Here is a 113,557-nt window from a genome sequence, read left to right on the forward strand (position 1 = left end):
CGGATTCGCCTCTCCCTGTTTGCGATTGCAAAAGACATGGAGCGAATCGGCTCCGGCCACTTCGATATCCATGTCAATGTAAAGGGCAGGGATGAGCTGGCGATGGTTGGCCGAAAAATGAATGAGATGGCCGCCGAGCTGCGCAAGCTGATCGCACTCGTGCAGGGACAAGCCACTCAGCTGAACGTGGCGACGGACGAGTTGACGCAGTTTGCCCAGGACAACAAAGGGGCGATCAGCGTCATTACCGACAACATCTCGACGATCGCGCAACGCGTATCCACCCAGGCGAACGAAGTGCAGGCGACGGCGGCGACCGTCTCGGAAATCTCGCAAGGCGTCGAGCAGGTAGCCATCGCGGCGGAATCCACTTCGCTTGCGACCACACGCACGTTTGAGCGTGCCCAGGACGGCATGCAGCTGGTGGAGGACGTGATTGACACGGTTCGCCGTGCAACAGGCGAGGTGGAGCGCACAGCCACGCAAATGCACAGCTTGCGGGAGCGGGCTCGCGAGATTACCAGTATCGTGGAAATGATTACGAGCATCGCCTCGCAGACGAATTTGCTCGCGCTGAACGCGGCGATTGAGGCGGCACGTGCAGGCGAGGCGGGACGAGGGTTCTCCGTCGTGGCAAGCGAGGTGCGCAAGCTGGCGGAGGAGAGCAGCTCCTTCTCTGAGCGGATTGCCGCTATCGCGCACTCCATCAACGATGAAGCAATGGACATGAGCAAGCATATGGATGAAATCGTCAAGATGGTGGGCGGCGGGCTGAAGTCCGTCGAATCTGTCGGCACAACGTTCCAAAACATCGTGGCGGAGATTCAGTCGGCCGCGGAGCAAAGCGAGTCGATGACCGCCACTTCGGAAGAAATGGCGGCGGGCAATCAGGTGGTGACCAATTCCATGCAGCGTCTGGCCAGCATGTCGGATGAGATCAGCGCTTCGATTTCCGGGGTGGTCGAGACGGTCGACGAGCAGCTGCATACGATTGCACGCATCAATGAAAACGTGGAACAACTGAAAAAAATGGCAGACGAATTGACCGGAAACGTCAGCCGATTTGTGATCTAGCGAGAGTCCCTTCTGCGAACAGCGGAAGGGATTTTCTTTGTGAATATTTTCCTACCCCCTTGGTGAGAATAAAACCATGAATGGAGGGAAGGGACTGCTATGAAACGGATTGGATATCTGGCTTCTTGCTTCATCCTGTGTGTAACCATCTTTTCTCCGATGGGTGCGTTGGCAAAAGAAAAATCAGCTCCGCCAAACAGCGAGATGAATTTTGCCCCGCACGCCTCGTCTGCGATTATGATCGAAGCGGACACGGGGACGGTTTTGTACGAAAAAAATGCAAATGAAAAAATGCCACCCGCCAGCATTACGAAGGTGATGACGATGCTGTTGATTATGGAGGCGGTGGAGCGGGGAGAGCTTAAATTTACCGATAAGGTGAGAACGAGCGAAAAAGCTGCTTCGATGGGCGGTTCGCAAATCTTTTTGCAGCCGGGCGAGGAAATGACGGTCGAAGACATGATAAAAGGCATCGCGATCGCCTCGGGCAACGACGCTTCTGTGGCCATGGCCGAGCATCTCGCCGGAACGGAAGAGAGCTTTGTCAACCGGATGAACGAGCGGGCGAAGCAGTTGGGGATGAAAAACACGCATTTCGTCAACTCCAACGGCTTGCCTGCCGCCAATCACTATTCCTCTGCGGCCGATATCGCCATCATGTCGCGTGAACTGCTGAAGCACGAAGGGATTACGAAGTTTACCGGGACCTACCAGGATTATTTGCGCAAAGACTCGGCAAGCCCGTTCTGGCTGGTGAACACGAATCGGCTCGTCCGTTTTTACGAAGGAGTGGACGGACTGAAAACCGGATTTACCGGCGAAGCCAAGTATTGTCTGACCGCTACGGCCAAACGCAATAACATGCGGATCATTGCGGTCGTCATGGGCGAGCCGGACGTCAAAACGCGCAACAACGAGGTTTCCACCATGTTCAACTACGCCTTTACCCATTTTCAGGTGATGCCGATGTACAAAAAAGGCCAGGCGGTGGAGTCGCTCACGGTGGATAAAGGGCAGACGCCGCAAGTCAACGTCGTGACGCCGCAAGCGGTCAGCCTGCTGATGAGAAAAGGGGAAACGGCTGACACGTACACGAAAGAAATCGTCATGAATCGCTCCGTCAACGCTCCACTGGCGAAGGATCAGGTCGTTGGCCATATTTTCATCCGCACGAAGGATGGCCGCGAGATCAACCGGATTGACCTGTTCCCGGAGCAACAAGTGAATAAAGCGAACATGTGGGAGATTCTCAAGCGAACCACCAAGGCCGTATTGATCGGCTACTGACAGACCGCACAGAAGCGCGAAAAGAATCGAGTTGCCTCGAAAGCGATGGCGCGGCTGCTCGATTTTTTTGTTCTTTTGTCGCCTGGCAGGAATTGGTTTGTCCGAAGCAGAAAGAGAGGGGTATTCAAGGGAGAAGGAGTGAGTCAGCCATGAGTTTGCGGATTGACATGGAGACCCGGCAGGACGTGCTGGTGATCCGTTTGCAGGGAGAACTGGACCATCATACAGCGGAAGAGCTGCGAAGCAAAGTGGATGAACTTTTGCGTACCCCCGATATTCGTCATATCGTACTGAGCCTGGCTGATTTGGCCTTTATGGACAGCTCGGGCATCGGTGTGATTTTGGGACGTTACAAACAAATCTCCGCCCGTTCGGGTGAAATGTACGTATGCTCGATCAACCCCACCATTTACCGGATCTTTGAGATGTCTGGCCTGTTTAAGGTCATCAAGTTCCGCGAAAATGAAGCAGATGCACTGCTTGTTCTGGGGGTGGCGTAAGTGAAGGTACAGCGCAATTTTATGTCCGTATCGTTTGCAGCACTGAGCCAAAATGAGGCGTTTGCACGGATTGCGGTCGCTTCCTTTATCTCGCAGCTCGACATTACGATGGACGAACTGGAAGAGATCAAGACGGTTGTATCGGAGGCTGTCACCAACGCCATCATCCACGGCTATGACGAGAATCCGGAGGGGCTGGTCCATATCTCCGTGCGCATCGACGAGGGAGCGGTGGAGCTGGTCGTGGAAGACAACGGAAAAGGAATCGAGGATGTCGAGCAGGCCATGCAGCCGCTGTATACGACCAAGCCTGAGCTGGAGCGCTCGGGAATGGGCTTTACCATTATGGAGAATTTCATGGATTCTTTGGAAGTCGCGACGGCTGTTGGTAAGGGGACAACCGTTCGTCTGACCAAACGCCTGTCGTTTGCCAAAGCCTTGCAAAATTAGGGGTAGTGCCAATGGGTGCCGATATCAAAAATGCGAGTCAACCATTTCTGACCAATGACCAAGTGAAAGAGCTAATCGCCAAAAGCCAGGCTGGAGACACCGAAGCGCGCGAGCTTCTCGTGAACAGCAATATCCGGTTGGTCTGGTCCGTCGTCCAGCGTTTTATCAACCGAGGGTACGAAGCGGATGATTTGTTTCAAATTGGTTGTATTGGCCTCTTGAAAGCGGTGGACAAATTCGACCTTTCCTATGACGTCAGGTTCTCGACGTATGCCGTGCCGATGATTATCGGCGAAATCCAGCGGTTTTTGCGCGATGACGGGACGGTCAAGGTCAGTCGATCGCTCAAGGAGACCGCGAACAAGGTGCGACGAACAAAGGATGAACTGTACAAGCAATTTGGCCGCGCACCCACGATTGCCGAGGTGGCGGATGCCGTCGGGATCACGCCGGAGGAAGTCGTATTTGCCCAGGAAGCGAATCGGGCGCCCTCTTCGATTCACGAGACGGTCTTCGAGAACGACGGAGACCCGATTACGCTGATCGATCAGATCGCGGACGAAGGCGTGAACAAGTGGTTTGAAAAAATCGCACTGAAGGATGCGATCAGCCGATTGAGCGAACGCGAGCAGCTCATTGTCTATTTGCGCTACTACAAGGATCAGACCCAGTCTGAGGTGGCGGAGCGGCTCGGAATTTCCCAGGTCCAGGTGTCCCGTCTGGAGAAGCGCATTTTGCAAACGATCAAGGATCAGATCGAACACTGACAGCTGAATAAAAAGATGGAAAACACCGAAGCCTGCCGCTTGGGTGTTTTTTATTTGGCCTTCTGTCTGTCCACAAAGCCTGCAAATGGTAGAGGCTGCTTTTTGTGGTATGGGTTTTGGCGCAGGGCACATACTACGGAAGACATGAGCATGTTTTAGGCAGGAGGAGTTTTCATGAAAGACGCGCTGTTTCTCCGTCTGAGAAAGCGACTGGCCGTCAAGCCGGAGGCGATGATTACACTGGGCGATGTTTGTCAGCTTTTTTGGGATGGCGAACGCGAGGATGCGCTCAAGCGAATGCCCATCTATCAGGTAAAGCCGACAGACGGAAACTTGATCGTCGTCGACATCATGCAAGTGATCCAAAAAATCCGTTCCGTTTACCCGGAGGTCGAGCTGGAGATCCAGGGAGCGCCGCAAATTATTGTGGAAGTATTGAATCCGCGGAAAAAAGCCAACCCCGTCCTGGTAGCGCTCGTCTGGCTGCTTTTGTTTATCGGCTCGGGCCTTGCGATCATGAATTTTCACACGGACGTCAGCATGCGCGAGGTGCACGAACGCATCTTTTATCTCATTACCGGCGAGCGGAGCGAACAGCCGCTCTGGCTGCAAATTCCGTATTCGATTGGGATTGGCATGGGGATGATTCTGTTTTTTAACCATATTTTCAAGAAAAAAATCAATGAAGAGCCAAGCCCCCTGGAAGTAGAGCTGTTCATGTACCAGCAAAGCCTTGACCAGTATTACATCCAGAACGAGAACAAAGAAAATCAGAAAACGAAACTATGAGCATATGGATATGCGGTTTGCTGGTCCTGATTGGTGTGGGGGGCGGACTTGCGGTGGGGAGCGGGCTTGTTGCTTTCATTACGGTGCTGGACATTATCCCGAGGCTGACGCAGCTGACCAACGCGCACCGTCAGATTCGCGCGCTGGAGTGGGCCTTGGTGATGGGCGCGCTTTTTTTTACGCTGATTGATTTTTTTCACGTCAATGCCCATTTCCCTGTCGTGTTTACGGCGCTCTATGGGCTGTTTGCGGGCGTATTTGTCGGCACGTTGGCCGCCGGGTTGACGGAGGTGCTGAACGTCTTTCCGATTTTGGCCAAACGGATCAGCATGGATGGCAGTCTGTTGTTTCTGTTGATGGCGGTTGTGTTTGGAAAAGTCACAGGCTCGCTATTGCAATGGCTTCTGCATCTGTAGTCTGGAAAATACCGCCATTCATAGGCGAAGTTTGAAGAAGGAAAGCTAGAGATAGGAGAAGGTGTAGCTGGCAGGAGCCAGGGACTTACGAAGGAGTGAAAGGGCATGGCAACCAAAACGAAATCCCAATCGCGCGGATCGATGCAGATGACGAAACAGCTCTATCAGCAGCAGGCGTCGAAGTATCAGCCGAAGCGAAATGTCCTCTTGAACTCGCTGCGGGCGTTTTGGGTCGGGGGGACGATTTGTCTGTTGGGGCAAGCGATCCAAAACATGTATATCCATTTTTTCGGCTTTACCGAGAAGACGGCGAGCAATCCGACGGTTGCGACGCTGATCTTTTTATCGGTGCTGTTGACGGGGCTCGGCGTCTACGACAACATTGGCCAATACGCCGGGGCAGGCTCTGCCGTTCCGGTAACGGGCTTCGCCAACTCCATCGCTTCCGCCGCCATTGAGCATCGCAGCGAGGGACTGGTGCTCGGCGTGGGCGGCAACATGTTCAAACTCGCAGGCTCCGTCATTGTGTTTGGGGTGGTGGCGGCCTTTGTCGCCGGCATTTTAAAAAGCTTGTACCACATGTTCGTCTGACGGGAGGGCTGTCTGTGTCAAGCAATCCAGATCAAAAACGCGTGAGCCGCCAGACCTGGCGCTTCGACCAGAACGTCCGCCTGCAAAGCGCGGCGGTCGCGGTAGGGCCGAAGGAAGGAGAAGGGCCACTGGCCGCTTTGTTCGACGTGATTCACGACGACATGTATGCGGGGCAGGATACGTGGGAGAATGCGGAGCGGAAGCTGATGGAGGACGCCGTCTCCACGGCTCTGAAAAAAGCAGGCGTGACCGGACAGGACGTCGATCTCATTTTGGCGGGCGATCTGCTGAATCAGAACATCACGACCAACTTTACGGCGGAGAAGCTGGAAATTCCGCTTTTGGGCATGTACGGAGCTTGCTCGACTTCCATGCTGACGCTGGCGACGGCAACGGCCTTGGTAAACGCCGGCTATGCAGACAGAGCGGTGGCCGCCTGCAGTAGCCATAACGCCACGGCAGAGCGGCAGTATCGCTATCCGACCGAATACGGCGGGCAAAAGCCGCCGACAGCGCAATGGACCGTGACGGGAGCGGGAGCCGGGCTGATTGGCATCGGGGGGACGGGACCGCGGATTACGTATGCGACGATGGGAAAAGTGGTGGACATGGGCATAAAGGACCCGCTGGACATGGGGTCAGCAATGGCTCCTGCGGCCGTCTCGACTTTTTTGGCGCATTTTCACGACACGGGACGAGAGCCAAAAGACTACGATCTGATCGTGACGGGCGACTTGGCAGCAGTCGGTTACCCGATCGTCAAAGAGCTGATGCTTACAGAAGGCTACGATATGGACGGGGTGTACAACGACTGCGGCCTGATGATTTACACGCCGGATCAGGACGTATTCGCAGGCGGAAGCGGTTGTGCCAGCAGCGCGGTTGTGACCTACAGCTACATCTTGGACCAGTTGAACCGCGGTTTGCTGAAAAAAGTGTTGGTATGCGCCACGGGTGCTCTGCTCAGTCCGGTCAGCACCCAGCAAGGCAATTCCATTCCGTGTATCGCGCATGCGGTTGCGCTCGAAGGAGGACAATGATGGAATACGTGATTGCGTTTGTCGTAGGAGGACTGGTCTGCGTCATCGGGCAATTGCTCCTCGATGTCGGCAAGCTCACTCCGGCCCATGTGATGAGCACATTGGTCGTGTCGGGGGTTGTACTCGATTTTATCGGCGTGTACGACAAGTTCATTGATTTTGCCGGGGCCGGGGCTACGGTCCCGATTACGAGCTTCGGACATGCGCTGTACCACGGAGCGATCAGCGAAGCCGAGCAACACGGCCTGATCGGCGTTGCTACCGGCATTTTCGAGGTTACCAGCGCAGGGATATCGGCTGCGATCGCGTTCGGTTTTTTCGCTTCGCTCGTCTTCAAACCGAAGGGCTGACGCTTTCTGGGAGCAGGGACGGTGAGCAAACGATGGAGGAACAGCGGCGCAAAGTCATCCTGGTGACAGATGGCGACCATATCGCGCAAAAGGCAATCGAGAGTGTCGCAAGAGAGCTGGGGGGCAGGTGCATATCGCTGTCTGCCGGCAATCCGACCCCTGTTTCCGGCAAGCAGGCGGTGGAGCTGATCAAGATGGCGCCCCACGATCCGGTCATCGTCATGTTCGATGACAACGGCGATTTTGGCAAAGGGCGTGGGGAGCGGGCAATTGAATACGTCGCCAAACACCCGGACATCGAAGTAATCGGCGCGATCGCGGTCGCCTCCCATACGAGAGGGGTACACGGAGCTACGGTTGCCTATTCCGTCGACAACCGGGGGCAAATCGTCACGGAGGCAGTCGACAAAGACGGATATGCAGATGAACAGCTGCACCACCAGATTTACGGCGACACCGTGGATATTTTGAACACCTTGAAGCTGCCTCATGTCATCGGCATCGGAGACATCGGGAAAATGGAGGGGCGCGACAGCTTGCAGAACGGCTGCCCGATTACGAAAAGGGCGGTGCAATGGATCATGGAAAGGAGCGGATCGCATGGCGCAAGTAACGGAAAAGAGACGACCGATCTCGGACCGCATTGAGGAAAACAAGGATTATTTGAACGACAGGCTCGGCGTCGGGAAAAGCTTTGATATCGGGGTCCATGAATTTTTTGTGGGCAATACGAAGCTGCTTTTGTATTACATAAACGGATTTGCGGAAAGCCTGCTCGTCTCGCAAATCATGCGGGAGATCAATGACTTGCGCGGCGGCAGAGATTTCGCGGATCATCTGTTTGATACCTTGTTTTACAAATTCATTCCGTACTACCAGTTGACCAAAGTCGATACGACCGACGAGTTCATGGACAAGCTGCTGGTGGGGCAGGTTGGGCTTATCATCGACCATTGTTCCCATGCGATCCTCATGGATACGAAAGTGCTGCCCACGCGTTCCCCGCAGGAGCCGGATACGGAGCGGATTGTACGCGGAGCGCACGATGGCTTCACAGAGACGCTCGTGACCAATACGGTGCTGACGCGAAGAAGGATACGCGACGAGCGGTTGCGCTTCGAGATCATGCAGATCGGCGAACGCACCAAAACGGATGTCGCAGTCGCGTACCTGCAAGATGTAGCCAACCCGGATCTGGTGGAGGATTTGAAAGAACGGCTGCAAAATATCCAGATTGACGGCATCCCGATGGCGGAGAAGACGATTGAGGAATTTATCATCGGGAAAACGCTGAATCCGTTTCCCCTGGTTCGCTATACCGAACGCCCCGATGTGGCGGCGGTTCACCTCCTGGAAGGGCATGTGCTGATTTACGTCGACACATCGCCGAGTGTCATGATTACCCCTGCGACTTATTTTCACCACGTTCAGCACGCGGAGGAATACCGCCAGACCCCTGTAGTCGGGGCGTACTTGCGCTGGGTTCGTTTCTTCGGAATTTTGGTTTCCGTGTTCGTGTTGCCGATCTGGCTGCTCCTGGTCATGCATCCGTCGATGATTCCAGATTCGCTACATTTTATCGGGATCAAGGAAAAAGGCAGCATTCCGCTGCTGGCGCAATTTATCATGGCGGAGCTTGGGCTGGATCTGATGCGAATGGCGGCGATCCATACCCCCACACCGCTCTCGGTCGCGATGGGTCTTTTGGCCGCGATCCTCGTGGGAGATGTGGCAATCAAAGTCGGGCTGTTTGCGCCGGAGGTCATCTTGTATCTCGCTGTGGCCGCCATCGGCATGTTTGCGACACCAAGCTACGAGCTGAGTCTTGCGAATCGGCTGGTGCGCATTTTCCTGATCCTGATGGTCGGCTTCTTCGCTACCCCGGGTCTGACGATCGGCTTCCTCGTGGTCCTGGTCTGCCTGGCTGCGACACGTTCGCTCAACACGCCGTATTTGTGGCCGTTCATTCCTTTTAACTACAAAGCGATGAAGGATGTCGTCGTTCGTCTGGCGGTACCGAGCAAAAACCGTCGTCCGAGCATCGTTCGCTCACAGAATTCCTCCCGTCAATAATATTCTGAAAACGGATTTCATCACCCATTGTCAAAAGCACAGCCTTGTAGTAAATTGAATGGGAAGCCTTACGATGCTTGTTATGTATGGCAACTGACGCGTTTGGGTCGGTTGCCTTTCTCTATAGGATCAGGGCTGGTAGAATCGGCGGGAGTAGACTGGGAGGAGCCAATCATGTTTTTACACGGGACAAGTCGAGTGAACGAACAGGGACATCTGGAGATCGGGGGCTGTGATACGACCAGCCTGGTAGCTGCGTACGGCACGCCGCTGTACGTATACGACGAGGCGCACATTCGCGCCAAGTGCCGCAGCTTTGTAGAGGCGTTCAGCCAGACGGGATTCTCGTTTCAGGTAGCATATGCAAGCAAAGCGTTCTGCACGATGGCCATGTGCAAGCTGATCGAGGAAGAAGGTCTTTCTCTCGATGTCGTATCGGGCGGAGAGCTGTACACGGCGTTGCAGGCAGGATTTCCGGCAGAGCGCATTCATTTCCACGGCAACAACAAATCGATCGACGAAATCAACATGGCACTGGATGCCAAGATCGGCTGTTTTGTGGTAGACAATTTTTATGAGCTGCACCTGCTTGCCGATCTGGCCCAGGAACGCGGCGAAAAGGTGGCGGTTCTCCTGCGCGTGACGCCAGGGGTGGAAGCTCATACGCACGAATATATTTCCACGGGGCAAATCGATTCCAAGTTTGGCTTCGACGTGCAAAACGGGCAAGCGCTGGAAGCGATCCGCTATGCCTACGAAAGCAATCATCTGCACCTCCTGGGCGTTCATAGCCACATTGGCTCGCAAATTTTCGAGACAGATGGCTTCCTCGTTGCGGTGAAGCGTTTGGCAGAGCTGTTGGGGGAAGCAAAAGAGCAGCTCGACTTCCTGCCAGAAGTGCTGAACGTTGGCGGGGGCTTCGGAATCCGCTACGTGGAGGGCGACACGCCGCTGCCTGCCGAGACGTACATCAAGGCGATTGCCGATGTCGTTCGCGAAGAGCTGACGGCGCGCGAGATTCCGCTCCCTGAGCTGTGGATTGAGCCAGGCCGCAGCATCGTAGGGGAAGCAGGGACTACGTTGTACCGAATCGGTTCCCAAAAAGAAATACCGAACGTCCGCAAATACATCGCAGTGGACGGAGGCATGACGGATAATTTGCGTCCTGCCCTGTATCATGCGCAGTATGAGGCGGCGATTGCCAACAAGATGAATCAGCCGGCCAGCGAAGTCGTCTCGATCGCGGGCAAATGCTGCGAGTCCGGCGACATGCTGATCTGGGACGTGAAGCTGCCGCCGGCTAGTCCGGGAGATATTTTGGCTGTGAGCAGCACAGGAGCTTACGGCTATTCCATGTCCAACAACTACAACCGCATCGCTCGTCCGGCTGTTGTCTTCGTCAAGGACGGAGAGGCCGAGCTGGTTGTGAGACGCGAGACATACGCAGATGTGGTCGCCCACGATCTTTTGCCAAAACGGGCGCAACTGCAACGTTAGGCGAAACAGCATCCCCAACCCTTTTCGCTCGTGTGGCGGAAGGGTTTTTTTATATTCCCTTCATCCCGCATTCACCCAAAATTCAATCTTCCCTGCCATAATGAAGCTGGCGAGGAGGACAGATCCAACATGTTGTCGACTCTCATCAGACTGTTTCGGGGAGTTCCCCCTTATTTTCCGGATCAGCGCGAATGGATGAAGGCCATCATGCGACAGGAGATGGACAAAGGCCGCCACGTCGTCTTGTTTTACGTGGACATCGTGAATAGGACCGAAACACAGCAGCGCTACGGGGCTACGAGCGCCAAGCGGATGCTGCCCGTTTTGGCAGAAATACTGCCAGCGGTGGCCCGCCAGGCGCTAGAAATCAAAGGCCGGATTTTGACGATTCAGCAACTGGGGGGTGACGATTTTGCCATCTACGGTTCCTTTGGCGGGCAGGTGAGCGACGAAGACTGCCGACTGCTCTCCCTTCATGTGCAGGAAGTGGCGGAGCGCCGGCTACATGAACAGGTCGGCCTCGGCCAGCGCGAGGACTTGCGCGTCCGGATTGGCTACGCCCGGATGGCAGGGCGCGATATCGCGCAGGAGATGTACACCTCTCTGAAGCAAGCTGTCCACATGGCCAAATACGGGCTCACTTCGGAAGCCTATACGCACATCACTCGCTTCCACACGCTGCTTGCTGAAGAACATGTGCAGATGCATTTCATGCCGATCATTCATCTGCCGGACTGCCGCGCCTTGGGCTGGGAGGCACTGGCCCGCGGCCCGCAAAACAGCCCGTTTGCCACGCCTGCCGCTTTGTTCCACTACGCGGAAGAGACGGATACCGTTTTTCGCCTGGAGCAGATTTGTCGCAAGCGGGCGCTGGAGCAGCTACGCTATCTGAATCCCGGCGAAAAGCTGTTTATCAACCTGGACCCGCGTGCGATCGACGATCCTTATTTGCTGCGGGGAAACGTCCAGAACATGCTTGCCGACTACGGCCTCCACCCGCACAACATCGTCTTCGAAATTACCGAGCGTCACGCGATCACCAACTATCCGCTTTTCCGCAAAGTGATCGAGGCCTATCGCAAAAAGGGCTATATGATTGCGGTAGACGACGCCGGAGCCGGCTACTCTAGCCTGGAATCCATTACGGAAATTGATCCCGACTTTATCAAGCTGGACATGTCGCTCATCCGCAACATTGATGTCGACCCGATCAAGCAGGCGTTGTTGGAGACGTTCGTGTCGTTTGCCGAGAAGGTTCGCTGCAAGATCATCGCGGAGGGGATCGAGACGGAGCGCGAACTGGAAACCTTGATCGAGCTTGGCGTGGTCTACGGTCAAGGCTATTACTTGGGCAAGCCGGACAGAGGGATGGCGCAGGTGTCCGGCCAGGCGATGAATGTTTTGCGATCTATGCAGGAAAAACGAAGAGAAGGCGAACGGCAGGCGCTCTGCACGATGCCGGATATGACGGAAATCATGGCGAAGACGATTTGCGTGGAAAAGCACGTCCGCGTTCGCCAGATTCACGACATTTTTAAGCAAAACCAGCGAATCGAAAGTGTGGTCGTGCTGGAGGAGGGGCGACCGCTCGGGTTGGTCATGCGCTTTTCCCTCTCTCACATTCTCGGCGGGCCATACGGCATTGCCCTCTACTACGAGCGGCCGGTTTCGCACATCATGAACACGAATCCGCTTTTGGCCAGCAGAACAGACAGACTCGATGAGGTAGCCAAGCGAGCCATGGCGCGGGACCCGTACCACCTCTATGACGTGGTCATCATCGTCGGGGCGCAAAAGGAATACCTTGGTATTGTGAGCGTACAAACCCTGCTCGACAAAATGGCGTCCGTCAAGCTGGCCGGAGCAAAACAGGGTTCCGGCCTGTACACGAGCGCGGAAACCTGAATTGGACGGCAACGGTAGCGCGTGGTAAAATGGGAACGTTAACTTTACAAGGTCTGGAGGCTCATCCATGAAAAAAGCGCACATTACCATGGAAAATGGAAATCAAATCGAGCTGGAGCTGTTCGATCAGGAAGCTCCGGGAACCGTTGCGAACTTTGAAAAGCTGGCAAACGAAGGGTTCTACAACGGTCTTTCTTTTCACCGTGTCATCCCTGGATTCGTCGCACAAGGCGGGTGCCCGTATGGAACAGGCACAGGCGGGCCAGGCTACACCATCAAATGTGAAACAAAAGGAAACCCGCACAAGCATCTGCGCGGTGCGCTCTCCATGGCGCATGCAGGCAAGGACACAGGCGGCAGCCAGTTCTTCATCTGCTACGATGCTTTCCCGCACCTCGATGGCGTACATACCGTGTTTGGCCGCGTGACTTCCGGCATGGAGCATGTTGACGCGATCAAGCAAGGCGACAAAATGGCAACCGTAAAAGTCGTAGCCGAATAATCAGCGTTTTGCAGCACCGGCGGGCCCCATGCTTGCCGGTGCTTTTGCGCTGCGAAGAGACTTGTAAGCCTATCCATCTGCTGGTATCCTAGTGGATAGACAATTTTTTGCCGAGAGGCTGTGAAGGGGGAACCAATGGATCTTTTTCATTTTGATTGGAAAACGGTACCGTTTCGCATGATTGCATTCGTTATCGCTTTCAGCTTGCACGAATGGGCGCACGCGTTTGTCGCCTGGAAGCTGGGTGACAATACCGCTAAAGATGAGGGCCGTTTAACGATAAATCCCATTCCGCATATCGATCCGTTCGGTTTGATCCTCATTTTGTTTGGACCGTTCGGCTGGGCCAAGCCTGTGCCGATCAATCCGCTGCATTTTCGCGGGAACAAGCGGCTGGGCATCGTGTACGTGTCAGCGGCGGGGCCACTGATTAATCTGGTGCTGGCGATTCTGTTCTGCGTCATTTACATACTGGTAAGCCTTTCTGGCGTGATGGACGGCATGGGCGAGAAAACAGCATTTGCGCTGGAGACGACGATGAGGTTCTGTATCATCATCAATATCGGTCTGTTTGTGTTCAACCTGCTGCCGGTTCCGCCGCTCGACGGGTACAAAATCGTGCGCTTCCTGTCTCCGCGAAGATGGGATGGCGCCTTTTACAACTTTGAAATTTACGGTCCGTGGCTGTTGCTGCTCCTGATCTTTATCCCCGGAGTCAGCTCCACGATTTTCGGGGTTCCCATGAGCATGATGCTGATCCTGGTGCAACAGATTGCGGCCGACATCGTAAGTGCGTTCATCTAAAGGAAACGAGGGGACGTCTTTTGGCATACAGCATCAAACTTGATTCCTTCGAAGGACCCCTTGACCTTTTGCTACATCTGATCGACAAGGCCGAAGTGGACATTTACGACATTCCGATAGCGGAAATCACCGAACAATACCTCGCGACAATCGATCACATGCAACAGCTCCAGCTGGACGTCGCCAGCGAGTTTGTCGTCATGGCGGCGACGCTTCTCTCGATCAAGAGCAAGATGCTGCTGCCGAAAAAGGAAGAGCATGTGTTTCAGCCGTTTCTCGATATGGATGTCGAGGAAGCGGATCCGCGCGAGGAACTGGTGGCGCGACTGCTGGAGTACAAGCGCTACAAGCTGCTGGCCGAACAACTGCGCGAAATGGAAATCGGCCGCAATCAGGTGTTTACCCGGCCTGCCGAAAGTCTGGCGCCGTACGTGCGCGAAGAAGAGCATACGGTCAAAAATGTGACCTTGTACGATCTGATTCACGCGCTGGAAAAGCTGGTGCAACGAGCAAAAGAGAAGGAACCGCTGACAAAGGTTTCTCGCGATGAAATCTCCATCAAAGACCGGATGACCCAAATTCGTCAGCGGGTGCGTGCCGCTGGCGGAATGGTGCGTTTTTCCCAGCTTTTTTCCAAAATGGCTACGCGTTCGGAAATCGTGACGACATTTCTCGCTTTGCTGGAGCTGATGAAGGCCAAGCACATCACTTGCATACAAAATCAATTGTTTCAGGACATCATGATTTGTGATGCGGAAGGAGCCCAAAACGATGGACTATGACAAGCTGAAAGGCGTGATCGAAGGCTTGCTGTTCATCTCGGGAGATGAAGGCATTGATGCCAAGGAGATCAGTGAAATCGTCGAGGTGTCGGAAGAAGAGGTCGTTGATTTGATCGAGGACATGAAAGCGGATTTTCGCCGGGCAGGGCGCGGCGTTCAAATCGTGGAAGTGGCCAAGGCGTATCAATTGACCACCTTGCCCGAGCATGCGCCGTATTTTGAGCGACTGGCAACCTCGCCGGGACAATCGACACTGTCCCAGGCAGCCTTGGAGACGCTCGCCATCATTGCCTACAAGCAGCCTTTGACGCGCTCTGAAATCGAAGAAATACGCGGGGTAAAATGCGAAAAGGCGCTCAATACGCTTTTGTCGAAACAGCTGATTCGCGAAGCGGGCAGAGCCGAGGGGATCGGACGCCCGATTTTGTATGCGACGACCAAGGAATTTCTGGAGCATTTTGGCTTGCGGGAAATTTCTGATCTGCCGGAGCCGCCTGTCAATCTGGATATCGAGGAAGTTCGCATGGAGGCATCTGCGCTTTTCGGCAAACCGGAAGAAAAGACAAACGACTAGTCGCTCCGAACAGTTTTTCGTACTACCTCCCGACTCGTCCCCATATATATGTACAAACCTGTGTATCGTTGTACTTTTGGGATGGGGAGGACGTTTATGAACGTGCGAAAACTTCTGTCCGGCGGACTCGTCGTTTTTCTTTTTATACAGCTCCTGCTGGCTCCGGCACCAAAAGCAGAAGCCCAAGCGCCGCCAAGCCTGTCTGCCGAGGGGGCGGCCCTGATTGATGTAGCCAGCGGGCGGATTCTCTACTCGAAAAACGGCTCGAAAAAAATGCGGATTGCCAGCCTGACGAAGACGATGACGGCGATCGTGGCGATTGAAACGGGGAAGCTGGACGAGGTGGTGACCGTACCGCCGGAAGCGGTGGGCGTCGAAGGCTCGTCGATCTACCTGAAGCGCTCCGAGAAGCTGACGCTGGAGGAGTTGCTCTACGGTCTGATGCTTCGCTCGGGAAACGACGCTGCCGTCACCATCGCTACCCATATCGGCGGCTCAGTCCCGGGCTTTACGTATTTGATGAATGAAAAAGCCGCCATGATCGGGATGGAGCACACGAATTTTACCAATCCGCACGGGCTTGATGACAGCAACCAGCACTACTCCACGCCGGAAGATATGGCGAAGCTGTCCGCCTACGCCTTGCGCAATCCCGTCTTTCGCCAGATCGTGTCCACCAAAGTCAAGGATATCTCCTGGGAAGGCGAGGAGTGGGACAGACGGCTGTTGAACAAAAACAAGATGCTGCACCTGTACAACGGAGCGGACGGCGTCAAAACCGGCTATACGAAGCTCGCCAAGCGTTGCCTCGCCGCATCGGCCACGCGCGACGGAAGGCAGCTGGCGACGATTACGCTGAACGCTTCCGATGACTGGAACGATTCGGCGAAGCTGTTGGACTACGGATTTGCCCAGTTTCCGGTGAAGCAGCTGGTCGGGGCGGGGCAGGACGTCCAGCCGGAGATGCCGCTCACGATGGAAGCAGGGACCCATCTGGTGACGCAAAGCGCGTTTCGCTATCCGCTCCAGACGGCGGAGGAGGCGGGGATCAAGCAGCGCGTGGTAGTGGGCCAATCGACGATTACCCCGAAGATGGATGGGCAGCTTGTCGGCTTTTTGCAGCTGTATTTGAAGGATACGATGATCGGGCAGGTTCCGCTGCTCGTGCGCGCGGACGGCCCGACGAGCAGCCAGCCGCTGACGGGCGCGCATGCATTTTGGAAGCAACTCTGGGACATTGTGGCAGGGGGGCTGTGGAGTGCTTAATGTCATATGGCTCGGATTGATTGTGACAAGCATCGTGGTGGCAGCCGTCACGGGGCGGATGGAAGCGGTCAACGCCGCCGCCTTCGAAGGAGCAAAAACGGGCGTCACCGTATGCTTTGGCCTGCTGAGCGTGCTGGCGTTCTGGATGGGCATCATGAAGGTGGCAGAAAAGTCGGGGCTGCTAGCGCTGTTGTCCAAGGTCCTGTCTCCGGTGATCCAGCGGCTGTTTCCCGATGTGCCAAAAGGTCACCCTGCCATGGGCTACATTTTGTCGAACATGAGCGCCAACCTGCTCGGGCTGGGCAACGCGGCGACGCCGATGGGACTGAAAGCCATGGAAGAGCTGCAAAAGCTCAATCCGGATAAGCAGCACGCCTCCCCGGCGATGTGTACCCTGCTTGCCATCAATACAGCGAGCATCACGATTATTCCTACCACGATGATTGCCATTCGGATGCAGTACGGCTCGGCTAATCCGGTGGAGATTGTCGGCACGACGCTGGTCTCTTCCTTTGCGGCAACGATCGTGGCGCTTCTCATCGACCGCTGGTATCGCTATCGTCATTTACGACGTCACAATTAGGGGGAAACCGTATGTACCAATGGGTATCCCTGCTCTCGCTATGGGCGATTCCCGTTACGATCGCGTTTGTCCTGGTGTATGGGTGGCACAGGCAGGTTCCGGTTTACGAAACGTTTGTCGAAGGGGCAAAAGGGGGGCTGACCACGACCATCCGCATCCTGCCCCACCTGATTGCGATGATGGTCGCCGTCAGCATGTTTCGCGAATCGGGGGCGCTGGATTTGCTTTTGCGAGGGATCAAGCCTGTGCTCGACCTCTTGCATTTTCCCGAAGAACTGGTTCCGCTCGCTCTATTGCGCCCGTTGACCGGGACGGGCTCGCTTGCGATTGCGACCGATTTGATCGCCCAATACGGGCCGGACTCGTTTTTCGGCCGATTGGCGGCCACGATGCAAGGCAGTACAGACACGACGCTGTACGTCTTGACCGTGTACTTCGGCGCCGTCGGGATTCGCAATTCGAGCTACGCGCTGAAAGTAGGTCTGTGGTCAGACCTGGCCGGCGTCATTTTTTCCTTGCTGATCGTCTCCTATGTCTTCTCCTGAAGGGAATACAACCATGTGGATCGAGAAAACTTCCTCGCGCGTCGGGGAAGTTTTTCCCTTTTTCTTGTCCACACTGGTAAGAATGGGTATGATGAGGGAGAGGTGATCCAACAATGGAACGTTTGCAAAAGGTATTGGCACATGCTGGAGTCGCCTCTCGCCGGCATTGTGAGGAATTGATCGCACAGGGACACGTGCAGGTAAACGGCCAGGTCGTGCACGAGCAAGGGAGGAAGGTCGATCCGGCGACCGACCGGATTACGGTCCATGGCCGGGAAATCGCGCTGGAGGAGCACGTCTACTATTTGCTGTACAAGCCGACGGGCGTCATTACCAGCGTCTCCGATCCCCGCGGACGGCGGGTTGTGACCGACTTGCTGACAGGAGTAAAGGAGCGCGTCTATCCGGTAGGAAGGCTCGACTATGATACGTCAGGCTTGCTCTTGCTGACGAATGACGGCGATCTCGCCAACAAGCTTGCCCATCCGAGCTATGAGATCGACAAGGTGTACCGCGCCTGGGTACGGGGCGTGCCAAGCCCGGACAAGCTGAAAAGGCTCGCGACCGGAATTCGTCTGGAGGACGGCATGACTTCGCCGGGAGCGTCCAGACTGGTGAAGGCAGAACCGGGCAATGCGAAGGCACTCATCGAGTTGACGATCCACGAAGGACGGAATCGGCAAGTCCGCCGGATGTGCGAAGCGATTGGCCATCCCGTTTTGAAGCTGGAGCGCATTCGCATCGGGTTTTTGACGCTGGAAGGATTGCGGCCGGGCCAGTATCGTCCGCTGTCGCGCCAGGAGGTAGACAAGCTCCGGCAGGGACTGGTTCCAACCAGGCGGAGCCGAGGGGCTAAACCGTGATTCGTTCAAAATCTGTTCATAAGTTATGCGCTGGCGGAAAATCCAGGAACGCTATAATGGAATGGGCTGCAATTTATTCGTAGTAGATGGGAGTATGGGCATCATGAACAAAAGCAATCGTACATACGTCAGAATCGCGGTGCTGGGCCTCTTGCTTGTCGCCCTGGTCTTTGCTCTCTACTCCAGCTTCGTGAAGGACCCGAATGCGGTAAAAGTAGGGAGAGACGCCCCGAATTTCAGTCTGGAACAGCTGAACGGACCCGAACTGGCTCTCGACGATTTGAAGGGGAAAGGCGTCGTGCTAAACTTTTGGGGGACGTGGTGTGAACCCTGTAAAAAGGAAATGCCGGCCTTGCAGGAGCAGTACAACAAGTTCAAAGACAAAGGGCTGGTTGTACTCGGTGTGAACATCGGAGAGTCTCCCGTGGCTGTCGAGCCATTTGTCAAACAGTTCGGCGTCGATTTTCCGATTTTGCTGGACCGCCAGTCGCAAATTACGAAGCTGTACCGGATCGGTCCGATTCCCACGACCTTTTTCATCGCGCCAGATGGAGAAGTCAAGGAAATTGTGATCGGGCAATTAAATGAGGCGATGATTACGGACAAACTGTCCAAAATTTTGCCTAAGTGAGGAGCCATATGGATCAGCGAAAATGTGAATGCGGACATACGAATCCCGTCGGAACGCTGCTCTGTGAATTCTGTGGGAAGCCGTTGAATGTGGAAGTTTTCGAGCAGACACAGTTTCCCGACATGCGCTACGAAGGGATGGCACGGCGTTCCCAGACGTACACGAAAAAGGGGATTGACCAGATCTGGAATACCTTTTCTTCGGTCCGATTTGCAATCGGTATCATTGTGGTGATTCTGGTTGCTTCTGCGGTCGGAACGGTGTTTCCGCAGCAGCAATACATACCTGTTCCGGTGCCGACCGAAGCCGATGTGGCGCGGTTCTACACGGAGACGTACGGAACGCTTGGCACCGTGTACTACGAGCTTGGATTTCACAATCTATACTCTTCCTGGTGGTTCGTGACGCTTCTTGTCCTGTTGGGAACCTCGCTGGTCGTTTGCAGTCTTGACCGGGTCGTTCCGCTCTACAAGGCGCTCAGCAAGCCGCGCCTCAACCAGCACAAGTCGTTCTTGAAGGGACAGAAGCTGTTTGCCGAAGGAGAGCTGGCCCCGGAAGCAGATCCGGCTGCACTTTTGGATGACGCGGCCATGGTCCTGAAGAAAAAAGGCTACCGGATTTTCCGGGCAGAACGGGCGATACTGGCCGAAAAAGGCCGCTTCAGCCGCTGGGGGCCGTATATTAACCACATCGGCTTGATTCTGTTTCTGATCGGTGTGCTCATGCGCAACATTCCCGGCTTTTACCTGGACGAGTTCGTCTGGGTGCGCGAGGGACAAACGGTTGCGATACCAGAGACGCCCTACTATATAAAAAACGAGAACTACGAGACGGAGTACTGGTCGGAAGAAGAAATGCCCGAGAAACTGGAGCTGAACGGGGGAGTGATCCCGAAAAAATTCCAGACCGATGCCGTCCTGTATGTGAACAAAAACGCGGACGTACCGGGGAAAAAGCCCGATTTGGTAGAAGTGCAAAAAGGGCCGATTATCGTCAACCATCCGATGATAGAGGGAGATATTGCGATCTATCAGTCAGGGGTGCAGGAGATGCAGCTCGGCGCTCTCAATTTTGTTCTGGTTGACGTGAAAAACGGAGACAAGGAGCTGGGCGCGTTCAAGGTCGATCTGTACAATCCGGCACCAGAGCAAGAGGTCGCAGCCGGGATCAAAGTGCGGGTCCTGGATTACTTCCCGGATTTTATCATGGGCAAAGACGGCAAGCCTGCTACGCAGACCAATCTGCCGAAAAATCCGATGGTCGCGCTGGAGGTCTTTGATGAAGCCACGCAGCAAAGCGAAAAGCTGGTGTATTTACAAGGATCGGTTCTGACGCAAAAAGCGGATGGCCGCTTCGGCCTGACTTTCCACAAGCCCGATCTGATCGACATTTCCGGCTTGAACGTACGGATCGACAAGGCTGTGCCGCTGATTTACTTCGGCGCGTTCATCTTTATGATCGGGGTGGCAATGGGCTTCTTCTGGCAGCATCGCCGCATCTGGGTGCAGACGCAGGACGGAACGATTTTGCTGGCGGCGCATACGAACAAAAACTGGTTCGGACTTCGCCGGGAAGTAGACGGATTGGTGGAACAGGTGCGGCTCCCTGTCACGATTGAAGAAAAAACGAGGGCGTAAAAGCTCCAAGGGGGTACACTCGACGTGCAGCTCATACAATTGAGTGACTGGTTACTGGATATTGCGTTTTTGCTGTACGTAATCTCGTCGATTGTGTTTGTGGTGGCGATGACGGGGAAAAACTGGGCGGGACGCGATCCGAAACAACATGAGGAACGGTATGGCCGGATTGCCTATTGGCTTGCTGTCGTTGGCTTTCTGGCGCAGACAGGCTATGTGATTGCCCGCTGGATTGGCGGCGGACACAGCCCGACGAGCAACATGTTTGAGTTTATGGCCTTTTTGGATTACTGTATCATCCTGGCCTATCTGATTCTGTACCGCATCTACAAGCTGACGGTCATCGGGGCGTTCGTCCTTCCGCTCGGGGTTATCATGCTCGCGTATTCCTACGTGTTCCCGAAGGAAGTGACGCCGCTCATTCCCTCGCTGCAAAGCTACTGGCTGCACATTCACGTGACCACGGCGGCGCTGGGAGAAGGGATTCTCGCAGTCGGTTTCGCGGCGGGCCTGATGTATTTGATCCGCACGGTCCCGCAAGAAATATCCGTGCGCAGCACCAAGTGGCTGGAATTCGTGCTGGCTGTCGTTTTGATGCTCGTAGGGTTCATTTTGATGGAATCCACGTTTTCCAGAATGGAACAGCGGACGATTTTTGAAATGAACATGGAGCAGATGAACGCGGTCGGCGAGATGGAAAAGGTACGGGTAGAGTACACGATGCCAGCGATCGTCGCTCCGGCCGATTCGAAAATTGTACAAGCCGGGCCGATGACTCCGTGGTTTGAAGCTCCGACCTGGATGGAAGGCAGGGACGCCGCGCGCAAATTGAATACGATGCTGTGGTCGATCATCACGGGTGTGGTCCTGTACGGCGCATTGCGCCTGGTGTTCCGCAAGCGTCTCGGCGCTGTGATCCGGCCTTCTCTGGAAGGCATCGAACCCGAGCTGCTCGATGAAATCAGCTACCGGGCCATCAGTATCGGCTATCCTGTGTTCACCTTGGGCGCCTTGATTTTTGCCATGATTTGGGCACAGGAAGCATGGGGACGATTCTGGGGCTGGGATCCGAAAGAAGTGTGGGCGCTCATCGTCTGGCTGTTTTACAGCGCGTATTTGCACCTGCGCTTATCCCGCGGCTGGATCGGCGCGAAATCAGCCTGGATGTCCGTCATCGGATTCGTTATCATTTTAATTACACTGGTCGTGGTCAATCTGGTCATAGCCGGCTTGCACTCTTACGCAGGCGTGTAACATAACTCTTATAAAAAGCTGGTGATGGCGCCAGCTTTTTGGACTATCTTCAACCCGTTGTACGATACCATTGGCGAAGAGGTGTTAGACATGGAAAAAATGGCACGTATTCTCGTAGTAGATGATGAGGAGCGCATTCGCCGTCTGCTGAAAATGTATCTGGAAAGAGAGAACTTCCTCATCGACGAGGCCGACAACGGCGAGCAGGCTGTAGAGATGGCGGTCGGCAGCGATTACGACATTATTTTGCTCGACCTGATGCTTCCAGGAATGGACGGTATTGAAGTATGCCAGCGCATTCGCGAGTTCAAGGCAACCCCGATCATCATGCTCACGGCAAAAGGCGAGGAAACCAACCGCGTGCATGGCTTTGAGGCGGGGGTGGATGACTACGTGGTCAAGCCGTTCAGCCCGCGCGAGGTGATGTACCGGGTAAAAGCGATTCTTCGCCGTTCCTCCGCTACCGCCTACTTGAAGACGGAGACGTTCAACAGCCACTCGGTGCTGGTTTTCCCTGAGCTGACGATCGACCATGACGCGCACAAAGTCATTGCGAGCGGCCAGGAAGTGAGCCTCACGCCAAAAGAGTACGAGCTGTTGCACTATCTCGCGCTGTCGCCGGACAAAGTGTTTACGCGCGAGGAACTGCTCAAGGATGTCTGGCATTACGAGTTTTTCGGAGACTTGCGGACGGTAGATACGCACATCAAGCGGCTCCGCGAAAAATTGAACCGGGTCTCTCCGCAGGCGGCCAATATGATCGCGACCGTCTGGGGAGTCGGCTACAAGCTAGAGGTGCCGAAATAAGTGGACGTTATTTTTCGCAGCGTTGTCGGGAAGCTATGGATGACGATCATTGCTTTGTTTGCGCTTGTGTTGACGATCTTCAGCCTGCTGCTCGTGCAGTCGTTTGACAGCTTCTACAGCAACCGTCAGACCAAAAACTTGCAGGAGCTGGCAGAGGGGCTGTCCAAGGGCCTGGCAGCGAGCCCGGACAAGCGCAAAGCGCTGGAAATGGCTGCGACCTTTGGGCTTGTCCACCATACGGGAATGGTCGTGCTGGATGAAAACCGCCAGGTCATTGGAAAAAGCGAAGGCAACGGCTTGCCGGACATTCCGGTCGAGCAGCTGCTGAAAGACGAGGCCCTGCATCTGTCCGAAGCCTTGGCCGGAAAACGTCCCGCGCCGCAACGGATCTATTTGCAGGTGGCCTCGAACAACCCCAATGACCATATGAGCAGCGTCCAAATGCTCGCGGTGGCGGTGCCGTTGGAGGTCACGCCGGGCAAACAGGGCGCGGTGGTGATGTACCAGGCTGTCGAAGATTTTGACGATACCGTAAACGAAGTGAGATTTTTGATTTTTATCGTCGGCGTGATTGCATTCGTTTCGACGACGGTCTTCGCTTTCTTCCTGTCCTCGCGGATTACGATTCCGCTGCGGCAGATGAAGGAGACGGCGCACCGGATCGCGGAAGGCGATTTTCATGCGGAGGTTCCGATCAGAACGACAGACGAAACAGGCGAGCTGGCGGCCTCGTTCAATACGATGGCAAGCAAGCTGAATCAGCTTGTCGACGCCTTGTCCAAGGAAAAGGAGCAGCTCGCAAGCGTCCTGCGCTCGATGGTGGACGGGGTGGTCATGATCGACGCCAACGGGAAAATTGCCGTGACGAATCCGCCGGCCGAGCGGTTTTTGCGCGATTGGAAGTTCGAGCATCAGGACGAGCAGGTGCCGCTGTTTACCTATTACCAGCAAGTCGTGCAAACCGGGCAGGAGGTTACCGAGGACATTCCCGTGCAGGGCCGCATTTGGGCACTGGTCATGGTGCCGCTCAATGATCGGGAGCAAATCCGCGGGGCGGTCGCCGTCCTGCGCGACATCACCCAGGAGCGAAAGCTGGACAAAATGCGCAACGATTTCGTGGCGAATGTCTCGCACGAGCTGCGCACGCCGCTGTCCATGCTGCAAGGCTATAGCGAGGCGATCGTCGACGATATTGCCACAACGCCCGAAGAGCACAAGGAGCTTGCGCAAATCATTTACGACGAGTCGGTGCGGATGACCAAGCTGGTCAATGAACTGCTCAGCCTGGCACGCATGGAAGCCGGTCACGTCGAGCTGTTCCAGGAGATTGTGGAGCTGCGTCCTTATTTGGAGCGAATTCAGCGCAAGTTCACCAATCTGGCCCGGGAGAGCGGCATTACGCTGTTCTTGGAAGTGACGACGTCGCACAGCGAGGTCTATATCGATCCGGATCGGATGGAGCAGGTGCTGACCAACCTGATCGACAATGCGCTCCGGCACACGCCGAGCGGAGGCAGCGTCACGATTCGCGCGCGTGGCGACAAGACGTTGCTGATCGAGATCAGCGATACGGGCAGCGGGATTCCGCAGGAGGATTTGCCGTTTGTGTTCGAGCGCTTCTACAAGGCCGACAAGGCGCGGACACGCGGGCGTGTCGGCGGGACCGGACTTGGCCTGGCCATCGCGCGAAACATCGTCGAAGCGCACGGCGGGACAATCGGCGTGCAAAGCAAGCTGGGAGAGGGTACGACCTTTACGATTGCCTTGACGGTACAGGCGAAAACAACTAGGAGTGTAGAGAGAGATGATCAAAACGATCTTGTTTGACGTGGATGGGGTTATGCTCAGCGAAGAACGCTATTTCGATGCTTCCGCGCTGACGGTATGGGAGCTGTTGTTCAGTCCGGTGTACCTCGGATTGCAGGGGGACTCCTTTACTCCGGCGCCCGAAGAAGCGGAAATCCGGCGTATTCGCGAGCAAGTCTTCGCGCAGGAGGAAGTGTTGCAGTTCATCAAGTCTCGCGGCATCAATTCGAACTGGGATATGGTCTTTCTCGCCTTTTCCTATCAGCTGATCCGTTTGATCGAGCGGCTCAAGCCGCAAGTACCGGAAGCGGCAAGCCTGCTCACCGTTCCGCTGGAGCGGCAAGAGCTCGCCCGGCTGCGCGAATGGGCACGCGTCTACGCTCCTGATTTTCAAGTCGAGTACGCGGCCTTTCTCGCTGACTTTGCCAAAAGCTCGGCGCAAAAGGCAGACCTGCTTCTGTATGTGAACGAGTTGGCCCGCGAGCGGTGCGGAGTGGAAACGAGGATGTTCGCCCCGAACTGCGCGCTGTGGCAGCTGGTGCAGGAAACGTTTCAGGAATGGTATCTGGGCGATGAGCGCGTAGCCGCATCAATCGGGCGCGAAACGATGCAGCCAGGCAAAAAGGGCTTCCTGACAGACGAGATTCCGATTGTGCCGCCTGAAGACATGATCGAGCTGTTCCGTACGTTACAAGCACGCGGATACACGCTCGGCATCGGCACAGGCCGTCCCAGCATCGAGACGCACGTTCCGTTGCGCGAGATGGGCCTGCTGGAGTGGTTTGACCCCGAACGCATCGTGACCGCCTCTCATGTGCTCGCAGCAGAAGAGAACTGCCCGGATTACGTGCCTTTGTCCAAGCCGCATCCGTTTTCGTATCTGAAAGGCATGCTCGGGCTGTCCACCCCGGACCTTGACGTGATCCAATATCCGCTGCCGATCGCCAATGGCGAAGAAGTGCTGGTTGTGGGAGACTCCCTGGCCGATTTTCTCGCGGCTCGCTCCATCGGCTGCCAGTTCGCGGCGACACTCACCGGATTGTCCGGTCAGGCAGCCCACAGCCAATTTGAAGAAAGGCAAGCCGACTACATATTGGATGACATCCGTGACCTTGTGGACGTTTTGTAGGAAGCGCACTCACCGTACGTAAAAAAGACTCCGTCGCAGTGAACAGCGGCGGAGTCTTTTGCTGTGCGCCCAGCATGGACGTGATCTCGGTTGCTTGCGGCAAGCTGTCGGTCTTCTTCTTACCAGACAAAATAGCGCAAGTAAATGTACAGATGGGAAACGACAATCGACATAATCATCAGCGGGAAAGCCACTTTCATGAAGCTGATAAAGCCGATATGATGTCCTTCCTTGACGGCGATACCCGCGACAATGACGTTGGCGCTGGCACCGATGAGCGTCCCGTTCCCGCCCAGGCATGCGCCGAGAGCGAGGCTCCACCACAGCGGCTCCAGATGGGAAATCCCTAGTGTTCCCATCTCTTTAATCATCGGGATCATCGTGGCGACAAACGGGATGTTATCGACAAATGCCGAAGCAATCGCACTCATCCAGAGAATCAAGAGCGACGTTTTCAGCGCATCTGCTCCTGTGAGGTGGATCGCCTGGCTCGCCAGCTTCGCGATGACGCCTGTTTCTACCAGGCCCGACACGAGAACAAACAAGCCGACGAAAAAGAAGATCGTATTCCATTCGACTTTGCTGATGGCGTCCTCCAGGTAATGCTCTCCGGTGATGAGGAGAAGCAGAAAAGCGCCGGTGAGGGCGATCGTCGCGGATTCCAGGTGCAGGACGCCGTGCAGCATGAACCCGATAATCGTCAAGGCCATGACGGTCAACGATTTTTTCAGAAGGCTCGTATCGGTAATTTCATCGCGTTCGTTGAGCTGCATGATTTTGGCGCTCAACTCCGGAGAGGTACGCAGCTGTTTTCGATAAATGAAAACCAGGCACAAGATGGTAAGCGCCATAATGACGACAATGATCGGGCTTAAATTCAGCAAAAACGCCATGAAGTCAAGCTCCGGCACGGCACTGCCAATCATGATGTTGGGCGGGTCGCCGATCAAGGTGGCGGTGCCGCCTGCATTCGAGGCAATGATTTCGCTGACGAAAAAAGGAATCGGATTCAGCTCAAGCTGTCTGGCGATGCTCAAGGTAACGGGGACGATCAAGAGCACCGTGGTGACGTTGTCCAGAAAAGCAGAGGCGAAAGCGGTGATGATGCTCAAGTAGACGAGGATGCGGACTGGCTTGCCTTTTGCCAGCTTGGCTGCGCGAATCGCCACGTATTTGAATACGCCGGTTTGCGCCGTTACGGCCACGAGAATCATCATCCCGATCAAGAGGCCAAGCGTGTTGAAGTCGATGTGGTGAAGCGCCTGCTCCTGCGTAACGATGCCAAACAACACCATGAGAATTCCGCCGCTCATGGCGACGATGGTTCTGTGCAACTTTTCACTGATAATGAATGCGTAGGTAACGAAAAAGATGCCGATGGCGAACAGCGCCTGGTTAGTCATACGGAGCTCCTTTCTTGGTGGAAAATCATCTTGTCCTATTATAGCGCTAACAAATGGGAGGGTAAAGGAAAAGACCCGGCGAGCAGCCAGGTCTTTTTGGCGAACGAAAAAGCGGATAAACGGCTTATAGTTCGATTTGCGTCACGCTTTTGACTTCGGCCAGCTCGCCCATGGTATCGAGCAGCTCGGGCGTCAGCGGTTTGTCTACAGAAAGCATCATGATCGCCTCTCCGCCGACATCGCGGCGTCCTACCTGCATCGTGGCAATGTTCACATTGTTATCGCCAAGAATGGAACCGACGCGTCCGATGACGCCAGGGCGGTCGTTATGGTGGATGTAGAGCAGGTAGCCTTCCGGTGCCACGTCGATGGAAAAGTCGTCAATTTTCACAATGCGCGCGCCGTATCCGTTGAGGCGCGTACCTGCAACTGTACGGGTTTCCTGCGAGGTTTTCAGGCTGACGGTCAAGAGGTTGGTAAACCCTTTGCTTTGGCCAGTCTTTTGCTCGGTCACCGTAATGTCGCGTGCTTTTGCCAGAAGCGGGGCATTCACGAAATTCACGCCGTCGCCGAGACGGAAGGACAAGACGCCCTTCAAGACAGTGCGGGTCAAAGGCGACGTATCCACGTCGGCCAGCTCGCCGCTGTATTTGATCGCGACTTCGGAGATCGAGCCGACCGTCACCTGGGCGAGGAAATGGCCCAGGTTTTCTCCCAGCTGGAAGTACGGCTGAACCTTTTCCATGACGTGGGCCGGGATGGACGGCAGGTTGACGGCGTTTTTGAACGGCTCGCCGCGCAGTACCTTCAAAATTTCCTCCGACACGTCGACCGCGACGTTCTCCTGGGCTTCCACTGTCGAGGCGCCGAGGTGAGGGGTCGTGACCACTTGCGGCAGACCGACCAGCGGGTTGTCGACAGGCGGTTCTTCCTCGAACACGTCCAGAGCGGCTCCGGCTACCTTGCCGCTGATGATCGCTTCGTACAACGCTTTCTCGTCAATGATGCCGCCGCGCGCGCAGTTGACGAGGCGCACGCCTTCCTTCATCTTGGCGAACTCACGCGTGCTGATGATGTGGCGGGTTTCTTTTGTCAGCGGGGTGTGAACGGTGATGAAATCGGCCTGGCGGCAAATCTCATCGACGGTAGCGTTAATCACGCCGATTTTTTGCGCCCGTTCTTCCGTCAAGAACGGGTCATACCCCATGACGCTCATCCCGAATGCTTTGGCTCGTTTGGCAACCTCGGAGCCGATCCGTCCCATGCCGATGACGCCGAGCACTTTTTTGTTCAGCTCCACACCTTGAAAGCTTTTGCGGTCCCATGTGCCGTCTACCAACTTTTTATGTGCCTGCGGGATGTTGCGGGCGACTGACATGAGCATGGCGAAGGAATGCTCGGCGGTGGAGATCGTATTGCCGTCCGGGGCATTGATGACCGGGATGCCCGCTTGGGTCGCTGCGGCGATGTCGATGTTATCCACGCCTACACCCGCGCGGCCGACTGCTTTCAGGTTCTTGCCGGCCGCGAGCACCTCCGCTGTCACCTGTGTCTGGCTGCGGACGAGCAGGGCATCGTAGTCGCCAATGATGTCGATCAGCTCGGTAGGGGAGAGGTTGGTTTTGCGGACGACTTCTACATCTTCTGCGTCCAGCAGTTGCTGGATACCAAATTCGCTAAGCGGGTCGGTAATGAGAACTTTATACATGGGCAAGAAGCACCTCCTGAGCAGCTTTGACACCGGCACCCAGTTCAACCGGGGCGCCGATTTGATGGAGCGACATTTCGAGCGCGGAAATCACTTGCAGGACATCGAGCGGTTCGCAGTAGCCCATGTGTCCGATTCGGAAAATTTTCCCTTTGAGGTGCTGCTGGCCGCCCGCGATGGTGACGTTGTACTGCTTCGTCAGCACCTTGCGCAGCGCTTCGGCGTCAAACGCACCTTGGGGGTCGCAGGAAGTCACCGTCGCGGCAGCGTAAGCATCTTCCGCCATCAGGTTGACATCGAGAGCCCGCATGGCAGCGCGGGTCATGTCGCGCATCAGCTCATGGCGCTTGATGATGGCGGGCAAGCCTTCTTCGTCGAGCATATCCAGCACCTCGGCCAGACCGAAAAGGAGCGACACAGCCGGAGTGTAGGGCGTTGTCTGATCGGCGAGGCTTTTTTTGTACGCCTTCAGATCGAGATAAAAAGCGAGCGGTTTGTTCGCCTCGATGACCTTCCAGGCGCGTTCGCTTGCGGCCAGAAAGGCAAGACCGGTCGGCAGCATGAACGCTTTTTGCGAGCCGGTCACAACGATATCGACACCCCATGCGTCCATTTCGCAAGCGACAGCGCCCAGGCAGCTGACCGCGTCCACGATAAACAGCGCGTCCGAATGGGAACGAATCGTTTTCGCCAGCGCGGCAATCGGGTTTTGCACCCCGGTGGATGTTTCGCAGTACGTAGCGAATACCGCTTTTACGTGCGGCTTCTCTTGCAGGAACGCTTCCAATCGCTCCGGCGTAACCGCCTGGCCCCAAGGCACCTCCAGACGATGAGCAACCACGCCGTAGCGCTCGCATATTTTGGCGAAACGCTCGCCGAAAGCGCCACTGACGAGAATTGCGGCTTCCTCCCCAGGCTGCAGGGTGTTTACGACGCTGGTTTCCAGCGCGGCGGTTCCGCTGCCTGCCAGGATGTACACGTCTTGGGTCGTACCGAAGTAAGGCTTCAGTCTTTCCGCGGTGCGGGCGAACAGGGCGGAAAATTTGCCGCTGCGATGCCCGATCATCGGCTGGCTCATCGCCAGCTGCACGCGCGGGGGAATAGGGGTAGGGCCTGGAATGCGCAAAATCAGTTTGTCAGTAAACATGTCTCTCTCCTCCTATCAGCAATCAATAAAAAAACCTCCCGTTCCCACACTGCTCCTGTTACAGAACAGTGAGGGACGAGAGGCTTGCTTCGCGGTGCCACCCTCATTCGCTCCTTTTTTCTCAAAAAGGAGCCTTCGCAGGTACATGACCTGTAGAGATAACGGATCTACCGTTCGCGCCTAGTGGGACGAGATCAATCGTCTGTTCAGCGCAGCAGCTCGGAAGTGCTTATCTGTGGGAGAAACCGCCGATTCGCAGCAACCATCGGCTCTCTGAGGATTTCCGGGACCACAGCATTTTCTTCGTCATCGCAGTTGATGATGTGGTGTTTCGTAAGATTTGTACTAAAGATATCACGGCAAAATGACACCGTCAAGCAAAAAAACAAGAAAAAATGAACAATATCAAAAAAAATAGATTTATCGTTCGTAAATCGTAGTGATTTTTCATAAGATAAGAGGCGGATAACGAGCAAAAACCGAACATTAAAAAGTCAACCGCCTAAAAAATGGGAAAACCGCGCAAAAATGTTCGGATTTTCTGCATGCCCTTGTCGATCTTGGCATGCGCAGGTCATCTTTATTTTGCCAATTTTTCGATAACACTGTCAATCCCAAAATCGTTTGCGAAAACTGAAAAACCTCTTGCCTACCTAGCAGGCAAGAGGTTTTGTAGCTGGAATCCTATTCCACTTTGATAGAGTCGGTCGGGCATCCTTCCGCAGCGTCGCGAACGTCGTCTTGGAGGATATCCGGGATTTCAACACTGTTCGAGTTGTCATCCAACTTGTTGAACGCAAGGCCCTCGTCGTCGTAGTCAAAAACGTCAGGGGCCGTGGCGCCACAGGCACCGCAAGCAATACAAGTATCTTTATCTACCCATGTAGTCATTGTGGTTTCACCTCCCGTTACAAGTGGTACGTCCACTATCATAGACAATTGTATGCTCTTGTTCACAAGATTTCAAGATTGAATCAGTCTAAAAATGTACGACTACTTATAAAGCGGAATTTCAGGGGTATTCAGTACCGAATAAAGTTTGTCACTCAACTTTTTGAAGTCGCCAAAGTGAACGGCATCTGTTGCATGAAGCACCTTCACCGCAGCAGCCACATCCTTGATCCCCAATGTTTGCGACTCCTGGGAAGCCAACAGCAGGTCGAGGCGGGCCGTCAAATCTTCCGGATTGTAGCCGTTCCATTGCTTGTTTGCAGACATGAATAGAGCGGCCAAGTACGTCCGGTAGTGAAACGGATACTGTTTCCATTGCGCTGCCGTAACGGTTGCTGGCGCTGTGGGTGGCATCGTTTTTTTTTCGATATAAGCCGATTCCCAGGCCGCCAGGGAATGATAGACCATTTCCTGGGCCGTCAACCAGCTGTTCTGCGAAAGTGTCAAGCCGGAAGCGATGGCGGCAGGCGTTTGTGCATTACTATTCTGATCGGAACGGATTCTCTCCATACTATCCAAATAAGCCCGTACACTGTTCGTAAAAAGCGCATGTGCTTGTGCCAGCAACGGAGAGGTTGGCAGCGGCACCGTTTTTTCCAGCTCGCTCTGCGTCTGGCCGGCTAGCTTCTCCAGCTTTCTCAGCGCATCGGCGCGTTCTTTTTGATCGAGGCCTCCCCAATTGGCCATCGCCTCGAAGTGGGCTTGCTTCCATTTCAGTACCGGCGCGTATACGGCGTAGTAAAAACGAATGAAGTCCTGCTCGTTGTACAGCTTTTGCTCGCGCAGGAGCTTTTCCTTTTCCGCTGCTTTTTGCTCGGCTTCCCGTGCTGCCGCTTGCTCGGCTTCCATGGATGACTTCATATAATGGGCGCCGAAAAAAAATCCACCAACCGTGCAGGCAAGTGTTATGATGATCATGTACGTCATCATAAATTCTGACTTTTTCAATCGTGTCATAAAACATCCTCCAAATCGAATCCAGCGAAAAATGGCGCAGGCGATTGTGCCCGCAAAAAAATAAAGAAGGAAAAAGTGCAAGGAGTACCCATGAACAGTCAAAACAGTGTGGCAGAGGAACGAGAGCTTCTCTCTAAAGTCGCCCTGAATGCGATGATTCCTCTGGCGAACGAGAGAACGCTTCAGGCCGCCTACCACATACTGCGCGGCAGAAAAGCGAATCAGACTCTGCAAGATGTGCATTTGTACAACCTTTACCCGTATTATCGGATGTTTCCCGCTTTTTCAAAAGAGGATTGGGACAAAATTGTGGCAACTTTGTTGCAGCAGGAATATTTGCAACAGCAGGAAGGGGACGGGACCAGCCCCAAGCCGACGTTTCGGGTCACCGCGAAAGGAAAGCAGGCTGCTAGGGAGGCGTATGAGAAATACCGCTTCGCCGTCTGGTTTTCGCCCTTCACGCAGTTTGATCTGGCAGTGCGAATCGAACCGTTTTGGCAGAGGCTTCATCTGCTCGTGCAAACCGTATCGCACATGCTCGGAAACGATCTTGGGTTTACGCCTGTCGTGACCGACAAATCCGTCCAGCTGTGGGTGAAGGAACAGTTGCAGCGACAAGAAGCGCGGGCGCTGTGGATGGACGGGCTGTCAGCGGAGCTGTATCAGCTTTGGGGGCCGCTTGCGCCCGAGGTGCAAAAGCTGCTGGTCGCGCAGCTGTCCGGGAAAGCGCAGGTAGGAAAAACGCTTGGGCAGCTCGCGAAGCAGGAGCAGGTGCCCCGCGTCTACCTGACGCTTTTGTTCCGCTATGGGCTGGCTGCCTCCATTCAACGGCTGATGAAGGAAGCCCAGGCGTTTCCGCTGCTTTCGCGACTCGTCACCCGGGAGAACAAGCTCGATCCGCGACTGAGCGACAGCGCGGCCCGGACGTATGCCATGGTACAGCGCGGCTTGAGCAAGACGGAAATCGCCAGCAGGAGGAAAATGAAGGAAAGCACGGTCGAAGATCATCTCGTGGAAATTGCCTTGCGCTGTCCGGAATGGGATGAATCGGCCTATTTGTCCCCCGAAACGCGCAGGCTGATTATTGCCGCAAGCGAAGAGCTGCAAACGAGCAGACTCCGGCTGATCAAGGAACAGGTCGGGGCTGCCGTCAGCTATTTGCAAATCCGTCTGGCTTTGGCCCGAAGGCAGGGGGAGACGAATGAATAAAGACATGGAGTGGTATCTGAAGGAGTATTTTGGCTACGAGGCATTTCGGCCTGGCCAAGCGTCGATCATCAAACGGGTGCTGGAAGGACAGAGCGTTCTCGGCCTGATGGCAACAGGCGGGGGAAAATCGGTCACCTATCAGCTTCCGGCCCTGATGCTGCCGGGTATCACGGTGGTCGTTTCCCCGTTGATCTCGCTCATGGTCGATCAGGTGCAGCAGCTGCGCACGAAAAAACGCATACCTGCCGCCTATGTAAACAGTACGCAAGACCCGGCAGAAGCGCGGGAAGTGTTGCAGAAAATCGCGACTGGCGCCTGCAAGCTGCTGTACATATCCCCGGAAAAGCTGCAACAGCCCTACGTCCAGCACGTGCTGAACCAGGCGGGGGTGTCGCTTGTGGCGATTGACGAAGCCCACTGCATTTCTGCGTGGGGCCACGATTTCCGCACGGATTACCTGCGTCTGCCCGACACGCTGAAACAGCTGGGGAATCCGCCTGTATTGGCTGTGACCGCGACAGCGACGACTGCGGTGCGCAACGAAATTTGCTCCCTGTTCGGGATCGCCCAGGAGCATGTCGTCGTGCAGACGCTCAATCGAGCCAACATCGCCTACGATCTGGCGGAGGTGAACGGGGAAAGCGAGCGGCGTCAGTTGACGTTTGAACTGATAGACAGGCTGGAAGGGCCGGGAATCGTGTATTGCAGCACGCGGCAGGCGGTCGACGTGCTCGTGGCTGCGTACCAGCTCGACGGGAAAAGGCGCGTAGACGGCTACCACGGAGGCATGAACAGCATGGAGCGGATGCTGATTCAGACGCAGTTTCTTGCGGGCGAGCTGGATGTCATCATCGCGACGAACGCTTTTGGCATGGGCATTGACAAGCCCGACATCCGCTTTGTCATTCACTATCAGCTGCCGGCCAGCCTGGAGGCGTACTCGCAGGAGATCGGCAGAATCGGACGGGATGGACGGCCCGGCTATGCCATGCTGCTGTACGCCCAGGAGGATATTCAGATCCATCAGTACATGCTGGACAAAGAGTATCCGACTCCGCTGCAAGTCCAGCAGTTTTTCCAGCATTACCGGGCAGGGGCCGCTTTCGATGCGCAGACATTGGCCATGATCGACATGTCCGAGGAAATGGCGGCCATGCTCACCTTTTATACAGAGCGTGCGCTGTCCGGGGCGCAGGTGAGCAGCTCAACAGAAGTGACCAATCCCGTCCAGGATATTTGGCAAAAGACAGAAAAGCGCAAAGCGGTCAAACGAAAAAAGCTGTCTGAAATGGTATCCTATGTGCTTGCGGAAAGCTGTCTGCGCAAGCACCTGAATCAATACTTCGGCGAAAAAGACCATAGCTACCAGCACTTCTGCTGCTCGCGCTGCGGCCTATCGCGGGCAGCCTACGAAGGGGAGCGGATGGTGATGGTGCAGCCGGAAGCGCAAAACCGTTGGAATTTGCGGCAGGCATTGGACAAGCTTTTGCCGAAAAAATAAAAGGAGAGAGCGATCGCGTGAAACAAAGCGGGCTAGAGGTGGAGGAAGCGACGCTGCGGCTGAATCTGTGGCTGACGCAAGGAATGGTGTTGGCAATAGCAGCGATAAGCAGCTTCTCGATCCACGGATGGCAGGGCACGCTCGGTTTATTCAACTTCCCGGGATGGAAGGGAATCGGGCTTGCATGCTGCATGGCAGCAGGGGTTGTACTCTTTAGCATTGCCATGGATAAATACATCCCCAGACGCTGGCAGGACGATGGCGGCATCAACGAAAAGGTGTTTGGCGCCATGCCTGCCAGCTGGACCGTGCTCGTTTGCGTCATCGTCGGCATCGGCGAGGAATGGCTGTTTCGCGGCGTCATTCAGCCGTTTGTCGGGAATGGCTGGACAAGCCTTGTGTTTACGCTCGTACATGTGCGCTATTGGAAAAAGCCGCTGTTGGTCGCGAGCGTGTTTGGCACGAGCTGGCTGTTGGGGCTTTTGATGGATGGGTACGGTTCCTTATGGCCGTCCATCGTCGCGCATATGGTCATTGATGTTTCATTGGCCTTTTACTTGCAAATGACTTTGAAGAAGGAAAAGGGGGAGGAAGAGTGAATCTGGAGACGAATCAATTGCCGCCTCGTCGCTCCCGTCACACCCGTCCAAAAGCGTCAGCGGGATTGAAAACATGGATTCGGTCGGGTCTTCTCGTATTTGGAGTTGTCTTTTTCGGGCTGATCGGCCTGGAGCTGTATCAGGCGAATGTGGCCCGGGAAAAGGGAGAAGCCGTCGAGATGGTTTTGCCTACGCCAGAAGCTGACCAGGCGAAGACGGCAGCAGCCGAAAGGGAAACGGCTGCAAAGGAACCGACATCCGCAGGTCACCGCGCTCCTTCTGCACAGAACGCGCAGACAACCGGACAAGCGGAGGGCGCTGCTGCTGCCGCTTCGTCGCCTGCCGCAAGCAGCGCTCAGGCCAGCGCGAGCACGGTGGAAGCACCAAAAGCCGTGAGCAAGTCTGTGGAGAGCAAGCCCGCCCACGCAAAGCCAGCGGGCGCACCTGCCGCTGCTCCGGCAAGCCCGGCTCCGGAACAAAAGCCGGCACCGCCTGCACAGAAGCCGAAAGTCGTCAAGCATGTGGTACAAAAGGGCGAGACGCTGTTCATGCTGTCCCGCAAATATTTCGGCAACAATGCCAATGTCGCCCGGATTGCTCGCTATAACGGCTTGAACGCAGAATCACAGCTGGTGGCAGGAAAGGTCGTCTTCGTCCCGCTCGCGCCGTAATCGTCCCTTCCGCTTGCGGTTATGCTATAGGCAGTGACCGATCAGGGGAGGGCTTGTGATGTACGATACGATCATTGTAGGCGGAGGAATTGCGGGATTGCAGACAGCGATCCAGCTCGCCAGAAGCCTTCGCCGCGTGGCCGTCATCGACGTGCCGGGAGGACGGTCGGCGGTCGCCAGAAACTACCGGAACATCCTCGGATTTCCGCAGGGTGTCAGCGGCGATGATTTTCGCCGGGAAGGGCAGAAGCAGGCAACGCAATACGGTGCCGAGTTCATTGCGGATGAAGTAACAGGGCTTGCAGCGCGTGCGGAGGGCGGCTTTTGCGTCACGACGAAAACGAGAGCGGGCACACATGCGCTGCTGGCGAAAACGCTCGTTATGGCGACGGGGATGGCGGACCCTTTTCCGCCGATTCCCCGCCTGCGCGACTGCCTCGGGCTTTCGATTTTTATTTGCCCCGATTGCGACGGCTACGAGAGCGTCGGGCAAAAAACGGCGGTGATCGGCGATGGCCCGCACGCCGTCCAAATGGCGGCTGAGCTGTTTTTCTACACAAAGAAGCTGGTCGTCGTCAATCATGGAGGCAGCGAGATCAACGAGAAGGAGCAGGCGCTCCTCGAACGGCTCGGGATCGACTATCGCGCTGCCCGTGTGGAGCAGCTCGTGCAAGCAGGCGGCCAGCTCCGGCAATTGCAGCTTTCCTCCGGGGAAAAGCTGGCGGTGCCCCGGGCTTTTTTGGCCTTTCCCGGCGCGTTGGCCCAGACCGGACTGTTGCGGGCTTTTTCGGTACATATCAATGAGAAAGGACACGTGCGCACCGATCCGCGGACCAAAGAAACCGATCACCCGAATCTTTGGGCCGTCGGGGACATCGCCATGCATTCCCAGCAGGTCGCGATCGCGATGGGGGACGGCGCGCAGGCGGCCATTTGGATTCAGAAGCGGCTTCGCGAGCTGGATGGCGAAAGCCCCCTTTCTCCCGATCCACCCTTCGGCAGAGGGCAAAGCAGGTAGCGAACGCTTGCAAAGGAAAAGAGGACAAACGCCGACGCTCGCGGCGTTTTTTTTCTGGCCCGGGCAAGTCGAACCGGAACTCGAACTAGCTGAGATCAATATATATGGGGGGGGGAAGAAAGAATCAGGAGGCTCCCTTTATTGTTCTGCGGATCCCAGTTGGCAAAAGGCCTGTTCCCCCTTCCTGGCGGCTGCGGTCGCGCTTGTGATTCGATGGCGATACACCAACAGCTTTTCCTGGGAAAGCGCAGGAAGTGACAGGCTGCTACAAAGTCCGCTTTTCAAGCGTTTGAACCGACACGTGCGCGCGAAAGCACACGAAGAGCCTCGGAGAGTGTCAGGTGGCTATGTTCCTGCTACTAAATGTGATATGATAGGACTACCCCGGATTTTCCCATCCGCGAAAAAATGGTTGAATGCAACACGGGTATTCGTCGGAAAATGCGGAGAACTCTTACAGGCTTAGCATCATATTTTGTAGTACGACTGGATGGCGAGGAGGGACAGTCATGCGTGTTGAACGCCTTGGTCAAGACAAAATACGAATCTTTTTAACGTTTGACGACCTAACAGAGCGCGGGATAGAAAAAGAAGACATGTGGCGTGACATTCCAAAAGTTCATGAACTGTTCAACGACATGATGGAACAGGCTTATCACGAATTGGGATTTGAAGTGTCAGGGCCTGTTGCCGTTGAAGTGTTCGCCTTGCCAGCTCAGGGAATGGTCGTGATCGTAACTCGCGGCAAAACAGGCTCAAAGGACGGAAAAGAAGAGGAATTCGAGGACGAGGAAGTGTACGAATTAGAAGTCACTTTAGAGGAAAGCGATCTGATTATTTACGCCTTCCGTGACTTTGAGCATATGGTTGAAGCTGCCCACCGTATCAATGCCATGCTGACCAATGGAGGGGCGGCCTACTTCTACCAGGGGAAATACCACCTGGTGCTGGAAGAGGTGGAATTGGATCAGGAGCGATACCACAAGTTGATTGCGATCCTCTCTGAGTACGGGGAAGCGACGCCGACAACGATTTATGTCCTGGAAGAATACGGTAAGGTTGTCGTTGCCGACGATGCTGTCAAGGAAATATGCAGACATTTCACGTAAGCAACGGAGGAAATGCCTGGGAGAATAAACAGCACCTAGTCCATCAACTAGGTGCTTTTGCTTGCCATCGTCAGAGCCCGGTGAAAAAGTCGGCTTCCTTGCCGGAGATCGTGTAGCCAGGAAGGCTGTGCCAGGCCAGGATGTAGTGATTGTTCGGCGGAACCGATTCAAAGCCGCCGGAGGTAACGCCAGGGAACACGCGCTCTACTGACAGGTGCTGCGTCCTGTGCGCTCGCAGGGCAGCAGCTACTTGCTGCTTGTACGCTGGCCCGTCAATGATGGTGGTAATGGTTTCGATCGGATCGGAATACGGAGGCTGTATCGCCCCGAATGGGCCATCGGAAGCGCGGGTTGCATAGTACAGCTTGCGCACGCTCGTCGTGGCGTCCAAAGACTGGACAGCCTGGGTCGTTGCCAGTGAAATCGCCTGGTGATCCGGATGTCCGGAAATGCCGTGGGGGGCAAAGGTGACGAGCACGGCAGGCTCCACTGTTGCGATCGCCTGCTGGATGCGGTCGGCCAGCTCCTGGACGGGCACTGTGTTCAACAGCTTATCCTCGTAGTCCCAAATGTCCACGCTTGCCAGTCCGAGAATGGCTGCCGCTTCTCTCAGTTCCTGCTCGCGATAGGCGGGCAGCTGTTCGGCGGTGCAGAGCGGCGGGTCTCCTGCTTTGCCGGCCTGGCCTCTGGTTGCGCAAAGCAAATGGCATTCTGCCTTGTTTTCCTGGGTGTATTTGGAAATTGTGATGCCGGACGCGAAGGTTTCGTCGTCTGGATGTGCGAACACGAACAAAATCTTATTCTTTTTCATAAAAACGCCTCCGTGTATAAACTTCCAGAACCACTGTTTCCATTATGCCATACATTCCTTTGTTCCGTAATGAAAGAATGCGCTTTGGGAACACTACCACAACCAAGGAATGTACGGTTCGATCGGCGCGAAGCCGCATCCGCGCCATTCGCTCCCTTTTTCAATTGGCGGGTCAAACGTTGTATTTCTATGCAAATGAGCAAGAGCAGACGTTTTCGAAATGGGAAAAAAACTTTTTTTCGCTTCTCATACCTGATACAAGCGTGTATACTAAAGGCTGGCATTGACCGATAACATTTTTGAGGTGGTAAGTAATGGGTAATCAAGACGTGGTAACCGAAAGCACCGAAGGGAAAGAAAAGCAAGAACCAATGAACTTGCTGCATTCGACTCAAACGGTGATCAAGGAAGCACTGGATAAACTAGGTTACCAAGAATCGATGTTTGAACTCTTGAAGGAGCCGCTGCGCGTTTTGACCGTACGCATTCCGGTTCGCATGGATAACGGCGAAGTAAAGGTGTTTACGGGCTATCGTGCACAGCACAACGATGCGGTTGGTCCGACCAAGGGAGGCATTCGTTTCCACCCGGAAGTTACTGAGGATGAAGTGAAAGCACTTTCTATTTGGATGAGCCTCAAAGCCGGTATCGTCGACCTGCCTTATGGTGGCGGGAAGGGCGGTATCATTTGCGACCCGCGTGAAATGTCCTTCCGTGAACTGGAAAGACTGAGCCGCGGTTACGTTCGCGCAATCAGCCAGCTTGTGGGTCCAACGAAAGACATTCCGGCGCCGGACGTCTTTACCAACTCGCAAATCATGGCATGGATGATGGACGAATATAGCCGTATCCGAGAATTTGACTCGCCTGGCTTCATTACCGGTAAACCGATTACACTCGGTGGTTCGCATGGACGCGAAACAGCAACAGCCAAAGGGGTTACGATTTGCATTCGCGAAGCAGCGAAACGCCGCAACATTGATGTAAAAGGCGCACGCGTTGTCGTGCAAGGCTTCGGAAACGCAGGCAGCTACCTGGCGAAATTCATGCACGATGCAGGAGCAAAAGTGGTAGGGATTTCCGATGCTTACGGCGCTCTGTACGATCCGAACGGTCTGGACATCGACTACTTGCTTGATCGTCGCGACTCCTTCGGTACCGTTACGAAGCTGTTTACCAACACCATTACCAACAAAGAACTGCTTGAGCTGGAGTGCGACATTCTCGTTCCGGCAGCGATCGAAAACCAAATCACTGCTGCAAACGCTCACAATATCAAGGCAAAAATCGTCGTAGAAGCGGCTAACGGCCCAACTACGCTCGAAGCGACCAAGATTCTGACAGAACGCGGCATCCTGCTCGTACCGGATGTACTGGCAAGTGCCGGTGGCGTAACCGTTTCCTACTTCGAATGGGTACAAAACAACCAGGGCTACTACTGGAGTGAAGAAGAAGTAGAAGAGAAACTGGAAAAAGTCATGGTTCGCTCGTTTGAAAATGTGTACTCCCTGTCCCAGACACGCCGTGTCGACATGCGTCTCGCCGCTTACATGGTCGGTGTACGCAAAATGGCAGAAGCGTCTCGCTTCCGCGGCTGGGTGTAAGAAGAGAATACCAGGCTTCGCCACTGATGTGGCGAAGCTTTTTGTTTTTGCGGGGCCAATAGAAGAGCGGACAAACCCTCCAGGAACGAGCGAGAAGGGGTTGTCCGCTTTTTTTTATTGATCGAACAGCTTTTGCAGTTCCTGGAAGTCGCGTGTCTTTTGCAGGGCAACGATCAGCTTGATTCGCGCTTTTTGCCCGTTGAGTCCGTTGGAGAAGATGATGCCCATTTCCTTCAGCTTACGGCCTCCGCCTTCGTAGTCGTATACGTCCTGTACTTGTCCGTTGAAGCAGCGGGACACAAGCACGATCGGGATTCCCCGATCCAGGAGCTGCTGCAGGGTCGGGATAATGGCAGGCGGCAAATTGCCGAGGCCGAATGCCTCAATCACGAGGCCGTCAATCGGCTGTTCGAGCAGAAACTGTAGCCAGGACGGGTCCATGCCAGCGACCGCTTTAATCAGCGGCACATTTGCGTCCGCATGGGAGATCGTGTAATGCTCCCGCACCAGAGGCGCATGGTGATACTGCACGCTTTTTTTGGCGATGGTGCCGATTGGGCCGTATTGCGGCGATTGGAAAGTGGCGACATTGCTCGTGTGGGTTTTGGTGACATGGCAGGCCGCGTGAATTTCATCGTTGAACACGACGAGCACGCCTTTGTTCAGGCTGCCCGGATCGGCGGCTGTGCGCACGGAAGAAATCAGGTTGACCGGACCGTCCGCGCCCAGCTCGTTGCTGCTGCGCATTGCGCCAGTCACGACGATCGGTACGTCCACAGACAGCGTCAGATCGAGAAAATACGCCGTCTCTTCCAGTGTATCGGTTCCGTGCGTAATGACCACACCGTCATAACGCTCCTGCCGAAACGCTTCTTCGATTTGCAGGCGCAGATCATTCATGATCGTGGGCGTGATGTGAGGGCTTGGCAGATTTAGCACGTTTTTCATGGTGACGTCCGCGTAACGCTCTAAAAAAGGAAGAATTTTGTTCACAGCTTGATCATCCAGCGGTTTTACGCCTTCTGTGTCATCTACAGACATGGCGATCGTGCCACCGGTATTGACTACCAGTATTTTTTTTGTCATGATCTCTCTCCTGTAGCGGGTTTTCAATCAACCACTATTCATGGTACGATGAATATCAGCCTTGTGTAAAGGAGCAATACTAATGATGCTTGCAATGATCGGCGCGGCAATAGCCCCCGGTATCGCCATCATGAGTTATTTTTACCTGCGCGACAGTCTCGAACCGGAACCGATTTCCATGGTGATCCGGTCGTTTATCTTTGGGATGCTGCTGGTGATTCCGATTATGGTGCTCCAGTACATCATGCAGACAGAATGGAACTGGCGGAGCGGAGTTGTCGCGGAAATCATCCAGTCCGCTGTGGTAGAAGAGTTTTTCAAATGGATGGTCATTTTCTTCACGGCCTACAAGCACGTGGAGTTCGATGAGCCTTACGATGGAATTGTGTATGCAGTTGCCGTGTCGCTCGGGTTTGCCACGTTGGAAAACCTGTTTTATTTGATTATCAACGGGCTGAACATTGCCTTTTGGCGTGCCCTGTTGCCCGTCTCCAGCCACGCGCTGTTCGCTGTCTGGATGGGCTATTATTTGGGACGAGCAAAGTTCTCGCAAAAGAAAGAGCAGGAGCGGGCGTTTCTCTGGCTGTCCATCACGCTGCCGATCGGGTTGCACGCGCTCTACAACGCCATTTTTCTCTCCATTCAAAACTGGCTCGTGGTCATTGTGCCGTTCATGCTTGTGCTCTGGTGGCAAGGCTTGAAAAAGGTGCAGCGCGCTCATGATTACGGTTCTAAAAATCTCTATTCGCGTCCACAATAGACGATAAGGAGGAGACGAGACGTGCTGAAATCCGAACGAGCAAAAGTGACCATCCAATGCAATGTATGTGGAGAAAAATTTACCCTCCGCGGGCGCCGGGAACCGGGCGGCCAAGTGGAAACGGGATTCAAGCAATGCTTGTGCGACAACGACCGGCATTTTCGCATTGACGAATCGTAAACGAGGAAAAAGTAAGCTGTACGAAAAGACCGATGCCAAGCCGCATCGGTCTTTTTGTGCTGGAAGCCTTTGGAGCTTGCGCCTTCTGGCGGATTTGCATGCATAATCCATTCTTTCTCCACTAACACTATGCAAAGATTTCAATTCATGGCCAAGGAGGCCGCATCGGGAGCAGGCCGCAGGTCAAACAAGTCGGGAAGCGCAGCTTTTGCAGGGAACGGCTGTTTACTAAAGAAGAGAAGGAGTGGCAAGGGATGGTATACGGAGCAACGGCACGTATCTTGTTTCCCGTAGCCCTGGTGGCCTTGATAGGCGCGGGGATGTGGGGATATCAGGAGCACAACGAAAAAAACTCGGTTTTAATTAAGGCAGAGAACTCGTATCAACGGGCTTTTCACGATCTGACCTATCACATAGACAAATTGCATGACGAGCTGGGAAAATCACTGGTGGTCAACTCCCGGCGGCAAATGACGCCGACCTTGACCAATGTATGGCGGCTTGCCTATGCGGCGCAGGCAGAGGTGGGACAGCTTCCCTTGACCTTGATGCCGTTCAGCAATACGGAGGAGATGCTGTCCCGGGTCGCTGACTTTTCGTATCGGGTCGCCGTGCGCGATCTGGAGAAGGAGCCGCTCACCGACAAGGAGTACGACACGTTGAAAAGCTTGCACAAGCAGGCGAAGGATATTCAGGACCAGCTCCGCAACGTCCAGGCCAACGTCATCGACAAACAGCTGCGCTGGATGGATGTGGAGACGGCGCTTGCTTCCGACGACAAAAAGTCGGACAACACGATTGTCGACGGCTTTCAGACGATCGAGAAAAAGGTGCAGGAGTTTCCGGATCTGGACTGGGGCGTCGGCATCCAGAGCCTGGACAAGAAAAAACAGCAGCGGATCAACGGGATCGACGGCAAGCCTGCCAGCCCGGAGGATGCGAAGAAAAGCGCACTCGAATTTTTGCGGCTGAACGCGCAGGACGCCAAGGTTGAAATCGAAGAAAACGGCAAGGGACAAACGTACTCGGCCTACAGTGTCCGCGTCACCCCGAACGGACAAAAGGATGCGATTAACCTCGATGTGACAAAGCGCGGCGGCAAGGTCGTCTGGATGATGAACGAACGCCAGATTGGGGAAGAACAGATCGACATGAAGCAGGCGCAGGAGCAGGGCGAGGAATTTTTGCGCAAGCATGGCTTTGAAAACATGGTCGTCTCCGAGATCGACAGCTACGACCGCAATGCCCTGTTTACGTTCGTGCCCGTCCAGGACGGCGTCCGTATTTATCCCGATTCGGTGACGATCGAGATTGCGCTGGACAACGGGGAAGTAACGGCATTCAATTCTACCGAATACTTGTTTAACCATAAACAACGTCTCTTGTCCAAGCCGCGCCTGTCCAAAGAGGAAGCGCGCAAAAAGGTCAATCCGAGCGTGAAGGTCACGAGCGAACGGCTGGCGCTCATCGAGGGGAAAAACGACGGCAAGGAAGTGTTGACGTGGGAGCTGACAGGCAGCTTCGAAGGAAATTCGTACATGGTGTACATTAACGCGATCAATGGCGACGAGGAAGAAGTCGTGAAAATGGAGACGAGCGACGACCGGGGCAAGTAGCGCTAGACAGGCCAAAAGGCAAGGGGAAAGCTGGATTTGACGGCTTTCCCTATTTGCTGATTGGGAAGAAAAGAGTATATAATGAGGGGTGAGAGGGAAAAGGAGGAACAGCTGCTATATGGTGCTTCCACGAGTAGGACAAAGCATACGACTTCACTTCACGGGTTCCTCTGAAGAAGAGCAGGACTTGGGCGTGTATAAAAGCCGCATCACCGACATGACCGAAGAACTGGCTTCCATCGAGCTGCCAACCAGCGAGAATACAGGGCGGACCGGCGTGTTTCGGCCCGGGACGAGCTGTCTGGTCTGGTATATCGGCGAAGACGGATCCCGCTATGAATTCCGGTCTTCCATCGTCAAGAGGGAGAGCGGACATCTTCCTGTCCTGCTGTTGCCATTGCCGAAAAAAGAAGAGATCGTGCGAACGCAACGGCGGAACTATTTGCGCATCGACGCCGCATTGGACATCGCGGTCAAGCATCAGGACCCCCTGCGACGCTATCATTTTTTGGCGAAAACCATGGACATCAGCGGTGGCGGCCTGTCTTTCAGCTGTGATGAGTCCTATCGTCTGCGCGAAAAAGACGTGCTGCAGGTCTGGATTGCCTTGCCAAGAAAAAACGGAAATGTCCAGCAGGCCTACGCCGAACTGGAGATCGTCAGGCAGAAGGCTCCGGCAGAGAAGGGCCTGCACCAGTGGATATCGGGCAAATTCACGAAAATCAGCGAACAGGATCGGGTAAAAGTGGTGAGGGCGTGTTACGAAAGACAGCTAGAGCTTCGCCAAAAAGGCGTCGAGGATTGACGCTTGACGAAAAGGAAGGGACCCCAATGACCAGTCCGTACGACGAGCGTTTTCGCCGATTTTCCAGACGGGTAGAAAAAGTCATCATGATTGGAATTGCGGCTTGCGCCATCGCGCTGACAGCCGGGGAGATCCTGATCCAATACGTTCCCGCTCGCGTTTTTTTGATCGAGACAGAACGCTTGGAAGGCGTGTCAGATCAGCCCTAAACGTTTGCGCATGGTTCCATCCTATGGTACTATTATAGCTAACAAAAGGAAACGGCCAGAATCGTTTTCGCTGACCGCACGCGGTCGCCACGTGTTTTTCTCCACACATGAATGGGAAAGGGCTTCGGGCAGAAGCTTTTCTTGTTTTACTCCCTTTCTGAACTACTGTACATAGCAGGTGAGAAGTAATGAACATAGCGATTGATGGGCCTGCGGGAGCAGGGAAAAGCACGGTTGCTCAGAAAGTAGCAAGGCAACTGGAATACGTTTACATCGACACGGGTGCCATGTACCGCGCTCTCGCCTGGGCCGTTTCTCACGAGCGGCTTCCGATCGGCGACGAGTTCCTTGTTTCCGAACTTTTGAAAAACAACAAGATTGGCTTGGTTCGGCAAGCGGGACAGCAGCGTGTGTTCTGGAACGAGATCGATGTGACGGAAGAGATTCGCTCGCCAGAGGTCAGCCAGTACGCCTCGATTGTCGCAAGCTACGCGTCCGTTCGTGAACAGATGCTGGTGTTGCAGCGAGAGCTGGCGAAGCAAGGGAACGTGGTCATGGATGGCAGAGATATCGGAACGCATGTCCTGCCTGACGCCGAGGTGAAAATTTTTCTGACGGCCTCCATCCGCGAACGAGCAGAGCGCAGATGGAAGGAACTGCTTGAAAAAGGAACCGAGACAGACCTGGCGGAGCTGGAAAAGGAAATAGAGGAGCGAGATCGTCGGGACACACAGCGAGAGGTGGCTCCCTTGCGCCAGGCGGACGATGCCGTGCTGGTGGATACAACGGGGCTGTCCATCGACCAGGTTGTGGACCGCATCCTGCAAATCTGCAAACGAACGGGAGAGTCTGCAAAGTGACCTATTACCGTTTATTCCGCGGAATATTCCGCATGATATTTTCGCTTGTCTTCCGTTGGCAAGTGATTGGGCGTGAACATATACCTAAGGAAGGCCCGGTGATTTTGTGCGCGAACCACATTTCTCTCTGGGATCCGCCTCTTCTCGGGTCCGGAATCGAGCGCCAGGTGCACTTCATGGCCAAGGAAGAATTGTTCAGAATCCCGCTCTTATCTTTTTTGATTACGAAATTCGGCGCCTTTCCGGTCAAACGGGGCGCGGGTGATCGGGCGGCGATCCGCACGACGCTCAAGTTGCTGGAAGAAGGAAAAATCTTTGGAATCTTTCCCGAGGGAACCCGCAGCAAAACGGGCGAGCCGGGAGAGGCGTTGCCGGGAGTGGCGATGTTTGCCCTCAAGTCGCAGGCAGCGGTCATTCCGGTAGCGATTATCGGGCCGTACCGGGCGTTTCGCCCGATCAAAATCGTCTATGGAGAGCCAATCGATCTCACCAGCCTGCGCGAAGCCAAGTCCGGCGCCGATGTACTGAAGGAGACGAGCGATTTAATCATGGCCCGTATCAAGGAACTGCGAAACCAGCATCTTCCCTAAGTCCGGTATAGAATCGACAAAGGGACAAATACTACATTTGCTGGAACTTACTGGCTACGTCAGTGCTAACTGCCAGCCTTCGGGCGACAGTAAAAAATATACTTGCTCCCGCTTCGTGTAATGTGGTTGCCCACAACCTGTACATAGATGGCCTGGGACTGGATGGTATTCAAGGAGGTTTTTTGGATGATGGATGAGACAAACGTAAGCTTGACGGATGCAACAACGATTTCCGTGGGGGATGTCGTAAAAGCGACGGTCACCAAAGTCGAAGACAAGCAAGCGCTGGTGGATGTAGGCTACAAATACGACGGCCTGATCCCGATCAGCGAGCTGTCTCCCCTGCATGTAGAGAAAGTGTCTGACGTCGTTGCCGTTGGCGACACGTTTGAAGTAAAAGTAATCAAGCTCAACGATGAAAAGGAAGAGCTTGTCGTTTCCAAAAAAGCGGTCGCAATGGAATCTGCCTGGGCTGAACTGGAGCAAAAAATGCAGTCCGGCGAGATCATCGAGGCAACCGTGAAGGAAGTGGTGAAGGGCGGCCTGGTTGTAGATGTCGGCGTTCGCGGCTTCATCCCGGCTTCCATGGTAGAGCGTCACTTCGTGGAAGATTTCTCCGACTACAAAGGCAAATCCTTGACCTTGAAAGTAGTCGAGATGGACAGAGAGAAAAACAAAGTGATCCTCTCCCACAAAGCCGTCCTGGAAGAGGAAGCCAAAGCGAAAAAACAGACCGTTCTGGATCAAATCCAGGTGGGGCAAGTGCTGGAAGGTACTGTGCAACGCATGACCGACTTCGGTGTATTCGTGGACATCGGCGGAGTAGACGGTCTGGTTCACGTATCCGAGCTGGCCTGGAACCGCGTAGAGAAGCCATCTGACGTCGTAAAAGAAGGCGACAAGGTACAGGTGAAAGTGCTCAAGATCGACCGCGAAAACGAGCGCATCGGCCTTAGCATCAAAGAAACCCAGGCAGGTCCTTGGGCAAAGGTTGCCGAAGAGTTTAAAGCAGGCTCGATCGTAACCGGTACGGTAAAACGCCTCGTTTCTTTCGGCGCTTTTGTCGAAGTGGCGCCCGGGATCGAAGGACTCGTACACATCTCGCAAATCGCGAACCGTCGCGTGAACACGCCTGGCGAGGTACTCAAGGAAGGCCAGGAAGTGCAAGTGAAAATTCTCGATGTGGTTCCTCACGAGCAGCGCATCAGCCTGAGCATTCGCGCGGTAGAAGAAGAGCGCGTCGAACAGGCAGAACGCGCAAGCAAGCGTGAACAACAGCAATTCACGCAAGAAAACAATCAGCCAATGGGTGTCACGCTTGGCGAACTGTTCGGCGATCTGAAAGACAAGTTCAAGTAAGCGAGACAGCTGGAAAAATAGGGGGGTACGCTCTTGCGTATCCCTTTTTGCTTGGCGATGGCCAAAGCAGCGGAAAAAGGAAAGGTTCGTCGGGAGGGAAAAACGTGAGTCGTTCGCAACGGAAGCTTGACCATATTCGCTATGCACTGGCAACGGCTGAAACGGGCACCAACAGCTTTGATGACGTTAGTTTTGTGCCGAACAGCCTGCCGAATATCGGCTACCAGGAGACAAGCCTCGATACGGAGTTTGCCTCTTTTCGTCTGCGCTCTCCGCTCCTCATCAATGCGATGACAGGTGGAGCGGAAGCGACAACATCCATCAACCAGAAGCTTGCGATCATTGCCAGGGAGCGGCAATTGGCAATGGCCGTCGGTTCGCAGATGGCCGCGCTGCGCGATCGGTCTGTCGCATCGAGCTACCAGATTGTGCGCAAAGAAAATCCGCAGGGCATCGTCCTGGCGAATGTCGGGGCAGAAGCGACTGTGGAGCAAGCGCAGGCCGCAATCGAGATGCTTGCGGCAGATGGCTTGCAAATTCACCTGAATGTCATGCAAGAGCTGTTGATGCCCGAAGGAGATCGGGATTTCAACGGCTATATCGAGCGGATACAGCGGATTCAGGAGAGCGTCAAGGTCCCGGTCATCGTCAAAGAGGTCGGCTTTGGCATGGCGAAAGAGACGATGGAGAAGCTGATCGAAGCCGGAATCAAAAACATCGACGTGGGAGGCAGAGGCGGAACGAACTTTGCCAAGGTTGAAAACCAAAGAAGCGCTCATCCGTTGTCCATGTTTGAGGATTGGGGCTTTACGACCGTCGAGAGTTTGTTGGAAGCGGATGCCGATATACGGGCGCAAGCTTCCGTCATGGCGTCGGGAGGAGTGCGGCATGGACTGGACGTCATCAAAGCGATTTGCCTGGGAGCCTCGGCTGTCGGGGTTGCCGGTGCGTTGCTGCGTCTCGTGCAGTCGCATGCGATCGAGGAATGCCTGGCAGAAGTAGACGCATGGCACCACCAGATTCGCGTGGCGATGACGGCGCTTGGGCTTGTGCAGCTCGCAGATGGAATCAAGACCCCTCTTTTGATAACGGGCCAAACAGCGGAACGTGCCCGGCTGCGAGGAAGAGCGCTGGAGGAATGGGCGCAGCGGCGTTGACCAGCGGCAAACGGACGAGCCAGCCATTCATGAAAGGCGGATGCTTGAGGCATACTTTGGGGAGACAACCACGATTTTGAGGAGATGAACATGAACGAGGGAACCATGGCGATACTCATCCAGTGGTCTTTGCTTTGTCTGGTCTGGATGGGGAGCTTTGACTCGCAGCTGCGGGGAATGGGCATGGAGAGAAAACGCGTGCTCGCCGTTCTTTGTGCGTTTCTGATCTGCTCCTTTGTCAGCTGGCAGTTGTTTTTCGCCCCGATTCAGGTAAGTCTCAGCGGGACGTTGTTGCCCCTTTTTGCAAGTGTGATTCTTTATGTGCGGCTCCCCAAAGCGGGCAGAAGACTGTCTGTGCTGGGCGCGATGGGGCTCGCTGTCTTGCTCTTCTGGCTGCGGTGGCTGTTTTTTTCCGACCCGATCCTTTTGTTCGGGGACGAGCGGGTGATTGTGCCGGGCATGAGCGTGGCAGTGGCTCTTGCCATGAGCAAGAGAGACGCTGATCGGCTATTTTTGCTCCTGCTGGGGCTGCCGATGGCGGATGTTCTCTACACGCTCTATTTTTGGCCGGCTTCCGGAGCGTGCAGCCTGGGGACGGATTACGCGCAAGATCTTTTATGGAGCAGCATTTCGCTTTTGGGGCTGACCAGTATGCTCTGGACTGCCATTCGTCGGCTTTTCGGACGGAGGGAGGCAGAGCCTTCCCATTCCGATACGGGCAGGTGATCGCGTTTGTTTCGAGAGCTGTTGTTCAATGAGTTTGTCGTTCCCTTGCTGATCGGGTTTGCCTTCGGGATTGTGTGCCGCATCCATCTTTTGCGAACGGATTATCGCCAATATCCGACGTATCCGCACGGCAAAATTATTCATGTCTCGCTTGGGGTGATCGCCTCGGCTCTGGGGGCTTTGGCTGTGCCGGCGCTGCTCAAGGAAAACTATACCGCCGTGACGTTTTTGACCGTGGCCGCCCAGCAGTTTCGGGATGTCCGCAATATGGAGCGGACGACCTTGACGGAGATTGACAAGCTGGAGCTTGTGCCGCGCGGCGGGCCGTACATTGAAGGGATCGCCATGGTGTTTGAAGGGCGCAACTACATGGTGATGTTCACCTCTCTCGTCGCGACCACGGCCACGATTCTGTTCAACTGGTGGGGCGGAATGATCGCGGGGGTGATCGCTCTCGCTATTTCCCGCAAGCTGCGCTCCGGGAAGACGCTGGGGCTGATTGTGGACACGAGTCCTGCAGAAGTGAGAGTAGAGGGGAAAGACTTGTATGTGGGCGACATTTACATCATGAACGTCGGGTTGGAAGACGCGCAAACCGCCATTCGCGAACACGGGATCGGATTTATTTTGACCCCGAAGGATGCCAACGCGAAGGTGACGATCGCCCATCCCGGCCAGCGTCAGGCGATCTTGCATGATGTCGCCACCCAACTCGGCGTGTATACCGATACAGGAGAGCCTTCCTTGACACCGCTGGTAAAACGCGACCTGCGCTCCGGCAGACTCGGCGTCTTCCTTCTGCCGCAAGAAAAAGAGGCGGAGCGAGGCAAGGCCATCATTGATGCGGTGCCCATTCTGGAGAGCGTTTTCCGCATGCCGCAGAAGACAAATTTTGCGAAAGAGGAGCGGTAGATCATGACCGGGACGATTTTGGCCGTCATTACCGTGAACCGGGATCGTATCGCGGGCGGTGCGCCGATTTTCATTGAGCCGACTCAGGAGAAAATGCAGCAGACCGCTTTCACGCTGGAAAAGATTCTGGACGCCATGGTGCATGAGGTGAGCGCTGATACCCTTATCGTTGTTCGCCACAAGTAGTGTATGGTATGATTAGCTAGTCAAAACGTAAAATGAGAGAGAGTGTTGTTGATTATGGGATTACCTGTGGTAGCCATTGTGGGGAGACCCAACGTGGGCAAGTCCACGATTTTTAACAGACTGGTCGGCGAGCGCATCGCGATCGTGGAGGATATGCCGGGAGTCACCCGGGACCGCCTGTACGGAAAGGGAGAATGGCTGACCCACGCCTTCCACGTGATTGACACGGGCGGAATCGAGTTTGGCGAGACCGATGAAATTCTCACGCAAATGCGCTACCAGGCGGAGCTGGCGATTGATGAGGCCAACGTCATCATCATGATCGCGGACTACCGAACAGGCGTGACAGACGCCGACGTAGAGCTGGCCCGAATGCTGAACCGCATGGGAAAACCGATCGTTCTGGCCGTAAACAAGGCGGACAATCCGGATATGCGTGCCGATATTTACGACTTTTATTCGCTTGGCCTGGGCGAGCCGTTCCCGGTCTCTGGCAGCCACGGTCTTGGCCTGGGAGATATGCTGGAGGAAGTGGTGCGCCATTTTCCTGCCGAAACCGACGAGGACCGAAAAGAGGACGTCATTCGCGTCTCGATTATCGGTCGGCCGAACGTAGGGAAGTCGTCCTTGACGAATGCGCTGCTCGGGGAAGAACGCGTCATTGTGAGCGACGTCGCGGGAACCACCCGGGATGCCATTGATACTCCGTTCGAGCGGGATGGGCAAAGCTACGTTCTCGTCGATACCGCGGGGATGCGCAAGCGCGGAAAAGTGTACGAGACGACCGAAAAATACAGTGTCATGCGCGCCATGCGTTCCATCGAAGACAGCGATGTCGTTCTCGTGGTACTCAACGGGGAAGAAGGCATCATCGAGCAGGACAAAAAGATTGCCGGCTACGCGCATGAGGCAGGCCGCGGCGTGATTATCATCGTCAACAAGTGGGATGCCGTTGAAAAAGACGACAAGACGATGCAGCGCTTCACGGAGCTGATCCGCGAAGAATTCAAATATCTGGACTACGCGCCGATCCTGTTCGTTTCGGCGAAGTCGAAGCAGCGCATTCACACGATTCTGCCGAAGGTCAACGAGGTGGCGCAAGCACACGCCATGCGCATTCCGACCTCCGTGCTCAACGATATCGTGACGGATGCGACGATTCGCACACCGCCGCCGTCCGACAGAGGAAAGCGCCTGAAAATCAACTACGCGACACAAGCGACAGTCAAGCCTCCTACGTTCATTCTGTTCGTGAACGATCCGGAGCTTATGCATTTCTCCTATGAGCGGTACATAGAGAACAAGATCCGCGAAGCGTTTGTCTTTGAAGGTACGCCTGTTCGCATATGGACGCGGAAAAAAACGTAGGGAGAGGAATCCGCCATGGTGTTAATAGCCTGGGTGCTCAGCTATTTGATCGGTTCCATTAGCTTCAGCTATCTGATCGCCAAAAAAGTTGCAGGAATTGACATTCGCGCATATGGCAGCGGGAACGCCGGAGCGACCAATACGCTTCGCGTGCTGGGAAAAGGGCCGGGTGTCGCCGTGCTGATTCTCGATGCTTTAAAAGGGTTAGCGGCAATGGGGATCACGCACCTCATGACAGGCGATCCTGCCGCCTATGCAGTGGCGGGACTGTTTGTCATCGCAGGGCACAACTGGCCCATCTATTTTGGCTTTCGTGGGGGAAAGGGCATTGCGACCACGCTCGGTGTGGTGCTGGGGTTCTCTCCCCTGGCCTTTTTGATTGCCGGGATACTGGCTGTTCTGGTCATCGCGATCACCCGTTACGTCTCTCTGGGATCGCTTGTGCTGGTTACGGCTATCCCCGTTTCCCTCTATCTGTTGGACAAACCGATTTCCTTTTTTTGGACAAGTTTGGTCATCGCCGTATTTGCGTATGTTCGCCATTATAATAATATCCGCAATCTTCTCGCAGGCAATGAACGGAAATTGGGAGAGAAGTCCAACCGCAAGCTGGGATAGCTTTTGGATGAGTCAGAATCGTTCTTGCGAATATGCCTGGAATGATGGAGGGGGATCTATTGAGGAAAGAGGTTACCGTAGTCGGGGCGGGCAGCTGGGGCACGGCGCTCGCTTCCGTCCTGGCGGAAAACGGCCATCAAGTTACGCTTTGGGTGCGCGATCCCAAGCTGGCAGACGAAGTGAACAACAAGCATACGAACGCCAAATATTTGCCTGAGGCAAAGCTGGCGAAGAGCATTGTCGCCACGACGGACATCGAAGCAGCCGTATCGGGCAAGCGGATTGTGCTCTTGGCCGTTCCGTCGCACGCGATGCGGCAAATTTGCCGGCAGATGGCTCCGTTTTTACATCAGGATGTGCTGTTGATCCATGCGACCAAAGGCTTTGAGCTGGAAAGCCTGAAGCGAATGTCTGAGGTCATCATGGAAGAGGTGCCGCGCGAAATTTCCGGCAGGCTCGCGGTCCTGTCCGGACCGAGTCACGCGGAAGAGGTAGTCCGCAGACAGCCTACGACAGTCGTTGTCGCGTCAGAGTCGGAGGAGAGCATGCTCCGGGCGCAGGACTTGCTGATGAATGCTAATTTTCGCGTCTACACCAACCCGGATCTGATCGGAGCGGAAATTGCCGGCGCACTGAAAAATATCATTGCGCTCGGAGCAGGCATGTCGGACGGGCTTGGATTTGGCGACAACGCGAAGGCGGCGCTTTTGACGCGCGGACTGGCGGAAATCAGCCGTCTCGGCATCAAGCTGGGCGCCTTGCCGCTGACGTTCTCGGGCCTTGCGGGCGTCGGCGACCTGATCGTGACGTGCACCAGCCGCCATAGCCGCAACTGGCGGGCGGGCTACATGCTCGGTCAGGGCAAAAAGCTCGACGATGTGCTGGAGCAGATGGGAATGGTCGTCGAGGGCGTGCGCACGACTCATGCGGCGTATGCCCTGGCGCAGCGCGAACAGGTCGAGATGCCGATTACCTCGGTGCTGTACGGCATTTTGTTCGAAGGAAAAGAGCCGCGCCAAGGGGTAGAAGAGCTGATGGGCCGAGGGAAGACGTTCGAGATGGGCTACCTGAACCCGGACGGGAGCATCGAAGCCTAGGCGAAGCTTTTCACACATGTAGGCTCCTGCACATACGATAGGGGGAAAGCCCAGGTGCAGGAGGAGATCAGCAATGAACAACAATCTGTCCAAGCGTTTTTTGGAGCGTTTGCAAGGAAAAGCAGCAGAAAAGGTCGACGAGGGAAAACTGCGTTCGCTCGCCAGCCAGGTAAAGAAAAGTGACTTCGAGGATGAGGCAAAGCTGCGGCAAATTCTCCAGACGCTCGCTGCCATGAGCGGGAAAAAGCTCAACGCCGAAAAGGAAGACAAGATCATCGAGATGTTTCGCAACAAGGAAATCAATTTGAATGACATGTCTTCCTTGTCCAAGCTGCTCAAGTGAGAGAAATGGGCGATTATGCCCGTTACCTGCTGTCAAAACCATCATACAGTAAAACTAGGAACAATCATGGCTCTACAGGGACATGGCTGACCTACAGATACCATGAAAAAAAGAGGGATGTCATCCCTCTTTTTTTCGTTGCTTGCTCGTGCCGCTCACCGTTTGCGTCAGCAGGTTTTGCACCAATGGCGATTGCAAGAGGCCCAGGATTTGCCCGATATCGATATTGCCTAGCGGATTGCCTCCGCCGCTTCCTGCCGCTGCACTGGATTCCTGCGGCGCCTCTTCTGCGCGGGCCGATTCCCTGCCTTTTGCGCTCTCCTTCGCTGCGCCGGTATTGCCTTTTCGTCTGGTCGAGATGGGCTTTTCCACGGCGGCTTCCGGTTCCGTTGCACGTTTGCCCAGGTTTTCGATGATCTCCATGGCTCCGTACAGCGTATCCATCGTTTCCTCTACCTGGCGAATCGTGCTGCTGATCCCTTTGATGTTGTTGCGCATCTTGGATACAGAGGATCGTAGGTCTACGGCTGGAATGATTTTTTTGGGGCTGATGGCCAATGATACGTCGGCCGCTTGATCGCTCAGCTTTCTGCTCGGTATGGGAGCGTAGGGGTTCCGCCATTTTCGTCCGTTTACTTTGCTGCTCAACATGCATCCCTCCCATGGGCGAATTCATCAGAATAGTCTATGCGAACGTCCAGATGGAGGTTCACAACGTCAGACGAGAGCTGGGAAGTATGGTATAATGAAGCAAAACATGCAAAGGATGCTGCAAGAAATATGTATATTGATCCTATGACCAAGATGAACATTTCCCTGCTGGCGATCGGCCTGATGTTCGTCTGCAATCTACTGATGATTTTTGCCAGAAAAATAACAAATGCGCTGGTCCGGTTTCTCGTGAAGACTTGCGCTTTCTTGTTGCTGATCGCAGTGTTTGTCATGATTTTGATCGTGATTTTCGTCTAGGAGGGGAAACGATGTCGCAGTTGACGCTGATTACGCGTGCAGGAACCTTCGAACTGCCGGTGGAGCTGAACGAAACGGTGGTCGCGATGGCCAAAAAGCACAAGGTGACGTGGGGGCATGCCTGCCAGAGAGGCGTATGCGCCCAATGCCGCACGCTTGTTCTCGAGGGGGCTTCGTTCCTCAACGAGATGACCAGCGAAGAAAAGCTGCGCCTGCGCAAGGCTGAGCGGGCGGAAGGATTCAGGCTCGGCTGCCAAATCAGGCTCGTCGGGCAAGGAGATGTGAAGCTTGCCCATCGGCCGTATTAAAAAAGGAGGGACGACATGGGGAAGGTAACCTTTCTTCCCGGCGGGAAAAGCGTGAAGGCAAGGGCTGGCCAAACGATCGTCAGCGTGGCTGGCAATGCCCGAGTCGTCATCCCGCAAAGGTGCGGAGGCCATGCATCCTGTCTGATGTGCCGCGTCGTCCTGGAGAGCGGCGAACTGGCGGCTCCAACCGCGCTGGAGCTGCGAAAAATGCCGGAGCAGGACTTGCGGCAGGGGATACGCCTGGCTTGTCAGGCGAAGACGACGCACAGCGACTGTACGGTCCGCATACCGGAGAGTCGCTTGAAATCGGTGGTAGCGGCCGCGCTGGAGCGACAACGCATGGAAAATGAAGAATGAGGGTTTGAGGTGTACATAAGATGTGGCAATCATGGCGGAAAACCTTCAAGCTGATGATGAGCTTGAGCATCCTTTCTGTGCTTTTGTCCGGATGTCTGTATCCGGAAGAGCGAAAGGCGGAAAATCAGGTACCCAGCTCCTTTTTTCTCGAAGCGGCGCAAAAAGGAGTCGAGCAATTTCAAAAAGACACAGGCGTGCTGCCTATTGTGACGAAGCCGCTGGATACTCCCATTTTTGAGAAATACGAGATCGATTTTCGCAAAATGATTCCCAAGTACCTCCCGGATGTTCCGGGAAACGCTTTTGAAAAGGGCGGGATCTACCAATACGTCCTGATTGACGTGGAGACGAAGCCGACTGTCAAGCTGATCCATCTGGGGGCCGTCAGCACGGTCGCAGACGTACAATCGGCTGTAGACCGTTATCGCGGCTATTTCAACAAGCTGCCCGTGAAGGCTGATCTGGGCAACGGCTACTACTCGATCGACCATGCCGAAATCGGCGTGAAAACCTGGCAGGTGCCCTCTACCATGGGCAATTATTTGCTGCCGCTGGTCATGAACGCAGACGGGCAGGTCGGGATCGACTACGCGGCGGATATCGCGACGATGCTGCGGGAGAGCAAGGTAACCGTCACACCGAATACGGATCCGAGATACGTACTGGCGCGGTCGTCGATGTTCGTGCCGGCCAAATCGTTCCCGTACGAGCTGGTAGACGGCGAGCCGAGACTGCTCAAAATCAAATAGCGGACACAAAAAACAACTCTGGCCGGAGTTGTTTTTTTGTTCTAGTTGGCCCAGCCGCACATATACTTGTACTGTCCACAAAACTAGTACGAGATTCCCTACGAAAAGACTGACGGGCAGGGATAATTCGGAAAATCGGTCATAGTGTAAAAATAGACAAATAGAAGGAGGTCATCGATGGTGGAACGAGTCGACATCTTTAAAGACATTGCCGAACGGACGGGCGGAGACATCTACCTCGGAGTAGTAGGCCCGGTTCGTACGGGAAAGTCGACCTTTATCAAACGGTTTATGGAGCAGGTCGTCATCCCGAATATCCAGTCAGAAGCAGAGCGGATCAGAGCGACCGATGAACTGCCGCAGAGTGCTTCCGGCCGAACGATCATGACGACAGAGCCGAAATTTGTTCCGAATCAGGCCGTAAACGTACATGTAACAGAAGGACTCAGCATTAACGTCCGCCTCGTTGACTGCGTGGGCTACACGGTTCAAGGAGCAAAAGGCTTCGAGGATGACAACGGCCCCCGAATGGTGAATACGCCGTGGTATGAGGAGCCGGTTCCCTTCGAGGAGGCAGCCGAAGTCGGAACGCGCAAAGTCATCCAGGAGCATTCGACCATCGGGATCGTCGTGACGACAGACGGCAGCATCGCGGAAATCCCGCGTGTAGGATACATCGACGCGGAGGAACGGGTCGTCAATGAGCTGAAGGAAGTGGGCAAACCGTTTGTCATTGTGGTCAACTCGACGCGCCCGCGCTCGGACGAAGCGCAAAACCTGCGCGTGCAGCTTCAGGAAAAATACGACGTGCCCGTGGTGGCCTTGTCCGTCGACCACATGACAGAGCAGGAAATTCTCCTCCTGATGCGAGAAGTGCTGTTCGAGTTTCCGGTGCATGAAGTAAATGTGAACCTGCCCAGCTGGGTCATGGTGCTGGAAAATGGTCACTGGCTCCGTCAGAACTATGAAGAAGCCGTACGTGAAACCGTGCAGGATATTCGCCGGTTGCGCGACGTGGACCGCGTTGTCGGGTTCTTCAATGACTATGACTTCGTGGAGCGAGCGTCTCTGGCAGGCATGCACATGGGCCAGGGGATCGCTGAAATCGACCTGTTCGCACCGGATGAACTGTACGATCGCATCCTGATGGAGATCGTCGGTGTCGAGATCAACGGCAAGGATCATTTGCTGAAAATCATGCAGGAGTTCGCCCACGCCAAGCGCGAGTACGACCAGGTAGCGGAAGCCTTGCATATGGTGCGCAGTACGGGCTACGGAATCGCTGCTCCGTCGCTGCATGAGATGACCTTGGACGAACCTGAGCTGATTCGCCAGGGACCGCGCTTTGGGGTCAGGTTGAAAGCGACCGCGCCGTCGATCCACATGATCCGCGTGGACGTCGAATCCGAATTTGCGCCGATCATCGGAACCGAGAAGCAAAGCGAAGAGCTCGTGCGCTACTTGATGCAGGACTTCGACAACGACCCGCTGTCGATCTGGAATTCGGATATTTTCGGTCGCTCACTGCATTCCATCGTGAGAGAGGGCATCCAGGCGAAGATTACCATGATGCCGGACAATGCCCGGTATAAACTTCAGGAAACACTGGGCCGAATCATCAACGAAGGCTCGGGCGGTCTGATTGCGATCATACTCTAAGGACTAGGCAGATAGACCTATTGTCGTGAATTTCAAACGAGGCACCCGATGTGACGGGATGCCTTTTTTCTTGTATTTCGTTCAATTTCGACAGGAGGGGCTTGAATTTAGGAAATCGGTGTATTACTATAAGCTTGTCAGATCGGTAAAAACCACCAATCGTGTATAAAACGCTTCGTTTCGGTGAAGAAAAATAATAGCTAGCACTGGTGTTCTTTGAGGGGAGGTGAAGAAAATGAACAAAACAGAATTGATTGCAAAAGTGGCGGAAACCACTGAACTCACCAAGAAAGATGCAACGAAAGCAGTTGATGCCGTTCTCGATGCCATTGCTGACGCATTGAAAACAGGTGATAAAGTCCAACTGATCGGCTTTGGTAACTTCGAAGTTCGTGAGCGCGCGGCTCGTAAAGGTCGTAACCCACAAACAGGTGAAGAGATCGAAATCGCTTCCAGCAAAGTACCTGCGTTTAAGCCAGGTAAACAACTCAAAGACTCCATCAAGTAGTCGTTTCTTTGGAGAACGAAGCACTTACATAAAAAATCCACATTGCCGCAATGTGGATTTTTTTAACGTCTAGCAATGACAAGCGCGATCGCCTCCTAGAGCAGGTCTCGATCACTTTTTTTCAAGCTTTTGCTTTTGTACCTGATACATACAGTTGTCTTGTCAGATGTTTTTGTTTTTTGAACAGGAGTATGGTAAGATTGGCTTGGCTTGTCTGTGCGTACGGAAGCATGACAAACGGATCAGGATTTGGCCAGCCAAAGAAGCTGTCGCTTCTTGGAAAGGGGCCGCTATGCAGGAGGTACAAATGGTATGAACGTTGATTTGGATAAAATTCAACAGGCTGTCCGCATGATTTTGGAGGCGGTAGGCGACAATCCCGATCGGGAAGGATTGCTGGATACTCCGAAGCGCGTCGCGAAAATGTATGCCGAGGTATTCGAGGGCATGCATATAAACGAAGAACAGTACTTCGAGACGGTGTTCAAGGAAGACCATGAAGAAATGGTTTTGGTCAAGGACATTCCGTTCTATTCCATGTGCGAACACCATCTGGTTCCGTTTTTCGGCAAGGCGCATGTCGCCTACATTCCGCGCGGAGGTCGTGTCGTAGGCTTGAGCAAGCTGGCGCGCGCGGTGGACACCGTGGCCAAGCGTCCGCAGCTTCAGGAGAGAATTACGACCACGATTGCCGATTCCATCGTTCGCAAGCTCGATCCGCACGGCGTCATCGTCGTCGTGGAGGCAGAGCACATGTGCATGACGATGCGCGGCGTGAAGAAGCCTGGCTCGAAGACCGTCACCTCTGCGGTGCGGGGCATCTTTGAAAAAGACGCTGCCGCCCGTTCGGAAGTGCTCAGCCTCATCCGGTCCTAGGTTTTCAGCAGGCAGGCGCGCAGTCACATGTGCGCGGATATGAAAAAAACAGCATTTTTTCTATTGACACTGTAGGTAAAATATTGTAAAGTACAGATGTACAGTCGGGATGTGGCGCAGCCCGGTAGCGCGCACCCTTGGGGTGGGTGAGGTCCAGGGTTCGAATCCCTGCATTCCGACCATCTGAATAGACAGCCAGGAAGCCTGTTGAACAGGCTTCTTTTTTTGCTCTTGACGGTTTCCACTTTTGCTATTGGCTTCCTGATCTTTCTTTTTTATAATAGAAGGGAGACAAGCAAGGGAAGGGTTGTTCCGTACCATGAAGGTGCCTGTAACGCTTCAGCCATATGTACAAGCAATGCCGCAATCGTATCCGACCAATCAAGCAGCTTCATCCCTCGTGGGGGAGCAGGACCTCTTTTCAGATATCTTGCAGACACAGCTGGCGTCCGGTCAGCGCGTCATCTCCTCGCAAGAGATTTTGGCCAAGCTCGACGGCAGCAGAGCGTGGAAGCTGGCCACAAGCGATGAGGCAGAGCTGGATGCTTCTGCGTCAAAAGGAGCGACCGCTGCTCCGGGAGCTATTTTGGAGAAAATCGAACGGACCGCCAAAGCGCTCGGTGTCGACCCTGATCTCGTCAGGGAAGTCGTGCGGGCAGAATCCAACTTCAATCCCCATGTCGTTTCCAGAGCAGGGGCAAAAGGCTTGATGCAGCTCATGGACAAAACGGCGCAGGCGATGAGCGTCCGCAATGCCTACGACCCGGACGAAAATCTGGCGGGGGGAACCAAATATTTGAAATCGCTTCTCGACCGCTACGATGGAAATGTCAAAGTGGCGCTGGCCGCGTACAATGCAGGTCCGGGCCGGGTAAGCCGCCTTGGCATCGACAGCGACGAGGAGCTGGAAGCGAAGTACAATCTGCTGCCTGCGGAAACGCAGCGCTACGTAGCAAAAATCATGAGCCGTTTGGAGTCCGACGGGACATCATACTAGACAAGGCGGATCACGCACTGGTCAGGAGGAAACAACTTGTCACAGCCATCAGCTTTTAACCAGGACTATTTTGTCGTCAAAGCAAAGGAAAACGGGGTGCATGTCATCGGCCTTACGCGAGGCTCCGACACCCGCTTTCACCATACGGAAAAGCTCGATAAGGGCGAAGTGATGATTTTCCAGTTCACGGAGCATACTTCTGCCATCAAGGTTCGCGGAAAAGCAGTGATTTACTCGCAGCACGGCGTGATCGATACGACAGAGTAGCGAGCTCCCTTTGCAAAAGCAGGCATAGCCTGCTTTTTTTAGTTGTACAATGGTGGAGAGGAGGGATGTCTATGCCGCGCCAACTGCTCGTGGCGATTGTCGTTTCCACTTTTTTGGCCCTGATGCTGTCGCTTGTTCCGAGCGCCGGGTGGGTGCGGACGGATGTTCCAACCTTCCAGCCGGCACGCCCGATTCAGTTGAGCGAGCGAAATGTCCTGGATTTGTTTACATTGGCGACTCCACACTATAAAATGAAGCGTATAAAATGGGAAAACCCGTCCATCTATGTCGATTTTGTGGTGAAACCGGGTGAAAAAGTGAACGTCCGTCATGTTTATCAAGATTTTTACAGCTTGACATACGAGCTGTTTACGCTCACGGACAATGTCGGGCACGTCTATTTCCGCTTGCTGGAAGAAAGCGATCAGCCGCAACAGTCGAAACTGCTGCTGGCCATCCAGACGACGGAGCCCCGGCCGCTTTCGCATCTCCAACCGATTGCGGAGCTCGGGGACGTCGAGTCCTTTGTGAAAAACACATTCGCTGTCCGAATCGACCCGTATTTTTATGAGAGAATTAGTCCCTGATGGTAGAAGTATGGTATGATAGTAAGGACGGCCTTTTGACCGGATGGTAAAGGGAAACGGAAGTGTACGGAACAGGCAGACATCTTTAGGTTGCGCAGCTTGTGGAGGAGGACGCATGAGCAAAGAACATACCCCATATGTAGAAGAGGTTCGGTCGATCATCGAGCAGATCTACAAGCGAACCACCCATTCCTATGTAGAGTATTACGTAGATGTTCCTTCCATGGCGGAAAATCGCCTGGAACTTTTGTATCTGTTTTTGCGGGAACAAGGCATGACGAAGGAACGGGCTTCCATTTTCTGCACGGCGACGGGACTTGTCCAGCTGGGACTGGACATGCATGAGCATGTGAAAAATCAATACGAAGATTCGCTGAGCGCAGAACGAAACCGACAGTTGACCGTGCTTGCCGGCGATTATTACAGCAGCCGCTACTACCACCTGCTGTCTGAAACGGGTGAAATCGAAGCGATCCAGGTGCTGTCCGGAGCCGTTCAGCGCGTGAATGAAGCAAAAATGAAGCTGTACGTTGCGGGACGCGATTCCAGAAGCTTGTCAGATGAAGAGTACTGGGAGCTGCGCAATACGATTGATACAGGCTTGTACGTAGCGATTGTCGAGAAGTATGCGGATTCGGACGATCGCCGCCGTTTCTGGGTAAATCTGATGAAGGAGACGGCCAAGGTAGAGAGTGTCATTGGAGAATGGGAGCAAATCAAGTGGCAAGAACAAGTTCCTTTTGGTTTTGCTCGCTTTTTGCTGCAAAAACCAGGCGCTACGCTTGCTCAGGTGCTGTCGATCGTCGAGATGAAAGCCATGGAAATGCTCAGCTTGTGCGAGCAAATGGTGCGAACGCTGCATCCTGCGGAAACGCGCAACGTGCTCGCTTCCATAACGGCTCGCTACTCCCATCGCGTGAATCGCCTGAAACGAGTTATTGAGGAGATGTAGCCTAGTGGACCAGACACAAATGAAAGAGAAGGCACAGTACGTTCACTTCGTATTCGAGAGCATTGCGAACGACTACGACAAAATGAACAACGTCATCAGCTTCGGCAGCCATTTGGCTTGGCGCAATTACACCATGAAGCAAATGAACATCCGCCCCGGAGACAGTGCGCTCGATGTGGCCTGCGGAACGGCGGACTGGACGATTGCGCTGGCGAAAGCCGTGGGCAAAGAGGGCCGGGTTGTCGGGCTGGACTTTAGCCAGAAGATGCTGGATGTAGGGGCGTACAAGGTAGCGAACGCCGGTATCGGCAATACCGTCAAGCTGGTGAATGCCGACGCGATGAGCCTGCCGTATGAGGACAATACATTCGATTTTGCCACCATCGGCTTTGCGTTGCGCAACGTACCGGATGTGCAGCAAGTGCTGAACGAGATGGCCCGCGTTGTGAAGCCGGGCGGAAAAGTCGTTTCGCTGGAAGTGTCCAAGCCCCCGTTTCTCCCGTATCGCAAGCTCTTTTACTTATACTTCTATAAAATTTTGCCGTTGATTGCGAAACTGACCGTGAACAAATACGAGGAATATGCGTGGCTCCCGCACTCGCTGACGAATTTCCCGGACAGCCGCGAGCTGGCGGGAATGTTTCAAAAGGCTGGCCTGGACCAGGTTCAGGTCAAGCTGTTTATGGGGGGCGTATCCGCTCTGCATATCGGAACCAAGCCGTAACCTCAGCGTCTGGCCTCGGCGCGAGCGGGTCAAGGGCGCTATTTTTTCAGGAGAATAGGAAGTGTCATAGATGGGTCTACGTAAATTGAAAATCATCTTGGAAATGATAAAATTCGAGCATTCCCTGTTTGCTTTGCCGTTTGCTTTTATGGGGGCGGTTTTGGGAAGTATTGTAATTGAGAAGGCATGGCCGACCTGGATGGAAATTTTTTGGGTGACCGTTGCGATGGTAGGGGCGCGCAGCGCAGCCATGTCGTTGAACCGACTCATCGACCGCGTCATTGATGCCAAAAACCCGCGAACGGCCACACGCGCGATTCCGGCGGGGCTGATCTCCGTCCTGGAGGTTGTCCTGTTTATTGTCGTTTCGTTCGTGATGCTGTTCATCGCTGCCTTCCAGCTGAATGATTTGGCCGTCAAGCTGTTGCCGCTTGCCGTTTTCGTGCTGGTGTTGTATTCCTACACCAAACGCTTTACCTGGCTGTGCCATTTTGTATTGGGAGTAGCAATCGGGTTCGGACCGCTGGGCGGATGGGTAGCCACGACGGGACAGGTAGACGCGATCGGCTTACTCCTGTTTGCGTCCGTGCTGTTCTGGACGGCTGGCTTCGATATTATTTACGCCTGCCAGGATGCCGAATTTGACCGCAAAGAAGGGCTGTTCTCCATGCCGAGCCGCTTCGGGATCGCCAATGCCCTGGTCGTGGCGAGACTGTGCCACATCCTGACGTTTGTCGGCTTGCTGTCGCTGTATGTCGTGGCGGACCTGTCGCTCTGGTTCCTGCTGGGCGTGCTGATCTCCGGGGTGATCCTGATTTACGAGCACACGCTGGTCAAGCCGACCGACCTGTCGAAGGTCGATGTAGCCTTTTTCAACATGAACGGAATTTTGAGCGTCGTCATGTTCGTGTTTACCATGATTGATCTGGTGATTGCATGAACAGGCAAAAGTGGGTAGTCGGGATTACAGGAGCAAGCGGCGCGATTTATGGCGTCCGGGTCGTGATCGAGCTTTTGCGCGCCGGGCACCTCGTTCATCTGATGATTACCGAGGCAGGCTGGCAAGTTTTTCGCGATGAGCTGGACTGGCAGGCAGACGACCGGGAAGGGCTATTGCGGGAGAAGCTGCAGCAGGATTTCCCCGGTGAGCTGCATTATTGGGGACTGCGTGACTTCACTTGCCCTGCTGCAAGCGGGTCGTATCGCTGCGACGGCATGATCGTGGTTCCGTGCTCGATGGGCACCTTGTCCGGTATCGCGCATGGCGCCTCCGGCAATTTGCTGGAGCGCGTCGCGGATGTGATGATAAAAGAAGGCAGACGGCTCGTGATCGTCCCCAGGGAGACGCCGCTCCATGCGATCCACCTGGAAAACATGCTCACGCTGAGCAGGCTCGGCGTGCGGATTTTGCCGGCCATGCCCGGCTATTACCAAAAGCCGCAAACGATGGATGACTTGATTAACTTTGTCGTGGGAAAAGCTTTGGATGCACTGGATGTACCACACTCGCTGTTTCGGCGTTGGGGGGAATAGACGCATGCAAAAGTCTTTGCGGATCGGACAAATTTTGTATACCAACGTGTTGCCAGTCTATTACTATTTTGAACAAGCCAAATTCGAGGATCGGATCGAATTCATTCGCCAGGTGCCTGCCCAGTTGAACCTGGCGATGGCCAAGGGCGAGATTGACATGGGCCCGATTTCCTCGTTCAGCTATGCCGAGCATGCCTCCCGGTATGTGGCATTGGCAGACCTGTCTGTCAGCGCCAAAGGGAGAGTAGGCTCCCTTTTCTTATTCAGCAAAAAGCCGATCGAGCAGCTGAACGGGGCGAAAATCGCCCTGACCAATACGTCGGCGACGACTGTGAATCTGTTGAAAATCATTCTCCACAAGTTTTACGAATACGAGATCGCGTACGTTACACAAGAGCCGAATCTGGCGCAGATGCTGCAAGGTGCGGATGCGGCCCTGCTCATCGGCGACGACGCGATTGCCGCCGAGCGGACAGCCAAAGACCTGCACGTATACGATCTCGGGGAGCTGTGGTACAAGTTTACGGGCTACTCGATGACGTTTGCCATTTGGGCGCTTAGACGCGCGGTGCTGGAAGAGCACAGGGAACTGATCGCAGAAGTCCACGCTTCGTTTTTGGCGAGCAAACAGAAGACGAAAGCCGATCCCGGTCCGTTGGTGGATTACGTTTGCGCGCACTACGGCGGAACGAAAGCGGAATGGATTTCCTACTTTGCGGGACTGCAGCACGATTTCGGCGAGGTGCAGCGAGTGGGACTGGAGTATTATTACCGATGCGCGGCGGAGCTGGGGCTTCTGGCTGCCCCCGCGACCGTCGAGTTGTGGCAGGCGGACGGCCACAAGACCAATATTACGCTTGCGAGATAGGTGGAACGGATAACGGATGAACCTAGTCGACATTTATTTCAAGATGAAAAAGGACGTCCAGTACATTGAGGATGAACTGGAAAAATCGATCGATACAGACGTTCGCGAGTTGTATCAATCCTCGACGCATTTGCTCAAAGCAGGAGGAAAGCGCATTCGTCCGGTCTTTGTGCTGCTCGGAGGCAAATGGGGGCACTACGATGTAAAAGTTCTGAAGCACGTCGCCGTCCCGCTTGAGTTGATTCATATGGCTTCGCTGGTTCACGACGACGTGATTGACGATGCGGACAAGCGGCGGGGCAAAGACACGGTGCGCATGAAATGGGACAACAAGGTGGCGATGTACGCAGGCGATTACATTTTTGCCCGGGCGCTGGCCATCGCCTCCCAACTGCCGAATCCGAAGCTGCACCGGATTCTTTCCAACGCGATTGTCGAGGTATGCAAGGGCGAAATCGAGCAGGTCAAAGATTTGAACAACTGGGACCAAAACTTCCGCACGTACCTGCGCAGAATCAAGCGGAAAACGGCGCTTTTGATCGCGATCAGCTGTCAGCTGGGGGCCGTCGCAAGCGGCGCCCCGGAAGAGCTGGTGCGGAAAATGTACTGGTACGGCTACAACGTGGGAATGGCTTTCCAAATTACCGATGATATTCTCGACTTTACGGGAACGGAAAAGCAGCTGGGGAAACCGGCGGGCAGCGATCTGCTCCATGGAAACATCACGCTGCCGGCGCTGTACACCGCTTACCACGGCAAGGCGAGCGGCCAGTTTCAGGAGTGGATCCGGCAAAATACGTTTTGGGATCATGCGGACGAAGCGATTCGTCTGGTACGCCAGGACGAAGGCATTGCGTTTTCCCAGCGGCTGGCCGAACGCTACATCGCGCGCGCCCATGCGATTCTCAGCGACTTGCCCGATACGCAGGCGAAACAATCTCTGACAGGGATTGCCAATTTTATCATCGATCGCAAATTTTAAGGGGAATTTGACGGTCTGCCTGTTGCTTGGCCACCCCAGTTTTGATAAAATTTTCGTTGGTGTTGCATACACCAATACATAGCGTTGATGGAGGCATACTTACAATGGAAAAAACGTTCCTTATGGTAAAACCTGACGGTGTACAACGTAACCTGATCGGAGAAATCGTATCCCGTTTCGAGAAAAAAGGCTACCAACTCGTTGGAGCAAAACTGATGAACGTAAGCCGCGAACTGGCTGAAAAGCACTACGCTGAGCACAAAGAGCGCCCGTTCTTCGGCGAACTGGTTGACTTCATCACTTCCGGCCCTGTGTTCGCGATGGTATGGCAAGGCAACAACGTCATCTCCACCGCTCGTGCGATGATGGGCAAAACCAACCCGCTTGAAGCTGCTGCCGGCACCATCCGTGGCGATTTCGCAACTTCCGTTGGCATGAACATCATCCACGGCTCCGATTCTCCAGAAAGCGCTGAGCGCGAAATCAGCCTCTGGTTCTCCGCTGATGAAGTTCTCTCCTTCGAAAAAACAATCCAACGCTGGATCTAAGTGATAACGAAGAGGAAAAAACCCCGTGCGTGGGGTTTTTCTTTTTTTCGTCACAATCTCCCCGAGAAAAGATAGGATTTTGGCGAATCAGGGCGAAAACAATCAGAAGGAGTTTTCAAGGGGGTACAATTCTGTATGGAAGATAAGGACTTTCTCCAATTTATCGCTAGCGTGAAAAAAATGACCGGAATTGATCTTGCCCTCTACAAGGAAGCACAGATGAAGCGGCGCCTGACTTCGTTGCGGCAAAAGCGGGGCTATGCCACGTTCGTCGACTATTTCGATGCGATCGCAAAGGACAGGGAGCTGTTTTACGAATTCCTCGATCGGATGACGATCAATGTTTCGGAGTTTTTCCGCAACCCCGGGCGCTGGGAGGTTCTCGAAAACAAAATTTTGCCGCGGCTTGCCAAGCAATCGTCGCGCCTGAAATGCTGGAGTGCCGCTTGTTCCACCGGCGAGGAGCCGTACACGCTCTCGCTCATCTTATTGCGCAAGCGTCTGGACGCGACCGTGCTGGCTTCCGATATTGATGAGGGCGCATTGTCCAAGGCCAAGCAAGGCGTTTATACGGACCGCTCCCTGCAGGATTGCCCCAAGGAGCTGGTAGACAAGTATTTCGCCAAGGATACGCACAGCTACCGCATAACCGACGAAGTGAAAAGGCGGGTCACGTTCAAGAAACACAACTTGCTGGCCGATACGTTTGACACGCAGTTCGATCTCATCATCTGCCGCAATGTGATGATCTATTTCACGGAAGAGGCGAAGCACGAGCTGTACCACAAGTTCAGCCGGGCGCTCAAGCCGGGCGGCGTGCTGTTTGTCGGCAGCACGGAGCAAATTTTCCAGCCGCAGCAATACCAGCTGGAGGCAGAAGATACGTTCTTTTATCGGAAAATGGGATAAATCCCCACGGCCCTTTGTATAGCGCTGCTCTTTTTTCCCAAGACTAGGAATACTTACTTTGTCAAGGGGGGCAGCAGATGGATAAGCACAAGGTCATCGAAGCATACCGTCGCGGTTTGATTACGTTGCAAGAATGCGGACAAATACTTGGGGCTGAAAAAACGCAGCTGGATGATTTGATACGTGTGGATCATTCCAGAAGGCCGCTTAGTCCCAATCCTTATTTGATGGTTGATCCGTTTTAGTCACCACCATCTGCACGCGAAAGCGCTTCTCCCGACGGAGGGGCGTTTTTTTGTGGCAAACCAAAGGTTTTCGGCCAAGGTTTCTACTTTTGTATTTCCACAGCCGGACAGGTATGATATTATAGCGCTTAAAAGTGATAAAGGACAGCGACCCGAACCGGAAGGAATGGGGATACGAGCTGCCTGGAGGATGGAGGAAGGAAAGAGATGCGTTACTTGACAGCAGGGGAATCTCACGGTCCGCAGCTTACGGCGATCATCGAGGGGGTTCCAAGCAACCTGCCGATTTCCGTTGAAGCAATCAATGAACAGCTGGCACGTCGCCAAAAAGGGCATGGGCGCGGCCGCAGAATGCAAATCGAAAAAGACCAGGTGAAGATTTTGTCCGGTGTGCGCCACGGGTATACGACGGGGGCACCGATTACGCTGGTCGTTGAAAATAAGGACTGGACCCACTGGCAAACGATCATGAGTGCCGAGCCGGTAGAAGAAGGCGCAGAGGAAAAACGCCGCGTTTCTCGTCCGCGCCCGGGCCACGCCGATCTGAACGGCGCCATCAAATATCATCAGCGCGATATGCGAAATATTCTGGAACGTTCCAGCGCCCGCGAAACGACAATCCGCGTGGCCGTAGGCGCTGTCGCTCGCCAATTGCTCGCGGCTTTTGGCATCCGAATCGGCGGACATGTTCTGCAAATCAATGAAGTGAAGGCGAAGCGCCAGGAGGTCAGCCTGGAAGAACTGATCGCCCGCACGGAAGAATCGCCTGTTCGTTGCCTGGACAAAGAAGCGGAGCCGCTGATGATGGCCGCGATCGATAAGGCCAAGGAAGACGGCGACTCCCTTGGCGGCGTGGTTGAAGTCATTGTGGAAGGCGTGCCGATCGGGCTGGGCAGCCATGTGCAATGGGATCGCAAGCTCGATGGACGGCTCGCGCAGGCAATCATGAGCATCCAGGCGTTCAAAGGGGTAGAAATCGGCATCGGGTTTGAGGCGGCAGGCTTGAAAGGCTCCCAGGTTCATGACGAGATCATTTGGAGCGAGGAGGGCGGCTACAGCCGCAAAACGAATCGCGCAGGCGGTTTGGAGGGCGGCATGACCACGGGGATGCCGGTTGTCGTGCGCGGTGTGATGAAGCCGATTCCGACACTCTACAAGCCGCTCATGAGCGTGGACATCGACTCCAAAGAGCCGTTTTCCGCCAGCATCGAGCGCTCCGACAGCTGCGCGGTTCCGGCTGCGAGCGTCGTAGCGGAAGCGGTAGTCGCATGGGAGATCGCGCAGGCGATGTGCGAAAAATTCCCGAGCGACTCGATGGACGACATGATGGAAAACGTGCGTGAATATCGCGCCTACACGGAGAAGTTCTAATGAGTACCCATAGACTGACAGTGGAGTTGGGAGAGCGTTCCTACCAGATCGTGATCGGTGATTCTCTCTTGCCGCAGGTACCGGACTTGCTGGCGGAGGCTGGGGTTGTTTCCACAAGCAAGCTCATGATTGTGACAGATGAGCATGTGGCGGCTCGCTATCTGGAGCCGCTGCGTGAAGCTCTTCGCGCTGCTGGATACAACGCGACCGCGAGCGTTGTGGCAGCGGGCGAGTCATCGAAAAGTCTGGCTGTCTACGAACGGCTGATGACCGACGCGATCCAGGCCGGATTGGACCGAAAGTCCGCGATTCTTGCCTTGGGCGGCGGCGTTGTGGGAGATCTGGCTGGCTTTGTGGCGGCTACGTTTATGCGCGGCATCGACTTTGTCCAGTTGCCGACGACGTTGCTCGCCCACGACAGCTCGGTCGGCGGGAAGGTGGCCATCAATCACCCGTTGGGGAAAAATCTGATTGGGGCTTTTCATCAGCCGCGCATCGTGATCTATGACACAAGCGTGCTGCACACCTTGCCCAAGCGTGAAGTGGCCGCAGGCTTTGCCGAGGTCATCAAGCACGCGCTTATCTCGGATGCCTCCTTCGTAGAGTGGCTGGAGGAGAACGCTGCACGTCTGTGGGAGCTGGATTCGGCCTGGGTAGGGAAAGCGATCGAACGAGGCTGCGCGGTCAAGGCTGCCATCGTCTCTGCCGACGAAACGGAGCAGGGGCAGCGGGCGCTGTTGAATCTGGGACATACATTCGGCCATGCGTTTGAGGCGCTGTCGGCCTACTCGACACTGAATCACGGCGAAGCCATTTCCATCGGGATGTGCCTCGCCGCCAAAGTAGCGGAGCGCCTCGGCATTGCGAAAAGCGGCGTGTACGCTCGCACGAAGCATGTGCTCAGTCTGTTCCATTTGCCTACAGCCTGGCCAAAGGGACTATTGCCGCAAGACGTACTCGAAGCGATGAAGCGGGATAAAAAGACGGTGGGCGGCAAGCTTGCACTCGTATTGCCGAGCGCAATCGGGCAGGCGGAGATTGTGAAAAACGTAGACGAACAGCTCATCCTGACAGTAATGAGTGAAGAAGCGGAGGCTTTGTAATGGGAATGCGAGGAATCAGAGGCGCGGTTACGGTTGAAGCCGATACGCGGGAAGAGATTGTCTTTTCCACCAAGTGGCTGCTGGAAGAAATGGTGACGCGCAATGAGGTGCATCCGGAAGAGATCGCGAGCATCATCATCACGACGACAGAGGACTTGCGTGCGACGTTTCCGGCCCAGGCGGCGCGTCTTTTGGAAGGGGAAGCCTGGCAGTATGTTCCCTTGATGTGCGCTCGCGAAATTCCTGTGCCAGGCAGCCTGCCTCTCTGTATTCGCGTCATGATGCACGTCAACACAGAGAAGTCGGCCAAAGACATTCACCATGTTTTTTTGCGCGATGCGGTAAAGCTTCGCCCGGATTTGACAAATCGCAGTTGACAAAACAGGGCGCTCTCTCTTACCATAAGTGAAACGAGAGCGCCTCGTTTTTAGATGAAGGGCCAATACCGGCTGAGTTGAGAATGAGTAGAGCAGAGTTGAGATGAGTTAGGTTGAGGAGAGAAGAGCAGGCTGGGTACATAGGTATCTACCCCATCCAGTTCTTTGACTGGGTTTTTTTGTATATGTTTTCTCCCCCTACCTCTCGCTCTAGGAAGCGGGCAGTGAAAAGGCGGTTTTCCCTTTTCGCTCCCCCTACAAAGGAGATGAGAGCCATGTTTTATCCTTCCCTTGCCGAGGTCAAGACCCTTTCGGCGTCCTATTCCCTGATTCCTGTGAGCCTGAAGCTGCTGGCTGACCAGGAGACACCCATCCGTTTGTATCAAAAGATTCGAACGAGCCATTCCTTTTTGCTGGAGAGCGTGGAAGGCGGCGCGCGCTGGGCCCGCTTTTCGTTCATCGGGATGAACCCCTTTCAAATCGTCGAAGCAAAAGGGGAAGACATCTCTGTCGTCTCGCGAAGCGGAGAGCGAACAACGGTGACAGGCAATCCCGTCCACTTTTTGCGGCGGGAGACTGATCGCTTCAAAAGTCCGAAGCTGCCCGGCTTTCCCCGATTGAGCGGCGGAGCCGTCGGTTTTTTTGGCTACAACACGTTGCGGTATTTTGAAAATTTGCCGGCGCACCGCAAGGAAGCCGTGCGAGTGCCAGATATGCGCTTCCTCTTCGTCGACGAGATGATCGCTTTCGATCACCTGAAGCAGGAAATTCAACTGATCGTGAACCTGCATGTAGAAGAAGGAGATTCCGCTGCTGACATTGACGAAAAATACAAGCAAGTCTGCGAAAGGCTGGAGCAGCTGGCAACGAAAGTAACCGCGCCGCTTTTGGTGGACAGCCGCATCCAGGTGGAGACGCATTCGCCCGCGCCGCTCAACGTCGAGTCGAACATGAGCCGCGAGCAGTACGAGCGGATGGTCGAGCAGGCAAAAGCGTACATCGCGGCGGGCGATATTTTTCAGGTGGTGCTCTCGCAGCGCTTTTCCGTCAAGACCGACGTCGATCCGTTTGCCGTGTACAGACTGCTGCGTACGCTGAATCCTTCGCCGTACATGTACTACCTCGAATACGAGGGCGAGACAGTCGTCGGTACGTCCCCTGAACTGCTCGTTCGGGTGGAGGAGGAAAAAGTCGAGATGCGCCCCATCGCGGGAACGCGGAAAAGAGGTGCGACGCCGCAGGAGGACGCGGCGCTGGCGGCAGACCTTTTGGCCGACCAGAAGGAACGGGCGGAGCATTACATGCTCCTCGACCTCGGCCGCAACGATGTCGGCAAGGTATCGGCTTATGGCAGCGTCCGCGTGGAAGAGGCGCTGGTGATCGAAAATTACTCGCATGTGATGCACATGGTGTCGCACGTGACGGGCAAGCTGCGCGAGGGGCTACACTCCTTTGACGCCCTGCTCAGCGCTTTTCCCGCCGGGACCGTCTCCGGCTCGCCCAAGCTGCGGGCCATGGAGATTATCGCCGAGCTGGAACCGGATGCCCGCCACTTGTACGCGGGAGCGATCGGCTACCTTTCCTTTGACGGTTCGCTCGACAGTTGCATCACGATCCGGACGTTGTTTTTCCAGGATGGGTACGCGCACGTGCAGGCAGGAGCAGGCATCGTAGCCGACTCGATTCCGGCCAACGAATACCAGGAGACTGTAAACAAGGCAGCTGCGATGATTGCGGCCTTGGAAAAGGCAGAACAGCTATTTGTGCGCAAGGAGGGATTGCCATGCTGACCCATGCATTGGAGCAAATTCTGCAAGGAAATGACCTGACGCGGACAGCCGCAGAGGAAGCGATGGGCGAAATCATGGACGGCAAGGCAACGCCCGCCCAGATCGGAGCCTTTTTGGCGAGTATGCGGCTCAAGGGAGAGCAGGTTGAGGAAATCATTGGGTTTGCGCAGGCGATGCGTGCCCGGGCCATGCGTTTCCCCATCGAGCTGCCGGGACTGGTCGATACGTGCGGCACAGGCGGGGACGGCAGCAACACGTTCAATATCTCTACCGCCAGCGCGATTGTGGCGGCGAGCGACGGAGTGCGAATCGCCAAGCACGGCAATCGGGCTGTGTCGAGCAAAAGCGGCAGTGCCGATGTGCTGGAAGCGCTGGGCGTTCCGGTCAATTTGTCGCCGGAGTCGGCTGCCGATTGTTTGCGCGCTACCAACCTGTGCTTTTTGTTCGCGCCGCTCTATCATCAGGCGATGAAGCATGCGGCAGGTCCGCGCAAGGAGCTGGCCGTGCGCACCGTGTTCAACCTGCTTGGCCCGCTGACCAATCCGGCCAACGCCAGCCGCCAGTTGATGGGCGTCTACGATGCGAAGCTGCTTTCGACGGTCGCAGCGGTCCTGCGCGAGCTGCACGTGGAGCGAGCGTTGGTCGTGGCTGGCTCTGACGGTCTGGATGAGCTGACCGTGACGGGACCAAGCCAGATCGCAGAGCTTCGCGACGGACAGATTCACACGTACGAGATCCATCCGGAACAATTCGGATTGCGCCGCCATGATAAAGAGGCGCTGCGCGGCGGAGACGCGAGCGAAAACGCGACCATCATTCGCGAGGTGTTCGCTGGCAAACGCGGGGCGGCACGCGACATCGTATTGCTGAACGCAGGGGCGATTCTGTACCTGGCGGATCGCGTCCGTTCGATGGAAGCAGGCGTGATTCGGGCAGCAGAGCTGATCGACGACGGCATCGTCATGCGCAAACTTGAGCACATTCGGCAGATTGCAGGAGGAATGATTCATGCTTCGTAAAATCGTGGAAAAGAAACGCGAGGAAATCGCTCGCCTGCAAAAAGAGACGAGTGTCGCGGCCTTGCTGCGGCAAGCCAAAGCCGAAGAGCCTCCCCGCGGCTTTCGCCGGGCGCTGGAACAGAGCGTGCGTCCAGTCAGCGTGATCGCGGAAGTGAAGAAGGCTTCGCCGTCCAAAGGGCTGATCCGCCCGGATTTTGACCCGATTGCGATTGCCCAGGCGTATCAGGCGGCGGAGGCAGAGTGCCTGTCCGTCCTAACCGACGAGTCGTTTTTCCAGGGCAGTCTCGCCTATTTGCAGGCGATCCGCCAAGTCGTAGACCGCCCGTTGCTGCGAAAAGATTTTCTCATCGAAGACATTCAGGTGGTGGAAGCGCGGGCAGCCGGGGCGGATTGCATCTTGCTCATCGCCGCGATCCTGACGCGCGAGCAGCTGCGGCACTTGTCCCAGACGGCAGAAGAACTGGGGATGGATGTCCTCGTCGAAGTCCATGACAGGCGGGAGTGCGAGCTCGTTTTCCGCGTGATCGAACCGAAGCTGCTCGGGATCAACAACCGCAATCTGCATACGTTTCAGACCGATCTTGCTGTGACGCACGAATTGCTCGCGGAGCTGCCTGCTTCTCTGACGGTGGTCAGCGAAAGCGGCATCGCTACTGCGACCGATGTGGAAAACGTCAGACGAGCGGGAGCGAGAGCGGTGTTGGTTGGCGAGCACTTCATGCGCCAGCAGGACGTGAAACAGGCGGTTCTCGATCTGGTGGGAAGAGCGGAAGGCGGCAAGGCAGGGGTGAGCGTATGACCCGGTTGAAAATTTGCGGGATCAAGCGCCCGGAGACGCTTGCGCTGCTAAAAGAACTGGACGTCGACTACGTCGGTCTGGTGTTTGCCCCAAGCAAGCGCAAGGTAGATGCGAAAACGGCAGGGAGACTGCTCGCTGCCGTTCCCGGTCACCCGCCGGCTGTCGGTGTGTTCGTCAATCCGACGATGGAGGAGCTGGCGGAAGTGCTCGAAGAAGCGCCGCTCTCTGTCATTCAGTTGCACGGCCAGGAGACGCCGGAATTTTGCCGGCAGGTTCGGGAGCGGTTTTCGGTGCCGGTATGGAAAGCACTGGCTGTTGGTGGCGAAGCCGATGCCTCCGCGTCGCTGGAAGCGTATCGAGGGATTGTGAGCGCGTTTTTGTTCGATACGTACGACCCGGCGCAAGCAGGCGGAACGGGGAAAAAGTTTTCGTGGGAGCAAATTCCGCTGCTACAGGCGAAGTGCAAGGACGCGATCTGCATGATCGCCGGCGGGATTCATGCCGAAAACGTAGCCGAGCTGATTGGCACGTACCAGGTCGAGCTGATCGACGTGTCCAGCGGAGTGGAGACGGATGGAGAGAAAGACGGAGAAAAGATCATCACACTGGTGGAGAGGGTGAAGGCGCATGCCAAGCAATACACAAACAACCGCGCGGGTCGTGCCTGACGAGAACGGCCGCTTCGGAGCGTTCGGCGGAAAATTCGTGCCGGAGACATTGATGAATGCGTTGTACGAGCTGGAGACTGCTTTTGAGGAAGCGCGCCGCGACCCGCAGTTCGTGGCCGAGCTGAACGAGCTGCTTAGCCAATACGCGGGTCGTCCTACGCCGCTGACGTATGCGGAACGGCTGACGGAAGCGCTCGGCGGGGCGCAAATCTACCTCAAGCGCGAAGACCTCAACCATACCGGGGCGCACAAGCTGAACAATGCGCTCGGGCAGGCGCTTTTGGCCAAGCGCATGGGCAAAAAAGCGATTATCGCGGAGACGGGAGCGGGGCAGCACGGCGTTGCCAGCGCGACGGTCGCCGCGAAGCTCGGGCTTTCCTGCAAAGTGTTCATGGGCGAGGAAGACATTCGCCGCCAGTCGCTGAACGTTTTTCGCATGAACCTGTTGGGAGCGGAAGTCATTCCGGCCGTGTCCGGCTCACGGACGCTGAAAGACGCGACCAACGAGGCGATTCGCCACTGGGTTTCGCACGTGGAAGAGACGTTTTACGTGATCGGCTCGGTCGTCGGCCCGCATCCGTATCCGTACATGGTGCGCGAGTTCCAGAAAATTATCGGGGAGGAGACGCGTAAGCAAATGTTGCAGCAGCTCGGCAAGCTGCCGGACGAGGTAGTCGCCTGCGTAGGCGGCGGCAGCAACGCGATCGGGATGTTTTACCCGTTCATTCAGGATGAGACGGTCGCGCTTCGCGGTGTGGAAGCGGCAGGAAAAGGCATCGAGACAGACAAGCATGCCGCGACCTTGACCCTTGGGCGGCCAGGCGTGATTCACGGCTCGCTCACCTACTTGCTCCAGGATGAGCACGGACAGGTGCAGGAGGCGCACTCGATCTCGGCGGGTCTGGACTACCCGGGCGTCGGCCCTGAGCATGCGTATTTAAAAGATACGGGCAGAGTGACGTACACGTCCGTAACCGATGAGGAGGCGCTCGCGGCCGTCGAGCTTTTGTGCCGCACGGAAGGGATTATTCCCGCATTGGAGAGCGCCCACGCGATTGCGGAGGTCATCAAGCGCGCTCCGCAAATGTCGCCGGACAAGATCATCGTCATTTGCCTGTCGGGCCGCGGAGACAAAGACGTGCTGACGATCCGGGAAGCGCTGGCGGAACGCACGGAAGGAGGAGAAGCATGATGACAACAGCAACCAACCGAATTGACCGTCTGTTTGCGGATCGCAGCCGCAAGCGTTTTATTCCGTTTGTAACGGTAGGCGATCCGACGGTGGAAGCGACGTTTCACCTCGTGACCGCGATGGTGGAGGCTGGGGCTGACGTGATCGAGCTGGGCGTCCCGTATTCCGATCCGCTGGCAGATGGTCCTACCATCCAGCGCGCTTCGCAGCGTGCGCTGCAACACGGCGTGTCGATTGCAGACGCCTTGCAGCTGGTGTCCCGTCTGCGAGAGTCGGGCGTAGAAGCGGGCATCGTCTTGTTTTCTTACTTCAATCCGGTGCTGCAATACGGAATCGAGCGCTTCTTCGCGGACCTGGCCGCGCATGGTGCGGATGGCGTCGTCATTCCGGACTTGCCGATTGAAGAAAACGGTCCTGCCGTGACTGCCGCGAAGCAAAACGATTTGCACGTCATTTCGCTCGTGGCGCCAACTTCCGCTGCGCGCATCCAGACAATCGGCGAGCAGGCGACCGGCTTTCTCTACTGCGTGTCCTCGCTCGGCGTAACGGGCGCGCGAGCAGACTTGCGTGATGACCTGGCGGCGTTTTTGCAGCGGGTAAAAGCAAGCACGACTGCGCCGACCGCTGTCGGATTCGGCATCTCCACGCCCGAGCAGGTGCGGGCAGTCGCGCCGCATGCAGATGGCGTGATCGTGGGCAGCGCGATTGTCCAGCAGATTGAGCAGCACGAGGAGCAACTGCGCGATCCGGCTCACATGCCAGTTGCTGTTGAAAAAATAAAAACGTTTGTACAACAGTTGGCGAGTGCGCTACAATAATGGGAAAAATGTGACTGGAGTGAACGTGGATGCAACCGAAGCAACGCATACTCAATGCCCCGGTATATCAGCCAGGGAAGCCCATTGAAGACGTCAAACGGGAGTTTGGTTTGACAGAAGTAATCAAGCTGGCGTCCAACGAGAATCCTTACGGCTGCTCGCCCAAGGCGAAGGCGGCCATTGCGGAGCAGCTGGACCATCTCGCTCTTTACCCGGACGGCGCAAGCCTCAACCTGCGCTGGGATTTGGCCGATTTCCTCGGCGTGAAGCCTAGTCAACTGATTTTCGGAAACGGTTCTGACGAAATTTTGCTGATGATCTCCCGGGCGTTTTTGAGTGAAGGCACGAATACGGTCATGGCGACCCCTACCTTTTCCCAATATCGCTCCAATGCGATCATCGAAGGGGCAGAGCTGATCGAGGTTCCGCTCAAAAATGGCGTTCACGATCTGGAAGCGATGGCAGCGGCCATCAACGAACAGACGAAAGTGGTCTGGGTGTGTAACCCGAACAACCCGTCCGGTACCATCGTGACGGCGGCAGAGCTGGAAGCGTTCCTGAAAAAAGTGCCGAGCAGCGTTCTCGTTGTGTTGGATGAAGCTTATTACGAGTATGTGGTTGATCCGGAATACCCGCAAACCGTTCCTCTGCTTGAGCAGTATCCGAATCTGGCTATTTTGCGGACGTTCTCCAAAATTTACGGGCTGGCAACGCTCAGAATCGGCTACGGCATCGCCTCCGAAGAGCTGGTGTCTGCGCTGGAGCACGTGCGCGAGCCGTTCAACACGGGAGCGCTCGGTCAAGTGGCGGCACGCGCAGCCCTGCACGACCAGGAGTTCGTCGCCGCATGCCGCGAGCGCAACCGCGAAGGGCTGAAGCAATTGACGGACGCTTTTGACGAATGGGGACTTTCTTACTTCCCTTCGCAGACCAACTTTATTTTGGTGGACCTGAAAAGGGATTCGGATGAAGTGTTCAAAAAATTGTTGACGCACGGCATCATCGTGCGCTCGGGGAATGCACTCGGCTTCCCTGGCTATCAGCGGATTACCGTAGGCACAAAAGAACAGAATGAAAAGGTTTTGTCTGTGTTGAAAGAAATGGTGACGGGCGCATTGAAATAACGGACAAAAGATGCCGGGCGTGCACCGGCATCTTTGTTTACGCAAACGAGGAAGGACAGGAAGTGGAGATGAAAAAAATCACCATCGCCGTAATCGGAGTCGGATTGATCGGCGGTTCGATCGCTTTGTCGATGCGACGGGACCCGAATATCCGGGTCGTCGGTTACGACGTACGTCAAGAACCTTTGGATAAAGCATTGACTCTCGGCGTCATCCATGCCGGGACAACGGATTTGCAGACAGCCGTCCGGGAAGCGAATGTCATTTTTCTCGCTTCGCCCGTGGAGCAGATCGTGGCCACCTTGCACCTGCTAAAAGACATGGATTTGCAGCCGGACGTCATCGTGACAGACGTGGGCAGCACGAAATCCGGCATCGTGAGACAAGCCGTCGAGGTCATTCCGGAGAACGTGACGTTTATCGGCGGACATCCGATGGCAGGCTCGCACAAGTCAGGCGTCGAGGCGGCCTCGGACAGGCTCATGGAAAACGCCTACTACGTATTGACTCCCGCACCAGGCACTCCTCCTGAAAAAGTGGAGCGCTTGAGCGAATTGCTGACGCTGACACGAGCAAAAATCGTGCAAATGGACGCCGACACCCACGATCAGGTAGTGGGCGCTGTCAGTCACTTCCCGCATGTGCTGGCATCCGCGCTGGTCAATCTGATCGCCGGATACGACGAGGAAAACGCTTGGCACGCACGCCTGGCCGCAGGCGGATTTCGCGACATCACCCGGATTGCGTCCAGCAACCCCCGGATGTGGCGGGATGTGCTCTTGCAAAACCGCGAGCCGATTTTAAAAATCGCCAAAGACTGGACAAAGGCACTGGAGGATGTCATCGAGCTTGTCGAAGCGGGCGATCCGGAAGGGATTGAACGGTTCTTCCAAACCGCTCGTGATTTCCGCGACGGTTTGCCCGAGCGCAAAACCGGGGCTTTGCCGCCTTTGAACGATCTGTACATCGACATTCCCGACCATCCGGGGGAGATTGGCCGCATCACGACGCTTTTGGGGGCAAAGCAGATCAACATCACCAACCTGCAAATCAGGGAGACGCGTGAAGACATATACGGAGCGTTGCGAATCACCTTCCATACCCCGGAGGAAATGGAAAAAGGGGAGGAACTGCTGCGCTTTTTCGATTACCATGTATACAGGCGTGCCTAGGGATTTTCGTGCCAACACACTTTACAACGAAGACGCTTCACAGCATGACTAATTGCTGAAGTGAAAAAAGGGGAGTGGAACTGTGCTTCGAGTTCGTCAAGCCAAAAAAATAACAGGGACCGTGCGTGTTCCCGGAGATAAATCCATTTCGCACCGCGCTGTCATGTTCGGTGCGCTGGCAGAAGGGGTCACGACGATTGAAGGGTTCTTGCCCGGGGCCGACTGCCTGAGCACCATCCGTTGCTTCCGCCGACTGGGCATCGAGATTGAGCAGCAAGGCGACAAGGTAACTGTTCACGGGAAAGGCTGGTACGGTCTGCAGGAGCCTTCCCAGCATCTCGACGTCGGCAACTCCGGGACGACGATTCGGCTGATGGCCGGAATTATGGCGACACAGCCGTTTCATGTGGTGCTGGAAGGCGATGAATCAATCGCCAAGCGCCCGATGCGGCGTGTAGTCGGACCGCTTCGCCAGATGGGCGCGAAGATCGACGGCAGAAAAGACGGGGAGTTTACGCCGCTTTCCATTCGTGGCGGCAAGTTGGAGGCAATCGCCTACCAGTCTCCGGTAGCGAGCGCACAGGTCAAGTCGGCGATTTTGCTGGCGGGCTTGCAGGCAAACGGCGTGACCAGCGTCACGGAGCCGCATTTGTCTCGCGACCATACGGAGCGTATGCTGCAAGCATTTGGCGTCTCTGTCGTCCGCGACGGTCTGACCGTGTCTGTGGAAGGCGGGCAAAAGCTGACAGGACGGGCTATCTCCGTACCAGGCGACATTTCTTCGGCGGCGTTTTTGATCGCAGCGGTCATGGTTGTTCCCGGCAGCTCGCTGTTGATCGAAAATGTCGGAATCAACCCGAGCCGCACAGGAATCATCGACGTGGTCAAAGCGATGGGCGGAAGCCTGGAGCTACTCAATGAGCGCGTTGTGAACGAAGAGCCGGTTGCCGATCTCTTCGTGACCCATTCCCAGCTGCACGGGATTGAGATTGCCGGCGACATCATTCCGCGGCTGATTGACGAGATTCCGGTGATCGCTGTCATGGCGACGCAGGCAAAGGGCAAGACAGTGATTCGCGATGCGGAGGAGCTGAAGGTAAAGGAAACCGACCGCATCGCTACCGTCGTAAGCCAGCTGTCCAAGTTCGGCGCGCGCGTCACGCCGACGGAGGACGGGATGATAATCGAAGGCGAGACTCCGCTGACAGGGGCCGTCATCGACAGCATGGGCGACCACCGCATCGGGATGGCGATGGCGATTGCCGGATTGGCGGCAACAGGGGAGACGGGAATCGAAAACGAGGAAGCGATTGACGTCTCGTTCCCGGGATTTCACGAACTGCTTGCGCTCATCAGCCAGCAGTAGAGAAGAGAGAAAGGAGCCTGCCCTCGCGAAGAGGCAGGCTCTTTTTGCCTGCTTGCCAACCGGCCGGAACCACGGGAGGGGGGTGTCGGCTTTTAGCAAAAATGATTTGACAAGCGCTTACATTCCGTTTATTATAAAACTACAGTATGGTTTCTCTCCACTCCTATCCAATATGATAAAAGCACGCGTGTGCTACCGCCGTTTGAATGCGCTTACAATCAACGGCGGTCTTTTTTTGTGTTTTTTTACCGATCCTGCGCATAAGCTCGTACAAATAGCTGTTCGACGAAGAGGCAGGAGGGGACAAGCGTGCCGGAGCAAGGAATGGTCATTCGAGGGGGAGCCGTAGTCACAGCGCACGAAATCAAAGAGGCAGATATTTGGATCTCAGACGGAAAAATTGTTCGCATCGCCAAGGATACCTTGCCCAAAGCGACCGGGACGACTGTTTTTGAAGAGGTAGACGCGTCCGGCATGTATCTTTTGCCTGGTTTTATTGCAATGCCAACGCCATCGCTCTATAAAAGAAAAGAGGGACAGACATACATAGAAGTCATGCGCGAATGGGTCAGGAGCGGCTGTACGAGCTTTGTTGACGTGTTGCAGCTCGAACCGTGGATGAGCAGGCCGCAGCTGGAATACCAGCAAACCAGGCACTTCAACAGTCCGCTCGACTACGCGTGGCACCTGGGGATGGAGGCAGCCCAGCTGGAGGGGAGAACGGTAGCGCGGTACAGGGAGCTCGGCTTCTCTTCTTTTCACGTCACCATTCGAAGCCCTGAAGAAATTTCTTCAATCCAGTGGGAAACGCTTTGGCAGCTTTCTGCGTCTAAACAAACGATTGTACATTTGCACATTCAAAATGATGCTTCCGTAAAACAAGAACAGCGTGATCTCATTCGGCAGCTTTGGCTGGACGCTACGAAGTACTGGAAGGTGCGTACCGTCATTGCTGATTCGTCAGCGGCCTTTGCATCCAGAGAATTCGATCCGTTTTTGCACATTTTCCGTTTGCCCGCTGAAACAACCGACCGGGCTGTCCGATATATGTATCAGAGGTTCTATGACAGCTGTCCGGTCGCTTCCCCCCTGCAGGAGGTTCGCATCGACTGTCGCAGGAGATGGTGTCCGCCGGAAATGCTGCTCTGTCTGCTCGTCAGGCTCGCTTCGACAAATATAGCCAAAGCGATCGGGCTTTACCCCCAAAAAGGGAGCTTGACACCGGGAGCAGACGCTGATATTGTCTTCCTGAAAAAGGAAAACTGGTTGACAAAGTATGATCTTTCCACTATTCTCAATTTTAGCGAAACGCATCTTCCAACATCTGTTATGTCGAACGGTAAATGGATGTATCGAAATGCGCAGTTTCACCTTTCAATCGGGATGGGCAGGCGAATTTTCGACACAAAGCCCAACGTCTATGTCATTTAACCCCAGAATTGGGGGTTTTTTCGTGAAGGATTCCCGCAGGAAGACGAGAAAAGAATCGTAAGGTCGCGCAACTTTTTACATCCCCAGCAGTCTAATATAGCAAAGGCCGCTGAGGGATCGGAATCGCAAGGAGGTAATCCTGATCATGACCGATTCCCAGCTTATCCGGGAGATTAAAGAAGGTAATCTGGAATGCTATGCTGAACTGATTCGTCGTTATGAAAAAAAGATCCTCTCATTTGTCACTCATCTTTTGCGCCAAGCCCATTTGGAGCATATCGCTGAGGACATCTGTCAGGAGACGTTTTACAAGGCGTATAAGAGCATTCATTCTTTCCGAGATGTAGAAGCAACCTTCTCTACCTGGCTCTATACGATTGCCCGCAACTCCGTACTCAGCGAATTGCGCAAAAGCCGCAACTCCGACGTGTATCTGGACGATACGCTGCAAGTGCCGACGGCTTCTCCCAAGACCTTGCCCGAGCAGGTGTTGTTGCGCAACGAACGGGAGAGCATGGTCAGACTGGCGATCAACAACCTGCCGGAAAAACAGCGCTCTGCTTTGATTCTGCGCGAGTACGAACAAATGGATTACACAGAGATCGCCACGATCCTCGATTTGACCGTCAGCTCCGTGAAATCCTTGCTGTTTCGGGCACGCCAAAGTATAAAAGGCCAGCTGGAAACCTACATCCTGGACCCTCAATTGGATGAAGCTGAAGGGATGAATCGATGATGAAATGTGAAGAAGTGCAGGAAATTCTGCCTGACTACGCCGAAAATCTGTTGCCCGAGGTGACGCAGCGCCGCGTTGACCATCATATGGCTTCTTGTTATGCCTGCCGTTCCGACTATGAGATTTGGTCGGACAGCGGAGAGTGGATGAAGATGGACAAGGAAGAGTATCATTCGGTGACACCTTCCCGTTCCATTGTAGATGCGGTCATGGCGCGGATCTTGTCTGAGGAGCAGTGGGCGATCCCGATTGGCAGAAAAATTTTCAGCGTAACAGCCAGAATGCGACGCATGGGAGCGAGTGTAGCCGTACTTTTGCTGCTGTTGTTCACGTTTACCCTCTATGTGAATACAAGCTCGACAGAGGCCAATGCCCTCGTCATTGACGGGGAAGTGATGGCGATGAATACGCCAAAGACACAGGTCATCTCCTCTTCCATGCAAACAGACGATGGTACATACGTTGTAGAGGCACAGCCGTTTTCTTCCCAGCCCAACGCGCTTGCGAGTGCGACGGCTTCGATCGTGCCGCTGGATGGAAAGCCGACTACAGCGGATGCAGCCAAGCCGAACTACTTGATCGTGCTTAGTGTCTTTGGGATTTTGATTACTGTGTTGACAATGAGCTGGCTTACTCGTGCATAATGGTATAAGATCAAAAGGAATGAAAAGACCGTCCTAGGACGGTCTTTTGTGGCTATTCATCCAGAATACGGCCGAAGCAAAATACATATGAGGTGAACACCATGCCAAAAAAATGGCTGTATGTCATAGACGAGGCAGTGAAGCGGATTGAAAACGACGAGGTGGAGCTTGGCTTGACGGCCTTGCAAAAAGTCCAGGAGCACGGGAGAGATCTCCCGGAAGTCATGATGTATCTGGCCGAAGTCTGGTACAGGCTGGGGCATTTGGAAGTAGCGAGCCAGTTGTTGTCGGAGGTGCTGGAGAAAAATCCGGGCATGTCGCCTTCCTTGCGCAGAGAGTGCCAGCTTTTGCTCGCGGAGATTGCCCTTGATTCCGGCGACTTTGAAACCGCGCAGCATTTGCTCTATGAGTGCAAGGAATCAGGCTATGAGAGCATTCAGCTCGACCTGTTGCTCGCCGATTTGTACGCGTTGCAGGATTTGGATGAGGTGGCTGTGAAATACCTGGAGCAGGCAAGGCAGAAAGAGCCGGACAATCAGGACATTTTGGCAGCTCTCGGCAATCTGTACTTTCGCATCGGCGAAGACGACGTAGCGCTGAAGCTTTTGGAACAGGCAGGGCATGAGAGCCTGGACCTGCTGTTGACCAAAGGGCGCTCGCTGGCGCAAAGCGGCCAGTTTGAGCAGGCGTACCAGGTGTTCCGCCAGGCGCTGGTACTCGACCGCTCGCCGGAAGTATTGTATGGAGCGGCTTTGATGGGATTCCATGTGGGACGTCTGGATGAAGCGATGGAGCTGGTGAACACGCTACAGGCGATTGACGAGGAATACGTCGCCGCGTACCCGTTGGCCGCCGACATTTCCCTGTCGCTCGGCAAAACGGAGCAGGCAATCGATGCGCTGAAGCAATATGTGTCGCTGTCCGGCTTCGACCTCGACCAGATTCGCCGCCTGATCGCGCTCCTGACGCAGGCAGGACGATATGACGAGGCCAAAGAATACCAGCAGCTGCACGACCAGTGGGACCCCGAAACAGACGAAGAGTAAGGCGAAAACGCATGTTTGCAAAAAAAATCGACGAACAGGAAGTCACTCATGTGGCTTCCTGTTTATTTTTCCGCTTATTGGTAAGAATGAGGGATACAAGAAAGCCATCGCAAAGAAGGGATGCACAGATGAACTTGGCTGAGATTTTGGTGTATACCGATATCCGGCAGCTCCATCAGATTGCCAACCACTACGGATGCGAATGCAACCCTCATTCCAAAAACGAGCTGATTACCTCACTCTTGTCCAGTCTGCGCCATCGGTTGACGATCTCCCAGGAAGTAGCCCAACTGTCATCGGCAGAAACGCATTTTTTACTGCAGTTGCTTCTGGACAAACGAACCGTCCTGTCGCTGGAAGATTTGCTGGCCAAAGCCGGAGTCGCTCTGGACAGCGCGAAAGAAAAGAAACAGGAAGAAGCAAGAAAGTTCGTGGCGGCCGCCATGAGAAGAGGATGGATTTTCCCGGCGAAAAGCAAGACGGTTGGGCAGTATCAGATTCCGCTGGACATCCGCGAGCCGTACATACAAGCCTGGCTGGATCAATGGCGCGAAGAAAACGCGCTGGTTGTTCCGGGACCGGAAGCGTACAGGGATGAAGGAACGGCCCTTTGCGACGATATCATGCAATTTTTACAATTCCTTCAGCAGGAGCCTGTTCCGCTCACGGCCGAAGGGGGCATGTACAAACGGCATCAGCAGCAGTTGTTTCAATTTTTGTCTGTGAAGGAAGAACCGCTTTTGCCGCAAAAATGGCGCTTTGGCTACGGGCTTCACTTCGATGTGTACCCGGATCGCTTCTCGTTGCTCTATGATTTCTGCTACTACCACAAATGGATTGAGGAAGCGGAAGGAAGAGTAGCGATTACGGAAGCGGGCCGCGAGCGGCTGGAGCAGCCGTACACCGATCAGCTCTACCACGATGTGATCCGTTTTTGGATGAGATTGTACAAGCGGGCGATCCCCAATTTGCCGATGCTCGTCCAGCTGATTCCGCTGCTTGCCGCAGGCGGCTGGGTTCGGCAAGAATCGCTGATGAACACGCTGCTTGCGTGGATCAAGGAGTTTTACTACGATGCACCCGCAGATATTTTGGTCAATCGCGTCTGCAAGATGATGGTGCATCTCGGATTGCTTCGAGTCGGCCAAGACGAGCAGGAACAGTGGTTGTACACGGCCACCTATGCGAGCCAGACTTGGCTTCGAAAATACAACGGCTTTACGGAAACGACTATTTTATTGAAGTGAGGGATGGGTATGGAGTGGCCGAATTTCTATTCCAACGCGTACGGAACGAACAATCAAATGGTATCCGGATTGCTTTCCGAGATGGTAATCGACGAGCAAATGCGTCAATACCGCAAGCGGACGCTTTATCAGGAAATTGATGAGGCGCTGGCGACGAAAAACAAGGAGCTGTTTATCCGTTTGACCGACGAACTGAAGGAAATCATGGCCTACGAAAAGGCCTGACCCCTACTAGGAAGCGATATTGCGAGTCTCCGCGGATTCATGGTACGCTTGTTTCCGTAAATCTGCACGAAGAAGAGGAGACGACTCTATGCAATGGAATGTGAACGAGTTGGAAAATTGGGAGGAGCTGCGGCCTTATGTGGACACCGCGCTGCTCCCTCTTTATTTGTACAGGGACGGGATCGAGGTCAAAGACCATGCGCTGCGCATGCACTACCTGCTGAATGTGGCAGCGGGCATCGAACAGCGCCTGAAGGGGAGGATTCTGCTGTTTCCGCTCAGCTATCGGTTTGCGGCAGCAGAGCAGGAACAAAAGACGCCACCGGGCTTCGCCTTTTCGATCGGTCTGCACTTTGCGGGGGACAAAATCCGGTTTGACGATCAGGGAGAGGCATGTACGCTCCTGCTTCCGGTCGGGGAAGAAGATTTGGATTCGTCTGTGCGTTTTGAGGTGACGATCGATGTGTTTACCAAAGAAATTATTCGTTTGTGGCAGCAAAAGAGTGCGCAATAGAGAAAGCGTTTTCCGGTCATACTACAGGAAAATGGGAGGTACAAGCAGCAAATTTTGACAAAATGGCAACAATCTATCCGCAGGCGGTGGTTGGGTTTCGTCATGTCCACTGGACATTCTTGACATCTTTATAGGCGTTAGCTATGATTGGGATTGACCTAGTGTATATGTATGAAAACGCCATCGTAGCGCTATTTTACAGGATAAGGAGGGAAAAAAGAGATGGGAGACAAACGCGAAATTTCCAGACGTACATTTTTGAACTACGCACTCATGGGAACTGGCGGGTTCCTCGCTGCGGGAATGATCACCCCGATGATTCGTTTTGCGGTGGATCCCTTGCTGCAAGGACATGCAGGTGGAGATAAAGTGGCTGTTGGTTCGCCGGACGAGTTCGGTCCTGTACCAAAGCGCGTTGAATTTAAGGTCCATACCAAGGACGGTTGGTATGAATCCGAATCTACATTGTCTGCATGGGTAACCAGAAACGAAAAGGGTGAAATCCTTGCTCTGTCCCCGATCTGTAAGCACTTGGGATGCACGGTTGACTGGAACACCAGTCCAGAGCATCCAGATCAGTACTTCTGTCCATGTCACCTGGGCCGTTATACCATTAACGGCGAGCACATTCTGGGGACACCACCAACGGCATCTCTTGATGAGTATGAAACAGAAGTGAAGGACGGCAAGCTGTATTTGGGTAAGATAAAGGCAAATCCTCGTCCGGGGGTGAACGGCTGATATGTTGCAAAAAATGTATGATTGGGTCGATGAGCGCCTGAATATCACTCCGATGTGGCGTGACTTGGCCGACCATGAAGTACCTGAGCACGTGAACCCGGCACACCACTTCTCTGCTTTCGTTTACTGCTTTGGGGGCCTAACGTTCTTTATTACCGTTATTCAAATTTTGTCTGGGATGTTTTTGACGATGTATTACGTGCCAGACATTATCAACGCATATGAGTCTGTCAAATACCTGCAGAACGAAGTGGCGTTCGGGGTAATCGTACGCGGTATGCATCACTGGGGCGCGAGCCTGGTCATCGTGATGATGTTCTTACATACGTTGCGCGTGTTCTTTACAGGTGCGTACAAAAAACCTCGCGAGCTGAACTGGGTAGTGGGCATGCTGATTTTCTTCGTCATGTTGGGACTGGGCTTCACAGGCTACCTTCTGCCATGGGACAACACCGCATACTTTGCGACAAAGGTAGGTCTGGAGATTGCCAACTCCGTTCCCATCATCGGTCCTTACGCGAAAATGCTGCTCACCGGTGGAGACATCGTCGGTGCGCAAACGCTTTCCCGCTTCTTCGCGATCCACGTGTTCTTCCTGCCTGGCGCATTGCTCGGCCTTTTGGGAGCGCACTTTGTGATGATTCGTTCGCAAGGGATCTCGGGTCCACTATAATCGGTCTTCGATAAAAAGGAGGAAATAGCATGGCAAAACAAGACAAAGATGCTACCTTCGTCGGAGATTCCCGAGTATCGGCGAAGCGTATCCCTAACATTTCTCCATCCTACTCCGATTTTCCGGGAAAAACAGAGCCGTTCTGGCCGAACTTTCTGCTGAAAGAGTGGATGGTGGCAGCTGTTTGCTTGGTTGGCTTCCTCGTGCTGACGGTTTCCCACCCGTCGCCGCTGACTGACAAGGCAAACCCGAATGATACGTCATTCGTTCCCTTGCCAGACTGGTACTTCCTGTTTCTGTACCAAATGCTGAAATACCCGTGGGCTGCAGGCGACTGGGTAGTCTTTGGTACCATCGTTGTACCAGGTGTCGCATTTGGTGCTTTGATGCTTGCTCCTTGGCTGGATACAAGCAAAGAGCGTCGTCCTTCCAAACGCCCGGTAGCGACCGGTTTGATGATGACCGCTCTTGTAGGGATTTTCTACCTGACGTGGGCTGCGGATCACGAGCACTCCCTCAAACATCCGTCCGGCAAAGATGCTGGCGGTGCTGGTTCCGGCTCCAGCGCAGCGGCTCCTGCACCTGCTGATTCCAGCTTTACGGCAGATGCGGTTTGGAAAGCGCAAACAAGCTGCATGGGGTGCCACGGCAAAAACATGGAGGGCGGCATGGGACCCAATCTCCAAAAGATCGGTGAAAAATACGATGCAACGCAGATTGCCGACATCATCAAAAACGGGAAACCACCTGCAATGCCAGGCGGCTTAATCAAGGATGATGCGGAAATCGCCAAGCTGGCTGAATACATGGCAACCTTGAAATAAGCTAATAGGGAAAAAGCTGGCTGACGATGCGGTCAGCTTTTTCTTTAGCGGCGTACACAGCGGGAGACGATAAACATGATCTGGATATGGGAGTGGTTTACACATTCTTTGGGGAAAAGATGGTTTCTATGGACGCTGTTTATCGTAAACCTGCTGGGAACTATATACGGATTCATCTGGTATAAAAACCAACTGGCAGAGACGCCAGCGTACTTGACTCCTTTTGTTCCAGACAGCCCGACAGGTAGTGGACTATTTACGCTGGTACTCCTTACCTACTTGTTGGGTCGCCATATCCCGGTACTAGAAGCCTTGGCAGGCATCACGAATTTCAAGTACGGTGTATGGGCCGTCTGCATCATCTTGGCGGGTTGGATGATGGGGAATGAAGTGCGTTGGACAGATGTGATGTTGATCTTTTCCCATGCAGGCATGGCGGTTGAATCGGTTTTGTATGCACGCTTTTACAAATTAAGCATCCTGCCGGTAGGGATCGCTGCCTTGTGGACACTGAACAACGATTTTTTGGATTACGTCATGGACATTCATCCGTGGTTGCCGAGTGTGCTTGATCCATACGAAGGCTTTGTAGGATTGTTTACCGTACTTCTCAGCCTGATTTCCATATCCGTCATCTGGCTGGTAAACGCAAAGCACACGATAAACAAGGTCTAATCTTGTCCTCCTTTCCATAGGCTGTACTAGGGGAAGGAGGTTTTTTTCGTTGAAGAAAAACATCCGCTTTTTATTGTTTTTTCTCGCGATCGGGCTGTTTTTGTCGTGGCCGATCCACAGCCTGTACTCGAAGCTGAACCAGCCGATCGAGGAGCAGCAGCTAGTGGCGCTGGATCAGATCGCGAATGAATTTTTGACCTACGCCAAAAAAGGCGACCTCGAAGGAGCGCAGCAGCGAATTCTCCAGTTGGCCGAGAAGTTTCCCAACCAGCATTTGACCTATCCGATTCGGATTGAAAGTCTGAACGCCGTTACCCAATCGATTCTGGCGGCCAAAAAAAGCTTTGCCGCCACGAACGTCAGCGAGCAACAACTGTTGTGGCACGCTACGCAGGTTCGGGTGGCAATTGACGCGCTGACGCACGAGCATCAGCCGATGTGGCGCAGTTATTATCCCTCCCTTGTGACCCAGGTGCAAAATTTGCAGCAATCGGCTGTGGAGCGCAATTACAGCCAGTTTCGCGAACAGTTTGACGAGAACTACCGCCTGTTTTTGGCGATCAAGCCGGGAATGAGCATTCAACTGCCGGAGGAGCAGCTTGCTTCTATTTCTGCGGCGTACGACGTCATTGCCAAAGAGCTGCGAAACGCGCAAATGGATTGGCAGCTTGTCAGAGAAGCATTGCGCGATTTGAACGGCTCGATCCAGACGGCGTTTGTCGGCGAAGAGAAAAATACCTTTGGCTACTTGATGATGCGGCCTGATTCGCCTCTGACGATTCTGCTTTCCATTTCCATCGCCCTGGTCGTTGCCTTGGCGTACGTGGCTTGGAAAAAATACCAGGGAGAGATTCGCTCTGCCTGAAAGCCCGAAGTACCAACGAAAAAACCTTGCCCGTATTCGGCAAGGTTTTTTCGTATAGCTTTCGGATGGCGCCAGCCTGATGGCTGTCGTCCCCTTTACTCTTACTCATGCAAAGGCTTTTTGTTTTCATCGAGGGTGAAGCCTTCGCCGAGCACCTCATGAACATCGTTGACGATGACGAACGCATGCGGGTCAATCTCCTGCACGATCGTTTTGAAGCGCATCACTTCGTTGCGGCCGACGACGACGTAGATGACTTTCTTTTCTTCGCCAGAGTACGCTCCTCTACCGGCAAGGAGGGTAACCCCGCGGCCCAGATCGAGAATTTGCCGGGAGATTTCTTCCGCGTGGTTGGAAATGATCGTCAACGCTTTGCCGGCATAGGCGCCGTCCTGGAGAAAGTCAATGACGCGCGCCGCAATGAAGACGACGACGAGCGTATACATGGCGCTTTCCAGATTCAGATAGACGAGCGAGGCGCCGATGACGAGGATGTCGCCAAAAAACAAGGTTCGTCCCATGCTTACGCCCATGTACTTTTGCAGCAATCGGGCGATGATGTCCACGCCGCCAGTCGTTCCGCCATAGCGGAAGATTACTCCCAGGCCGACTCCGACCGCTACGCCAGCGTACAAGGATGCGAGCAGACGATCCTGCATCACGAGCGGCAATACGCCGTCAAACAACGAAAGGAAGACAGAGAGCGAGACGGTCCCGAGAATCGTATAAAAAAAGGCAGTCCGGCCGAGAATTTTCCAGCCTAAAATGAACAGCGGCACGTTCAAGGCAAAGAATACGATCCCTTGGTCCACGGCGGGAAACAACAGCTTGATTAAGATGCTGATTCCGGTGATGCCGCCCTCGGCAAGATGGTTGGGGATATTGAAGGCATTGATGCCGAATCCCATAATGGCAGAACCGATAATGATAGCGATGATGCTTTTCCAACGTATGTTCATAGTGTCCTCCTGTTTTGCCGGAGCGAAAACGACGTGTTTACGTCCGACATGGTGTGCAGCAGCACGGCGAAATCGTCATGATCGGGGGCCATACGAAAGCCATTATAAAGGAACGATGATTTGATTGTCCATATGTTGGAAGATCGCGTATTGAGATTTGGCAAACGCAGCCTTTTTGTGTACGATAGGAAAAAGAGAACAGGATGAAACCAAAAGGAGTGGGCGAATGGAACGGCAAAAAACGATGCAGGACATGCAGCAGGAAGTGGACCGATACATATCGCAATTTAAAGAAGGATATTTTTCGCCGCTGTCCATGCTGGCTCGCATGACGGAAGAAGTCGGGGAGCTGGCACGGGAAATCAATCATTATTACGGCGAAAAGCCCAAGAAGAAGGACGAAGCCGAGAAAACCGTCGAAGAAGAACTGGGAGACGTGCTCTTCATCGTGATCTGCTTCGCGAACTCGCTGGGCATCGACTTGCAAGAAGCATTTGATCGTATTATGCACAAATTCAACACACGCGATAAAGATCGCTGGACAAGAATTGAGGAGAACAAGCAGAATGGATAAACAGATTCGCGTAGCGGTTGCAGGCGCAAATGGCCGCATGGGCCAGGAAGTGGTGAAAATGCTGGCGCAGGATGCGCAGTTGATCTACACCGGGCATTTGGATACCCGTCTCGCCACCGCAGAAATCACCAGACAGATGGAAGAGATGAAGCCGGATGTGCTCGTCGATTTTACGACACCGCACAGCGTCTACCAAAACATGGAGCTGTGTCTGGCTCATGGGGTGCGGCCAGTAGTGGGGACTACAGGGTTGACGCCGGAACAATTGGAAGAAATGACCGAGCGCTACAAAGAGGCGGGGCTTGGCGCCATCATCGCGCCGAACTTTGCGATTGGCGCGATTTTGTGCATGAAATTTTCGGCGATGGCAGCCAAGTACATGCCGCATGTGGAAATCATCGAGCTGCACCATGATCGCAAGCTGGATGCGCCGAGCGGTACAGCCTTGAAGACGGCAGAAATGATCGCCGCGGTGCGTCGGGAGATGAAGCAGGGGCACCCGGAAGAAGCGGAGACGATTCCCGGCGCACGGGGAGCAGAGTACGAGGGCTTCCGCATCCACAGTGTGCGATTGCCGGGTATGGTCGCCCATCAGGAAGTGTTGTTCGGTTCGACCGGGCAAACCTTGTCCATTCGCCACGACTCGATCAGCCGCGAATCGTTTATGCCAGGAGTCAACTTGGCGATTAAGGCGGTCATGAGTTTGGATCGATTGATCTACGGTTTGGAACATTTAATTGATTAAACGTTTGATTAAAAAAGCGATTTCTATCGAGACATAAGGGAGAGTTTCTCGTGAAAATAGCATTGATTGCCCATGATCGAATGAAGGAAGAGATTGTCCAGTTGGCCATGGCCTACGAATCCATTCTGGCGCAGCATGAGCTGTACGCGACAGGAACGACGGGCGGAAGAATCATGGATGCCACTTCGCTGAAACTCACCAGATTTTTGTCCGGTCCCTTGGGCGGCGATCAGCAGATCGGGGCGATGATTGCGCGCAACGAGATGGACTTGATTATTTTCCTGCGCGATCCGCTTACCCCGCAGCCGCACGAACCGGATATTATCGCGCTTCTGCGCCTGTGTGATGTGCACAAAATACCGTTTGCCACCAATCTCGGCTCAGCGGAGATCATGCTCAAGGCGCTGGAGCGGGGAGAGCTGGCTTGGCGCGACGTGCTGCACGAGGAGAGCGAAGCATGAGTACACTCGACATTTTGGCGATTGGCGCCCATCCCGATGACGTGGAGATTGGGGCGGCAGGTAGCCTGCTTTTGGCGGCAGCTTCCGGTAAACGGGTGGGCATTCTCGATCTGACCTACGCCGAGCTGTCGTCCAACGGCACGGTGGAACGCAGACAAGAGGAAGCGGCTGCGGCCGACAAACTGCTCGGGGTCGCGGCACGCTACAATTTCGGACTGCCTGACCGCGGGCTGGAGGCTGTGAGAGAGGAAGCCATCGCGCGCGTAGCGGAGCTGATTCGGAAGACGCGTCCGCGCACGGTACTCGCCCCGTATTTTTCTGATCGGCATCCCGATCACGAGAGCGTAAGCCGCATCGCGCGCGAGGCCATCTTCAACGCGGGCATCCGCAGGTACATGCCCGATCCGGAGTTGGCGGCGTATCGCCCTGCTCAATTTCTGTACTATTTTATTAATACAACGGCAACACCGCAGGTCGTGGTGGATATCACGGCGGTTTTTTCGCAAAAAATGGAAGTTCTCCGTTGCTACCGCAGCCAGTTCGAGCTGGAAGAGGGCAGCGTGCCAACACCGCTCACCAATGGATACCTTGAATCCGTCGAGTATCGCGAGCGGATGTTTGGGCAGCAGGCAGGCGTCCGTTATGCCGAAGGATTTGTCGGCGCCGCGCCGTATGTATTGACCAGCTTGTGAGAAGGAGTGACCCCTACGAAATGAAGATCGGGATAACATGCTATCCATCGCTGGGAGGTTCCGGGGTGGTGGCGACGGAATTGGGCAAGCTGCTGGCGGAGCGGGGGCATCAGGTGCATTTTATTACGGGCGGGATGCCTTTTCGCCTGGGCGCTTTCCACCCGAATATTTTTTACCATGAAGTCGAAGTGAATCATTACGATGTGTTCAAATATCCTCCCTACGACTTGACGCTGGCCAACCGGATGGCGCAGGTGGCCAAAACGGAAAAACTGGACTTATTACATGTGCATTATGCCGTGCCGCATGCGCTGTGCGCTTTTTTGGCCAAGCAGATGGTCGGAGATCATTTGAAGATCGTGACTACCCTGCATGGGACAGACATTACCGTTCTGGGCTACGACTCGAATTTAAGCGACATGATTCGCTTCGGAATCGAGCGCAGCGACCTGGTGACGGCTGTCTCCAACGATTTGATTACACAGACAAAAGAGCTGCTGAACGTCGAAAAGGAAATCGTTCCTGTGTACAATTTCGTCGACAAGCGCCGCTACTATCCTAAAGAAGTCGAGCAACTGAAAAAGGTGTTCGCGCCGAACGGAGAAAAAATCCTCATGCACATCTCCAACTTCCGCCCGGTCAAGCGGGTTCCTGATGTCATTGACATCTTCGCGCGGGTGAAGGAGGCGATGCCTGCCCGTTTGATCCTGATTGGCGAAGGGCCGGAAATGGGCGTAGTCCGCAAGCAGATTGCCGAGCAAAATCTGACCGACGACGTTTATTTTCTCGGCAAGCAGGAAGACGTCGCAGAGGTTTTGTCCATGGCGGACCTGATGCTGTTGCCGTCGGAGAAGGAAAGCTTCGGACTCGTCGCGCTGGAAGCAATGGCTTGCGGCGTGCCGGTTGTGGCGACTGTTGCTGGCGGGATCCCCGAAGTAGTGGTCGACGGCGTCACTGGCTTTTTGCGCCCGATCGGGGATGTCGAGGGCATGGCGCAGGCAGCGATTCGCCTGTTGCAAAACGACGAGCTGTATCGTGAATGTTCCGCGAACAGCATCGAGCGTTCCTGCAAAACGTTCTGCCACGAGACGATTGCCTCCCGCTACGAGGCGCTGTATGCGCAATTGCTCGGGTAGAGCCTGGGAAGACGCAGACGAAACGGTTACGGACGGGACAGATTGCTTTTCGCCAGCTGGTGCAGCTTGGATACCAAAATAAAGAGCCCATACAAAAATCTCATGTGTATCGCCTCCATATGGAATCAGGTGGACCATGCGAGAAAGGGGGGGTGACATGACGCTTGATCTGGCAAGCCGGATTCTGGAAACGTTGGAGAATCACGGCTTTGAAGCGTATTATGTCGGCGGATGTGTCCGCGATTGGCTGCTGTCTCGGCCTGTGCACGATATAGATATATGTACGAATGCCCATCCTGGCGACGTCATTCGCCTGTTTCCCGATCACGTCCCGACCGGACTCAAGCATGGAACGGTATCCGTGAGAATCGCAGGGCAGTTTTTTGAAGTGACGACGTACCGAACGGAAGGGAAGTACGAGGACTATCGCCGTCCTGCTGATGTCCGGTTTGTTTCCGAGCTGAGACTGGACCTTGCGCGCCGGGATTTTACGATGAATGCGATGGCGATGAACCGCGCCAAAGAGCTACAGGACCCGTTTGGCGGGCGGGCGGATATCGAAAGCAAGCTGGTTCGGGCCGTGGGCGAGCCGCTTGTGCGTTTTCAGGAAGATGCGCTGCGGCTTCTAAGAGGCGTTCGGTTTGCCGCCCAGCTTGGCTTTTCGTTGGAGGAGCAAACGCTTGCGGCCATGCGGAAGACGGCTCCGCTCCTGTCTCATATCGCGGTGGAGCGCGTCCGGGAAGAGCTGAACAAAATGCTCGGCAGCGATTCGCCGCAAATCGGCTGTGCGCTGATTCACGAAATCGGGCTGTTCGCGTACGCCCCTGTCTTGCAGCGGCTGTTTCGGGAGGCGGCTGCGGAGTCCTGGCGGATTGTCCATGTCAACACGCTGCCGCAAAAATGGTCGCTCCTGCTGTATGCGGCCCGTTTTACCGTGGAGGAGTCCAAAGCGGTTTGCCAGCTGTTGAAGATGTCCAAGCGGGAGACGGAGGCGATCGTCGGCTTGGTGGAGCTTTTGCGCCGCGTGCAGCCGAAATGGGACGCTCCCGAGACGGTCGAGTGGGGACAGCTGCTGCTTGACGCAGGCTGGGACACCTGCGAAAAGCTTGCCGTAATATTGCAGGGCTGCTGGTGGAATCGGCAAGAGCAGGCGCACAGCCTGATGCAGGCACTGGCAGAAAAGTACCGGGCCATGCCTGTGAAAACGTTGAAGGAGCTGGCTGTAACAGGGCTTGACCTGCAAGTCGCGCTGCAAAAAAAAGCGGGCGAGTGGATTGTCCGGGTGCTTCGGGCGCTGCTGGTGCAAACAGCCCTCCACGGCTTGCCGAATACGCCGGAGGCCCTGATCGAAGCTGCACAGAAAGAGGTTGCGCAAGATGAACATTAAACAAGTCATTCTTCAAGCATTTCGCGACCAGCCGGGACGCTTCATCTCTGGCGAAGAATTGAGCCAGATGTGCGGCTGCTCGCGAACGGCTGTCTGGAAGCATATCGAGGAGCTGCGGCGGGACGGTTATGAGGTCGAGGCGGTACGCAAGTCGGGGTATCGCCTGCTTGCCGCGCCGGATCGGCTGTCCGCCGCCGAAATTATGGCGGGGCTTGCTACCACAAGGATTGGGCAGCACGTCATCGCCCACGACGAGGTCGTCTCGACACAGCCGCTCGCGCACGAAGCGGCGGCAAAAGGGGCGGAGGAAGGCACGCTTGTGTTGGCGGAGCAGCAGACGGGCGGCAAGGGGAGACTGGGACGTCCCTGGCACTCTCCCAAAGGGACAGGCATCTGGATGAGCCTGATTGTCCGGCCTGCGATTCCCTTGCCGAAAACGCCGCAAATGACCTTGCTGACAGCCGTGAGCGTCGCCCGGACGATACGGGAAGAAACCGGATTGCCTGTCAAAATCAAATGGCCGAACGATATTTTTATTGGCGATAAAAAAGTGTGCGGGATCTTGACCGAGTTGAGCGCCGAAGCAGATCGGGTCAATTATCTGGTCATCGGCATCGGCCTCAATGCCAACAGCGTGCAGGCTGATTTTCCGGAAGAGCTGCTTGCGATTGCCACTTCCTTGCGCATCGAGTCGGGCAAACCGGTCAAGCGCGTCGCGTTTATCCAGCGGTTTTGCCAAATTTTCGAGGCAGAGTACGACCACTACTTGCGGGAGGGCTTCCAGCGGGTGAAACAAGAATGGGAAGCTAACTCCTATTCGATCGGCCGCTGGGTGACGGTACAGACGATCTCGCAAAAGCTGGAGGGCGAGGCAATCGGTCTCGATGAAGAAGGCGTCCTCATGGTTCAGGATCGCGCGGGACAGATTCACAAAGTGTATTCGGCAGACGTCAATTATCGTGCAAAGGGATAGAGGATTTGTTATACTCAAAACGGGAGGCTGTATCTCGGAGAGAACGGTACTCCCGGCGTAGTTTTGGCATCATGCTTGTATGAAGGCAATTGCAAGGACAAAAATCTGCTCAGAGCCTTTGTGGACCGAGACAGAAGGAATCCGTTTATGACAAGTATGTCTCTTTGGCATGGACAACCTTCTCCTCGATTCGAGCGAGAAGGTTTTTTTGTTCCTCTCCATCCACGAAGCTTGGCGCGAAAAAGGAGAAGACGCAAATGACCAAACAAGTCACGACTTCCGACATCCGCAAAAAGAAACAAGCGGGCATCCCGATCTCGATGGTGACGGCCTACGATTTCCCGTCTGCGAAGCTGGTGGAAGAGGCTGGCGCAGACATGATTCTGGTTGGCGACTCGCTGGGAATGGTTGTTTTGGGCTACGACTCCACCCTGCCTGTGACGATGGACGACATGCTCCATCATACGAAGGCGGTCACGCGGGCGGCCAAACGCGCTTTGGTAGTCGCGGACATGCCGTTTCTCAGCTACCACGGAACGGTTGAGGAAGCGATCAAAAACGCGGGCAAACTAATGCAGGAGGGACTGGCCAGAGCGGTGAAGCTGGAGGGCGGAAGCGAGCTTGCGCCACTCATGACCCGTCTGGTGCAGGCAGGTATCCCCGTCGTCGGGCATATCGGCCTCACGCCGCAGTCCGTGCATCAGCTTGGCGGCTACAAGGTGCAAGGGCGAGATGTGGAAGCGGCCAAAAAAATGCTGGCCGACGCCTTGGCGATCCAACAGGCAGGCGCCTTTGCCATCGTGTTGGAGTGCGTGCCGGAAGAAGTAGCGAAAATGATCGCCGAAAAGCTGGAGATTGCAGTCATCGGCATCGGCGCTGGCCCTGGCTGCGACGGTCAGGTGCTGGTGTTCCACGATCTGGTTGGCTATGCGTCCCAATTGACTCCGAAATTTGTCAAGCGCTACGCTGACATCGGCACGTCCATCCGCGAAGCGGTAGCGACGTATATCCAGGAAGTCGAGCTTCGCCGCTTTCCTGGTCCGGAGCACGTCTTCCATGCGTCCGAAGAAACGATCAAGGAGCTGTACGGGGAAGGAGTGACCCGGGTATGATTCAGACGATGCAGCAAGTATCTACCATAAAGGAATTGCGCGCGGAAATCAAAGCGGCACGCCGCCAGGGAAAAACGATCGGGTTTGTGCCGACCATGGGCTTTTTGCATGAAGGTCATCTCAGTCTGGTCAAAGCGGCTCGGGAAACATGCGACCTGGTGGTGATGAGTATTTTTGTCAACCCGTTGCAATTTGGCCCCAACGAAGATTTTGAGCGCTATCCGCGCGACATCGAGCGCGACAGCCAGATGGCGGCGGGAGCGGGAGTCGATCTCTTGTTCACCCCGTCCGTCGAGGAGATGTACCCCACCCCGATCCTGACGAAGGTATCGGTCGCACATGTCACGGCACCGCTGTGCGGCGCTTCCCGTCCGGGCCATTTTGACGGGGTATCGACGGTCGTGCTGAAGCTGTTTTCGATCGTTCAGCCTGACTACGCCTTTTTCGGGCAAAAAGACGCCCAGCAGGTGGCGGTCGTCACGCAAATGGTCAAGGATTTGTCCATTCCGGTCGAAGTCATCCCGTGCCCGATCGTCCGGGAAGCGGATGGGCTGGCGATGAGCTCGCGCAATGTCTACTTGTCGGCGGAAGAGCGCGCGCAGGCTCTCGTTCTCTCGCAAAGCTTGCGGCAGGCATCCGCATGGCTGGAGGAGGGGCTGCCCCTCGAAGAGATCAAAGAGCGCATCAAGCGGATGATTGCGGACAAGCCGCTCGCCGAGATCGACTATGTGGAGATTTTGCGCTATCCCGATTTGCAGCCTGTAGAAAACGAAACGTCCGGGCAAGCGATTATCGTGGCACTTGCCGTTCGCTTTGGCAAGACGCGCTTGATTGACAACCTGATTGCCACGATTCGCTGATCGCTCGTCGACCAGCGGATATATTTTCGAGAACGACAAGGGAGGAAATGCCTGTGTTTCGCACGATGATGAAGGCAAAAATCCATCGCGCCACGGTGACCGAAGCCAACCTCAACTATGTAGGCAGCATTACTATTGATAAGAATATTTTGGATGCACTGGATATTTTACCAAATGAAAAAGTGCAAATCGTCAACAACAATAACGGTGCCCGTCTGGAAACGTATGTGATTGAAGGAGCGCCAGGTAGCGGCGTGATTTGCCTGAACGGCGCAGCGGCTCGTCTCGTGCAGGAAGGCGATATCGTCATCATTATCGCCTACGCCTTGATGACAGATGAAGAGGCGCGTACCCACAAGCCGCGCGTGGCGATTATGGACGAGAACAACCGCATCAAGGAGATGCTCGGCGAGGAAGTACACGCGACCATCCTGTAAGCGAAAAAGCGAAGCCCGCAAAAACGCATAGAGCCACCTGCCTTGTGAGACAATGAAACTACTCATGCCTCACCAGGGGGTGGCTTTTCACGTGAAAATCGAAGACTGGTTCCAGACGCTGCGTACGAAAGCACAGAGCATTGAAGAGCGGTGGAAGGAAGCCTCGGACGAGGAACGGCTTCAGCTGGCCGACCAATTGTTTTACTTGCGTCAGGTCAGCGATACGGTCGTAGATCTGTGGCTGCAGTTTGAGGAAAAGCTGTCCAATGCCATCCGCCACATCAAGCAAATCGAGGGGCAGCTACCGGCCGTATCGCAAGAGGAAAAGGCCGAATCGACCGTGAACAAAGCAGGGGAAGCGCTCGTCCAGAAAGATGCCGGCAAGCAGGCTGCTACAGGAGCGGACAGCGAGGCCAAGCAAGGCAAGCTTCCAGAAGAGATGCATGCGTATGAGCCGGTCTTTCGCCGCGGAGAAGGGTTTTACCATCTGCGCATGTTTCAGGACGCCAAACAATGCTTCGCCCAGCTGGTGGAGGGGTCCCCGGACTGGGAGAACGGTCGGCTGTATTACGCCTACAGCTTGCTGTTTTGCGACGACAGGGAAATGGCGTTTCGCGAGTTCCGCCTGCTGGCCAAATCGGCAAGCTCTCCGACCGTCGTTGCGATCAGCTACAACGCGATCGGCTGCATACTCGCTGAGGAAACGCAATGGCTGGAAGCGGCGCAAGCCTTCAAAACCTCGTTGGAGACCAAGCCGGACCAGGAAGAAGCCAGGTACAATCTCGCGCTTTGCTACTTGATGGATGGCGATGCCCAGGAAGCGCTGGATGAAATCGAAGGCTATCTGGATAAACACGAGCATGATTGGGAAGCGCAGCTGCTCTGGCTTCGCGCCGCCCATTTGTTGTTTCGGATGGACGAGACGGCGGAGCTCGCCCCGCCTTCCAGCCTGTCCTTGCCGCATCGCGAGCTTGACAGCGCGACGTTGCAGGAAATGGCGCATTTATATGAAGCGGCGGGCCACTATCACAGGGCACAGGTCTGCTATCACTTTTTGGCCGAGCGGCTGCCAAAGGAAGGCTGGGTGTGGCACGGACTGGCGTGGAACACCTGGTTGATCGCCGGCAGCAAACGGGCGTTGACCTTGCTGAAAAAAGCGATCAGCCTGGCTCCCGGGCAGGACGACTTCGTATTCAGCTACGGTTGGATTCAATTGTTTGACGGCAACATTCCGGCGGCGATCGCAGCGTTTCGCCACATGCTGGAAAAAGACAGCGAAAATCGTCTCGGCCAGTCGGGGATGATTGCTGTTTTCGAAAAAGTGGGCGAGACGCGAGAAGCAAAGCGGCTGGCCAAGCGGTTTCTGGACGATGCAGACCCGTACCTCCGTTCCCTGGGGTATTTTCATTTGGGCAGACTGGCGATGATCGAGGAAAACTGGCGGATGGCAGAGCAGTATTTTCAGCGGACGTTGCCGCACGCCGACCAGTTTCGCGAAATTCCTCTGTATTTGCAGGTATGCGCAAGCAAACTCGGCGGGCAAGCGGCCCAGGGCGAGCTTGTGCAGCCGTAATCGAGGTCGAAAGCAGGAATATTCCCCTTCGTTGCCGAATGGGAAGGAGTGCGGATGACAGGTTCCGCCCAGGTTACGAGGTGACAACGCTTGAATCGATTCGTTGTAGTAGATTTTGAAACGACGGGGAGCCATCCGCAGCAGGGAGACAGCATTATTCAGATCGGCGCTGTGGCCATCGACGACGGTCAGATTACCGAATGCTTCTCGACGCTGGTTCATCCCGGACAGGACATCCCCCCTTTTATTACCCAGCTAACGGGAATTACCAACGAGATGGTGGCCGATGCCCCGACGTTGGAAGAGATATTTCCTGCTTTCTTGCGAATAATGGATGGACGGGTGTTTGTTGCCCATCATGCCAGCTTTGATCTCCAATTTTTACAAGAAGCCCTGCTGAGCCAGGGCTATTATGCGTTTGACGGCTACGTACTCGACACGGTGGAGCTGTCCCGCTTGCTTTTGCCCATGCAGAACAGCTACCGGCTCAGCGAGTTGGCGTCCGAGCTTGGGATCGAGCACGACCATCCCCATCAGGCGGACAGTGACGCGCTGGCAACGGCCAAGGTGTTTTTGCATTTGCTCGAGATTTTGCAGCAATTGCCGCTTGTGACCATTCAACGGCTGCACATGTTGGTTTCGTCGTTTCGCTCGGACATCAGCGTTCTTTTGCGGCACGTGGAGATGGAAAAGCTCGCGGAGCTGCCCGTGCTTGGGGCCAAGCCCGCAGAGGGAAAGACGCAACTGTGGGACGTCTATCGCCAGTTGGCCTTAAAAGCGCGCAAGGAAAAGGGCAAAGTGAGCTTCCAGCGTCCCCAAAACGAGCTCCTTTGGGCAAAGGCATTCGGCGAGCAACTGGAGAAGCTCATGGACGACAAGGGACAGATGCAGGCGAGCATGAGCGGCTTCCAGCGGCGGGAAGCCCAGGAAGCGATGATGCATGCTGTTTTTGATGCGATGCAAGATGGCGTGCATCTTCTGGTGGAGGCAGGCACGGGCACGGGCAAGTCGCTGGCATACTTGCTGCCAGGCATCATTTGGGCGCATCAGAATCGGGAACAGCTGGTGGTCAGTACGAACACGATCCAGCTACAGGAGCAGCTGCTTCACAAGGAGATTGCGATTTTGCAGGAGTCGCTGCCGTTTTCCTTTACGGCTGCCACGCTCAAGGGCAGGGGCAACTACTTGTGCCTGCGCAAGCTCGAACAGGCGCTGGAAGAGCCGGTGGAGGGCAGCAGCCAGGAGATGAGGCTGGCGAAGGGACAACTGCTCATCTGGTTGACCCAGACCGAGACAGGCGATGTGGAGGAGCTGAGCATGCCGCCGAGCGGACAGCTTTTGTGGCAACAAGTAAAAAGCGACACCAGCTCGTGCCTGAACCGCGCCTGTCCGTGGTTTAGCCGCTGCTACTACTTCCAGGCGAAAGAGCGGGCAAAGGAAGCGGATGTCCTGATTGTCAACCACGCCCTGTTCCTTAGCGACCTGCAAGCGGAGAACCGGATTTTGCCGCCCTACGAGGTCGCGATCATCGACGAGGCGCATCATCTGGAGGATGCCGCTACCCAGCATTTGGGCAAGCAGCTGACGACCACCCACGTGCTGTTTTTGCTCGATCGCGCTTCTGCGGAGGAAGACGGTCCGATTGCACGCTTCGCAGCGGAACTGGAAAGCTGGCAGCCCGGCGTTACCCAGGAGCTGTCTGCTCCCCTCGGTGAATGCAAAAAGCTGTCTCTTTCCATGCGAGAAAAAGCGCAGCAATGGACGCAGCTTCTGTTTGCATGGGCAGCGGATCGCGCAGAAGAGACGACGGATGCCGGCCGGGAAACGGTGCGCTACCGCGAAGCCTCCTTCACCGGAAAGCATGAGAAAATCCGCAAGGTGACGAAAAAGCTGCTGGAGCAGATGACGGCGTTCGCTGTGGTGCTGGAGCAAATACTGAGGATCGTCCCTCAGGAGGAGAAGCCGCCTTTTTCCCTCCGCAGCCTGCAGACCGATTTGTTCGGGCTGGTGAAGGAGTGGCAGCAGGTGATGGAGCTGATGCATTTCTTTTTGCTCGATCAAGACGACGAATACGTCTACTGGATGGAAGTCGAGTCGCGTTCGAACCGCAAACAGGTGCATTTATCGGCGGCCTTGCTGAACGTGGCGGATTCGCTCGCCGAGCCGCTTTTTTCGCAAAAGCGAAGCCTAATCATGACTTCCGCGACCTTGACCGTGAAAAACAGCTTCTCTTACGTCATGAACCGCTTTGGACTGGACAAGCTTCCCGCCGAACGGGTGCGCACGCTGGCGCTGCCATCTCCGTTCCGGTACGAGGAACAGGGGCTTTTGCTGATTCCGTCCGATTTTCCGTCGCCGGGCAAAGACAGCGACCAGGCGTACCTCGATGCGATTGTCCAGGGGTGTGTCGATGTCGTCGTCGCGTCGAAGGGCAGAACCTTGATCCTGTTCACCTCGCACTCCATGCTGCGGCTGGTGTACCAGGCCATGAAGGAGCGGCTGGCCGAGGAAGCGGAGCCGTATACGCTGTTTGGACACGGCATTGACAGCAACAATCGCAGCAAGCTGGTACGCTTGTTCCAGACGTTGGAGAGGAGCGTGCTGCTCGGAACAAGCAGCTTTTGGGAAGGCGTGGACATTCAGGGCGAGTGGCTGAGCAGTCTGGTCATCGTGCGGCTGCCGTTTGCGCCGCCGAATCACCCTGTCTACCAGGGACGGGCCGAATCGCTCAAGGCAGAGGGAAAAAACGCGTTCATGTCGCTATCGCTTCCGCAGGCTGTCCTTTTGTTCAAGCAAGGGGTCGGGCGCTTGATCCGTCATCATCTGGATCGCGGCGTCGTGGTCGTATTCGATACGCGTGTCGTCGAATCGCGTTACGGCCGTTCGTTTTTGCAGTCCCTCCCGCCGTTCCAGGTGGAAACCGGCTCCTGGCCGACACTGCGCGAGCGGATTGCCCCATTTCTTAGCAGGCAATCTTTGTCAGATTCCTGACAGGAAGCCATAGTCTAGCGAGGATTTCGGTGATAAAATAATGGTTATGGAAAAAAGCGGGCCTGGCTGCTGCTCGTCGCGTGGACGACCATTTGCAGGAAGTGACAAGCAAAAGAAATAGGGGGAAGACCGAACGTGGCAAAACACGAAAAAATTTCGGAAGCGGTCGTCCGCCGTTTGCCGATTTATCTGCGTTACCTCAGCTATTTGCAGCAAAACGGGGTGACCACTGTTTCCTCCCAGCAAATGGGCAAAAATCTGGATGTGAATCCAGCCCAAATCCGAAAAGATCTGGCTACCTTTGGCGATTTCGGGAAAAAGGGGATTGGCTACGACGTCAATTACCTGGTAGAAAAAATACGTCAAATTTTGAAGCTGACAGAGGAAGTTCGCGTCGCGCTGGTAGGAGCCGGCCATTTGGGGCATGCGATCAGCAATTACAACGCTTATTTGAAAGATAACATGCGGATTGCGGCCATTTTTGACAATGATCCCGGCAAGCTGGGAAAAGTCGTGGCGGGCATCCCGATCCAGCCGTTGCACGAGCTGGCGGATACGATCGCCGAGAAAGAAATCAAGCTGGCGATTATTACCGTCCCAGCGTCGGCTGCGCAATCCGTATGTGATCAGTTGACTCAAGCGGGTATCAAGGGAATTTTGAATTTTGCTCCTACGACAATTCGCGCAAACAAAGATGTGCGCATTCACTATGCGGATGTGACATCCAATTTGCAGAGCCTGGCCTATTACTTAACGTAAGAATGGAGTGTAACCATGAAAAAGACCATCCTCATCCATGCAACAGTGATTACCGTCAACGACCAGAATGAAGTGATCCACGATGGAGCGGTCGCCTTCGAGGGCGACAAGATCACGTATGTAGGACCGACGCCGGAAGATCTTTCCGACGCCGGCTACGATGAAGTCATCGACCAAAAAGGCGACTTCATTCTGCCGGGTCTGATCAATACGCACGGACACGCGGGCATGTCGCTTCTGCGCGGCTATGCGGACGATTTGCCGCTACAGCAGTGGCTGGAAGAAAAAATGTGGCCGCTGGAAGCGCAATTTACGGCCGACTCCGTCAAATGGGGAACCCAGCTGTCGTTGATCGAGATGATCCGCACGGGGACCACGACGTTCGTGGATATGTACGATCACATGGATGAGGTAGCCAAAGCGGTAGAAGCGTCCGGCATGCGCGCTCGCCTCTGCCGGGGCATGATCGGCCTGTGCTCCGAAGAAGAGCGACAAGCCAAGCTCCGCGACGCGACTGCGTTTGCCAAAGAATGGCACAATCAGGCGGATGGCCGCATCACCGTCATGATGGCGCCGCATGCTCCGTATACGTGCTCGCCGGAATTCATCACGCAAATCATCGAAAAAGCGGACGAGCTGTCTTTGCCGCTGCACATCCATATGTCCGAGACGGCCTGGGAAGTCGGGCAAAACGAGAAAGACTACGGGCTGCGTCCGGTCGCTCACCTGGAGAAGCTCGGCATGTTCAAGCGTCCGACGCTGGTTGCGCACGCCGTACATTTGACGGATGAAGAGATTGACATTTTGGCAAACTATCAAGTGAAAGTTTCCCATAACGTCGTGAGCAACCTGAAGCTGGCGAGCGGTGTTGCGCCTGTGCCGAAAATGCTGGCAAAAGGCGTGAGCGTCTCGCTTGGCACGGACAGCTCGGCGAGCAACAACAACCTCAACCTGTTTGAAGAACTGAAGCTCGCGGCGATTTTGCACAAAGGCGTAAACAACGATCCGGTTGCGGTGCCGGCCGAGCAAGCGCTGCGCATGGCGACACGCTACGGCGCAGACGGCGTATTCCAGGCCGATACGCTCGGCAGCATCGAGGTAGGCAAACAGGCTGACCTGATCGTTCTCGACAGCCATCAAGCTCATTTCCACCCGGCCCATGAGCCGATTTCCCATGTCGTCTACGCCGCCAATGGCCGTGACGTCAAAGATACGATTGTGGCAGGAAAATTTTTGATGCGCAACCACAAGCTGCTCACAATCGACGAAGAGCGTGCGATTTACGAAGCAAACCGCGTGTTCCAGCAGTTGAAACGGTAAAAGGCTCCTGTCTGGTGTGGGACAGGAGTAAGGGAGTGTAGGTGTAGGTAGGGGAATATGGGTACTACATCGTGCCGTGCTCATTTTCGCCACAGCTCTGTCAGGGGATGATGGCGAAAATGCAGTGTGGGTGTGTGCGACAGTTGACGCAATGGAGATGACAATCCAGCCCAGGAGACGCGGTATTCCTGTAGCAAAAACCCAAGTATGTCAGGAGATGCGTTTTGTTGCGGTGACTTCACGCGCTCACCTCCTTGCGGGTGTAACAGTAGTATGACCGAGCCGCCGCCAGCTATGATTAGCAACTTTTCCGTGTCGTTCTAAAACCTTCCCGTATAGCATAGGCTAGAGACAAAAATGGGACAGGGGGAACGCCAGATGTACATCCGGCCCAAACAGCTGTGGTGGCTATTCCCGATCTTTCTCGGACTGTTCTGCCTCGGGATGGCGCTCGGTTTGGCAGGAAAAGGGGGCTATTCGGCTGGGACTGGAAACGACAGGGCGTCCGCAGCCAGGCTGGAGCCGGATTCGGTATCGCAGCTGCTGGAGCAACTGACACAGGATGGGGAGCGTGCCTTTCTCGTTTCCATGCACGATCAGGCATTGAGCGGGCGCTACGTGCGCGAGGAGTTTCAACTGGATGGGGAAATCGGGGGGCGCAGGCTGGCCATCAGCCGTAGTCGCGAACAGCCGGTTTCCGTACGCATAGACGGACAGGTGCAGGACCATGCCGCCCTGCCCTACGCTTTGTTTACACCGTATGAACATGCCGTGCTGCTGAAGAGTGTGCTGCCGTCCGTCTCGCCTGAGACTATCGCCGATACGTCGGGCAGCAATTGGAGCGGTTATCGGCTTATCGTGCCGCCGGAAAAAGTGACGTCGCTTGTGGCGAAATGGCTGGGGCCGTCTTTTCCGATCGCGGACATCACGCCGGAGCTAGCGAAAGGGATGCGCATCGAGTATCAGCTGTGGTATGAGCCGGATACAGGCACGCTTCGCCAACTGGAGCTGGAAATGCAAATCAGGACGGCAGCTGGCGTCCAACAGGACCAGCTTCGCTTCCGTTTGTAATGTCAACCGTATAAAGGAGTTAACGGGAACGTGCTAGTGAGAATCATTGTGGGAGCGATCATCGTGCTTTTGGTGACAGGCACGGGAATGACGTATCATCTGACGGCTTCCGTAGCGGGGGAGCGCAAGCAATTCGAGACGACGGTCCGCGAATGGGTGCAGACGCGGACCACGATTGCAGAAATCGAGTCCATCGACGAATATCGCGGGACGGAGAGCTACGCCGTCGTCATCGGCAAAAACCAAGCCGGTACGCCGGTTGTCGCCTGGATGACGGCGGAAAAAGTCACATTTGATCGAATGGATCTCGCCGTACCGCGCAAAAATGTCGAGGAAGCAGTAAGCAAGGCGTTTCCGCAATCCGTGATTACCCATATCGTCCCTGGGCTGGAAAAGGACAAGAAATTTTGGGAAGTCACCCTAAAAGACGCCAATGGCCGCTACCGCTACTTGCACTATGACTTGTTCAGCGGAGCTTTGCTCGCTTCTTACGTACTGTCGCCCACATAATCGCTTCCGAACAAAACAGAACAGAGGACGGAGGACAGGTCTTTTCCACAGGGAAAAGGCCTGTTTGGCATGCCACCCAACATCTGTATAAAAAATTGATATACCCATGTGATATACTGGCATTGTTGACAAGAGAGAACGCAATGGGGGGGAGTAGCCGTGCAGTTGAAAAAGAGTGCGATCGGATTGTCCTTGCTGGCGACACTAGCTCTCCTGTTCGGAGGATGGTTCTTGTATCAGAAGATGGAGATCGAGGAGCCAATCCGCGCAGAAATTGGTCAGATGCAATCAGCCACGTTACACGATTTCCATGTGAGCAAAGACAGCATTCAAATAGATTTGAAAGTGACCCATCCGGAGGAGTTTCCAGCCGAGTACCGCAGCCTTGTTTCCCAGGCGGAAAAGATCGCCGGCAACAAGCAGGTGACGATTGCGGTGGCGAATCAGTCGGAAACGATGACGGATATTTGGGAACGCGGCCAGTTTGTTTTCACGGAAGCGATGGAGCTGCGTCAATACAGCCGCATCCCTTCGCTGGTCGAGGAGTGGAAAAACACGAACCAGCTGGATGAAGCGACCGCCTTGATGGATGATGCCAACGTCTACGTTTACTTGAAAAAAGGAACGGAGGATTTCTTCGCCATCCTTCCCCGTTCCGAGGCAAAAGAGGTGACGGCACGTGGGTAAAGAGCTGCTGATCGGCGTCGGTTTTGCCGTGATGATATTTCTCGTGTTTCTCGGGGTGAACATCACGCCATTTTTGCTGTTCGCCGCTGTGCTGGGGGCGATTTACTTCCTTGTCATTCGTCAGCAAAACGGACAGGGGGGCAATGTCGCGCTCGGCGGAAAAAGAAAGCAGAGCAAGCACGAAATCCCGAAGTCGGACGTGCAGTTTGCCGATATCGGCGGACAGGAGCGCGCCAAAAAAGAGTTGAAGGAATCGCTTGATTTTCTCGTGTACAAAGACAAGATCGAGCAGTACGGCATTCGCCCGATCAAAGGCGTGCTGCTGACCGGGCCTCCGGGAACAGGGAAAACGCTGATGGCCAAAGCCGCAGCGAACTACACGAACTCCGCGTTTGTGGCGGCGTCCGGCTCCCAGTTCGTAGAGATGTACGTAGGGGTCGGGGCGCAGCGCGTGCGCGAACTGTTTAAAGAAGCGAGGACGATGGCGGAGAAAAATGGCCAGGACAGCGCGATTATTTTCATCGACGAGATTGATGTCGTCGGCGGAAAAAGGGATGGTCAGCAGCAGCGGGAGTACGACCAAACCTTGAACCAGCTTTTGACCGAGATGGACGGAGTTGCGACGAGCGACAAGCCGCGCATTTTGGTGATGGCCGCGACGAACCGCAAAGACATGCTCGACCCGGCATTGCTTCGCCCGGGCCGTTTTGACCGTCACATTACCGTGGATTTGCCTGACAAGCCAGCGCGCGAGCAGATTTTGACCATTCATACGGCGAACAAGCCGCTCGGCGCAGATGTCGTCCTGGAAAAAGTGGCGCAAGAGACGTTTGGCTTCTCCGGTGCCCAACTGGAAAGCGTCGCGAACGAGGCGGCCATTTACGCCATGCGCGACAAAAGCGACAAAATCATGGCGAAGCATTTTGCCTATGCCGTAGACAAGGTCATGCTCGGAGAAAAAGTCGATCGTCAGGCTTCCGAGGAAGAGAAGAAACGGGTTGCCCTGCATGAGCTGGGTCACGCGATCGTAAGCGAAGTCGTGCGGCCAGGCTCTGTCTCGCAGGTCACACTGACTCCGCGCGGGCAAGCGCTCGGCTACGTCCGGCAAAATCCGATGGAAGATCGTTATCTGTACACCAAAGAGGCGTTGGAAAAACAGATTATGGTCAGTCTGGCCGGAGCGGTCGCGGAAGAAATCTACTACGGCGGACGCAGCACCGGCTCCAAAAACGATTTTGAGCAGGCGCTGGGAATGGCGCAGGAAATCGTGACGAGCGGGATGTCGGAGCTTGGTATCGTTCATTTGCAGTACGTCGACAAAAACCGGATTCATGACGAAGTGGAGCGTCTGCTTTCCCGGCTGTTGGAGGATACGCGCAGACTGCTCCGACAGTATGATACTGTATTCCAGTCAGGTCTTGACACGCTTTTGGAAGCGGAAGTTTTGCAAGGAGACGCATTCCGCGCGCTTCTGTCCCAGACGAGACAGGAAGCCGCTGTATCGTAATCGCCTGGCGATTCGTTGCCCGAACCTGTCGGCCCATCATTTTGTTGGGCTGGCAGGTTTTTTTATCGGGGAAACAAATTTCGCGGTGCGGTGCCAAATGCCTAGAGGGTGAATATGTTACAAAATAAGACAGGAATGACATCAGGAGGCAAGGAGACTCTATGGCGAATGGGAACCGAAAAAAACCGGGCAAAGGCCTGGGCAAAACATTCCGGCAGACGTTGCATGAAATTCCGCTGATGCAGACGTCTTCTACGGTGCAGCGCGACTGGATCGACGACCTGGAGCTGGAGTTGGAGCTGTTGGAGAGCGAACCCATCAGCAGCGGAAAGCCTGGCGCTCATGCACCCAGAAATCCCGTGCAACTGCCGCTGCAAAAAATGCCCAAGCAGGGCGTGTCCTCCAATCAGACGACGTTTTCCAAAATCATCAAAGAGCGCAAGAGCGACCGGGTGCACGTGCCAGTCGACACCGATGACTTGGCAGATCAGTCCGTCACCACGGAGAAAATCGCCGATCATGCCGTTGATTCCTCCAAGATCAAGCCGGGTTCGATTGAGACAGCCTTGTTGCAGGATGATGCGGTGGACAGCAGCAAGCTCGCGGACAAGAGCGTGACGGCAAGCAAGCTAAAGCAGGAGGCAGTCGGGTCCCAGCATATTCGCGAAGGAGCCATTTTGCCTCATCATCTAGCGGAAAGCAGCGTGGACGGCAGACAGATTGCGCCTGGTTGCGTGACCGGGCGGCATATCGCCTTTCACACCATCTACAGCCAGCATTTGCAGCCGGAGTCGATCACCCGCGATAAAATCGGTCCGTATGCCGTCTTGACCGAGCATTTGGAGCATGCAAGCGTCACGTCGGACAAAGTAGCCAGAGCTTCTATCGGTAGTATGCACATCCAGGCTGGCAGCATCCAGACGAGCCACTTGCAGGAGGGGGTGGTCACTGCGCGAAAAATCGGGGAGCAGCAGGTCACGACAGGAAAAATCGCGGATCAAGCTGTCACGCACGATCAATTGGCGAACAGAAGCGTGGGGGAGCAGCACCTGATCGAAGAAAGCGTCCGCACGAGGCACCTGGCGGCCGGGGCTGTTTGCGCGGAAAAACTGGCGCAGCGTTCGATTGAAGGACAGCACCTGAGCGATCGTGTCGTGGGCCGTCACCATCTGCAAGACGATGCAATTCGGACTCAGCATCTGCACAAGGGCGCGGTAACCGCAGAAAAGCTGGCCGATCATGCGGTCACGGGAGCGAAAATCGCATCGAGAGCGATTGGGACGAACCATCTTTCCGATCAGTCGGTTACGCAGGAGAAGCTGGCTTTTCGGGCCGTAGAGACCCATCGACACCGGGGGATGACGTTGCAGCAATTCGGCTTTGTCCCATTCCGCATCCCGGCAAAAAGCCAGATCGCAGATGTCACGGTACGTCTGCCGCTGCCTTATGCCGATACGCACTATTGTCTGGTGGCAATGACCAATCAGGCAGGGGTGTCTGCTGCCTTGAAGTACACGAAACGCACCTCGGCCGTGCTGACGGTTTTTCGTCACGAGACCGGACAGGAAGACAGCGGCGTGCTACAGTGGATCGCGATCGGAGAAAAAGGCGAGCCTGTCCACGACGAGCTTCATGGGCTGCCGATGCATCTGTACGAGGAGGACGTTCTGGAGGAAGACTGGGAAGAGGGCGACTACGAGGCGGATGAAGAGCAAGGAGCGGAAGACGACGAATTCGGCGCCGAAGCGGCTGGCGACACAGACGACGGGAACACCTAGCGCAAGGGCAAAAGCAGGGGAGTCGCTGGCGAACGCACCAGCCGATCTCCGCTGCCTTTTGTTTACATAATTATATTATGGTCATCATCTGAAAGGGAGTCTTTCATTGAATTTGCCTTCCCCCAATAGTATAATGATGGGGTGTACATAGTCTGTTGTGTGGCATGGTAAATGGAGGGAACAATTCGATGTTGACGACGATTGCCCGGGTAGGGCAGCATGTTGGACAAGAAGTGCGCATTGGATGTTGGCTGTACAACAAGCGCAGCAGCGGCAAGATTCAGTTTCTGCAGCTTCGCGACGGGTCCGGCTTCATCCAGGGCGTGGTAGTAAAAGCAGAAGTAGCGGAAGACGTATGGGAAAAAGCGTCCCGACTGACCCAGGAAAGCTCTTTATACATAACCGGTGTCGTTCGCGCAGATGACCGCGCTCCAAGCGGCTTCGAGCTGACGGTAACAGGCGTGGAGATCATTCAGATTGCCCAGGAATACCCGATCTCGCTGAAGGAGCACGGCGTCGACTTCCTGATGGATCACCGCCATCTGTGGTTGCGCACTCCGCGTCAGCGTGCTGTCATGGCGGTTCGCTCTGAAGTGATTCGCGCTGTCTATGAATTTTTCCACGAAAATGGCTTCGTGAAAGTAGACCCGCCTATCCTGACGCCGACTTCGGCAGAAGGAACAACGAACCTGTTCCATACCAAATATTTTGATGAAGACGCCTATCTGTCCCAATCCGGCCAGTTGTACATGGAAGCTGCCGCAATGGCATTGGGCCGCGTATTCTCGTTTGGTCCGACCTTCCGTGCGGAAAAATCGAAAACCCGTCGTCACCTGATCGAATTTTGGATGATCGAGCCGGAGATGGCGTTTGTCGACCATGAGGAAAACTTGCGCATTCAAGAAGCGTTTGTGTCCCACATCGTGCAATCCGTCCTGAAAAACTGCCAGCAGGAGCTGAAAACGCTGGAGCGCGATACGACCAAGCTGCAAAACGTAACGGGCTCCTTCCCGCGCATCACCTATGATGATGCGATCAAGCTGTTGCAGGAAAAAGGCAGCGAGATCAAGTGGGGCGACGACTTC

At 54.9% G+C, this 113,557-nt stretch carries 123 protein-coding genes, 1 tRNA gene and 1 other annotated feature (2 of these 125 running past the window's edge); of the genes, 115 read left to right on the top strand and 9 right to left on the bottom strand.

Annotated elements, in window-relative coordinates:
• The 28 genes from ACTHO6_RS02685 to ACTHO6_RS02820 form a co-directional block, all read left to right on the top strand.
• Positions 1-1,074, top strand: partial view of a methyl-accepting chemotaxis protein gene (locus tag ACTHO6_RS02685; RefSeq protein ID WP_440239048.1) — the 3' portion only. It extends 999 nt beyond the left edge of the window; only the last 1,074 of its 2,073 coding nucleotides appear in the window; its start codon lies beyond the left edge, outside the window; its stop codon occupies positions 1,072-1,074.
• Positions 1,075-1,173: 99 nt separating this feature from the next.
• Positions 1,174-2,361 (top strand): D-alanyl-D-alanine carboxypeptidase family protein, encoded by a 1,188-nt coding sequence (locus ACTHO6_RS02690; protein ID WP_440239050.1) that lies wholly within the window; start codon positions 1,174-1,176, stop codon positions 2,359-2,361.
• Between the two features lie 149 nt (positions 2,362-2,510).
• Positions 2,511-2,861: an anti-sigma F factor antagonist gene (spoIIAA, locus tag ACTHO6_RS02695; RefSeq protein ID WP_440239052.1), complete on the top strand. Its 351-nt coding sequence runs from the start codon at positions 2,511-2,513 to the stop codon at positions 2,859-2,861.
• Entirely contained in the window at positions 2,862-3,311 is a 450-nt protein-coding gene (gene spoIIAB / locus ACTHO6_RS02700) for an anti-sigma F factor (protein WP_440239054.1), read from the top strand. It abuts the gene before it with no gap.
• Between the two features lie 11 nt (positions 3,312-3,322).
• A complete protein-coding gene (gene sigF, locus ACTHO6_RS02705; RefSeq protein WP_005827375.1) occupies positions 3,323-4,078 on the top strand; it encodes an RNA polymerase sporulation sigma factor SigF in 756 nt (251 codons plus the stop codon).
• Positions 4,079-4,252: 174 nt separating this feature from the next.
• Positions 4,253-4,867: a stage V sporulation protein AA gene (locus tag ACTHO6_RS02710; RefSeq protein WP_440239059.1), complete on the top strand. Its 615-nt coding sequence runs from the start codon at positions 4,253-4,255 to the stop codon at positions 4,865-4,867.
• A complete protein-coding gene (locus ACTHO6_RS02715) occupies positions 4,864-5,283 on the top strand; it encodes a stage V sporulation protein AB (RefSeq protein ID WP_440239062.1) in 420 nt (139 codons plus the stop codon). The genes ACTHO6_RS02710 and ACTHO6_RS02715 overlap by 4 nt, the downstream gene beginning before the upstream one ends.
• Before the next feature lie 105 nt (positions 5,284-5,388).
• Complete coding sequence (gene spoVAC, locus ACTHO6_RS02720; RefSeq protein ID WP_440239064.1) at positions 5,389-5,874, top strand: stage V sporulation protein AC; 486 nt, start codon at positions 5,389-5,391, stop codon at positions 5,872-5,874.
• A gap of 14 nt (positions 5,875-5,888) precedes the next feature.
• Positions 5,889-6,914 (top strand): stage V sporulation protein AD, encoded by a 1,026-nt coding sequence (gene spoVAD, locus ACTHO6_RS02725; protein WP_440239066.1) that lies wholly within the window; start codon positions 5,889-5,891, stop codon positions 6,912-6,914.
• A complete protein-coding gene (spoVAE, locus tag ACTHO6_RS02730; protein ID WP_440239068.1) occupies positions 6,914-7,264 on the top strand; it encodes a stage V sporulation protein AE in 351 nt (116 codons plus the stop codon). The genes spoVAD and spoVAE overlap by 1 nt, the downstream gene beginning before the upstream one ends.
• Before the next feature lie 32 nt (positions 7,265-7,296).
• A complete protein-coding gene (locus ACTHO6_RS02735; protein ID WP_440239070.1) occupies positions 7,297-7,911 on the top strand; it encodes a stage V sporulation protein AE in 615 nt (204 codons plus the stop codon).
• Entirely contained in the window at positions 7,865-9,337 is a 1,473-nt protein-coding gene (locus ACTHO6_RS02740; RefSeq protein ID WP_440239072.1) for a spore germination protein, read from the top strand. Before ACTHO6_RS02735 ends, ACTHO6_RS02740 begins: the two co-directional genes overlap by 47 nt.
• A 174-nt stretch (positions 9,338-9,511) precedes the next feature.
• Positions 9,512-10,834, top strand: a complete 1,323-nt coding sequence (gene lysA, locus ACTHO6_RS02745; RefSeq protein WP_440239074.1) for a diaminopimelate decarboxylase — start codon at positions 9,512-9,514, stop codon at positions 10,832-10,834.
• Positions 10,835-10,963: 129 nt separating this feature from the next.
• Positions 10,964-12,739 (top strand): EAL domain-containing protein, encoded by a 1,776-nt coding sequence (locus ACTHO6_RS02750; protein ID WP_440239077.1) that lies wholly within the window; start codon positions 10,964-10,966, stop codon positions 12,737-12,739.
• A gap of 67 nt (positions 12,740-12,806) precedes the next feature.
• Positions 12,807-13,241, top strand: coding sequence for a peptidylprolyl isomerase (locus ACTHO6_RS02755; protein ID WP_440239079.1), 435 nt, complete (start codon positions 12,807-12,809; stop codon positions 13,239-13,241).
• 135 nt (positions 13,242-13,376) lie between these two features.
• Positions 13,377-14,045 carry a site-2 protease family protein gene (locus ACTHO6_RS02760; protein ID WP_440239081.1) on the top strand — a complete coding sequence of 223 codons (669 nt, stop codon included), beginning with the start codon at positions 13,377-13,379 and terminating at the stop codon, positions 14,043-14,045.
• Between the two features lie 20 nt (positions 14,046-14,065).
• A complete protein-coding gene (locus ACTHO6_RS02765; RefSeq protein WP_440239084.1) occupies positions 14,066-14,827 on the top strand; it encodes a segregation and condensation protein A in 762 nt (253 codons plus the stop codon).
• Positions 14,817-15,401, top strand: a complete 585-nt coding sequence (scpB, locus tag ACTHO6_RS02770; RefSeq protein ID WP_440239087.1) for an SMC-Scp complex subunit ScpB — start codon at positions 14,817-14,819, stop codon at positions 15,399-15,401. The genes ACTHO6_RS02765 and scpB overlap by 11 nt, the downstream gene beginning before the upstream one ends.
• A gap of 96 nt (positions 15,402-15,497) precedes the next feature.
• Positions 15,498-16,667: a D-alanyl-D-alanine carboxypeptidase family protein gene (locus ACTHO6_RS02775; protein ID WP_440239089.1), complete on the top strand. Its 1,170-nt coding sequence runs from the start codon at positions 15,498-15,500 to the stop codon at positions 16,665-16,667.
• On the top strand, positions 16,660-17,250 hold the full coding sequence (locus ACTHO6_RS02780) for a nucleoside recognition domain-containing protein (protein ID WP_440239091.1): 591 nt from the start codon (positions 16,660-16,662) through the stop codon (positions 17,248-17,250). The genes ACTHO6_RS02775 and ACTHO6_RS02780 overlap by 8 nt, the downstream gene beginning before the upstream one ends.
• Positions 17,251-17,261: 11 nt before the next feature.
• Positions 17,262-17,795 (top strand): spore maturation protein, encoded by a 534-nt coding sequence (locus ACTHO6_RS02785; RefSeq protein ID WP_440239094.1) that lies wholly within the window; start codon positions 17,262-17,264, stop codon positions 17,793-17,795.
• Between the two features lie 113 nt (positions 17,796-17,908).
• Positions 17,909-18,658, top strand: coding sequence for a pseudouridine synthase (locus ACTHO6_RS02790; RefSeq protein ID WP_440239096.1), 750 nt, complete (start codon positions 17,909-17,911; stop codon positions 18,656-18,658).
• 103 nt (positions 18,659-18,761) lie between these two features.
• Positions 18,762-19,289 (top strand): thiol-disulfide oxidoreductase ResA, encoded by a 528-nt coding sequence (gene resA / locus ACTHO6_RS02795; RefSeq protein WP_440239098.1) that lies wholly within the window; start codon positions 18,762-18,764, stop codon positions 19,287-19,289.
• A gap of 8 nt (positions 19,290-19,297) precedes the next feature.
• Complete coding sequence (gene resB, locus ACTHO6_RS02800) at positions 19,298-20,926, top strand: cytochrome c biogenesis protein ResB (protein WP_440239100.1); 1,629 nt, start codon at positions 19,298-19,300, stop codon at positions 20,924-20,926.
• A gap of 24 nt (positions 20,927-20,950) precedes the next feature.
• The gene (gene ccsA, locus ACTHO6_RS02805; RefSeq protein ID WP_440239103.1) at positions 20,951-22,180 is read left to right on the top strand and encodes a cytochrome c biogenesis protein CcsA; all 1,230 of its coding nucleotides are present in this window, start codon (positions 20,951-20,953) and stop codon (positions 22,178-22,180) included.
• Between the two features lie 90 nt (positions 22,181-22,270).
• Positions 22,271-22,987 (top strand): response regulator transcription factor, encoded by a 717-nt coding sequence (locus ACTHO6_RS02810; protein ID WP_005835983.1) that lies wholly within the window; start codon positions 22,271-22,273, stop codon positions 22,985-22,987.
• On the top strand, positions 22,988-24,814 hold the full coding sequence (locus ACTHO6_RS02815; protein ID WP_440239107.1) for an ATP-binding protein: 1,827 nt from the start codon (positions 22,988-22,990) through the stop codon (positions 24,812-24,814). It begins immediately after the preceding gene.
• Positions 24,792-25,922, top strand: coding sequence for an HAD family hydrolase (locus ACTHO6_RS02820; RefSeq protein WP_440239110.1), 1,131 nt, complete (start codon positions 24,792-24,794; stop codon positions 25,920-25,922). Before ACTHO6_RS02815 ends, ACTHO6_RS02820 begins: the two co-directional genes overlap by 23 nt.
• A 119-nt stretch (positions 25,923-26,041) precedes the next feature.
• On the opposite strand, the gene ACTHO6_RS02825 is transcribed toward ACTHO6_RS02820, so the two are convergent.
• The 5 genes from ACTHO6_RS02825 to ACTHO6_RS02845 form a co-directional block, all read right to left on the bottom strand.
• Positions 26,042-27,325 (bottom strand): SLC13 family permease, encoded by a 1,284-nt coding sequence (locus tag ACTHO6_RS02825; RefSeq protein WP_440239113.1) that lies wholly within the window; start codon positions 27,323-27,325, stop codon positions 26,042-26,044.
• A gap of 124 nt (positions 27,326-27,449) precedes the next feature.
• Entirely contained in the window at positions 27,450-29,033 is a 1,584-nt protein-coding gene (gene serA, locus ACTHO6_RS02830) for a phosphoglycerate dehydrogenase (protein WP_440239115.1), read from the bottom strand.
• On the bottom strand, positions 29,026-30,180 hold the full coding sequence (locus ACTHO6_RS02835; RefSeq protein WP_440239117.1) for a pyridoxal-phosphate-dependent aminotransferase family protein: 1,155 nt from the start codon (positions 30,178-30,180) through the stop codon (positions 29,026-29,028). The genes serA and ACTHO6_RS02835 overlap by 8 nt, the downstream gene beginning before the upstream one ends.
• Before the next feature lie 68 nt (positions 30,181-30,248).
• Positions 30,249-30,499 (bottom strand) — a binding site (T-box leader).
• Positions 30,500-30,864: 365 nt separating this feature from the next.
• A complete protein-coding gene (locus ACTHO6_RS02840; RefSeq protein ID WP_005836244.1) occupies positions 30,865-31,071 on the bottom strand; it encodes a ferredoxin in 207 nt (68 codons plus the stop codon).
• Positions 31,072-31,173: 102 nt separating this feature from the next.
• Entirely contained in the window at positions 31,174-32,088 is a 915-nt protein-coding gene (locus ACTHO6_RS02845; RefSeq protein WP_440239120.1) for a hypothetical protein, read from the bottom strand.
• Positions 32,089-32,178: 90 nt separating this feature from the next.
• Between ACTHO6_RS02845 and ACTHO6_RS02850 the strand changes: the two genes are divergently transcribed.
• From ACTHO6_RS02850 to ACTHO6_RS02875, 6 genes are all read left to right on the top strand, one after another.
• Positions 32,179-33,297 carry a helix-turn-helix domain-containing protein gene (locus ACTHO6_RS02850; protein WP_440239122.1) on the top strand — a complete coding sequence of 373 codons (1,119 nt, stop codon included), beginning with the start codon at positions 32,179-32,181 and terminating at the stop codon, positions 33,295-33,297.
• Entirely contained in the window at positions 33,290-34,798 is a 1,509-nt protein-coding gene (locus tag ACTHO6_RS02855; RefSeq protein WP_440239124.1) for a RecQ family ATP-dependent DNA helicase, read from the top strand. Before ACTHO6_RS02850 ends, ACTHO6_RS02855 begins: the two co-directional genes overlap by 8 nt.
• Positions 34,799-34,815: 17 nt before the next feature.
• Positions 34,816-35,397: a lysostaphin resistance A-like protein gene (locus tag ACTHO6_RS02860; protein ID WP_440239126.1), complete on the top strand. Its 582-nt coding sequence runs from the start codon at positions 34,816-34,818 to the stop codon at positions 35,395-35,397.
• Complete coding sequence (locus tag ACTHO6_RS02865; protein ID WP_440239128.1) at positions 35,394-36,068, top strand: LysM peptidoglycan-binding domain-containing protein; 675 nt, start codon at positions 35,394-35,396, stop codon at positions 36,066-36,068. The genes ACTHO6_RS02860 and ACTHO6_RS02865 overlap by 4 nt, the downstream gene beginning before the upstream one ends.
• A 58-nt stretch (positions 36,069-36,126) precedes the next feature.
• Positions 36,127-37,086: an NAD(P)/FAD-dependent oxidoreductase gene (locus tag ACTHO6_RS02870; RefSeq protein ID WP_440239130.1), complete on the top strand. Its 960-nt coding sequence runs from the start codon at positions 36,127-36,129 to the stop codon at positions 37,084-37,086.
• 509 nt (positions 37,087-37,595) lie between these two features.
• Positions 37,596-38,195: a genetic competence negative regulator gene (locus tag ACTHO6_RS02875; RefSeq protein WP_440239132.1), complete on the top strand. Its 600-nt coding sequence runs from the start codon at positions 37,596-37,598 to the stop codon at positions 38,193-38,195.
• Positions 38,196-38,265: 70 nt separating this feature from the next.
• On the opposite strand, the gene ACTHO6_RS02880 is transcribed toward ACTHO6_RS02875, so the two are convergent.
• A complete protein-coding gene (locus ACTHO6_RS02880) occupies positions 38,266-39,006 on the bottom strand; it encodes a PIG-L deacetylase family protein (RefSeq protein ID WP_440239134.1) in 741 nt (246 codons plus the stop codon).
• A gap of 371 nt (positions 39,007-39,377) precedes the next feature.
• Here ACTHO6_RS02880 and ACTHO6_RS02885 point away from each other — a divergent pair, with 371 nt between their 5' ends.
• Entirely contained in the window at positions 39,378-40,610 is a 1,233-nt protein-coding gene (locus ACTHO6_RS02885) for a Glu/Leu/Phe/Val family dehydrogenase (RefSeq protein ID WP_440239416.1), read from the top strand.
• A 114-nt stretch (positions 40,611-40,724) separates the two neighbouring features.
• On the opposite strand, the gene ACTHO6_RS02890 is transcribed toward ACTHO6_RS02885, so the two are convergent.
• Positions 40,725-41,696: an asparaginase gene (locus ACTHO6_RS02890; protein WP_440239137.1), complete on the bottom strand. Its 972-nt coding sequence runs from the start codon at positions 41,694-41,696 to the stop codon at positions 40,725-40,727.
• Between the two features lie 85 nt (positions 41,697-41,781).
• On the opposite strand from ACTHO6_RS02890, the gene prsW reads away from it, so the two are divergent.
• The 16 genes from prsW (at position 41,782) to ACTHO6_RS02970 (ending at position 54,482) form a co-directional block, all read left to right on the top strand.
• On the top strand, positions 41,782-42,456 hold the full coding sequence (gene prsW, locus ACTHO6_RS02895) for a glutamic-type intramembrane protease PrsW (protein ID WP_440239418.1): 675 nt from the start codon (positions 41,782-41,784) through the stop codon (positions 42,454-42,456).
• Positions 42,457-42,477: 21 nt separating this feature from the next.
• A complete protein-coding gene (locus ACTHO6_RS02900) occupies positions 42,478-42,636 on the top strand; it encodes a hypothetical protein (RefSeq protein ID WP_440239139.1) in 159 nt (52 codons plus the stop codon).
• 254 nt (positions 42,637-42,890) lie between these two features.
• Complete coding sequence (gene ypeB, locus ACTHO6_RS02905; protein WP_440239141.1) at positions 42,891-44,252, top strand: germination protein YpeB; 1,362 nt, start codon at positions 42,891-42,893, stop codon at positions 44,250-44,252.
• A 118-nt stretch (positions 44,253-44,370) separates the two neighbouring features.
• Positions 44,371-45,057 carry a flagellar brake protein gene (locus tag ACTHO6_RS02910; protein ID WP_440239143.1) on the top strand — a complete coding sequence of 229 codons (687 nt, stop codon included), beginning with the start codon at positions 44,371-44,373 and terminating at the stop codon, positions 45,055-45,057.
• Positions 45,058-45,083: 26 nt separating this feature from the next.
• Positions 45,084-45,266, top strand: coding sequence for a hypothetical protein (locus ACTHO6_RS02915; RefSeq protein ID WP_440239145.1), 183 nt, complete (start codon positions 45,084-45,086; stop codon positions 45,264-45,266).
• A gap of 188 nt (positions 45,267-45,454) precedes the next feature.
• Entirely contained in the window at positions 45,455-46,126 is a 672-nt protein-coding gene (cmk, locus tag ACTHO6_RS02920; RefSeq protein WP_440239147.1) for a (d)CMP kinase, read from the top strand.
• A complete protein-coding gene (locus ACTHO6_RS02925; protein ID WP_440239150.1) occupies positions 46,123-46,716 on the top strand; it encodes a lysophospholipid acyltransferase family protein in 594 nt (197 codons plus the stop codon). The genes cmk and ACTHO6_RS02925 overlap by 4 nt, the downstream gene beginning before the upstream one ends.
• 186 nt (positions 46,717-46,902) lie before the next feature.
• The gene (rpsA, locus tag ACTHO6_RS02930) at positions 46,903-48,075 is read left to right on the top strand and encodes a 30S ribosomal protein S1 (protein ID WP_440239152.1); all 1,173 of its coding nucleotides are present in this window, start codon (positions 46,903-46,905) and stop codon (positions 48,073-48,075) included.
• 104 nt (positions 48,076-48,179) lie between these two features.
• Entirely contained in the window at positions 48,180-49,232 is a 1,053-nt protein-coding gene (gene fni, locus ACTHO6_RS02935; RefSeq protein WP_440239154.1) for a type 2 isopentenyl-diphosphate Delta-isomerase, read from the top strand.
• A 90-nt stretch (positions 49,233-49,322) separates the two neighbouring features.
• Entirely contained in the window at positions 49,323-49,958 is a 636-nt protein-coding gene (locus ACTHO6_RS02940; RefSeq protein ID WP_440239156.1) for a YphA family membrane protein, read from the top strand.
• A gap of 6 nt (positions 49,959-49,964) precedes the next feature.
• Positions 49,965-50,870, top strand: coding sequence for a YIEGIA family protein (locus tag ACTHO6_RS02945; protein WP_440239159.1), 906 nt, complete (start codon positions 49,965-49,967; stop codon positions 50,868-50,870).
• 3 nt (positions 50,871-50,873) lie between these two features.
• The gene (locus ACTHO6_RS02950; RefSeq protein WP_440239161.1) at positions 50,874-51,056 is read left to right on the top strand and encodes a capping complex subunit for YIEGIA; all 183 of its coding nucleotides are present in this window, start codon (positions 50,874-50,876) and stop codon (positions 51,054-51,056) included.
• 54 nt (positions 51,057-51,110) lie between these two features.
• On the top strand, positions 51,111-52,424 hold the full coding sequence (gene der, locus ACTHO6_RS02955) for a ribosome biogenesis GTPase Der (RefSeq protein WP_440239164.1): 1,314 nt from the start codon (positions 51,111-51,113) through the stop codon (positions 52,422-52,424).
• A gap of 15 nt (positions 52,425-52,439) precedes the next feature.
• Positions 52,440-53,042 (top strand): glycerol-3-phosphate 1-O-acyltransferase PlsY, encoded by a 603-nt coding sequence (gene plsY, locus ACTHO6_RS02960; protein WP_440239166.1) that lies wholly within the window; start codon positions 52,440-52,442, stop codon positions 53,040-53,042.
• 59 nt (positions 53,043-53,101) lie between these two features.
• Positions 53,102-54,139, top strand: a complete 1,038-nt coding sequence (locus tag ACTHO6_RS02965; RefSeq protein WP_440239168.1) for an NAD(P)H-dependent glycerol-3-phosphate dehydrogenase — start codon at positions 53,102-53,104, stop codon at positions 54,137-54,139.
• 73 nt (positions 54,140-54,212) lie between these two features.
• The gene (locus ACTHO6_RS02970) at positions 54,213-54,482 is read left to right on the top strand and encodes a stage VI sporulation protein F (RefSeq protein ID WP_440239170.1); all 270 of its coding nucleotides are present in this window, start codon (positions 54,213-54,215) and stop codon (positions 54,480-54,482) included.
• A 120-nt stretch (positions 54,483-54,602) separates the two neighbouring features.
• On the opposite strand, the gene ACTHO6_RS02975 is transcribed toward ACTHO6_RS02970, so the two are convergent.
• The gene (locus ACTHO6_RS02975) at positions 54,603-55,133 is read right to left on the bottom strand and encodes a hypothetical protein (protein ID WP_440239173.1); all 531 of its coding nucleotides are present in this window, start codon (positions 55,131-55,133) and stop codon (positions 54,603-54,605) included.
• 129 nt (positions 55,134-55,262) lie between these two features.
• Here ACTHO6_RS02975 and ACTHO6_RS02980 point away from each other — a divergent pair, with 129 nt between their 5' ends.
• The 44 genes from ACTHO6_RS02980 to ACTHO6_RS03195 all read left to right on the top strand — a co-directional run bounded on the left by ACTHO6_RS02980 (position 55,263) and on the right by ACTHO6_RS03195 (position 90,940).
• On the top strand, positions 55,263-55,451 hold the full coding sequence (locus ACTHO6_RS02980) for a DUF2768 family protein (protein ID WP_440239175.1): 189 nt from the start codon (positions 55,263-55,265) through the stop codon (positions 55,449-55,451).
• Positions 55,452-55,462: 11 nt separating this feature from the next.
• Positions 55,463-55,759 carry a 2Fe-2S iron-sulfur cluster-binding protein gene (locus tag ACTHO6_RS02985; RefSeq protein ID WP_440239177.1) on the top strand — a complete coding sequence of 99 codons (297 nt, stop codon included), beginning with the start codon at positions 55,463-55,465 and terminating at the stop codon, positions 55,757-55,759.
• 15 nt (positions 55,760-55,774) lie between these two features.
• Positions 55,775-56,116, top strand: a complete 342-nt coding sequence (locus ACTHO6_RS02990; RefSeq protein WP_440239179.1) for a 2Fe-2S iron-sulfur cluster-binding protein — start codon at positions 55,775-55,777, stop codon at positions 56,114-56,116.
• 20 nt (positions 56,117-56,136) lie between these two features.
• Positions 56,137-56,865, top strand: coding sequence for a hypothetical protein (locus tag ACTHO6_RS02995; protein WP_440239181.1), 729 nt, complete (start codon positions 56,137-56,139; stop codon positions 56,863-56,865).
• Positions 56,866-57,045: 180 nt separating this feature from the next.
• Positions 57,046-58,524: a stage IV sporulation protein A gene (gene spoIVA, locus ACTHO6_RS03000; RefSeq protein WP_440239420.1), complete on the top strand. Its 1,479-nt coding sequence runs from the start codon at positions 57,046-57,048 to the stop codon at positions 58,522-58,524.
• A gap of 235 nt (positions 58,525-58,759) precedes the next feature.
• The gene (locus tag ACTHO6_RS03005) at positions 58,760-59,032 is read left to right on the top strand and encodes an HU family DNA-binding protein (RefSeq protein WP_005831316.1); all 273 of its coding nucleotides are present in this window, start codon (positions 58,760-58,762) and stop codon (positions 59,030-59,032) included.
• Positions 59,033-59,344: 312 nt separating this feature from the next.
• Positions 59,345-59,908 (top strand): GTP cyclohydrolase I FolE, encoded by a 564-nt coding sequence (gene folE / locus ACTHO6_RS03010; RefSeq protein WP_440239185.1) that lies wholly within the window; start codon positions 59,345-59,347, stop codon positions 59,906-59,908.
• Between the two features lie 105 nt (positions 59,909-60,013).
• A tRNA-Pro gene (locus ACTHO6_RS03015) sits at positions 60,014-60,090 on the top strand.
• Between the two features lie 137 nt (positions 60,091-60,227).
• Positions 60,228-60,905, top strand: coding sequence for a lytic transglycosylase domain-containing protein (locus ACTHO6_RS03020; protein WP_440239187.1), 678 nt, complete (start codon positions 60,228-60,230; stop codon positions 60,903-60,905).
• Between the two features lie 36 nt (positions 60,906-60,941).
• Positions 60,942-61,172 (top strand): trp RNA-binding attenuation protein MtrB, encoded by a 231-nt coding sequence (mtrB, locus tag ACTHO6_RS03025; protein ID WP_440239189.1) that lies wholly within the window; start codon positions 60,942-60,944, stop codon positions 61,170-61,172.
• A 71-nt stretch (positions 61,173-61,243) separates the two neighbouring features.
• Positions 61,244-61,759: a hypothetical protein gene (locus ACTHO6_RS03030; RefSeq protein WP_440239191.1), complete on the top strand. Its 516-nt coding sequence runs from the start codon at positions 61,244-61,246 to the stop codon at positions 61,757-61,759.
• 115 nt (positions 61,760-61,874) lie between these two features.
• Positions 61,875-62,711 carry a heptaprenyl diphosphate synthase component 1 gene (locus tag ACTHO6_RS03035; RefSeq protein ID WP_440239193.1) on the top strand — a complete coding sequence of 279 codons (837 nt, stop codon included), beginning with the start codon at positions 61,875-61,877 and terminating at the stop codon, positions 62,709-62,711.
• Between the two features lie 4 nt (positions 62,712-62,715).
• Positions 62,716-63,435 (top strand): demethylmenaquinone methyltransferase, encoded by a 720-nt coding sequence (locus ACTHO6_RS03040; RefSeq protein WP_440239194.1) that lies wholly within the window; start codon positions 62,716-62,718, stop codon positions 63,433-63,435.
• Positions 63,436-63,505: 70 nt separating this feature from the next.
• Positions 63,506-64,375 carry a UbiA-like polyprenyltransferase gene (locus ACTHO6_RS03045; protein WP_440239196.1) on the top strand — a complete coding sequence of 290 codons (870 nt, stop codon included), beginning with the start codon at positions 63,506-63,508 and terminating at the stop codon, positions 64,373-64,375.
• Entirely contained in the window at positions 64,372-64,968 is a 597-nt protein-coding gene (locus ACTHO6_RS03050) for a UbiX family flavin prenyltransferase (protein ID WP_440239198.1), read from the top strand. Before ACTHO6_RS03045 ends, ACTHO6_RS03050 begins: the two co-directional genes overlap by 4 nt.
• Positions 64,969-64,972: 4 nt before the next feature.
• Entirely contained in the window at positions 64,973-65,836 is an 864-nt protein-coding gene (locus tag ACTHO6_RS03055) for a menaquinone biosynthetic enzyme MqnA/MqnD family protein (RefSeq protein WP_440239200.1), read from the top strand.
• A 16-nt stretch (positions 65,837-65,852) separates the two neighbouring features.
• Entirely contained in the window at positions 65,853-66,818 is a 966-nt protein-coding gene (locus tag ACTHO6_RS03060) for a polyprenyl synthetase family protein (protein ID WP_440239203.1), read from the top strand.
• A gap of 104 nt (positions 66,819-66,922) precedes the next feature.
• A complete protein-coding gene (gene ndk / locus ACTHO6_RS03065; protein ID WP_440239205.1) occupies positions 66,923-67,366 on the top strand; it encodes a nucleoside-diphosphate kinase in 444 nt (147 codons plus the stop codon).
• Between the two features lie 135 nt (positions 67,367-67,501).
• Positions 67,502-68,275 (top strand): CheR family methyltransferase, encoded by a 774-nt coding sequence (locus ACTHO6_RS03070; RefSeq protein WP_440239207.1) that lies wholly within the window; start codon positions 67,502-67,504, stop codon positions 68,273-68,275.
• Positions 68,276-68,352: 77 nt separating this feature from the next.
• The gene (locus ACTHO6_RS03075; protein ID WP_440239209.1) at positions 68,353-68,520 is read left to right on the top strand and encodes a hypothetical protein; all 168 of its coding nucleotides are present in this window, start codon (positions 68,353-68,355) and stop codon (positions 68,518-68,520) included.
• 207 nt (positions 68,521-68,727) lie between these two features.
• The gene (gene aroC / locus ACTHO6_RS03080) at positions 68,728-69,891 is read left to right on the top strand and encodes a chorismate synthase (protein ID WP_440239212.1); all 1,164 of its coding nucleotides are present in this window, start codon (positions 68,728-68,730) and stop codon (positions 69,889-69,891) included.
• Entirely contained in the window at positions 69,891-70,994 is a 1,104-nt protein-coding gene (aroB, locus tag ACTHO6_RS03085) for a 3-dehydroquinate synthase (protein ID WP_440239214.1), read from the top strand. Before aroC ends, aroB begins: the two co-directional genes overlap by 1 nt.
• Positions 70,994-71,371: a chorismate mutase gene (gene aroH, locus ACTHO6_RS03090; RefSeq protein ID WP_440239216.1), complete on the top strand. Its 378-nt coding sequence runs from the start codon at positions 70,994-70,996 to the stop codon at positions 71,369-71,371. Before aroB ends, aroH begins: the two co-directional genes overlap by 1 nt.
• 275 nt (positions 71,372-71,646) lie before the next feature.
• A complete protein-coding gene (gene trpE / locus ACTHO6_RS03095; RefSeq protein ID WP_440239218.1) occupies positions 71,647-73,161 on the top strand; it encodes an anthranilate synthase component I in 1,515 nt (504 codons plus the stop codon).
• Entirely contained in the window at positions 73,155-74,180 is a 1,026-nt protein-coding gene (gene trpD / locus ACTHO6_RS03100; protein WP_440239220.1) for an anthranilate phosphoribosyltransferase, read from the top strand. Before trpE ends, trpD begins: the two co-directional genes overlap by 7 nt.
• Positions 74,170-74,979, top strand: coding sequence for an indole-3-glycerol phosphate synthase TrpC (trpC, locus tag ACTHO6_RS03105; protein WP_440239222.1), 810 nt, complete (start codon positions 74,170-74,172; stop codon positions 74,977-74,979). Before trpD ends, trpC begins: the two co-directional genes overlap by 11 nt.
• Entirely contained in the window at positions 74,976-75,647 is a 672-nt protein-coding gene (locus ACTHO6_RS03110) for a phosphoribosylanthranilate isomerase (RefSeq protein ID WP_440239224.1), read from the top strand. The genes trpC and ACTHO6_RS03110 overlap by 4 nt, the downstream gene beginning before the upstream one ends.
• A complete protein-coding gene (gene trpB, locus ACTHO6_RS03115) occupies positions 75,607-76,839 on the top strand; it encodes a tryptophan synthase subunit beta (protein WP_440239227.1) in 1,233 nt (410 codons plus the stop codon). The genes ACTHO6_RS03110 and trpB overlap by 41 nt, the downstream gene beginning before the upstream one ends.
• Positions 76,839-77,657: a tryptophan synthase subunit alpha gene (gene trpA / locus ACTHO6_RS03120; RefSeq protein ID WP_440239422.1), complete on the top strand. Its 819-nt coding sequence runs from the start codon at positions 76,839-76,841 to the stop codon at positions 77,655-77,657. The genes trpB and trpA overlap by 1 nt, the downstream gene beginning before the upstream one ends.
• Before the next feature lie 29 nt (positions 77,658-77,686).
• The gene (hisC, locus tag ACTHO6_RS03125; protein ID WP_440239229.1) at positions 77,687-78,781 is read left to right on the top strand and encodes a histidinol-phosphate transaminase; all 1,095 of its coding nucleotides are present in this window, start codon (positions 77,687-77,689) and stop codon (positions 78,779-78,781) included.
• A 68-nt stretch (positions 78,782-78,849) separates the two neighbouring features.
• Complete coding sequence (locus tag ACTHO6_RS03130; protein ID WP_440239231.1) at positions 78,850-79,953, top strand: prephenate dehydrogenase; 1,104 nt, start codon at positions 78,850-78,852, stop codon at positions 79,951-79,953.
• 82 nt (positions 79,954-80,035) lie between these two features.
• Positions 80,036-81,319, top strand: a complete 1,284-nt coding sequence (aroA, locus tag ACTHO6_RS03135) for a 3-phosphoshikimate 1-carboxyvinyltransferase (protein ID WP_440239233.1) — start codon at positions 80,036-80,038, stop codon at positions 81,317-81,319.
• 309 nt (positions 81,320-81,628) lie between these two features.
• Positions 81,629-82,750 carry an amidohydrolase family protein gene (locus tag ACTHO6_RS03140; RefSeq protein WP_440239236.1) on the top strand — a complete coding sequence of 374 codons (1,122 nt, stop codon included), beginning with the start codon at positions 81,629-81,631 and terminating at the stop codon, positions 82,748-82,750.
• 145 nt (positions 82,751-82,895) lie between these two features.
• Positions 82,896-83,486: an RNA polymerase sigma factor gene (locus ACTHO6_RS03145; RefSeq protein WP_440239238.1), complete on the top strand. Its 591-nt coding sequence runs from the start codon at positions 82,896-82,898 to the stop codon at positions 83,484-83,486.
• Entirely contained in the window at positions 83,483-84,130 is a 648-nt protein-coding gene (locus ACTHO6_RS03150; protein ID WP_440239240.1) for a zf-HC2 domain-containing protein, read from the top strand. Before ACTHO6_RS03145 ends, ACTHO6_RS03150 begins: the two co-directional genes overlap by 4 nt.
• Positions 84,131-84,231: 101 nt before the next feature.
• Entirely contained in the window at positions 84,232-85,176 is a 945-nt protein-coding gene (locus ACTHO6_RS03155; protein ID WP_440239242.1) for a tetratricopeptide repeat protein, read from the top strand.
• Positions 85,177-85,304: 128 nt separating this feature from the next.
• The gene (locus ACTHO6_RS03160) at positions 85,305-86,423 is read left to right on the top strand and encodes a hypothetical protein (protein ID WP_440239244.1); all 1,119 of its coding nucleotides are present in this window, start codon (positions 85,305-85,307) and stop codon (positions 86,421-86,423) included.
• A gap of 9 nt (positions 86,424-86,432) precedes the next feature.
• On the top strand, positions 86,433-86,648 hold the full coding sequence (locus tag ACTHO6_RS03165; protein WP_025843796.1) for an IDEAL domain-containing protein: 216 nt from the start codon (positions 86,433-86,435) through the stop codon (positions 86,646-86,648).
• A gap of 88 nt (positions 86,649-86,736) precedes the next feature.
• Complete coding sequence (locus ACTHO6_RS03170; RefSeq protein WP_440239247.1) at positions 86,737-87,162, top strand: DUF2487 family protein; 426 nt, start codon at positions 86,737-86,739, stop codon at positions 87,160-87,162.
• 222 nt (positions 87,163-87,384) lie between these two features.
• On the top strand, positions 87,385-87,903 hold the full coding sequence (locus ACTHO6_RS03175) for a ubiquinol-cytochrome c reductase iron-sulfur subunit (protein ID WP_440239249.1): 519 nt from the start codon (positions 87,385-87,387) through the stop codon (positions 87,901-87,903).
• Position 87,904: 1 nt separating this feature from the next.
• A complete protein-coding gene (qcrB, locus tag ACTHO6_RS03180) occupies positions 87,905-88,576 on the top strand; it encodes a menaquinol-cytochrome c reductase cytochrome b subunit (protein WP_005831250.1) in 672 nt (223 codons plus the stop codon).
• 29 nt (positions 88,577-88,605) lie between these two features.
• The gene (locus ACTHO6_RS03185) at positions 88,606-89,400 is read left to right on the top strand and encodes a c-type cytochrome (RefSeq protein WP_440239252.1); all 795 of its coding nucleotides are present in this window, start codon (positions 88,606-88,608) and stop codon (positions 89,398-89,400) included.
• A gap of 75 nt (positions 89,401-89,475) precedes the next feature.
• The gene (locus ACTHO6_RS03190; protein ID WP_440239255.1) at positions 89,476-90,075 is read left to right on the top strand and encodes a DUF1405 domain-containing protein; all 600 of its coding nucleotides are present in this window, start codon (positions 89,476-89,478) and stop codon (positions 90,073-90,075) included.
• 49 nt (positions 90,076-90,124) lie between these two features.
• A complete protein-coding gene (locus ACTHO6_RS03195) occupies positions 90,125-90,940 on the top strand; it encodes a sporulation protein YpjB (protein ID WP_440239258.1) in 816 nt (271 codons plus the stop codon).
• A gap of 101 nt (positions 90,941-91,041) precedes the next feature.
• On the opposite strand, the gene ACTHO6_RS03200 is transcribed toward ACTHO6_RS03195, so the two are convergent.
• On the bottom strand, positions 91,042-91,899 hold the full coding sequence (locus ACTHO6_RS03200; RefSeq protein WP_440239260.1) for a YitT family protein: 858 nt from the start codon (positions 91,897-91,899) through the stop codon (positions 91,042-91,044).
• 226 nt (positions 91,900-92,125) lie between these two features.
• Here ACTHO6_RS03200 and ACTHO6_RS03205 point away from each other — a divergent pair, with 226 nt between their 5' ends.
• The 20 genes from ACTHO6_RS03205 to asnS form a co-directional block, all read left to right on the top strand.
• Positions 92,126-92,473 carry a nucleotide pyrophosphohydrolase gene (locus ACTHO6_RS03205; RefSeq protein ID WP_440239263.1) on the top strand — a complete coding sequence of 116 codons (348 nt, stop codon included), beginning with the start codon at positions 92,126-92,128 and terminating at the stop codon, positions 92,471-92,473.
• Entirely contained in the window at positions 92,466-93,218 is a 753-nt protein-coding gene (dapB, locus tag ACTHO6_RS03210) for a 4-hydroxy-tetrahydrodipicolinate reductase (RefSeq protein ID WP_440239265.1), read from the top strand. The genes ACTHO6_RS03205 and dapB overlap by 8 nt, the downstream gene beginning before the upstream one ends.
• A 50-nt stretch (positions 93,219-93,268) precedes the next feature.
• Positions 93,269-93,679, top strand: a complete 411-nt coding sequence (locus ACTHO6_RS03215; RefSeq protein ID WP_440239267.1) for a methylglyoxal synthase — start codon at positions 93,269-93,271, stop codon at positions 93,677-93,679.
• Positions 93,676-94,371, top strand: a complete 696-nt coding sequence (gene bshB1 / locus ACTHO6_RS03220; RefSeq protein WP_440239269.1) for a bacillithiol biosynthesis deacetylase BshB1 — start codon at positions 93,676-93,678, stop codon at positions 94,369-94,371. Before ACTHO6_RS03215 ends, bshB1 begins: the two co-directional genes overlap by 4 nt.
• Before the next feature lie 20 nt (positions 94,372-94,391).
• Positions 94,392-95,507, top strand: a complete 1,116-nt coding sequence (gene bshA, locus ACTHO6_RS03225; protein ID WP_440239271.1) for an N-acetyl-alpha-D-glucosaminyl L-malate synthase BshA — start codon at positions 94,392-94,394, stop codon at positions 95,505-95,507.
• Positions 95,508-95,664: 157 nt separating this feature from the next.
• Positions 95,665-96,894: a CCA tRNA nucleotidyltransferase gene (locus ACTHO6_RS03230; RefSeq protein ID WP_440239273.1), complete on the top strand. Its 1,230-nt coding sequence runs from the start codon at positions 95,665-95,667 to the stop codon at positions 96,892-96,894.
• On the top strand, positions 96,884-97,867 hold the full coding sequence (locus tag ACTHO6_RS03235) for a biotin--[acetyl-CoA-carboxylase] ligase (RefSeq protein WP_440239275.1): 984 nt from the start codon (positions 96,884-96,886) through the stop codon (positions 97,865-97,867). Before ACTHO6_RS03230 ends, ACTHO6_RS03235 begins: the two co-directional genes overlap by 11 nt.
• A 257-nt stretch (positions 97,868-98,124) precedes the next feature.
• The gene (gene panB / locus ACTHO6_RS03240; RefSeq protein WP_440239278.1) at positions 98,125-98,979 is read left to right on the top strand and encodes a 3-methyl-2-oxobutanoate hydroxymethyltransferase; all 855 of its coding nucleotides are present in this window, start codon (positions 98,125-98,127) and stop codon (positions 98,977-98,979) included.
• A complete protein-coding gene (panC, locus tag ACTHO6_RS03245; RefSeq protein WP_440239281.1) occupies positions 98,976-99,839 on the top strand; it encodes a pantoate--beta-alanine ligase in 864 nt (287 codons plus the stop codon). The genes panB and panC overlap by 4 nt, the downstream gene beginning before the upstream one ends.
• Before the next feature lie 53 nt (positions 99,840-99,892).
• Positions 99,893-100,276, top strand: coding sequence for an aspartate 1-decarboxylase (gene panD / locus ACTHO6_RS03250; RefSeq protein WP_440239283.1), 384 nt, complete (start codon positions 99,893-99,895; stop codon positions 100,274-100,276).
• Between the two features lie 91 nt (positions 100,277-100,367).
• Entirely contained in the window at positions 100,368-101,849 is a 1,482-nt protein-coding gene (locus ACTHO6_RS03255) for a tetratricopeptide repeat protein (protein WP_440239286.1), read from the top strand.
• 90 nt (positions 101,850-101,939) lie between these two features.
• Positions 101,940-104,840, top strand: coding sequence for an ATP-dependent DNA helicase DinG (dinG, locus tag ACTHO6_RS03260; protein WP_440239288.1), 2,901 nt, complete (start codon positions 101,940-101,942; stop codon positions 104,838-104,840).
• Between the two features lie 135 nt (positions 104,841-104,975).
• Positions 104,976-105,599, top strand: a complete 624-nt coding sequence (locus ACTHO6_RS03265; protein ID WP_440239290.1) for a redox-sensing transcriptional repressor Rex — start codon at positions 104,976-104,978, stop codon at positions 105,597-105,599.
• A 15-nt stretch (positions 105,600-105,614) separates the two neighbouring features.
• The gene (locus tag ACTHO6_RS03270) at positions 105,615-106,919 is read left to right on the top strand and encodes an amidohydrolase (RefSeq protein ID WP_440239292.1); all 1,305 of its coding nucleotides are present in this window, start codon (positions 105,615-105,617) and stop codon (positions 106,917-106,919) included.
• Positions 106,920-107,297: 378 nt separating this feature from the next.
• Positions 107,298-107,990, top strand: a complete 693-nt coding sequence (locus tag ACTHO6_RS03275; protein ID WP_440239294.1) for a hypothetical protein — start codon at positions 107,298-107,300, stop codon at positions 107,988-107,990.
• A 30-nt stretch (positions 107,991-108,020) separates the two neighbouring features.
• A complete protein-coding gene (locus tag ACTHO6_RS03280; protein WP_440239296.1) occupies positions 108,021-108,500 on the top strand; it encodes a cell wall elongation regulator TseB-like domain-containing protein in 480 nt (159 codons plus the stop codon).
• Between the two features lie 159 nt (positions 108,501-108,659).
• Positions 108,660-109,187: a hypothetical protein gene (locus tag ACTHO6_RS03285; RefSeq protein WP_440239298.1), complete on the top strand. Its 528-nt coding sequence runs from the start codon at positions 108,660-108,662 to the stop codon at positions 109,185-109,187.
• Positions 109,180-110,694 carry an AAA family ATPase gene (locus ACTHO6_RS03290; RefSeq protein WP_440239300.1) on the top strand — a complete coding sequence of 505 codons (1,515 nt, stop codon included), beginning with the start codon at positions 109,180-109,182 and terminating at the stop codon, positions 110,692-110,694. The genes ACTHO6_RS03285 and ACTHO6_RS03290 overlap by 8 nt, the downstream gene beginning before the upstream one ends.
• Positions 110,695-110,855: 161 nt before the next feature.
• The gene (locus tag ACTHO6_RS03295; RefSeq protein WP_440239302.1) at positions 110,856-112,472 is read left to right on the top strand and encodes a WIAG-tail domain; all 1,617 of its coding nucleotides are present in this window, start codon (positions 110,856-110,858) and stop codon (positions 112,470-112,472) included.
• A 188-nt stretch (positions 112,473-112,660) separates the two neighbouring features.
• On the top strand, positions 112,661-113,557 hold the 5' portion of the coding sequence (gene asnS, locus ACTHO6_RS03300) for an asparagine--tRNA ligase (protein WP_440239304.1). Its footprint extends 393 nt past the window's final position; only the first 897 of its 1,290 coding nucleotides appear in the window; it begins with the start codon at positions 112,661-112,663; the stop codon falls past the right edge of the window.

Origin of the sequence: Brevibacillus sp. SAFN-007a, from assembly GCF_051967035.1 — a bacterium.
GTDB lineage: Bacteria > Bacillota > Bacilli > Brevibacillales > Brevibacillaceae > Brevibacillus.

What these genes read in the sequence shown, in the direction of transcription:
- ACTHO6_RS03020 (WP_440239187.1), top strand. Translation starts at nt 60,228, where the DNA reads ATGAAGGTGCCTGTAACGCTTCAGCCATATGTACAAGCAATGCCGCAA.
- rpsA (WP_440239152.1), top strand. Translation starts at nt 46,903, where the DNA reads ATGATGGATGAGACAAACGTAAGCTTGACGGATGCAACAACGATTTCC.
- plsY (WP_440239166.1), top strand. Translation starts at nt 52,440, where the DNA reads ATGGTGTTAATAGCCTGGGTGCTCAGCTATTTGATCGGTTCCATTAGC.
- scpB (WP_440239087.1), top strand. Translation starts at nt 14,817, where the DNA reads ATGGACTATGACAAGCTGAAAGGCGTGATCGAAGGCTTGCTGTTCATC.
- ACTHO6_RS02690 (WP_440239050.1), top strand. Translation starts at nt 1,174, where the DNA reads ATGAAACGGATTGGATATCTGGCTTCTTGCTTCATCCTGTGTGTAACC.
- ACTHO6_RS03155 (WP_440239242.1), top strand. Translation starts at nt 84,232, where the DNA reads ATGCCAAAAAAATGGCTGTATGTCATAGACGAGGCAGTGAAGCGGATT.
- ACTHO6_RS03075 (WP_440239209.1), top strand. Translation starts at nt 68,353, where the DNA reads ATGGATAAGCACAAGGTCATCGAAGCATACCGTCGCGGTTTGATTACG.
- ACTHO6_RS02850 (WP_440239122.1), top strand. Translation starts at nt 32,179, where the DNA reads ATGAACAGTCAAAACAGTGTGGCAGAGGAACGAGAGCTTCTCTCTAAA.
- ACTHO6_RS03165 (WP_025843796.1), top strand. Translation starts at nt 86,433, where the DNA reads ATGGAGTGGCCGAATTTCTATTCCAACGCGTACGGAACGAACAATCAA.
- bshA (WP_440239271.1), top strand. Translation starts at nt 94,392, where the DNA reads ATGAAGATCGGGATAACATGCTATCCATCGCTGGGAGGTTCCGGGGTG.
- ACTHO6_RS02855 (WP_440239124.1), top strand. Translation starts at nt 33,290, where the DNA reads ATGAATAAAGACATGGAGTGGTATCTGAAGGAGTATTTTGGCTACGAG.
- ACTHO6_RS03200 (WP_440239260.1), bottom strand. Translation starts at nt 91,899, where the DNA reads ATGAACATACGTTGGAAAAGCATCATCGCTATCATTATCGGTTCTGCC.
- prsW (WP_440239418.1), top strand. Translation starts at nt 41,782, where the DNA reads ATGCTTGCAATGATCGGCGCGGCAATAGCCCCCGGTATCGCCATCATG.
- ACTHO6_RS03130 (WP_440239231.1), top strand. Translation starts at nt 78,850, where the DNA reads ATGAAAAAAATCACCATCGCCGTAATCGGAGTCGGATTGATCGGCGGT.
- ACTHO6_RS03150 (WP_440239240.1), top strand. Translation starts at nt 83,483, where the DNA reads ATGATGAAATGTGAAGAAGTGCAGGAAATTCTGCCTGACTACGCCGAA.
- cmk (WP_440239147.1), top strand. Translation starts at nt 45,455, where the DNA reads ATGAACATAGCGATTGATGGGCCTGCGGGAGCAGGGAAAAGCACGGTT.
- der (WP_440239164.1), top strand. Translation starts at nt 51,111, where the DNA reads ATGGGATTACCTGTGGTAGCCATTGTGGGGAGACCCAACGTGGGCAAG.
- ACTHO6_RS03295 (WP_440239302.1), top strand. Translation starts at nt 110,856, where the DNA reads ATGGCGAATGGGAACCGAAAAAAACCGGGCAAAGGCCTGGGCAAAACA.
- ACTHO6_RS03005 (WP_005831316.1), top strand. Translation starts at nt 58,760, where the DNA reads ATGAACAAAACAGAATTGATTGCAAAAGTGGCGGAAACCACTGAACTC.
- ACTHO6_RS03235 (WP_440239275.1), top strand. Translation starts at nt 96,884, where the DNA reads ATGAACATTAAACAAGTCATTCTTCAAGCATTTCGCGACCAGCCGGGA.
- ACTHO6_RS03170 (WP_440239247.1), top strand. Translation starts at nt 86,737, where the DNA reads ATGCAATGGAATGTGAACGAGTTGGAAAATTGGGAGGAGCTGCGGCCT.
- qcrB (WP_005831250.1), top strand. Translation starts at nt 87,905, where the DNA reads ATGTTGCAAAAAATGTATGATTGGGTCGATGAGCGCCTGAATATCACT.
- ACTHO6_RS02910 (WP_440239143.1), top strand. Translation starts at nt 44,371, where the DNA reads ATGGTGCTTCCACGAGTAGGACAAAGCATACGACTTCACTTCACGGGT.
- ACTHO6_RS02735 (WP_440239070.1), top strand. Translation starts at nt 7,297, where the DNA reads ATGGAGGAACAGCGGCGCAAAGTCATCCTGGTGACAGATGGCGACCAT.
- ACTHO6_RS02990 (WP_440239179.1), top strand. Translation starts at nt 55,775, where the DNA reads ATGGGGAAGGTAACCTTTCTTCCCGGCGGGAAAAGCGTGAAGGCAAGG.
- ACTHO6_RS02880 (WP_440239134.1), bottom strand. Translation starts at nt 39,006, where the DNA reads ATGAAAAAGAATAAGATTTTGTTCGTGTTCGCACATCCAGACGACGAA.
- ACTHO6_RS02760 (WP_440239081.1), top strand. Translation starts at nt 13,377, where the DNA reads ATGGATCTTTTTCATTTTGATTGGAAAACGGTACCGTTTCGCATGATT.
- spoVAC (WP_440239064.1), top strand. Translation starts at nt 5,389, where the DNA reads ATGGCAACCAAAACGAAATCCCAATCGCGCGGATCGATGCAGATGACG.
- ACTHO6_RS03035 (WP_440239193.1), top strand. Translation starts at nt 61,875, where the DNA reads ATGAGCAAAGAACATACCCCATATGTAGAAGAGGTTCGGTCGATCATC.
- ACTHO6_RS02915 (WP_440239145.1), top strand. Translation starts at nt 45,084, where the DNA reads ATGACCAGTCCGTACGACGAGCGTTTTCGCCGATTTTCCAGACGGGTA.
- ACTHO6_RS02970 (WP_440239170.1), top strand. Translation starts at nt 54,213, where the DNA reads ATGAACAACAATCTGTCCAAGCGTTTTTTGGAGCGTTTGCAAGGAAAA.
- ACTHO6_RS03060 (WP_440239203.1), top strand. Translation starts at nt 65,853, where the DNA reads ATGAACCTAGTCGACATTTATTTCAAGATGAAAAAGGACGTCCAGTAC.
- ACTHO6_RS03055 (WP_440239200.1), top strand. Translation starts at nt 64,973, where the DNA reads ATGCAAAAGTCTTTGCGGATCGGACAAATTTTGTATACCAACGTGTTG.
- aroC (WP_440239212.1), top strand. Translation starts at nt 68,728, where the DNA reads ATGCGTTACTTGACAGCAGGGGAATCTCACGGTCCGCAGCTTACGGCG.
- ACTHO6_RS03045 (WP_440239196.1), top strand. Translation starts at nt 63,506, where the DNA reads ATGGGTCTACGTAAATTGAAAATCATCTTGGAAATGATAAAATTCGAG.
- ACTHO6_RS02940 (WP_440239156.1), top strand. Translation starts at nt 49,323, where the DNA reads ATGAACGAGGGAACCATGGCGATACTCATCCAGTGGTCTTTGCTTTGT.
- ACTHO6_RS03110 (WP_440239224.1), top strand. Translation starts at nt 74,976, where the DNA reads ATGACCCGGTTGAAAATTTGCGGGATCAAGCGCCCGGAGACGCTTGCG.
- ACTHO6_RS02825 (WP_440239113.1), bottom strand. Translation starts at nt 27,325, where the DNA reads ATGACTAACCAGGCGCTGTTCGCCATCGGCATCTTTTTCGTTACCTAC.
- trpE (WP_440239218.1), top strand. Translation starts at nt 71,647, where the DNA reads ATGTTTTATCCTTCCCTTGCCGAGGTCAAGACCCTTTCGGCGTCCTAT.
- trpD (WP_440239220.1), top strand. Translation starts at nt 73,155, where the DNA reads ATGCTGACCCATGCATTGGAGCAAATTCTGCAAGGAAATGACCTGACG.
- spoVAE (WP_440239068.1), top strand. Translation starts at nt 6,914, where the DNA reads ATGGAATACGTGATTGCGTTTGTCGTAGGAGGACTGGTCTGCGTCATC.
- ypeB (WP_440239141.1), top strand. Translation starts at nt 42,891, where the DNA reads ATGGTATACGGAGCAACGGCACGTATCTTGTTTCCCGTAGCCCTGGTG.
- serA (WP_440239115.1), bottom strand. Translation starts at nt 29,033, where the DNA reads ATGTATAAAGTTCTCATTACCGACCCGCTTAGCGAATTTGGTATCCAG.
- ACTHO6_RS02755 (WP_440239079.1), top strand. Translation starts at nt 12,807, where the DNA reads ATGAAAAAAGCGCACATTACCATGGAAAATGGAAATCAAATCGAGCTG.
- ACTHO6_RS02995 (WP_440239181.1), top strand. Translation starts at nt 56,137, where the DNA reads ATGTGGCAATCATGGCGGAAAACCTTCAAGCTGATGATGAGCTTGAGC.
- ACTHO6_RS02885 (WP_440239416.1), top strand. Translation starts at nt 39,378, where the DNA reads ATGAACTTGCTGCATTCGACTCAAACGGTGATCAAGGAAGCACTGGAT.
- ACTHO6_RS02980 (WP_440239175.1), top strand. Translation starts at nt 55,263, where the DNA reads ATGTATATTGATCCTATGACCAAGATGAACATTTCCCTGCTGGCGATC.
- resA (WP_440239098.1), top strand. Translation starts at nt 18,762, where the DNA reads ATGAACAAAAGCAATCGTACATACGTCAGAATCGCGGTGCTGGGCCTC.
- resB (WP_440239100.1), top strand. Translation starts at nt 19,298, where the DNA reads ATGGATCAGCGAAAATGTGAATGCGGACATACGAATCCCGTCGGAACG.
- ndk (WP_440239205.1), top strand. Translation starts at nt 66,923, where the DNA reads ATGGAAAAAACGTTCCTTATGGTAAAACCTGACGGTGTACAACGTAAC.
- ACTHO6_RS03190 (WP_440239255.1), top strand. Translation starts at nt 89,476, where the DNA reads ATGATCTGGATATGGGAGTGGTTTACACATTCTTTGGGGAAAAGATGG.
- ACTHO6_RS03270 (WP_440239292.1), top strand. Translation starts at nt 105,615, where the DNA reads ATGAAAAAGACCATCCTCATCCATGCAACAGTGATTACCGTCAACGAC.
- ACTHO6_RS02875 (WP_440239132.1), top strand. Translation starts at nt 37,596, where the DNA reads ATGCGTGTTGAACGCCTTGGTCAAGACAAAATACGAATCTTTTTAACG.
- ACTHO6_RS02950 (WP_440239161.1), top strand. Translation starts at nt 50,874, where the DNA reads ATGACCGGGACGATTTTGGCCGTCATTACCGTGAACCGGGATCGTATC.
- ACTHO6_RS02750 (WP_440239077.1), top strand. Translation starts at nt 10,964, where the DNA reads ATGTTGTCGACTCTCATCAGACTGTTTCGGGGAGTTCCCCCTTATTTT.
- ACTHO6_RS03070 (WP_440239207.1), top strand. Translation starts at nt 67,502, where the DNA reads ATGGAAGATAAGGACTTTCTCCAATTTATCGCTAGCGTGAAAAAAATG.
- ACTHO6_RS02715 (WP_440239062.1), top strand. Translation starts at nt 4,864, where the DNA reads ATGAGCATATGGATATGCGGTTTGCTGGTCCTGATTGGTGTGGGGGGC.
- ACTHO6_RS03230 (WP_440239273.1), top strand. Translation starts at nt 95,665, where the DNA reads ATGACGCTTGATCTGGCAAGCCGGATTCTGGAAACGTTGGAGAATCAC.
- ACTHO6_RS03275 (WP_440239294.1), top strand. Translation starts at nt 107,298, where the DNA reads ATGTACATCCGGCCCAAACAGCTGTGGTGGCTATTCCCGATCTTTCTC.
- ACTHO6_RS03030 (WP_440239191.1), top strand. Translation starts at nt 61,244, where the DNA reads ATGCCGCGCCAACTGCTCGTGGCGATTGTCGTTTCCACTTTTTTGGCC.
- ACTHO6_RS02740 (WP_440239072.1), top strand. Translation starts at nt 7,865, where the DNA reads ATGGCGCAAGTAACGGAAAAGAGACGACCGATCTCGGACCGCATTGAG.
- ACTHO6_RS03050 (WP_440239198.1), top strand. Translation starts at nt 64,372, where the DNA reads ATGAACAGGCAAAAGTGGGTAGTCGGGATTACAGGAGCAAGCGGCGCG.
- ACTHO6_RS02985 (WP_440239177.1), top strand. Translation starts at nt 55,463, where the DNA reads ATGTCGCAGTTGACGCTGATTACGCGTGCAGGAACCTTCGAACTGCCG.
- ACTHO6_RS02890 (WP_440239137.1), bottom strand. Translation starts at nt 41,696, where the DNA reads ATGACAAAAAAAATACTGGTAGTCAATACCGGTGGCACGATCGCCATG.
- ACTHO6_RS03205 (WP_440239263.1), top strand. Translation starts at nt 92,126, where the DNA reads ATGGAACGGCAAAAAACGATGCAGGACATGCAGCAGGAAGTGGACCGA.
- ACTHO6_RS02835 (WP_440239117.1), bottom strand. Translation starts at nt 30,180, where the DNA reads ATGTTTACTGACAAACTGATTTTGCGCATTCCAGGCCCTACCCCTATT.
- ACTHO6_RS02820 (WP_440239110.1), top strand. Translation starts at nt 24,792, where the DNA reads ATGATCAAAACGATCTTGTTTGACGTGGATGGGGTTATGCTCAGCGAA.
- folE (WP_440239185.1), top strand. Translation starts at nt 59,345, where the DNA reads ATGAACGTTGATTTGGATAAAATTCAACAGGCTGTCCGCATGATTTTG.
- spoIIAA (WP_440239052.1), top strand. Translation starts at nt 2,511, where the DNA reads ATGAGTTTGCGGATTGACATGGAGACCCGGCAGGACGTGCTGGTGATC.
- ACTHO6_RS02840 (WP_005836244.1), bottom strand. Translation starts at nt 31,071, where the DNA reads ATGACTACATGGGTAGATAAAGATACTTGTATTGCTTGCGGTGCCTGT.
- ACTHO6_RS02975 (WP_440239173.1), bottom strand. Translation starts at nt 55,133, where the DNA reads ATGTTGAGCAGCAAAGTAAACGGACGAAAATGGCGGAACCCCTACGCT.
- panC (WP_440239281.1), top strand. Translation starts at nt 98,976, where the DNA reads ATGATTCAGACGATGCAGCAAGTATCTACCATAAAGGAATTGCGCGCG.
- trpC (WP_440239222.1), top strand. Translation starts at nt 74,170, where the DNA reads ATGCTTCGTAAAATCGTGGAAAAGAAACGCGAGGAAATCGCTCGCCTG.
- panB (WP_440239278.1), top strand. Translation starts at nt 98,125, where the DNA reads ATGACCAAACAAGTCACGACTTCCGACATCCGCAAAAAGAAACAAGCG.
- ACTHO6_RS02870 (WP_440239130.1), top strand. Translation starts at nt 36,127, where the DNA reads ATGTACGATACGATCATTGTAGGCGGAGGAATTGCGGGATTGCAGACA.
- dapB (WP_440239265.1), top strand. Translation starts at nt 92,466, where the DNA reads ATGGATAAACAGATTCGCGTAGCGGTTGCAGGCGCAAATGGCCGCATG.
- trpB (WP_440239227.1), top strand. Translation starts at nt 75,607, where the DNA reads ATGCCAAGCAATACACAAACAACCGCGCGGGTCGTGCCTGACGAGAAC.
- lysA (WP_440239074.1), top strand. Translation starts at nt 9,512, where the DNA reads ATGTTTTTACACGGGACAAGTCGAGTGAACGAACAGGGACATCTGGAG.
- ACTHO6_RS03145 (WP_440239238.1), top strand. Translation starts at nt 82,896, where the DNA reads ATGACCGATTCCCAGCTTATCCGGGAGATTAAAGAAGGTAATCTGGAA.
- ACTHO6_RS03175 (WP_440239249.1), top strand. Translation starts at nt 87,385, where the DNA reads ATGGGAGACAAACGCGAAATTTCCAGACGTACATTTTTGAACTACGCA.
- ACTHO6_RS03185 (WP_440239252.1), top strand. Translation starts at nt 88,606, where the DNA reads ATGGCAAAACAAGACAAAGATGCTACCTTCGTCGGAGATTCCCGAGTA.
- hisC (WP_440239229.1), top strand. Translation starts at nt 77,687, where the DNA reads ATGCAACCGAAGCAACGCATACTCAATGCCCCGGTATATCAGCCAGGG.
- ACTHO6_RS02845 (WP_440239120.1), bottom strand. Translation starts at nt 32,088, where the DNA reads ATGACACGATTGAAAAAGTCAGAATTTATGATGACGTACATGATCATC.
- ACTHO6_RS02790 (WP_440239096.1), top strand. Translation starts at nt 17,909, where the DNA reads ATGGAACGTTTGCAAAAGGTATTGGCACATGCTGGAGTCGCCTCTCGC.
- ACTHO6_RS03160 (WP_440239244.1), top strand. Translation starts at nt 85,305, where the DNA reads ATGAACTTGGCTGAGATTTTGGTGTATACCGATATCCGGCAGCTCCAT.
- aroH (WP_440239216.1), top strand. Translation starts at nt 70,994, where the DNA reads ATGGGAATGCGAGGAATCAGAGGCGCGGTTACGGTTGAAGCCGATACG.
- sigF (WP_005827375.1), top strand. Translation starts at nt 3,323, where the DNA reads ATGGGTGCCGATATCAAAAATGCGAGTCAACCATTTCTGACCAATGAC.
- ACTHO6_RS02710 (WP_440239059.1), top strand. Translation starts at nt 4,253, where the DNA reads ATGAAAGACGCGCTGTTTCTCCGTCTGAGAAAGCGACTGGCCGTCAAG.
- bshB1 (WP_440239269.1), top strand. Translation starts at nt 93,676, where the DNA reads ATGAGTACACTCGACATTTTGGCGATTGGCGCCCATCCCGATGACGTG.
- aroB (WP_440239214.1), top strand. Translation starts at nt 69,891, where the DNA reads ATGAGTACCCATAGACTGACAGTGGAGTTGGGAGAGCGTTCCTACCAG.
- ACTHO6_RS02775 (WP_440239089.1), top strand. Translation starts at nt 15,498, where the DNA reads ATGAACGTGCGAAAACTTCTGTCCGGCGGACTCGTCGTTTTTCTTTTT.
- ACTHO6_RS02810 (WP_005835983.1), top strand. Translation starts at nt 22,271, where the DNA reads ATGGAAAAAATGGCACGTATTCTCGTAGTAGATGATGAGGAGCGCATT.
- ACTHO6_RS02785 (WP_440239094.1), top strand. Translation starts at nt 17,262, where the DNA reads ATGTACCAATGGGTATCCCTGCTCTCGCTATGGGCGATTCCCGTTACG.
- trpA (WP_440239422.1), top strand. Translation starts at nt 76,839, where the DNA reads ATGACAACAGCAACCAACCGAATTGACCGTCTGTTTGCGGATCGCAGC.